This is a genomic window from Paenibacillus sp. (genome assembly GCF_031177825.1).
Lineage (GTDB): Bacteria > Bacillota > Bacilli > Paenibacillales > YIM-B00363 > Paenibacillus_AE.
The window spans coordinates 173,014-288,356 of the sequence record NZ_JAPSKE010000006.1 but is presented as its reverse complement, the minus strand read 5'-3'; the positions used below and the strand labels follow the sequence as shown (position 1 = coordinate 288,356).

Genomic DNA, 115,343 nt, shown 5'->3' with positions numbered 1-115,343 from the left:
GAACGCTTGGATGCCCGTTCGCTTGCCCGGTCCGTTGTCCTCGCCCATGAAGTCCGCCGCGCTTAAAGCGCCCGCGGAACCGTCCGAGCCGCCGGACAGCGAGATCGTCGATGCGCCGAGCGTTTCGAGCGGATGCACCGCCGCGTCGCTCGGAGCCGCGGTTACCGCTACAAGATTCGAGCGGGCCGCCGCCTTGTCCACGTAGTTCGCCGCAGCGATGTTTAGGGATACCTTCTCGAATTGCTCGACCTCGTCGCCGTACGCGACGGTGAGCGTAAACTCGCACGTCGAGAGCACCTTCGCCGGGAGAAGGCCGCCGTCGACGACGTCGCCTTCGAGCGCCGCTTCCAGCTCGATGACGTTATCGCGGGAGGAGACGACCTTGCCGTACTGCTTCTCGCCGGCCGCTTCGAACGCGACCACGTCGCCCGCGTTGAAGCCGGCGCCGTTCTTGACGCGATATTTCGCGTCGCCGACGACTTCGTAAATTTGCGTCTTCGCCTTGCTGGAAGGCTCGAGAACCGCTTGCACCGCGTTGCCCCACGCGCCCGGATTGCGGGCGGTCAGCGTGAGCGAACCCGCGGAGCCGCTCGCCGGCTTCGCGTCGTTCGGCGCCACCCGCATTATGTAAGCGCGGGATCCCCCGTTGACGAAGTAATGCTCTACAGCATAAGCCAGGAACCGATAGGAGCCGAATTGATTTTCGGAAAGATAAGAGCCGAAGTTGCGTTTGAAATCGTTCATGCTCGTCACGAGCGTCGGGAGGCCCTCCGCAGGACCTCGCTGCGCAAGGCCGATGAAGCCTGCCGTGCTCGTGCTGACGCCGGCGAGCGGCTGCCCGCCGCTATCGAATTCCTCCACATACACGCCTGGTGATAAATACTCCGCCATGTTTTCCCGGTATTCGGATGTACGCCGTGCGCGTAAGTACAACCGTAACCGGTTCCTCCTTCCGGGGATGTTTATTAGCAAGATCGGCCGGACGCGCTTCGTGATGCGAAGCGGCGGCCGATCGGTGCATCGGGGGCAAGGTCGGCGCCGCCGAGTCCGCGGTCAGCCTTTGTCCTGGAGCTTGATCCTGCGCTCCGTCACGCGAGAGACGGATCTCGTCCGGGTCGAATCGACGAACACCGGACCGACGGCGTAGCTCAGAGACAGCTTATATGGCGAGTCGGGGAAGAAGTTGATCACCGTCTCGAGCGGTACGTCTTGCTTCGCGATCTTGATCGTCTGGCCGGATCCCGCGAGGGAGCCGACGAGCTGGCCGCCCTTGAGCGCGGCGTTGTCGTACAACGTCTGAATCGTCTTGCCGAGAATGCGATGCTCGTCGATGCCGCGGGACAAGATGTCCGACGCGGAATGCGCCGTCACCAAATAGAAGAGATCGAGCGCGATCGGCGGGAAGCGCAGCTCGCCGCCGCCCCCGTCGATATAGTCGCTGCTGCGGTAGTCGGTGTTCTCCTTGATTCCGTACAGAAACAACGACAGGTTCAGATCCCCTCGATCGGCCGGATGCGCGAGGCCGACGCCGTCGGGATGAGCGATCAGATCGGGAACGAGCGCCTCGCGGAGCAGTCCCACAATGGACATGCCCACGTCGGCGATGACCGTATATTCCGCGATGTTCTCCAGCCTCCCTTAACAATCGGCGTACGCGCCGAGTCGATCCTTCAGCAACACTTTGCCGGTTTTCTTGTACTCTTGCTTGACCGCTTCGATCATGTGCTTCATCCCGATCGGGACGCCGTCCTCCGCCGCCAGGAACGCGGCCGTCAGGACGACGTTCTTGATCGGGCCGCCGGCGAGGTCGAACGCGCGGGACAAGTATTCGAAGTCGATATCGTGCACGACAGGCGACTCTTTCGGGAACGTCGAGCGCCACAGTTGCTCCCGCTGCGCGGGGTCCGGGAACGGATATCGTACGATGAACTGGATGCGGCGGGTGAACGCCTCGTCCAGGTTCTGGGAGAAGTTCGTCGCCAAAATCGTCAATCCGTCGTACTCCTCCATCTTCTGGAGCAAAAACGACGTCTCCATGTTCGCGTACTTGTCGTGCGCGTCCTTCACCTCGGAGCGCTTCCCGAACAGCGCGTCCGCTTCGTCGAAAAACAAAATCGCGCCGGATAACTGCGCTTCGTCGAAAATATCGCTTAAGTTTTTTTCGGTTTCGCCTATGTATTTACTGACCATGCGGGACAGGTCGATTCGATACAGCTCCGCGTCCATCTCCCGCGCCATGACCATCGCCGACATCGTCTTCCCGGTGCCCGGCGGACCGGTGAACAGCATGGAGATGCCCTTGCCGTACGCGAACTTCCGCTCGAAGCCCCACTCGTCGAACACGACGTGACGGTACGACAGCCGGTTGCACGCCTGGCGCAGCAGCGACTTCGTATCGTCCGGCAGGATTAAATCTTCCCAAGCGAACTTCGGCTCGAGCTTGACCGCTTTCTCGCCGAGCCGGTGTCGGACCTGCATGTATCCGGCGCGGTGGAGCGCTTTCGAATCGAGCGGCGCTTCGGCAAGGCCGCCCCCCCGCTCCCACTCGAGCAGCCGCTCCGCCGTCCGCACCGTCCGCTCGATGCGGCCGGTCGTGAAGCGGAACTTCGCGGAGAGCGCCGACGCCTCCGCATCGGACAACGCGAACGCGCCGCCCGCGGCCGCCTTCCATAGTTGTCGGCGCGCCGCCGGGTCCGGCAGCCGCAGCGGGACGTCGATCCACGCGGCGCCTTCGAGCGGTCTCTCGGGCATCCACGGTTTCTCCGACAGGAGGAATGCGGGGCCCTCGAGGCCGCGCAGCCGGTCCGCGAGCCACTCGAGCCGCCGGTCGCCCGCGAGCGCATGCAGCCGGTCGAAGGCCGGGACGGCCCCGATCAGCAGTGCCTCCCGCATGACCAGCTCCAACGCTTCTCGGAAGGGTTCTTCCTCGGCGGGCGCGGTCGACGCATCCCACTCGAGCAGCCCGCAACGAATCGAAGCGGCGGCGAGGCGGGCTTGCAGCGTCTTGCCGCAGCCCGTCGGGCCGTGCAGCAGGTAGACGACGGGGGACGAAGGCGAAGCCGCGATATGCGCTTGCAGCTTCTCGCCGACGTCTTGGTCGATTGTCAAAGAGGGAGGAATCTCGGCCGCGTCGTATCGCCGCATGCCGGCCATCGGGCCCGCATACGTCCAATGCAAACCGAGCGCGTAAGCGACGATCCGTTCGTCCGCGCGGATCGGCCGGGACAACGCGGATCGAGCCGCGCCGCCGTCCGGCTGCTCCTTGCGCAAGAGAGAGGAGAAAGGGGAATATGGGAGTAGTCGCGGGAGGGCATCCCTTCGTTCGCTCTCGGACCGGCAGCAGAGGCGCAGCAATAGATCGACGGTCGCGAATTTGCTGGTCATGTCGTCTTGCAGGTACGCGTAAAGCTTCTCGTACTTTCGGTCGAGGTCCGGGGCCATCGTCGCGACGAGGCAGCGAACGTCCCGATCCGTCAACCGGAACGCGTCCCGCAGCCGGAGCAGCGGCAGCGGATACCCTTGTTGGATCGTAGATGAGACGCGGGAAGCGATATAACCGTCCCATGCGTCGAGTTCTTGTTGTCGTTCATGGTCTATCGCCGCGAACCGGCCATCGTCCTGAAGCAGCTGCTTCGCTTCCGACTCGGTGACGACGAGCCCGCGGAACGGGTCCAAGGCCGGGTCGTCCGCCGGCGCGGTCATCGACTGCAGGCCGGCATCGATCCATACGTCGAGCCGCCGCAATTCGTCCGTGATGTGCTCCCAAGGGTGTTCGTATGGCCGAAGCGCGGTCGTTGCGTTCATCTGCCGGCAGCCGCCTTCGCCCCGAGCCGGTCGGCTTCAGCTTCGAGCGACTTCTCGTCGTTGAGCGGCACCCCGGCCACTTCGGCGGTCGGCTGCACGCGTCCCTCGCGCTGCTGCACGACGTGGGCGAGCTCGTGTCCAAGCAGCTCTTGCCCGGACTTTGTGTCCGGCCGATACTGCCCCGGGGCGAAATGAATGTCGCTCCCTTGCGTATACGCGAGGGCGCCGACCTCGGACGCTTCGCCGCCGACGTGAATGTTCACGCCTTCGAAGCTCGCGCCGAACGAAGCTTCCATCTTCTGCAGCACCGGCTCCGGAATGCCATTCGACTTGCGCTGGATCGCCTTCGAAGAGTCGCGCTTCATCTGGAGCTCTTCCTCCTCCAGCTCGGGGCCTTCCGATTCGCGCTGGATCGCCCGCGAAGGATCGCGCTTCATCTGTAGCTCTTCCTCCTCCGGCGACGCCGCGCGTTGGACCGGCATCGACGGGTCGCGCTTCATCTGCGCGATCCATCGATGCATTCCCCGGTTGCCGAGTCCTTGCTGCAACCCCGCGATCGAAGCGATAGCGCTTCCACCGGTCGTTCCGAGGCTCTTCTTCGGTCGGCTCGAAGACGCCTTCTCAAGCCTTGCGCTCTTCTCGTGGAACGGCATTTCCTCACCCCCTTGGGTTGATCGTAGCACGAAGATATTCCCATTGTTACACACGGTTTCTCACGCGCGCAACAGTTTTTTTATGAGATGAATTACCTAGATTTTTCCGTATTTTACTGCCATTACAGCGATGTCGTCGGAGGGGGGCAACCCTTCGGAAAACGACTGTACGCGCGCCACGAGCGCGTCGGCCGCCTCCCTCGGCGAGAGCCCGCCGCAGCTCGACAACGCCTCGATCAGCCCGTTCGTCCCGAACCATTCGCCGGCGGGACTTTCCGCCTCCGTGATGCCGTCCGTATACAGAACGAGCGACTGTCCCGGCGACAGCACGATCTCCCGATCCTCGTATTCGGTATCCTCGAACACGCCCACCGGCAAATGCTTCGACGTCTCGAGCGGCGTCGCCGCGCCGTCCTCCCCGAGCAAGTACGGGGTGCAATGCCCCGCGTCGCAGTACCGGAGCCGCCCGGTGCGAGCGTCGAGCACGGCCAAGAACATCGTCGCGAACATCGTGGAGTCTTCGTCGCTGACCTCGCGGTTAATGTCCGCGACGATCGCGGCCGGCGAATCGTACGCCTTCGCCTTCGCCTGGATCCAGATCATAAGACCGGACATAAACAACGCCGCGGGCATCCCCTTGTCCGACACGTCCCCGAGGCAAAGAAGCAGCCGTTCCTCCCCCAGTTCGATGAAGTGATACAGATCGCCGCCGACTTCCCTGGCCGGCTGCAGACGCGCCGCCAGCTCCACCCGCGCGATCGACGCCGCGTCGCCGGGGAGGAAGCTGCGCTGGATGTCCTGCGCGATCTTCAGCTCGCTCTCCATCCGCTCCTTCGCGGCGGTCGTCTCCCGCAGCGTCTCCATCGACTTGACGAGCGCTTCGTACAACAGCATGTTCTCGAGCGCGACCGCCGCCGGAGAGGCGATCAGCTCCAGCAGCCGGAGGTCGCTCCTGCGGAACGTGCCGTTCCGCTTCTTGTTGATGACCTGCAGCACGCCCAGCGTCTCGCCGTTCGAAACGATCGGCGCGCAGAGCATGTTTCGGGTCGGCATGCCGACCCGGTTCGACACCCGGTTCGACCAGCGGGGGTCCTTCGCCGCGTTCGGAATGAGCACGGATTCGCCCGTCTGCGCGACCCAGCCGGCGATGCCTTCGCCCATGCGCAGCCGAATTTCGCGCACCTCGTCGCCCTTCTCCCCCGTAGCGACCTCGAAGAACAGCTCCTGCCGCTCCTTATCGAGGAGAATGATCGAGGAGCCTTCCGCCCGAAGCGTCTTCTCCGCCGTTTCCATAATGATGCGAAGCAACTCCTTGCGCTTGATCGTCGAGCCCACCCGCAGGCTGACGCGGAACAGCGTGCGCATCCGCCGCCGCTCTACGGCCGCGTGCGCCGCGTAGGCGACGGCCGCGGCTAACGCGATCGACAGCGCGGCGATCCCCGCCCCGATCACGGCGCAGAGACGAACGCCGCGGCTTCGCTCCGCGTCGCGAACAACGCGAAGATTTTATGGAAGCCGGAAATCTCGAAGACTTCTCTGACGTTCTCGTTTAAGCCGAACAGCGCGAGCTTGCCGCCGACGCCCCTTGTCTTCTTCGCCGCGAGCAGCATGACGCGCAATCCCGCGCTGCTGACGTAATCGAGTCCTTCCAGATCGAAGACGAAGCGGCTTTCGCCGGCGGCGAGCTCCGCAAGGAACGCCTCCTCCACCGCTTGCACCGTCGTGCCGTCCAGCCGTCCGGCGAGCGCGATCGAAAGCGCCTCGCCGTCTTTTTCAACCGTGATGTTCATCTTGGCCTTCCCTCCGTGTGCCGAGCTTCTTGGTCAACGCCAGCCGATTGCGTCCGCCGATGCGTTCGTACTCGCAAGCGTCCATGATTTTCTTCATAAAATGAATGCCGAGACCTCCGACCTCCCGCTCGTCCACCGATAAGTCCACGTCCGGCTCGGGGTGCGTCAGCGGATCGAACGGCGGCGCTCGGTCGACGAACGCGAGCCGCAGCGAATCCGCCGTCCGCTCGATCGTCAACTCGATCGCCGCTTCCCCGGCGTCGGGGGGCGCGCCGCCGTAGCCGTGCGCGATCACGTTCGTCACCCACTCGTCGCAGACGAGCTGCACCGCGTACGACAGTTTCTCGTCAATCCCGCCTCGTTCGCAGAACGCGGCGACGGCCTCGCCCATCCGACCGAGCTCTTGAAGCGAGGCGGCCAACTCCATATGCAGGCGATCCTCCACCGTCAACCCTCCTTACCCGAGCTTCAACACGAGCTGCTCGAGCGTGCGGATGCGATGGCCCGCCGCCCGCAGCAAGCCGACGCCGATGTCCGGGTACAGCCTGACGAGCTTCGACATCTCTCCGCCTTCGATCTCCAGCACCCGCACCGGCTCGAACAACGCTTGCGCGGAGACGAGCGACGGCCGGTCGTCGAACAATGCCCCTTCGCCGAACGACTGCTTCGGTCCGAAGACGCCGACCGTGCCTTCCTTGCCCGCGGCGTCGCGCCCGCTCAGCTCCACGTGCCCTTCGACGATGACGATCAAGGAGACGCTCGGCTCCCCTTGCTTCACCAGAAACTCGCCGTCCTCGTACGTCTTCTCGTTCGCGATGCCGGCGACGCGGCCGAGCTCTTCGAGCGAGATGTTTTCGAAGAGCGGCACTTGCTTCAGAAACACCATTTTATCGAGGGCGCTTAAATACTCCCATCGGCTCATGAACGCCGCCTCCCCTTCCTCCGCCTTCGCCTTCACGGCGATCGCCTGCAGCCAAGCGTCGGTCACGACCGGCGGAGCGCCGGACGATTCTCCCGGCTCCGCGGCGACCCGCATCGTCTGGTCGTATCGGTAGAACGCCAGCAGCGCCGCCGACAGGCGCGCGTCGCCGAGGCCTTCGGACAAAATCTCCATCCCGTTGTCCCGCACCTCTTCCTCGGGATCCTCGATCGCCTTGCGGATTTGCGGCACCGCTCGCTCGTCGCCGAAGCGGACCATCACGCTCCACACCGCGTCCAGCGCGACGCTGCGGATTTCGTCCGTCCGCATCGCCGCGAGGCTCGTCCACTCCTCGCTGCCGAGCTCGGCGATCATGGCGCCGTACCGGCGCACCTCGCGCAGCTCCGCGAGCCGCTCCACGCAGGACGGCACCAGCAGGTGCCGGACCTCCTTGTCGCCGCGGCCGAGGCTCAGCACCGACACCGCCGTCTGCCACACGTTCCAGTGCGGCGACTGCAGCGCCTTGGCAAGGACGGGCACCGCCGCGTCGCCGATGTTCGCGAGCGCATCGGCGACGGCGGCGCGCGTCTCGGTGTCCGCGCCGATCATCGCCTCGATCAGCTCGCGGGCCGCCTCCTCCCCGCCGAGCTTGCCGAGCGTCCGCACCGCCGCCGTCTTGACCGACGGGCGCGGATCGCCGAGACGCATGAGGACGTCGTAGAAAAATTCCCGCAGCCGGCGCTCGCCGATGACGCTCATGGCGGATACGGCCGATTCGCCGCCTTCGTCCAGCATGCGCCGCAGGTCGGCCGCTGCGCGCTCGTCCGTCTCGGCGGCCGCCCCGACCTCGATCGTCGCGAGCAGCGCCTCGGCGAGCACCGCGGGGCTCGCGTCGCCGCGCGCCATGCGCACCCAATCGCGCTTCTCGCCGGCGGGCGCGTTCGTCGTCAGCAGCGTCCGGAACGCAACCGCGCGCACCTCCGCGTCCGAGTCGCGGAGAAACTGCAGCCGCCGGTCGGGCGAGAGCGACAGCCAGCCGCTCGGGTGGACCGCCTTCAAGGCGGCGACCCGAACGCGCGGCGAAGACGTCTCGGCGCACCGCAGCAGTTCCTCCGTACGCGCGGGATCGGGGTTGTGCCGCAGCAGCTCGATGGCGACCTCGCGCACGGCTTCGTTCGGGTGATGCAGATGGTCGGTAAGCGACTTCGCGAGCCGGCCGGCGCTGAGCGAGCCGAGCAGCTCGGTCAGCGCGTCGCGCGCGAACGCGACGCCGACCTCGAGACTTCGGACGAGCTCCTTCACGTAGAGGCCGCGCGCCGCCCAAGACATGCCGAGCAGCAAGACGGACAGCCCCGCGCCGAGCGCCGCCTGGCCGAGCATGCCGACGCCGCCCTCGGAATGGAGCATCGATAAGCCCGAACCGATCAGGATGCCCGCGGAGGCCGCGATCGACTGGGCCATGAAGCGGATGCCGTCGCGCTTGTGCAGCGGCAGCATCTTGAAGAACAGCTGATGGCTCGGCTCCGCGAAATAATAAAGGAGAAGATACGTCAAGCTGTACCCGATCGACACCGCCGGGAGCGCGAGAGTCGAATCGACGAACGCGACGACGATCGCGAAGCCGAGCAGGAAGATCGCGGAGATGGCGATGAGCATATTGCTGGCGCCGAGCTTATCCATAAGCTTGCTGGAGACGAGCTGGAGCAAGAACGCCGCGCAGAACAAAAGGATGACCATTAAGCCGTAGAAAGATGTCAGCTCGTGCTCGTCGGCGAACACCGCTTGCGCGGACGTAAAGTATTGGTACTCCATAAGGAAATAGAGGGCGGGCATCAACGTCATAATGCCGATGGCGGTCAGCAGGAACGGGGAACGCAGCGTGTCCCGGACGTAAGAGAAGGCGGAGGGCGCCGCCTCGTTCGACTCGTCCGCGGCAGCCTCCTTGATCGTGAGCGGCACCAAGTACCGCTTCAGCGACTTGCGAAAGTTGACGAAGCCGAGCGCGAGCACGACCGGACCGAGGAAGTAAACCGCCTCGGCGCCGAGCGACGGCGCGAGGACGCGAGACAGCACGCCCGCGGCGACGCCGCCGAGGATGGCCATGGAGACGAAGACGGGCATGACCCGCTTCGCTTGCTGCGTCGGGCATAGGTCGAACGCGGTACTCCACATGAGGAGCGTCTGCTGACGCACGACGAAGTTGGAGGTGATGAACAGGAACGGGTAGAACGCGAGCCATTCCGCGCCGGTCGCGCGCATGCCGATCAGCAAGGCGCCGTTCGCGAAGCACAGCGCGATGAAGGACGCGTACATCAACGTCATGAAGCGCGGCTTGGACATGCGCTGGGACACCCAGGCGAGCGCCCAGCCTTCCAGCGGGAGCAGGAACGCTTCGACGATATACATGACAGGAAGATATTGCGTGCCGAACCGGCCGTTGAACAAAGCCATGAACGACGTATAATTTAACAGCTCGGCGACGCCGGCGAGGAAAAACACGCTCCCCATCAGCCACACCTTGCGCCGATCCTCCGGGCGAAGACCAAGCATCTTATCGAGAACTTCCAATGGTAAGCTCCACCTTGTCCTAGTCGTAAATGGCTATCGCGCTTTTCGAAAGAACCTAAGTAGAGTGTATTCTTCGCCAGGTGCGGGAAGTCCTGCCCGGAGAGCAACTTTTCGTCTAACGGTGTCGAACGGACGCGCTCGCTCGGCCGAAAGAAGCAGTTCCGCAAGCGCCGAAGCGGCTCGTCTCATTTGGCGTACAATCCGCGGGTCGTTCCGCGTCGAACGTCTCTTTCGTTTAGAAAATGAAACGACCGGCTCTCCTCCGTCCATCGCCATGCGTCGTTCGTCCCGCGGCGGACGGCCGACTCCGTCGGCTTCAGGAACGACTGATAAAAAAACCGAACGGGAATGCGATCCGTTCCTGTCGATCATGTTTGCGCCCTCCGCCGGAAAAAAATCATACCGATTCGACGCCGCTAGAGGACGGACCAAGCGGTCGTCGCCGCGACGACGGCGAAGGACGTCAGGCAGACGGCCAGATGCGACGCGGCCTTGCGGCGGTCGTCCCGCCGATGGCGTACGTACGACGCGAACAGGAAGACGCACAACGCCAGCGTGACGGCGTTGGCGCCCCATCCGAGCCAAGCCGTCCACCCGAACGCCCCGCCTTGCGCGTGGTGGGCGTGCGCGTGCAGGCCGGTCGCGCCGGCGGCGACGATCATCGCGGCCGCGTGCGCCGCGTGGAACAAGACCGACGCGGCGGCGGACAGAAGCGCGGGCCAGATCGCGATGCGACCTTGCATGGGGCCACCTCCCGAGATTCGTTTTCGATCGGCTATCGATACAATGTATGGCGCCTCGAGCGCGGTAATGCCCGAATTTCGGGAGATCGGCGCGGGACATGGTACAATAAGTCGAGTAAGGGGGATGGATTCGATGAAATCCGTTGAAGTCGTAGGAGCGGTCATTCGCGACGCGCGGGGCGACGTCTTGTGCGCGCTCCGCTCCGACCGCATGTCGATGTCGGGGCTGTGGGAATTTCCCGGCGGCAAGATCGAACCGGGCGAAGCGCCCGAAGACGCGTTGATCCGGGAAATTCGGGAGGAGCTCGGCGTCGAGGTCGAGGTCGGCGCGCTCATTGCCGACCATACGCATCAATACGAGACGGTCGTCGTGCGGCTGATCACGTACTTCGCCGCGATCGCGCGGGGCGACGTTCTGGTTGCGAAGGAACACGAACGGCTCGAGTGGCGCAGCGTCGAGGAGCTATCCTCGCTTACCTGGGCGCCGGCGGACGTGCCGACGGTGGAAGCGCTGCGGCGAGGGACGGGCGGCTGACGATTTCCCTTGTCAAACCGGGCCGCCTCCGTCATACTGTAGCTAATTCGTATAATATTTACACTAATTACGGAAAGGGCGATTTTCCATGTTGAAACAACGTCTCGTCGATCGTCTCAAGGTCCGCGTCTATGCGAACCGCAAGGAGCTCGGAACGGCCGCCGGCCTCGCCGTCGCGGAACGGATGCGGGACTTGCTCGCCAAGCAGCCCGGCGTCCGCATGATTTTCGCCGCGGCGCCGTCTCAGAACGAATTCCTCGAGACGCTCGTCGCGCAGGACGGCATCGATTGGTCCCGCGTCACCGCGTTCCATATGGACGACTACATCGGCCTCGCCCCGGACGCGCCGCAGCGCTTCAGCCGCTTCTTGCAGGATCGGCTGTTCGATCTCGTCCGCCCGGGCGTCGTCCATCTGATCGACGTCTCCTCCGAGATCGACGCCGAATGCGAACGATACGGCCGGCTGCTGTCGGAGGCGCCGATCGACATCGTCTGCCTCGGCATCGGCGAGAACGGCCATATCGCTTTCAACGATCCGCCGGTCGCGGACTTCGACGATCCGCTCCTGATTAAGCCCGTCGAGCTCGACGACGCGTGCCGGACGCAGCAAGTGAACGACGGCTGCTTCGAGACGTTCGACGCGGTGCCGACGCACGCGCTGACGCTCACGATTCCGCTCATGATGTCCGGCGCCCATCTGTTCTGCATGGTGCCCGGTCCGACGAAGCGGAACGCCGTGACCGAGACGTTGAACGGGCCGATCTCCGCCGCCTGCCCGGCCACCGTGCTTCGCCGCCACCCCGATTGCACGCTGTTCGTCGACGCGGAAGCGTACGCGGGAGCGGAAGCGTGAGCCGCGCCGTCGTCGAAGGCCGTCTGCTCGGGAGCGGCGCGGCGGTCCGCGTCGTCGTCGCCGACGGCCGCATCGCGTCGATCGAATCGATCGGCGACGCCGCCGAGGCGCTGCCTTGGATCGCGCCCGGGCTCGTCGATCTGCAGGTGAACGGCTACGCCGGCATCGACTTCAACACGACGCCGCTTGCGGCGGACGACGTGAAGAAGGCCGTGCGGCTTCTGTTGTCGCAAGCCGTCACGACGGTGTTCCCGACCGTCATTACGAACAGCGACGAAGCGATCGAGGCTTCGATGCGCTCGATCGCCGCGGCGTGCCGGGAGGATGCCCTGACCGGCTCGTGCGTCGGCGGAATCCACCTCGAAGGTCCGTTCCTCTCGCCGGTCGACGGCTCGCGCGGCGCGCATGAGGCGGCGTACGTCCGCGCGCCCGACTGGGACGCGTTCCTTCGGTGGCAGGAAGCGGCCGAGGGGCGCATCCGCATCGTGACGATGTCGCCGGAGTGGGACGGCGCGGCCGCATTCATCTCGCGCGCGGCCGCGACGGGGACGATCGTGTCGATCGGCCATACGGCGGCGACGCCGGAGCAAATTCGCGAGGCGGTCCAAGCCGGCGCGCGGATGAGCACGCATCTCGGCAACGCCGCGCAGCTCCTGCTGCCCCGGCACCCGAACTATATTTGGGAGCAGCTCGCCGCCGACGAACTGACCGCTTGCGTCATTCCCGACGGCTTCCACCTGCCGGATTCGGTGCTTAAGGTGTTCCTCCGCGCGAAGGCGGGCCGCATCGCGCTCGTCAGCGACGCGGTATATCTGAGCGGCCTCGCGCCGGGCGCGTATCGAACCCACATCGGGGGCGACGTCGTGCTGACGCCGGAAGGGCGGCTCCATCTGGCTTCGAACCCGAAGCTGCTTGCCGGCTCGGCGCAGATGCTCGTCGAGGGCATCGGCCGGCTCGCGGAGCGAGGCTTGTGCTCGCTGGACGAGGCTTGGGCGCTGGCGTCCGCCGCGCCGGCCGCAGCTAGCGGCCTCGAAGGCGGCGTCGGGACGCTCGCGGCCGGAAGCCCGGCCGATCTCGTCTTGTTCCGCCTCGACGACGCGCGAGTGCGAATCGAAGAAGTGTATAAGAACGGAACGAGCCGATTCCGTCAGAACGGAATCGGCTCGAGCGGATCGGCCTGATGCTCCCAGGCTCGCACGACGCCCGCGGCGGCTCCGACGGCCGTCGCGAGCGGGTGGAGCGAGGAGCGGACGAGCTCCGCTTGCGCGGATGCGGGGGAGAGCGATCTCCCCCGCATTTCTTGTCGGATGATCGGGAACAGCGTATCCGAGGCGAGCATGAGCGGTCCGTCGCACACGACGTACCGCGGGTTGAGCAAGTTGACGAGCGCCGCCAGCGCGGCGCCGATCGCGCGGCCGACGCGCGTCAGCTCTCTAAAGACGACCTCGTCGCCTTGCCGGGCCCGTTCCGCGAGCGCCGCCGCGTCGAGGCGTTCGGGCGGCTCTCCCGTCGCCGCCGCCACCCGAGCGAAGATCGCCGGCAGCCCCGCCACCGCTTCAAGGCAGCCCGCGTTGCCGCAAGCGCAGCGGGGGCCGTCCGGCTCCACGACCGTATGCCCCAGCTCCCCCGCGAGTCCCCCTTCGCCCCGTACGATGTCGCCTCCGATCGCGATGCCGCAGCCGATGCCGGCGCCGAACGAGCAGTACGCGAAGTGATTCGCCCCTCGCCCCGCCCCGAACCACAGCTCGCCCTGCGCCGCCAGCTTGACGCTGTTATCGACCAGGATGCGACCGAGCGGCAGCGCGTCCGCGAGCATCGCCCCAAGCGGCACGTCGCGCCAGCCGAGATGCGTCGACTGCGCGACGCGGCCGGACGCCGGATCCACCAGCGCGGGCACGCCGAGCCCGACGCCGACGAGCGGGCGGTTCGGCTCGGCCGCTTGCGCCGCCGCGGCATGCGCCGCGACCGCCGCGACCGCCGCTTCCGGCGTCGTCTCGGCCAGCGGGAGCTCCTTCCGCTCGAGCGGCGTCCCGTACAGGTCCGTCGTCACGGCGACAATCGAGCGGGACAGCAGCTGGAAGCCGAGCGCCTTCCGGTTCGCCGGCTCGAACGCGACGCCGAGCGCCTTCCGCCCGGCGCCGCCGCTCTCCGTAAGCCCCGTCATGCGGACGTAGCCCGCCGACGCCAGCTCCTCCACGATCGCGTTCACCGTATTTTTCGTAAGACCGAGCGCCGCCGAAAGCTCCGTCCGCGTCGTCGTCCCTCGCCGCTTGAGCGCCTCGTAGATCAGCTTGCGGTTGATATCCTTCGAGAGCGTCGGCCCTCTTCCTCGCGTTCCCGCCATGCCGCGACTCTCCCTTCCCCTGCTTATCCGAAACCGTCTTGTCCGTCCCTCCATCGTAACAAAAAAACGCCGCCCGCGCGATGGCTCGCGCATGCGGCGCAGGTTAGCGGACCCAAGCGTCCAACCCGGAGAGGAACGATTCCAAGACGCGCTCCTTGCTCGATTCCGTCAGGATCATCTCATGGAGCCGCTGCAGATGCTTCTCCTCGGTCCAGCTCGGCTCCCGACCTTCGTAATATTTAGACACTTGCCCGTATACCAGATGCGGGAACGTCAGCTCGGCGACCAACGCCGCATACTGGTCTTTCGTCAACGGATGCACCTCGTGGTACGCCTTCATCATCGTCAGCATCGTGTCCAAGTCCCAAGCGAGGTCCCGCTTCATGACCTTGTTCAACACTTTCCGCAAATCGCGGATCGGTACGTCGACCGTCAGCGAATCCATATCGAACACGTAGAAGCGCCCGTCGTCGCCGATGGCCGTGTTGCCCGCGGCGAAGTCCTGATGGCATAACGACTTCGCCGCGTGCGTCAAGCGAACCCAGTCGCCGTAGCCGGTCCGCTGCAACCGCTCCAACGCGGCTTCGCCTTGGGCGACGAACGCGTCGGCGTTCCTTAGAAACAGCCGGTCGAACCCGTTCGGGCTCGCCTTGCCCGCGGCGGACCTCTTCCACGCCGCAAGCTGCTCGACGCGCCGCCGCATCGCCGCTTCGCGTTCGAGCAGCAAATACGACGGATAGAAGCCCGCCGGCGATTCGAAGCCTCGCGAAGCGACGTGGAACGTCGCCAGCCCGCGGAGCATCGCGGTCAGCTCGGCCTCGACCTTGTACTCCGGCTTGCGGCCGCGGACGGCGTCGAACAGCACGTAGCGTTCTCCGTCTTCCGACGCCCAGCCGCCGCCGTCCGACGTCCGGTGCACCCTCGGCGTCCCGAGCCCTCTTCCGCGCATATAGTCGATCGCCGCGATCATGAAACGGATCGCTTCGGCCTCGAACGGCACTTTTTTCAAAATCAACCCGCCCGCTTCCTCGGCGTCGACGTGCCATACCGCCTTCTTCCCTTTGTCGGACAACAGGCGGACGCTTTGCACGGCGTACGGGTACCGCGCCAGCGCCCGAAGCGCGGCAGGTTCCGCATTCGGCTCCATGCCCGTCCCTCCCCTCTACTCTATTTTCTTGCGGTTCACGGCGGCCAAGTACAGCAGCTCGAGGCGGCGCGCCGCGTGCTCGAACCCATGATTTTTTTCGACCAACGCGCGGCCCGCCCGCGCCATCCGTTCCGCTTCTTCCGGATTGGCGAACAAGCGGAGAATCGCGTCCGCGAACGCAGCCGGGTTGTCGTAGTCGTCGATGACCAACCCGTTGACGCCGTGCCGGACGATCTCGCCGTTGCCGCCCCGGTTCGTCGTCACGATCGGCAGCCCCGCCGCCATCGCTTCGTAGTGCACCCTCGCGAGCGGCTCCTGCCACTGCGAGCTGCACACGAAGACGTCGCCGGCGAGGAAAGCGTCGGGCACCCGGCTCGGCGGGAGAAAGCCCGTGAACGCGATGCGGTCCCCGAACGCCTCCGCCGATCGTCGAAGCCGTTCGCCGAATTCGTCGAGCGTATCGTCGGAAAACCACTTGCTGCCTATGATGAGCAGCACCGCCTCCGGATCGCCATGGAAGACGCGCTCCATCGCTTGGATCAGCACGTCAGGTCCCTTCGCCGCGCTGATCCGACCGACGTACAAGATCACCTTCTTCCCTTCGAGGCCGTATTGCTTCCGAAGCTCGGCCCGGATCCGCTGCGCTTCCTCCGTCCAAACCGGCGCGTACCGGCGTAGATCGACGGCGGAATACACCGTCCGCAGCTTGCCCGCCGCGCCCGGGAACCGGGTCGCGACCGTATCCCCGATATAATCGCTGATGCTCATGATCCTATCGATCGCTCGAACGGTAAGACGACCCAATTCCTCGGTAATGACCCCTTCTCGGTACATCTCGGTATGAAGGCTTACGACGAACCGACTTTCCGGCATCGCCGATTTATAGATCAATACATGGGCCGGACGGTTGAACACATGCACGACGTCGTAAACCAATCCGGCCTTGCGGGCCTCCTCCAGCTTAACGGCCACGTTATATACATATCGTTCCTTCGGCACGCGCTCGAACGCGACCCCTCCCGAAACCTCGCGTTCCGGCAATTCGGGATCGGCGACGCAATAGACGGTTACCCGATGACGCTTCGACAAATGCGGCAGCGCCCCTCCGATCAAAATTTGGATCGCGCCGCCGCGGATCGGGGGGACGGGCAGCCGTTCCGTACAAATCATTGCGATATGGAGCGATCTTCGCGCCATGCGCCTCACCTCTTTCTTCCATGCGCGATCACCTCGTCGATCCGGCCGAGGAACGCCTGAAGCACCTTGTCTTTGCTCCGCTCCGTGGCGATCATGTCCCGGAGCTTCTCCAGGTGCTTCTCCTCCGTCCACTCCGTCTTCTCGCGCTTCTTGTAGTACTTAGACGCCTGTCCATACACCAGATGAGGGAACGACATCTCCGCGACCAGCGCGCGGTATTGCTTCGAAGTAAGCGGGTTCACCTCCTGATACGCCTTCAGCATCGCCACCATCCGTTCGAGGTCCCAGACCCCCTTCTTCATGACCTTGTTCAAGATTTTCCGAAGGTCGCGAATCGGCGCGTCCACCGTCAGCGCGTCCATGTCGAACACGTACAGCTGCCCGTCGTCCCCGATCGCGAGGTTGCCGGCGGCGAAGTCTTGGTGGCAGAGCGACTTGTTCGTTCGAAGCTCTTCCACCCATGCCTCGAAGCCGGCGCGCTTCAGCAGCTCGATCGATTGCTCCGCCTGCTTCAAGAACGGATCCGCATGCCGGAGAAACAATCGATCGAACTCGGTCTGCTTCTTCTTGGCCGCCGCCTCCGCTTTCCAAGCCGTCAGCCGTTCGATATTCGAGCGTTTCCGCGTTTCCCAGACGTATAGCAGCAGGGACGGGTAATACCTCGTCGGCGACGCGATGCCTCGCGAAGCTTTATGGAATTGCGCCATGCTCCGCATAATCAGCCGAAGCTCTTCTTTGCGTTCGTAGTCGGGCGTTCTGCCGCGCACCGCTTCGAACACGACGAACCGCTCCTCGTTCAGCGAGACGAAGTTTTTGCCGTCCGCCGTGCGGATGACGGCCGGCGTCCGCAGTCCCCTCTTACGCATATAGTCGACGGCATACGCCATGAAGTCGATATCCCGGTCGCCGAACGAAACCTTCTTCACGATCCGTTCCCCTCGGTCCGTGCTCACCGCCCAGACCGCTTTCTTCCCTTTGTCCGACACCAGCCGGATGCTTCGGACTTTGCCGGGATAATGAGCCATCACCTTCGAGACGAGCTCTTCGTAAGCCCGGCCGGCGCCGTCCGCGCGATCCGCCGGATCCGACCGGCCCGAACGGACCGCGCGAATCGCCGGACGCCTCCCGTCCGTTCGACGCGGCCGCCGCGAGCGGCCCGCCTCCCCTTTTCCAACCGTGCGCTTCATGCGATGCCCCCTTCCCTGCGTTATTTCGGCTCGGCTCCCACGGCCTCCGCGTACAGACGCTCCAGCCGCTTCGCCACATGCTCGAATCCGTGATTGCGCTCCGCGAGCTCGCGGCCCGCCTTCGCCATCCGCTCCGCTTCCTTCTTATTGCGGATCATATAAAGAATCGCGTCCGCGAACGCTTTAGGATTGCTGTAGTCCTCAATCACGAGCCCGTTCCTCCGGTGACTGACGATCTCCGCGTTGCCGCCCCGATCCGTCGTGATGATCGGAAGACCCGCGCCCATCGCCTCGTAGTGCACCCGGGCCAGCGGCTCCTCCCATTGCGAGCTGCAGACGAACACGTCCCCCATGAGGAAAATGGAAGGCAATCGTTTCGGCTCCACGAACCCCGTAAACCGAAGATGCTTCATCATCGGCTCCGCGATCTCCCGAAGCTGCAGCATGTACTTACTGACTTGCTCCTGGAACGACTTCGCCCCCACGATGACCAACACCGCGTTCGGGATTTCCCGAACGACGTGTTCCATCGCCTGTACGAGAATGTCCGGCCCTTTGACGGCGCTGATTCTCCCGACGAACAAGACGACCTTCTTGCCCTCGACGTCGTAGGTTTTCCGGAGCTCGGCTCTGACGGCCTGCGCCCGCTTGGACCAGATCGGCTTATACTGTTTCAGATCGATGCCGGAATAGACGGTCCGGAGCTTGCTCTTCGCCGAGGGAAACCGGGCAACGATCGTCTTGCCGATATAATCGCTGATGCACATAATGCGTTTCGCCTTCCGGATCGACCGGAGGCCCTCTTCTTCGGATATTTTGTGTTCGCGGTACATCTCGTTGTGCAGGCTGACGACGAACCGGCTCTCGGGCATCGCGGCCTCGTAGACGAGCAAATCCTTAGGCCGGTTGAACACGTGCACGACGTCGTACCTTTTCCCGGCCTTCCTCGCTTCCTCGAGCGCTTTGCCGACGTGCTGCGGATAGTTGTCCCGCGGCAGACGCACGTACGCGACGCCGTGCTTCGTCTCGCGCGACGGCAGCGCCGGATCGTCGGGGCAATACACCGTTACCCGATGCTTCAGGCTGAGGTACGGCAGAACGCCGTCGATCAAAATTTGTATCGCTCCGCCGCGAATCGGCGGAACGGGCAGCTTTTCCGTACAGATTAAGGCAATCTTCAACCCTCGATTCCCCACTGTCTCCCCCTCCTTTCTTACTAGCAAGGTATGTCCGGGCCGCGGGGAAGGCACGGCAAACTCTACGAAAACGAAAAAATAGGCCGCCCTCTATCATTGATAGAGGACAGCCTATGAAGTTCGCGCGTTTATCGCGCCGAAAACTTGTACGACGTCGTATGCTTATACGTCTCCCCCGGTCGCAAAATCGGCGACGGGAAGTTCTTATGTTTCATGCTGTTCGGAAAATATTGCGTCTCGAGGCACAGCCCGAAGCGCTTCCCGTACGCCGCGCCGCCCTTGCCGATCTCGGAGCCGTCCAGGAAGTTGCCGGAGTAGAACTGTACGCCCGGCTTCGTCGTGAACGCCTCCATGACGCGGCCGGTCGTCGGCTCGTACACTTCCGCGAACTTCTCGGGCTTCGCGCCGCCGACGTTCAGCACGAAGTTGTGGTCGTAACCGCCGCCGTTGCGGATTTGTTCGTCGTCCGTCTTCGCGAGCCCCGGTCCGATCAAGGTCGGCTTCCGGAAATCGAACGGCGTGCCGTCGACCTCGCGGATTTCGCCCGTCGGCACGCAGGCGGCGTTCACCGGGGTGAACTTATTCGCGTCGATCGTCAGCACGTGGCCGCCGATGTCGCCGGCCGCATGCCCGGCCAAGTTGAAGTACGCGTGGTTGGTCAGGTTGACGATCGTATCTCGATCGGTGACCGCTTCGTAGTCCAGTACGAGCTCGTTGTCGTCGGTCAGCGAGTAGGCGACGGTCGCGCGCAGGGTGCCCGGGTACCCCTCTTCGCCATCCGGGCTGACGTACGTCAACCGCAGCGCCTGTCCGGCGCCGTTCGGCGCTTCGACGATCTCCGCATCCCAGACCTTCTTGTCGAAGCCTTCTCGGCCGCCGTGCAGCGTATTGTCGCCGTCGTTCTTCGCGAGCGCGTACTCGGTGCCGTTCAGCTCGAACGAGGCTCCCTCGAGGCGGTTCGCGAAGCGGCCGATCAGCGCGCCGAAATACGGTCCCTTGCGCAGATACGGCTCCGCCGTCTCGTAGCCGAGCGTAATGTCGGCGAACGCCCCGTCGCGGTCCGGCGTCCGCAGCGCGACGATGACGCCGCCGAGATCGGAGATGTCCGCGGACATGCCCGCCGCGTTCGTAAATGTGTACAGTCGAATCGGCTTGCCGTCTTCGGTCGTTCCGAACGGCTTAGAGGTAATGCTGCTCATGTGGATTCGCTCCTCTTTAATTGGATCGTAGCGGACAAATACAAATACGGGATTGGTAAGCGGACTTTTCCGTCTGTCCCTATCTTACCGAAAAACTATCGCGCGACCAACCGGATTTTTCCTATGAAACTCCTACGACGCCCGCTAGGGAAGCCACCGATCGAAGAACGCGTCCATCGGCTCCCCCCGCACGCGTTCCGCCGTCGCGACGAACGAATCGGTCGTAACGACCCCGAATCGAAATTCCTCGTAATACGCCTTCAAGAAGCGGTCGAACCCTTCCTCCCCGAGCTCGCCGCGCAGCGCATGGAGCAGCAGGGCGCCCTTGCGGTAATTGCCGTTCCAGTACGCCGACCAGCTGTCGTACGTCCGTACGTCCCCGATCGCCGCCCCCTTCCGCAGCGTGCGCAGCCGCTCCGCATACACCGCGTCGAGCCGATCGCCGAGCAGATAGACGTCCGTCGCGTACGTCGCGAAGCCCTCGTCGAGCCACGGCTCGCGAACCTGATCGTTGCCGATCACGTTGTAAAACCACTGATGCGCGACCTCGTGCGCCACTGTCTCGACGCCGTCCGGGTCGTTCAGCCGATCCGCGCGGACGAAGGCGAGGCCGGGGTATTCCATGCCGGTGACGAACATCTCGTTTTCGAAAATGTCCATCTCCCCATACGGATACGCCCCCACCCAACCTTCCAGCAGGTCCGCGATGCCCGCGGCGGCTTCGGCCGCGGCCGCCGCCCGCGCTTCCGACGCCTGCCGGAAGTAGACGCCGACGCGCGCGCCGCGCGCCGTCGACGCCTCGGCGACGCGGAAGCCCGCGCCGAGCGCGAACGCGAAATCGCGCGCGAACGGCGCGTCGACCGTCGTCGTCGCCCAGCCGTCGGCGGCGGACGAAAGCGCGGGCGTCTCGTCGCCGGTGGCGACGACGTCGTATTCGCGCGGCGCCGTCAAGCGCACGCGGAAGTCCGCGACCGTCGAGAAGAACGGGTCGCCGACAGGCTCGTACGCGTAGTCGCGCCATTCGCCGTCGAACGCGGCGAGGATCGGCAGCGCGTTGCCGAACCAATACGCGTCGTCCGCGGCGCCGAAGCGGTGATGCACGGCGGGCAGCGTCGCCTCCCACGCGAGCTCGATCCGCCGCCATTCCCCCGGCGCCCACGGCTCCGGCAGCGCGACGACGATCGTCTGCCCGCGCCGCTCCGCAGCCGCGGGCACGCCGTCGACGCTCGCATGCACCGCCGCAAGCCGCCCGTCGAGGGCGTCCGGCGCCGCGACGGCGTACGCGCGCTTGCGGTGCTCCGGCAGCACCGGGTCGCGCGCTCGGATCGCCTCGGCGGAGAACGCGTTCAGGTACGCGGTCCACCGCGCCTCGGACGTCGCGACGGCGGCGTCGTTGCGGGCGAGCGCGACGGTCGTCCCCGTCAGGCGGCGCGACGCCGGGTCGAACGTCGCATCGATCTCGTACGTCGTCCGCTCCGGCATCGGCTCGGGCTCCGCAAGCTCAGGCTCCGGCTCAAGCTCCGGCGCAGGCTCCGCCGGCGCGTCGACGGGCGGCGAAGCCGGCCCCGCTCCCGCATCCGACGCCCCGCCGCCGACCGCCGGCCGCTCGGACGCAACCGGCGCGCCAGGCTCCGCCGTCGGCGGCGCGGCCGCGTCCGAGCAGCCCGCCGCCGCAAGCGCCAGCGCCAGCGCCGCCAGCCGCGCGGCCCGCCGCCTCAACCGCCCCACGCTTTCCGCGTCAACAGCTGCAGCCCTTCGATGCCGACGACCGCGATCAGGGCGAAGTACGCCCCCGTCAGCAGCGCGAAGACGTACGCCAGCAAAAACAACGCCCCGTCTCGCAGCAAATAGCCGAGCGCCACGAAGGCGACGACGTACGCCGGCAGCGAGTTGGAGAACGGGATCGGCAGCGGCAGCATGAGCAATACCGAGCTGACCAGCGCCAGAATCGCATGACCCTTCAACGCGCCGCCCGACGCCGTCAACGCCGGCATCCGCCGGGGCTTCGACCAGCGCTCGAGGCGGCGGAACAGCGCGACCGCGCCGCGGAACAGCAGCGAAACGCCCCTCCGCGGAAGCGCGTAGCGCCGAATCCATCCCGGCATCGGGAGATCTTGCCCGATCAGTATGCCGATGGCGATGAGCGCGAGGACGAAGCCGAACGGCGTACTCACGCCCGGCAGCGCGATCGGCTGAAGGAACGGTACGGACAGCACCATAAGAATGAAGAACGGCCCCTTATCCCGCAGCGCTTCCAACAGCTCGCCGACGCGGAGCCGCCGGTCTCGCTTCAGCTCCCGCTGCATCTCCTCCAGAATGTCCGATACGTTGCGTTCCAATCAAATCACCCGCCCTTCTTTATGCAGCCAGCGGTAGAGCACGACGCCCGCCGCGGCGCAGCCCAGCGCGCTAAAGCCGATGAGCGAATAACCGGCGCGATAACCGAGCGCGTCGGTCGCGGCGCCGATCAAGAAGTTCCCGACGATGCCGAGAATGCCGATCGTCGTCACCGTGAACGTGATCGCCGCGTCCGTGCCGTGCGGATACCGCTTCGCGAGGAACGCCATCACCGTCGGGTAGACCGGGGCGATGCCCGCGCCGGCGAGCGCCAATAGCGCCGCCCCCGGCTCGCCGAGCAGGATGCCGACGCAGGTGCACGCGCCGGAGAAGCCGGCGAACAGGACGATCGACTTCACGAAGCCGAACCGGTCCGTCAGCGGGCCGAGCACGAGACGCGCGATCGTGAAGCAGAAGAAGAACGCCGAGAGCATGCCGGACGCGCGCACGGTGTCCCAGCCGTACGACTTCTCGAGGAAATTGACGAGCCAGCCGCCGACCGCGAGCTCCGCCGTCACGCCGAAGGCGAGCAGTACGACGACGCACCATGCGACCTTGTCCCGCATAAAGCTTCGCCACGTGACCCGGGCTTCCGCCTGAGCCGCGGACTCCTTCGGGAACTTCGCGAGCAGCGCGGGCAGCATCGGAAGCGCGCAGGTCAGCAGTAAGACGGTGTACATGCCGCGCCAACCGAGCGCCTCGCCGCCGACGCTCCAAGCCATCATGCCGGTCGCCGCGAGCGGCGCCCCCGTCGAGCTGAGGCCGTAGAAGAAATGCGAGAGATTCATCATGAACCCCGTGTTTTTCGTGAACAAGCGGGCGCTCAGCACCGCCAATGCGATCTCGAGCAGTCCGTTCCATACGTAAAAGAAGAAAAACGCCCCGGCGAACGGCACGAACCCTTGCGCCGAACCGATCAGCCACCCGGACGCGGCCATAAAGCCGAACGTCAGCAGGCAGGCGGTCCGCAGGCCGATCGTCTGCACGATGCGCCCCGCGAACGAGCAGGCGAGCAGGAAGCCGAGCGAATTGAAGGCGAGCAGCAGGCCGAGCTGCCACTCCTCGAGGCGGAAATCCTCTTGCATGCGGGGCAGCGCGGGCCCTTTCATATTTTCCGAGATTCCGAAAATCAAATAACCGACGAAGACGACGGCGAGCAATAAATAATAATTTCTAGTCAGCTGCTCGGGCGATGGTTGCGAGTGTTGCAGAACGATTCCCCATTCCTAAATACATTCATCTTCACTATATAAGAAAACGGGGACCGCTTCAAAGAACTGTGTTATGCTTGCAAGGAGATCTTCGCTTCGGTCTTAGTTAACCGCAGCGCAACAACATGCGGTCCGACTGCTTATAAGCAACCGAAGAAAGCTAAGAAACCATCGGGCAATGCTCAACGAAAATCTCCTATTACTAAGAAACCTGAAGAACGAGCTGAGTCGCATTCGAAAACATAAACCGGAATCAGCCGTCCCGTCCTCTCCGCGCAAACGCAAATCAGCCCCGTTCGAGATCGCTTCGGCGTCTCCAACGGGGCTACTTTTCGCACTCGCTATTCACTTGTATTCGTCAACCCTCCGATACATGCACCGCATGCACATTTTCCCGATCGACTTCACGCATGCTTGGCATGAACCCACGCGCTAACATACGTTCCAGATTCCGTACGTTTCGACTTCCTTCGTGTACCCGCATGCCGGGAGGCGTGCTGACATGCTTCGCCTATCGCTGCGTCATCGGATGATTCTCCCTTCGCAGAGGATGGTATATTAATCAGTTCAGGCGCTCATCATTCGGGCGGATCCGCTGCGGAGCAACCGATGCAATCGCGTCCGCTGCGTTCATCCGGGTTCATCGCCTGAAGCTGAGTAATATCGATTCGGAGAGCCGAGTGGTTTGCGGCCGGCGGCTTGTCCGTTTCATGCCTCTATCATACGCCCGACGGAAAGTTATGTAAATATTCAGATAATTCAGTTATGTTGGGAAAATGGCTTCTTTCCTTCCGTTCGCTCGGAATTGGTCCGCCGCACGCACGATTTCGCGTTCTTCGAATCGGCAGGTCGCGCGGGCCGATCCGCGAAGCGCTGCGCGCGCTCGAGCAGGAGGGACTGCTGCATTCGCAGCCGTTCAAGGAGACGGTCGTCGCCGAATTTTCGACCGAGGAGGTCGTCAACGTCCTCATTCCGATTCGTCTGACGGTCGAGACGTACGCGCTTCGGAAAGCGCTTCCGACTTTCGTCGAGCAAGACTTCGCGTTCCTCGAGCAATGCCTCGCCAGCATGCGCGCGACCGGCGAGGCGAACGACGTCGTCGGCCTCGTCGAGAGCGATCTCGCGTTCCATGAATATATCGTCGTCAAGTCGAACGTGCCGAACCTGATGAACATCTGGTCCAGCATCTTCACGCGGATTCGGATGCACTTCTACATGCAGGATCAACATTTCGAGGACGTGACGAAGGTGTGGGAGCAGCATCAGCCGCTGCTCGACACGATGCGCACCGGCGACGTCGACCGCGCTTGCGCCGAGCTGACGCGGCATATTTACGACACGAACCTGCTGTCGCTCGGCTTGCCGGTGCCGCCGATTTTCGGGCGGTAGGGTCGCGACGGAAGAAGGACCGCCGGGGGATGCCCCTGGCGGTCCTTTGTGTTGTTCGTCGGAGGTACTCCGACGGTTTCGTAGCCGGCGCCCGTTGGCGGGGCTGTAGTCGGAGTATTTCCGACTATTTGCCAGCCGCACCACCGTGCAGCACCTTTTGCACCATACCGCTATATTTTCCGCCTCATCGTGGTGCACATCACCCGCATCGACCGACCGCCGGACAAATTTACTCACAACCTAACGCCATGCAGCGACTTCCGCCCCATCCCGACACTTCGGCATAACTGCGACACATCCGCTAACTTACGTTGCGAACTAGAACGTCGGCCCGATTCGCCAAATCCCGAAATCGTGTTGCTTCAAAATTTCCGACTTCGTCCACTTGCCGTTGCATACCGCGACGACCTCGTCCATCAGCCGATCCGCCGCCGCGGCGATCGACTCCGTCCCGTCGATGACGGTGCCCGCGTTGAAGTCGATGTTGTCTCCCATCTTCTCGAAAATCGGCGTGTTCGTCGAAATTTTGATGCACGGCGCGATCGGCGAGCCGGTCGGCGTCCCCCGCCCCGTCGTGAACAGCACGAGCTGCGCCCCGCCCGCGACCATGCCGGTCATCTGCTCGATGTCGTGGCCCGGCGTATCCATCCAGACGAGCCCCCGCTTGCTCGGACGCTCCGCGTAGTCGATCAGCTGCTGCAGGGGGCGCGTGCCGGACTTCGCCGAAGCGCCGAGCGACTTCTCCTCGAGCGAGCTCAGCCCGCCCTTAATGTTGCCCGGGCTCGGATTGCCCGTGCGAATGTCGATGCCCATGCCGATCGCCCGCCGCTCCATCGCCTGGATGACCTGAAAGACGCGCTTGCGGGTATGGTCGTCTACGGCCCGCTCCGCGAGCAGGTGCTCGGCGCCGATCAGCTCCGTCGTCTCCGCGAGAATCGACGTGCCGCCTTCGTCGATCAGCGCATCGCTGAACCGGCCGACGACCGGATTGGCGGACAGACCCGAGCAGGCGTCGGAGCCGCCGCATTCCGTGCCGACGATCAGCTCCGCCAAATTGCATTCGACGCGCATCTGCGCCGACGCCTCCTGCACCATGCGAGCCGCGTGCTTCGCCGCCTCCGCGATCGCCTGCAGCGTACCGCCGTGGTCTTGGATCGACACGAGCGCGACCGGCTTGCCGGTCTTCTTGAGCTCCGAGTAGACGCTTCGCGCCTGGTGCGTTTCGCAACCGAGCCCCATCACGACCACGCCGTAGACGTTCGGGTTGGCGCCCATCCCGAAGTACGTGCGGAACGTCTGCTCATAATCGATGCCGACCTGCGCGCAGCCATGCTGATGAATGAACGAGTAGGCGCCCTGCACCAGCTCCGCCGCTTGCTTCGCCGCTTGCGTCGCGCACGTGATCGTCGGCAGGATCAGCACATGGTTCCGAATGCCGATCCGCCCGTCCGGGCGGCGGTACGCCCATATTTTCCGACCGTTAGGCTCCGTGTTGTTCGACAATCCGATCGCCCCTTCCCCGTTTGCCCTCCAGATTGTGCACATGGACGTGCTCGCCTGGCACAATGTCGCGCTTCGCCGCGCCGATCACGGATCCGTACTTGCGAATGTCCTCCCCTGCGCCGATCGAGCGTACCGCGAACTTATGTCCGAATTCGATCGATTCACGAAGCTCCACCGCGATCGCCTCGCCGTCCGTCTCCACCTTCACGACCGCGCCCGCCTCGATCGGCTCCAGCGCCGTCGCTACGTTGTCCGTCCGATGCAGCCATACCGTCTTGTACCCCGTCATCGCCGACCCTCCGTTCGGAAATTCGTCTCAGCTTCATGATAGCTCACCCTTTTTGAAAGCGCTATACATTTACGAAGAGAGGCGTGCGCTTCAGAATTTGGTATACTACTAGGGAATCAATGGGATATCGGGAAAATGGGAGGCACACGCCATGGATTTAGGCTTGCAAGGGAAAGTCGCCCTGATTACGGGCGGAAGCAAAGGGATCGGCCTCGCGACGGCGATGCGCCTCGCGCGCGAAGGCGCCGCCGTCGCCATCTGCGCGCGCGACGAAGGCCACCTGCGGGCGGCCGCGGAGAGAATCGTCGAAGAGACGGGGTCGACGGAGGTGCTGTTCGCGGCCGCGGACGTCACGAGGCAGGAGGATTGCGAACGCGCCGTCGCCGCGACGGTCGAGCGGTTCGGACGGCTCGACGTACTCGTCAACAATGCCGGCACGTCGGCGGCGGGACCGTTCGAGCGCGTGACGACCGACGCATGGCAGCAGGATCTCGACCTGAAGCTGTTCGGGGCGATCCACTGCTCGCGGGCGGCGGTCCCGCACCTGCGGAACGCCGGCGGCGGCGCGATCGTCAACGTCACCGCCTCGTTCGCGAAGACGCCGGGCGCTTCGTCGCTGCCGACGAGCGTCAGCCGCGCCGCGGGCATGGCGCTCACGAAGGCGATGAGCCGCGACCTCGGGCCCGACCGCATTCGCGTGAACACCGTCTGCATCGGACTGATCCGCAGCGACCAGATCGAGAAGGCGTGGCAGCGAACGGCGCCGGACCTTACTTGGGAGCAATACGCCGCCGATCCGCGGCACGACGTCCCGCTCGGGCGCATCGGCGACACCGAAGAAGCCGCGAACGTCATCGCATTCCTCTCGTCGAGCGCAGCTTCATACGTCACCGGTACGTCCGTCAACATCGACGGCGGCAAAGGGGCGGCGTTATGAAACAAGCGCGGCCCTCCTGGAATGGAGGGCCGCGCTTCCATTTTTACAGCTTATAAAACGACGCCAGATCGATCTCGCGTCCGACCGACGCCACCAGCTCGTCGTACTGTCGGTTTTCCTCCTCGAAGTACGTCCGCTCGCCGACCGTCCAGCCGCTCGGATCCGCCGAAGGGACCGTAAGCGTCGTTTCGAACACCCAAGTCGCGTTCCCGATCAAGTGCACGCTCGCTTCGCCGCGCGCGATGCCCTCGGCGTCGCCGTCCACCAAGCAGTTCACCATGCCGCCCTTGTTGTATACCTTGATCGGCACGTTCGGGTCGCAACGGTCTAGCAAGCAGGAAACGAAGGACGACGCCGACATCGCCGTGCCGCACGAGTTGGTGATCCCGACGCCGCGCTCGTACGTCAGCACGAACACCGAATTCCGCTCCAACACCTTCAGGAAGCTCATGTTGACGCCGCGGGGGAATACGGTTCTCTCCCGGTTCGCTCGCTCCGCGATGTCGAGAAGCTCCGGCTCGAACGTATCGACCACCGCGATCGCGTGCGGGTTCGGGATGCTCGCCGCCGTGAACCGCAGCGTCGGCGACAGCTCTTCGATCGGCTGATCGATGTGAGGATCCACGCTCGAAATCATCGGCAGCGACGCGATCGCGAGGCTCGGCTCGCCGATCGTCACGTCGAACGTAGGCACGTTCGGGAACAGGTCGGCGACGCGGCGAATCGGGATGTCCCGCTTCATCGTCTCGATGACGACCTCGTCCTTCCCGAACAACTCGCATACGTAGCGGCCGACGCAGCGGACGCCGTTGCCGCACATCTCGGCTTCGGAACCGTCCGTATTGAAGAAGCGCATCCGCGCGTCCGCATGCTCGCTTCGTTGGACGAAGAGGAGGCCGTCGGAGCCGATCAGCTTCCCGCGGTCGCTTAGTTCCGTCACCAGCTTGACGCGCAGCGCCTCGTCGATGTCGTAATCGTTCGAGATTTCGTCGATCAGGACGAAGTCGTTGCCCGAGCCGTGACACTTCAGCAGTGTTATATTCATGAAAGATCATACTCCCCGGATGGATATATCTCTATATTGTAACGATTCGGCGCGCGCAAGTCATCGGTTTTTTTCGGCCTCGGCGCGAATCAGTCCTTGCGGCGCATACCGGTAATCCGTCGTCGTCTCCGTCGACGACGAGTACGCCTCGAAGACGTCTGCATCCGGGACGTACCGAACCGAATCCGCGTCCAACGCCTCGTTCACGTCGGCGAACTCGAACCGCTCGCCGTCCCAACGGTATACGTAGGCTTGCGACGGCAGGCCGTGCGCGGACACCACCTCTTCCGCGCCGTCCCCGTCAAGGTCGACCTCCGAAGCGTTCCCCGTGTCCACGCGAAGCAGTACGACGTCGCCTCCGGCCGAATCCGCGTCCGCGTACACCGCCACGGGCGCGTTCGCGCCGTAGACGCCCTTAAACCGGATGACGCGCTTCCCGGCTAACGAAATTTCCGCGATCGACAGCAGCTCGTCGTCGTATGCGGGCTGCGGTCCGCCCACCGGACCGACGCCGCGGGCTCGCTCCTCGCCGTCGAAGGCGATCGCGCCGTACAGATGCTCGGAATCGTCCGCGATTGCGTACACGTACGCCGTGCCTCCCTCGATCGGTCGCTCCAGAATCGTCTCCTCCCATTCCCCTGGACGCGGCGCGGGCAGGCCGATATCGGACGATTCGATTGTCTGGAAAGACAGCGGGATCGGGGCATTCTCTATCGGCGACGCCTCGTTCTCCGCACACGCTACGACCGTTAACAATAAGCCGGCGGCCGACAACATTCCAAATTTGCGATGCTTCATGCGATGATCCCCTCCTTCGATTATCCATTCTGCCCAATCTTCGTACGAAACGTCAGCTGAGCGAAGGGAAGTCAAGGACAAGGAGCTGCCACGTTATGCGCCGCAGCACTTCTTATATTTCTTCCCGCTGCCGCAGGGGCAAGGATCGTTACGCCCTGTCTTGGCGGCCGCTGGAGCGGAAGCCCCTTGCAGCCGCCGCATCGCGTTCCCGACGGCTTCCGCCTCCTTCGTCAGGCCGGCTTCGAGATAAAGATCCTGCAGCCGTTCCATCGCAGCGGTACGTTCCTCCAGCCCTTCGACGGCGAGCGCACGCAACAGCACGTCGATGCCGCGGGCCGCGTCTTGGACTTCCTGTTCCCCAAAGCTCCCGTACTGCTCCGCCCAGCCGATCCACCCCCACGCCCAGGTCGGATGCTCCTCCGTCAACGTCCGGAAGATCGCCTCGCCTTCCCGGTAGTCGCCAAGCTTGAATTGCGCTTCGGCGATCGCCCGGCGCATATGCAAACCTTCCGGATCGTTCGGATTCGCCATTCTCGCCAAATACGCGCTGCAAAAATCGACGCACATTCGGGCGTACCCGCGATCGTCGAGGATGGCGTTATGCAGTTCCATCTCGAACCGCGGCGCCCAGTTTTCGATGGACTGCTCCCCGTCGAATATGGGGTCGAATCGGTCCACGGTCGCAATCTCGCGCGCGTCCATCTCCCGTTCGATCCCTTCCCAAACCTGCATCCATACGTCGCAAGCTGCCAGCGTATCGCCATCCATCGACAGCTTGTACCCCTCTTGCATGCGTTCGTCCAACGCCTTCAACGACATGGGCGTTCGCCTCCTTGGCTCTCGTTTTCCATTCCATCATTATAACACTGTTCCCATCGATCTATGAAAATAGCAAATCCTGCTAAAAATAGCTTGTTCCCTTCCAAATCATAGGGTATATTTTCATTAAGAGCAGGAACGATTTAGGGCGATAAGCATTCGACCCGGAATCTTCCGCGAGGAGACGCTTCCACTATGGAATTCACACTCTTTATGATTTTTTCTTTTTTAGAAACCGCTGCTCTTTATTACTTTATGTTTCGCCTCTTTAAATTGGATTTACATCTTCCGTCCATCTCCTTCGCGGCATTGATCGGCTCGTATACTTCTTACACCCTGCGAATTACCTTCGAGTTAACTTACGTCGACATTGCCGTCCAAATCTTACTAGTGATCGGCTTTTTGTGGTTATTGTTCCAGATTCCCTTTTATTTTTCGATTCTCGTAGCTTGCACTAGTTATATTGCTTTTGTATTCATTCAAATCCCAATATATTATCTTGTGACAACTGCGATTGTTTCGCCTGCCGACGTCGAACCCTCGGAGTTTTCCCTATTCGCCATCCAAGTATTATCGGCGGCGGTAGTCATGTTAACAGGATGGCTGCTGCATAGAAGGAGAATTGGATTCTCCTTCATCCCGCACAGTTCATTTGTTCCGGTAAGACTGAGATCGTACCAAATCGCGCTCCTCATCTTATACTTTATTACGTTTTGCTCCGTTCCCGCAGCTTACTTTTTACTTCAATACAACCCGATCTTCTCGATAACGCCGCTCGTTACCGGTCTTTTGTTACTATTTTGCTTATATGCCGCATATAGGAGCGATCGGAATTATGATTGAAACGACGGCGAACCGGATTGCGGGATGGATCGACCGGAATACGACATCGAAGAGCTTTCCAATAAGTAAGGAAGTATTAACGTATGCGTTGAAAATCTATATGAATGGCTTCGCGATTGTCGTCGTTACCCTCTTGATCGGACTTTTTGCGGGAAAACCGATAGAGTCTGTCATCGCGCTTCTCTCATTTTCTTTGCTCCGCGCCTTCAGCGGCGGCTTTCACTTCAAAACGATGTCGGGCTGCTTCCTTATTTCAGTAGGAATTTTTGGGACAGTTCTTTTCATCCCTTCGCCCGATGTGTGGATCCAATATATTTTACTTTCCGTATCCATCTTGTTGGCGATTGGATTTGCACCGAACGCTTCCTTCGACCCTATTGCGGGGAACCGACTTTTTCCATACATGAAGTGGATTTCCGTCGGGATGATTGCGTCGAACTTCTTTGTTGCATCCTGGGTTATTACCCTATGTTTCTTTATACAGTGTTTGTCGTTGATCCCGTACCGAAGGAGGTGAGTGGGAATGAAGAAGCAAGTGGCAAGACTCGCAGCAGCAGGGCTTGACAGAAGTGCGCGCTGGTTTGTTAAAGGCTTCAAATTATTTGTCTTCAGCCCGGAAGTACCGAAGGAATTGAGCAAGGAGTAAGTACATTGGGGATGGGACATGATGAGGGTGCTTCGTCGAGACGGAACCGTCTGCGAATTGAGTGAAGATCAGATTCTATATATTACGACGTTCCAGAAGGTGATTACCGTTCACACTCGCGACGGGGAGTATATTTTCCCGACCACGTTCGAGCATGTGCAGCGCGTCATCGAAAGTTTGGGATTTGCCAAGCTCGACCGCTCCTTCCTTGTACAGTTGGAGAAGATAAGCCGGTACGACGCGGAACGCCGCGTCGTCCATTTCGACGATGCCCCCGGCATAAGCGCCCCCGTATCCGAGCCCAATGTCGCCAAAGTCGTAGACTTTCTGAAAGACAAAAAATCGGAGACCCCGTAGCGGGTCTCCGATTTTTTCGTGCGCTTACGAATGCGGGTAGGTTTCTTGAAGGAATTCGACGGAACGAACGATCAGCTGTTTCATGACCTCGACGTCGATGTCGTCCATCTTGTTAATGTAGACGCAGCCCTTCCCGGCCGTATGCTTGCCGAATTGCTGCAGCAGCGCCCCTCTCGCTTCCTCGTCGCCCGGAGCGAAGTACAGACTGATCTTCGCTTTCCGCGGAGAGAAGCCGACGAGCGGCGCGTCGCCCTCGTGGCCCGAGGCGTACTTGTAATGGTAGGAGCCGAACCCGATCATGCTCGGTCCCCACATTTTCGCTGGAAATCCGGTCGTCTCCGTGAAGAGGTCCAAGAGCCGGTAGGCGTCTTCCCGCTTCTTCGGTCGGTCGACCTGCTCGATGAACTCGATGACGCTGTTCTCGGTTTCCTTCGTCTTCAATTCGTATGCCATCCCGTATCGCTCCCTCTGCCTCCGATAGTTTCAGTGTTCGAAAGCTCCGTTTCGAACATCAAACCATTCCTCCGCTCCGCTGCGGAATCCCTTGGCGATGCCCCGGTTAACCTTGCGGAACAGCCTCGGGACGTACCGGAGGCGGTTATGCGCCGCCGATCACGCGGTCTTGATCGTCGATGGATACGAGTCCCCGCTCGAGCGCAAGCTCGAGGCCCGCCTGCATCGCCTTATCCAAGGCTGCGCCGGTCCGCTGGTAGCCGAACGCCCGCGCCGTCTCCCGCAGCAGATCGTCCCGTTGCAGGCTGATATGCGCGGCGAGCAACGCCTTCATCGCGGCGGCCGCCTCCTCCGGAGGCAGCTCGTCGGCGCTTCGCCGATTCGTCTCTTGGCTGCTCGTACGGTACGTATCGTACGTCGACGGCACGGCGCCCGCCGGCCAATAATACGCCGTGCCGTTCCGCTCGGTGCGGACGAGACGCAGGCCGGCGAGCAGCTCGTCGAGCCGGCGGTCGATTCTCGCGCCGGCGCGGGCGATGCCCCAAGCCTGCAGCACTCTCTTATTCAATAGCGCCCGGCAGATCGGGCCTTCCGCGTCGACGACTTGGCGGAGCTGATCCTGAATCAACCGATCGCGGCTCGGCGAGTAGAACTCCTCCGTCGGCAGCGACACCGACTCGAGCGCGCAAGGCGCGTACTCCGCGACCGACGCAAGCGCCGCCGCGGTCGCGGGGGCGACCCCTTCCGCCTTCGACGGAGGGGCGTCGAGCGGCGCCCCGGCCTGCGCCGACGTCGTCTCCGTCGGCGGCGGTGCAGGCGCGGGTGCGGGCTCGGGCGGGAGCGCCGCAGGCGCCGCTAGGGCTCCCTCGATCGCCGCGACGATCCGCTCGAGCTCCCGCTCCGGGTTCTCCCACCACTCCAGCGACCATACGTGGTGCAGCTTCCAGCCGAGCTGGGTCAGGACGTCCATGCGCAGCAGATCGCGATCCCGAGCGGTAGCGGCGGTCCGATATGTCGCTCCGTCGCACACGATGCCGAGCGCGAACGAGCCCGGACGCCCCGGGTGGACGACCGCCGCGTCGATGCGGTACCCGGAGCAGCCGACGCGCTCCTCGACGTCGTACCCGCGCGCGCGCAACGCTTCCGCGATATACTTTTCCACGCCGCGGCTCTTCGACATCGCCGCGGTTTCGGTGCGGAGCGCAAGCGCCGATCGACCCTGCGCCGCGTATTCGAGGAACGCCTTAAGGCCTGCCACCCCGGTCGCGGCGGTGCGGGACACGTCCAGCTGATCCGGGCGCAGCGTCGAAAACACGAGCATCTCGCGGCGAGCGCGGGATACCGCGACGTTCAGGCGGCGCCAGCCTCCGTCCCGGTTCAGCGGCCCGAAGTTCAACGTGACCTTCCCGCTCGCGTCCGGGCCGTATCCGATCGAGAACAGGATGACGTCGCGTTCGTCGCCCTGCACATTTTCCAAGTTTTTCACGAAAATCGGTTCCGCGGCCTCCATGGCCGCCGATTCCGCGTCCGGGTTGGCGCGGAACGCCTCGTCCAACAAATCCTCGATTAAGCTTTGCTGTACGGAGCTGAACGTGACGACCCCGATGCTGCGCGACGACGACTCCGGATCCTTCAACCGGCGCAGCACTTCGGCGACGACGGCTTCGGCTTCCGCGCGATTCTGCTTCGTGCGGCCGCGGTCGTAGACGCCGTCCACGGGAATCCACCGCACGCTCGACACCCGCTCGTTCGGAGACGGGAACGTGAATAACTTGTTCTCGTAATATTGCATGTTGCTGAAGGCGATCAAGCTCTCGTGCCGGCTCCGGTAATGCCACAGGAGATGGCCTTGCGGCATGCGGAGCGCGAGGCAGTCGTCCAACACGCTCTCCATGTCTTCCTTCAAGACGCTCCCGTCGTCGTCTCCGTCCGCGGAAGGCCCCGAGGAGAAGAAGCTCGTCGGCGGCAGCTGCTTCGGGTCGCCGACGACGATGACGTCGCGACCGCGCGCCATCGCGCCGACCGCCTCGCTCGTCGGCATCTGGGACGCTTCGTCGAAGACGACGATGTCGAACGGCGGCAGCGACGGATCGACGTACTGCGCTACGGAGATCGGGCTCATCAGCATGCAGGGGCAGAGCCGGCGCAGTACGTTCGGAATTTGTTCGAACAGCCGCCGGATCGAGACGCCGCGCCCGCCGCTGCGAATCGCGCGCTCCAGAATGCCGAGCTCCGAGCTCTGCACGGCGGCCTGACCGCCGGCGTTCGGCACCTTCGCCGACAATCGCGCGACGATCTCTTGCCTCGTCAGCTCCTCGTACCGCCCGGTCGTCTCCCGGAACGCGGCGATCGTCTCCTCGAACAGTCGGCTCGAGAACGTGCGAAGCGTCTCCTCCGACGTGACGACCGCTTCCGCCCAGGCGCGGTACAGCCCGCGCTCGAACGCCGACACCGCCTGCTCGTGCGTCACGCGGCCGCTCTCGTACGCGTCGACGAGCGGCGCCAAGCCGACGGACAGCGCCTTCTCGCGAAGGCGCCGCCACGCGCACCAATCCCGCAGGCCGTCCAAGTTCGACTGCCAGCGCCCGAGCCGCTCTCGCAGCGTCTGGAACCAGCTGTCCCCTTGCCGCGCCGCATCGTCGACGCCGAGCTTCGCCGCGAGCTCCCGTTCCGTCTCTTCCATGCGGCGCCACGCCTCCGCGAAGCCGCGCAGCATCGGGCCGTACCGTTCTAGGAACGTCTCGCTCCCCGATTCGAACCGTTCCGCGACGGCCGACAGCAGCTTCCGCTGCGCTTCCCGATCGGCCGCGACCGAAGCCGTCAGCTGCGGCGCCTGCTCCGCCCAAGCGGCGAGGCGCTCCAGCTGCCGCCAATCGGCCTCGCCGCCGGCCCATGCCGCTTCTCCGACGATCGGTGCGGCGAATGGCGAAGCCGCCTGCACGGCGCGCTGCTCCTCCTGATAGCGAACGAGATCCGCTAACCGTTCCTCGACCGACGCCTTCTCGAGCCGGCGACCCGGCGCCGCCATCGAACGCAGCAAACCGAGGATGCGGCGCTGCCCCAGCCAGCGCGGCAGCAGCCACTGCAGGTTCGCCTGCCGCCAAGCCGCCAGCGCGCCGGCCGCGTCGAACGTCAGCGCCGCCGGCGCGAACCAAGCCTCGAGCTCCGCGCGCAGCGCATCCTTCGCGGCCCCATGACCGGCGACCGTCTTCAGCTTCGCCGCCGCGTCGTCGATGCGCTCCTCGCGAAGCAGCGCGTCGACGCGCGAACCTGGCGCCGACAGGAGCCACTCGCACAGCTTCGCGAGCGCGTCCAGCTTGGACGCCCGTTCGTCGGCGAATGCGATCGGCAAGACGCCCCGCAGCTCCTCCAACGCGCTCGAGCATGCCGCCAGCTGCCGCTCGAGCTCGGCGGACGTCGATGCGATCGAGGAGCGGAGCGTCGGCGTGTACTCCGTACAGGTCGCCTCCCGCCAAGGATGCCGGTGCGGATGGCCGCAGCCTTCCGCCGCCGCGCGAAGCGCCTTCGCCGCGTCCTCCCGACTCATGCGCTCGTCGTCCGCGAGTCCGGCAACGTCCTCGGGTGCGAAGCCGACGACGTCCGGCGCCGCGCGCACCGACTCGTACCGCGCGAGCGCCTCGTACAGCGACAGCCCGAACGAACGCTTCCGATGCAGCGCCTCGACGTACCCGTTCAAGGCGCGGCGCGCCTCGGCGAGTCGATCCGCCTGCTTCGCCCACGCTTCCGCGGAACGCGCCCCGCCCGCTTCGAGCGCGAGCCGCAGCTGCTCGAGCACCGCCTTCTTCTTGCTCTTGTTCGAATGCAGCTCGAGGCTGAACGGGTCGAGCCCGATTGCGGCCAGCCGCCGCTGCACGACCGTGAGCGCCGCCATCTTCTCCGCGACGAACAACACCGTCTTGCCGTTCGCCAGCGCGTTCGCGATCAAGTTCGTGATCGTCTGCGACTTGCCCGTACCCGGAGGCCCGTGCAACACAAAGCTGTTCCCCGCGCCGGCCGCGGCGATCGCCGCCAGCTGCGAGGAGTCCGCGCTGATCGGGACGAGCAGCTCCTTCGGATGGAACGTCTCGTCGAGCGTCGACGCCTCCGGGAAGGCGTCCGGCTGCGTCCACGTCATCGAGCCCGCCACGAGGCTCGCGACGACTTTGTTTTTGGCGAGGTCTTCGGCCCGCGAATGGATGTCGTTCCACATGACGAATTGGCTGAACGAAAACAGCCCGACGTACGCCGCCTCCATGACGTCCCACCTCGGCAGCGTCATGACCGCTTGGCGTACCGTCGCGAAGATGCGCTTCAGGTCGACGCCGTTGTCGTCCTTGGGCAGCGTCTCGAAGCCGCCGATCGCGATGCCGAAGTCCTGCCGCAGCATCTCGAGCAGCGTAATGTTGAACTGCGGCTCCTCGTCCCGCGCCCGCAGCACGATGCCGCTGCGCGACGTCTTCCGCACCAGCTCGACCGGCAGCAGCACGAGCGGCGCGTACCGCGGCTTCTGGCTCGCCTCCGTCTCGTACCACTGCAGCAGCCCGAGCGCGAGGTACAGCGTATTCGCGCCGTTCTCCTCCATCGCCGCCCGGGATTGCCGATAGAGGTGAACGACCCGGTCGTTCAGCTCCCGCTCCGTCAGGTCCGCCCGCAGCCACTTCAGCAGAAACTCCTGCTTAATGAGCGCCGCGACCGGGTGATCGCTCGCGATGCGGCGGTACAGCTCCGCGTCGCGCGGCGTGTCGCTCCAATCGCCGGGCATCGGCAGCAGCTGGAATTCGTCGTTGCCGGCGAGCGCGTCCTCGAGATCGCCTAACTGCGTGCTCATGACCGGAATGCTCGAGCGCGTCGCCCGGAAGTTGAGCAGCGTGTTGCGCAAGCTCAAATCGAGCAGCCTCCGCTCCCATTCGCGCTGCTTCGTCATCGGCAGCGGGGTAACCTCCTGCGGACGGTCCAACACCTCGAGCGCCTCCGGCACGGCCCCCCGCAAAGCCGAAGCCGCGGCTCCGGCCGAGCCCTCGTCGTCGCCCCGAATCTCCCAGCCGTTCGGCGTCGGAACGCGCAGCGGCAGCGGTCGAATCGAGCTCGCCCTTGTCCGTTTCACGTCGACGAAGGCGAAGAAGCTCTCCGGATCCGCGAGATGTCGCTCCGCGAGCCGGGCCGCGTCCTCGAAGGAGACCGACTCCCCGCCTCCGGCCGTCGCCGCGGTGGACTCGATCAGGCACACCTCGTGGATGCCCGGGGCCAGCCGCTTCGTCAGCAGCGACAGGTCGTCCTGTACGCACTCCGCGAACGTCTCTTCCACGAGCCACGCACCGACGAACGCATGCCCCTTCGTAAAGACGATGAGCGGATGCAAGCCGACGGCTTCGAGACATGCGGCGAAGGCGACCGTCATATCCAGGCAGTTGCCCATCTTCCGCCCGAACAGCGTATCCGGCAGACGAACGCGCTGCCCGATCGGCTCGAAGCTCGCCGGCGCCACCGCGTACGTTACCTGCTCGTTCTGCAGCGCCGCGTAGATCGCCGCGACTTGACGGCGGACTTGGTTCTGGTCCTTCGACTGATACGCGGTGAAGGACGCCCGGCCGTCCCACATCGTCAAAATATCGGCGGCGGAACGGACGATTCGCGCGATCTCCGGATGGTTCGGCGCGACGAAGGCCGCGATCATCTCCGGCAACGCCGCGAGACCGCTCCATTCGTCGAAAGCGAGCACGTCGACCGGCGCCGACGCGGCGAACAACGTCTCCCGGCCCGCTTGCGCATCCGCGCCGGCCTCCAAAGACGCAGGCTTCGTCACCGTAATCTCCAAGCTGCCGGCCACGCGCTCCGTCAGCTCCGCCAACGCCGTCGGCGACAGGCGCAGGTCGACGACGCCGACGTCCACCGTCGCCCCCGCCGGAACGACATCCAACGTCTTGCTCCAAGGCGACGCGAAGGCCGGCGCGGAAGCGATCGACACCGTCACGTCCTCCAGGTCGGCGTCCCCGCCGTTGCGCAGCCACAGTTTTCGTACGACGGGCACATGATTTTGCTGCATCGCGAAGTTGACCGTCCGGCCGTACTCCCACCGGCACTCCAGCGTCGTCTCCCTCGTCACTCGGCACATCCTCCTTCGGTTCCCTGCTCTTCCACGAATCTGAATAATTAGGTAAATATTCGACGACATTAACCGATTTCCCTTGTTTTCCTTCTGCCGAATCCTGGATGACGCAGGTCCTTCCTATACGAACGTCAGCGAAGCCTCGCACCGCCCTGCCCGGCGCCGCGAGCAAAAAAATAGGCCCCCGTCGCCGGAAGGCCCGCCCGAAATGCAACTTCGTCTCACGAAGCTTATGCGTAATCGACCGCGATATGAACGAGGGGATGACTGCCCTTGATCGCGGCGTTAATGCTCTTCAACGCCGAATCGTCGAGGTCCGGCGCGTTTTCTTCATACAAAGCTTCGTTGAAGTCGTCGATGCTCGAGGCGCTGCTGCTCAGATGATTTAAGAAATGGACAAGCTTCGTGCCTTCGCCCATGCCGAGCAGCAGCGCCCACGTCGACGCCGTCATTTCGTCCAGCGTCCTCGTCTTGATGCCTCCGGCGAACTGCGGCGGGGTCAGATCGAGCGAGGTGCCGCTCTTGGCCGTCGGTACCCAGGCTTGCTTCCCCGTGTCGTAATATTGCGAGATCCCCTGAATCTTCTTCGGGAATCCGCTCGGATAGCTGGCGTCGTAGGTCACGTTGGTTTTCGTCCAGATCCATTCGTTATTTTCGTAATGCGACTTCAAATCCGTCTCGTACCCGCTCCACGTCGAGCCGGTATTGATCGCATGCGTCGTCGGAACGAGGTTATTGACGTTGTTGCCGGGGCCGCCTACGTTTTCGTTGATCAGGTGGAAACGAACCCAAGCCCCCTTCACCTTCCCGGCATTGGACAACACATGGTTCCAGCCCTCGGGCTTCACGGACGGCTGACCGCCTTTGAGTACGCCGGGATGGTTTTTCTTGTTTTGAATTTCCGGCGCGCCCGCCATCGATCCGTTCGCGTTATTTTCCCACTTCGGGGTCGTCGGCTGCCCTTCCTTCGCGGTGAGCTGCACGACGTCTCGGCTCGACTTGCGCTGGATCGGGTTCGCGCCGCCGCGCGCCTGCAGCATCCGCACCATCGCTTGATTCCCGACGAGCGACTGCATCTGCAGGAGGCGGCGATCGGCCGCCGGACCGGCGTCGCGCCGAGTCGATCCTTGCCTCGGGGCGGCGTAATCGACCGACGGCTTCGACGTGTGGCGAAACATAATGTCAATTCCCTCCGTTTCCTTGCAATTCCCTTCCATTATACACCTCCGGCGAACGGAACGGTTTGAAAAAATAAGAAGGGGCAAGTCCCCTCCGGACGGCCCCTCCTATCGTTACAACGCGCCGATCTCCCCCATTCGTCTATAGGGCAGACCGCCGCCCCTGAGGCCCGCTTGGCTCTTCCAGGTCTCGTCCAAATACGGGAACAAATCGTCGCCGCTGCGAAAGCCGTTATGCACATCGCAGTCGACGATGCCCCGAATGTCCTTCTCTTGCGTCATGGCTGCGTCCTCCTCTTCTCTTACGTTCCTAGCGCGATGCGCACTTGCCCGTTCGACACTTCCACGGCGTAGCTCCGGACGCGGACGCGGTCGCTGAACAGCGACTTCCCCGTCTTCAGATCGAACTCCCATCCGTGCCACGGGCAGCGGACGATCTCGCGGTCGCGGCCGTAAGTAAACTCGTACACTTGCGATTCGAGCGTCGTGCCGCATACGGGTCCGGCGCACAGCTCCGCCCCCTGATGCGGACAATAGTTCTGGATCGCGTAATACGTTCCGCCGACGTTGTAGACGCCGATGGAGCGCCCCTTCACTTCTACGATCTTCGACGTCCCTTCCGGTATGTTTTCTACCGCGGCTACCGGATACAGTTCCATGGCGTCTCCTCCCACGCGTCTTTCGCTTGCTTCCTATTATATCGGGGTCGGCGGGCGGTTTCGTAGGCCGAAGGTTTGTCTTTGGGGGCAACTTCTTTTACTTTTTCGACGGAAAAGACCGCATCCTCCGCCTGAGGATTCGGTCTTCTCTAAAGTCGTATTATTGTTCCGAATACAGGCTGAACACCAGGTCGCGCCGGCCGCCGTTTTCGGTGATCCAAGTGTTTCCGCCGTCCGACGACAGCCGCTCGTAACCGTCCGCATAAGAGTCGTCGTCATTGTACGCGAAGCCGTATTGGTTGTCCGTGGACCCGGTATCCGCCGACTTCGGAGACTTCAGGACGAGCCCGTATCGAAGGTTCGTATCTAGATTTTTCAATCTGGGATAGATCGAATACGGACTGACCGTCCCCGGAATGTTATACGCCGGCAGCGAAGCGGTGAACAACGTATCCAGCGGCTCGTCGTTCGCGTCCAAGGTCACGATGTCGAAAAAGTACGCGTCCGCCGGAACGGCATTGACGTAGCTCTCATAAATGTACACGTCCAGCTTCGGCAGATCGCTGTGCTTGAGCGTAAACACCTGCATCCGCTGCACCTGCGCGCGAATGTCGGAGTAGCTAGCGTACGGCGCGTTACTGTTGTCCTGCACAAGCGTCGGACCGCCGTTTCCTTCGATGTAATAGGCTTCAACCTCTTCGATCGAAGGGAGGATATAATTGCTCCTCAGGGAGAGACGCAGCTTCGTCGTCCGCACGGCATCGAAGTCGATGACCTTGTCGTCGCCTAACGTGAACCCTTTCGTCAAGTCGACGAATTGCTGCCGCTCGGCATCCCAGTACTGCAGCGCCCAGTTCGCGGTCTGAAAGTAATCGCCCTTATGCTCCTTGACGACGACCCGGTTCACCGCCGTCTCCGCGCCGAAGTCGACCTCGACCCATTGATCGTCCTTCGCCCCGTCGGCCGCGCTCCATCGCGTCCGCCAATCGCCGTCCGTCAGCTTGGACGCTTCGTACCCGGCGCCGCTCCAAGTCGAAGACGCGGTCGCCGGCTTCCCGAGCGCGAGGTTCGCCGGCGGCGTATCGTCCTTATGCCCCTGCCCGCCGCCGCGCTCCACTTTTACGATCGCAGCGCCCTTCGGCGGAAGCGTATAGCGGAACTCGCCTTTCGCCTTGCCGAGCTTGCGCCCGCTGTACAGCTCCGTCAGGGCGTAGTTGCCGTTCGGGTCGAGGCCCAAGTCGCCCAACGCTACGCTCAGCTCCAGCTCCTCCGCCGCGCTCCAGTTCGATAATCCGACGATCGCATCGCCGCGATCGTCCAGGTAATGAATGACCGAAGGCGAACGCTCGCCCTTGTGGTACACGTTCGGCAGGTCGAGCGGCTTCGCCGCCTTGCCGGTCGCGACCAGCTTCAGCAGCTCCTCGTTTTCCAGCAAGCGCATGCGATCTTCGGCGAGGAACGGGAAGTTGTCGCCGGCGAGCCAATGCCCGCCGCCGAGGGCGACGGTCGTCCCGAGCAGCTTGCCTTCCTTCTGGCTGAACTTATACCAGAACCCTTGCGCGAAATTTTCCGGAAGAATCATGTCCGCATCGTTATATTCGTACAGCGTGCCGTTCGTCCACCACGACGCCGCGCTGTTGAACGCCTGCCGCTCGAGGCCGGAGTAGCCGTCTACGCCGATCGTCGTATCGCACGCCGCGCGGCGGCCGTGCGCGAAGGCGGCGGGCAGCAGCGGCGCGATCGACTCGTTGATGTAGATCGGGCGGTCGGCCGCGAGCACCGTCTCGCGAATGATGCCCATGCCGAGCCGATACGCCTGCATCCCGTTCATCGACGGGTCGAAGCGCGCTCCGTCGTACATGCCCATGTCGATGAAGTCGAGCTTCAAGTAGTCGAAGCCCCAGTCGATATATTTCTGTATCGCGCTCCGAAGCGCGGCCTGCGCCCCCGGATGCGTCACGTCCATCGCGTACGTGCCGAGGTACGTGCGAATCAGCTCGCCGTTCTCGTCGCGCAGGCAGATGTCCCGATGCGTATACGGCGTGCCGGGGATCGGCAGATCCAGCCATTCGTTGTAGATCGTGAACGGCGTCTGATACCCGCCGACCTTCAGCCCTTTAGCATGCACATAATCCGCGAACTTCTTCATGCCGTCGTCGAACGGCAGTCCCGCCTCCGGGGTAAAGCCGCCGTCGAGGTTGAAATATTCGTAACCGAGCGGCTGCAGATGCTCCGCCATGTAGTCGACGAGCGGGTACATCGCTTCCGCGGACGCGTAGCCGTAGTGAGAGTAGTACGTGTTGAAGCCTATGGGCACATCGCCTTCCCACGCCATGCGCGGCTCGCCGATGTTATACACGTTGCCGTATTCCTCGAGGCCGGCTTGGTAATCCGCATAGTATCCGAAGAAAAATTTGTCGGACGCCACGGCCGTTCCTCGCTGCGAGCCTCCCCAGTTATAGACGCTAAACTCGGTCAACGGGCCGTTCGGAGCCGCCGCCTGGCCGAGCTTCTGCGCGCTCTTCCAGTTGACCGCCGTCGCCGCGCCGGCCACGAGCCCTTGCCTTCCGGCGTTGTCGAACACCGCCGCCACCCAGTGGCTGACGCCGTTGAACGGCTCCCAACGCAGCTGCTCGCCCTCGAACCGGTCCGCGCCGTTCTGGCTGTGGCCGAAGTCGTGGACGGGCGCGACGCCGAAGTCGAAGTTGTTGCTGTACGGCGTCGTGAAGATGCGGCGGTCCGTCCCCGCCTCGATGTCGAGGAACGGCGCCGCGATCGGCTCGAGAATTTCGATGTCCAAAGCGTCCGGGCTCTCCACCGTCAGGTCGGTCAAGAAATACGCTCGGTTCGGGTACAGCTCCAGCGACAAGCGGATCGTCGGACCGGCTTCGAGCGCGCTCGAGATCGTAAGCCGGACGCCGTCGCTGCCGTATCCGTTCGTCTCGATGCCCTCCCATGCGGCCGTACGCGCCGCCGGGTCGGAGGACCGGAACCGCGCCTGCGTCCCGGCGAGCTTGTAGTTCGAGTGGAAATCCCGGATCGCGAGCTGACCGTTCCAAGCGACGCTCCCGAGGCCCGTCGCGAGATCGTAGGCGACCGTATACGAGCCGTTCGTCGCCGTTACGACGCCGTCCTTCTCTTCGACCGACACCGGTGTTAGGCTCGGCTTGACGCCTGCCTCGTTCGCAGCCGCATTCGCGGTCGCGGTCGGCCGCGTCTCAAGCATCATCGTCACTCCCATCCCGAGGATCAACAAGACCGCAAGGGTGCGAAACCATCGATTGTTCAGCATGTTACGCCTCCAGTGCTCTGATTCGAATCAAGAGACTGTCGTAATCGCCGCGCATCGGCAAAGGAACTCCCGCATGCATCAAGGTGCTGCCATGCGCCGTCGCGACGTGCTCCCCGATTCCGGTAATCTCGTAACGCTTGTCCTCGTCCAGTCCCTGCAGCCGCAGGGCGGGCAGCCGTCCGGCGAATCGCTGGGCGTGCAGGAACGCGAACGCGACGCTCTCCGTCCGCTCCTCGTTCACGTATTGCACCGCGGCGAGCGCGGAATCGCGTTGCGTCGATAGACGGTACTGCATGCCCTCTTGCACGAGCGGTCGAATGTCCTTATACAAGGCGATATGCTTCGCCGCCTCTTCCAGCTCCGCGTCGGACCATTCCTTCAGGTTGCCGCCGACGCCGAGGGAGCCCGTCATCGCGCTGCGGAACCGGAAGGACAGCGGAAGCCGGCGCCCGTTCAGCCCGTTGGGCGAATCGGTCACCCAACACATCATGACGCGCGGGCTGTATACGTACGTGAAGCCCTCTTGGATCGCGAGCCGGTCGAACGCGTCCGTATTGTCGCTGGGCCACGCCTGATCGGCGAAGCGCAGCATGCCGAGATCGATGCGGCCGCCGCCGCCGGCGCACGTCTCGAACTCGACGCGCGGGAACCGCGCCCGCAGCTCCGCCCAGATGTCGTAGATCGCCTGGACGTGCCGGATCCAGATTTCCTTCTGCCGCTCCGGCGGAAGCCCGGCGCCGAGGCCCGGTTCGGTGATCGTCCGATTCATGTCCCACTTGACGAAGGCGATCGGATGCTCGCTCAGCAGCCTCGTCATGAACTCCAAAATATAGGCCCGCACTTCCGGCAGCGACAGGTTCAGCAGCAGCTGATTGCGCAGCTGCGTGCCTTCCCGCGTCGGGAAGCCGTACACCCAATCGGGATGGTTCCGGTACAGCTCGCTGTCGGGATTGACCGACTCGGGCTCGACCCAGATGCCGAAATCCATGCCGAGGCGATGCACCTCTTCGATCAACGCCCCGAGCCCGTTCGGGAACTTCTCCGGATTGACCGTCCAGTCGCCGAGCCCCGCTCGGTCGCTATGCCTCTCTCCGAACCAGCCGTCGTCGACGACGAATCGTTCGACGCCCAGGCTCGCGGCTTTCCGAGCCAGCTCGATCTGCCCCGCCGCCGTTACGTCGAACGTCGTCGCCTCCCAGGAGTTGTACAGCACCTTGCGAAGCGCCCGGGACGGCAGTACGTGCTCTCGCTGGTACCGATGCAGCGTACGGCTCATGCCGCCGAAGCCCGCGCCGGTGAAGCCGCCGACGAACGCCGGCGTCCGGAACGTCTCCCCGGGACCGAGCCGCCATTCGCTGTCGAAGCCGTTCATGCCGCCCGTCACCCGGACGTGGCCGAAGCTCGACTTCTCCGCGACGATGCTCCAGTTCCCGCTCCAGCCGAGCGCGCCGAACCAGACGTCGCCCGACCGCTCCGTCGCGTCGCCGCCGTCGATCGCGAACCACGGATTCGCATGAGGACCGGTGAAGCCCCTGCGCGATTCGATCGTCTTCTTGCCCTCCGACAGCATCGTCTCCCGAAGCTGGAACTCGCCGGCCCAGCGGCCGGTCACATGCGTCATCCGATAGCGGGGACGCACGGGAACCGACCAGGCGGCCGATTGGAACGACTCCAGCACGATGTCGTCGGCGCCCTCGTTCACGGCTTCGGCGTACCGCTCGATCAGGTCGAGCGCGGGGAACGTCCGATAATGGAGATGCACCGTCAGCGGGTAACGCGCATCCTTCATCGTGACGACCAAGCGCTCGCCTTCCGAGGCGTCATCCGCATCGACCCGCCAACGCTCGAGCCGCATCGACAGATCGCGCACGCCATCGGCGAAGCGAACCTTAAGGCCGGGCTCGACGTACCCGACGCCGCCCAGAAGCTGTACTCCTCGTACTCGCGCTCCACCTCGGCGTCGAACGAGCTGTGGTGGACGCTGCGGAGCCGAAGGGCGCTTTCGCGCCCGACGATCCGCTCTCCCCAGTGCAATTGATGCAAGATGCCTCGTTCGTTCAACCCGAAGACGTAGGACGTTCGGGCGGTTTGAATCTCGAACAGCCGTAAATCCTCGTGTACGGCAATCGTCATGCTCGATCCCTCCGACGACGACGCGCTTATTTCCAAAGCTCTTTGCGCTCGTTGTAGTTTTTCGTGTAAATGTTCTCGAGCTCCGGCAGCCCCGCCGCCTCCAGCTCCTTCATCATCGTCTCGTACAGCGCGACCGCCTCGGCTTCGGACGGCGCCATGACCATTCTCGGGAAATACTTCGAGGACGTCTCGTTCACCTTCTGCTGCATGATCGCTTCCGGCGTGCCGCCGGCCGGTCCCAAGTTATCGTAAGGCGCCGTATCGAAAGAGGAATCGGCCAGGTTCTTGATCGCGAGGCTGGACACCGGATCCGTCTCGTAACGTCCGATCAGATCGTACGGCGTGCCGTCGGAGCCCGGACCGTTCTTGATCGTCCACGTCCACTTGCGGATGCCCGTCTCCTTGGAATAGTTGGCCCAATCCTTCTTGAAGCCTTCGAGCACTTCCGGTCGAGGCGTATGCTTGCCGTCCTTCATGTCCCAGTGGACGCCTTCGACGCCCCACATCATCAAATACTGCCCTTCCTCGCTGGCGAGGAAGTCGAGGAACCGAATCGCGCGGACCGGATCCTTATTGCTCTTCGAGATGCCGATGCCGTCCCAGCCGAGCGAGCTCTTCGGACCGTACGTCGTCTCCTTCGGATCGACGCCCGGCGCGACGACCTTGTACGGGTAAAACTGCGCTTCGTCCTGCGTCGCCGGGTCCGCGGCTTCTTCCTTCAAGATCGTGTTCGGCTTGCCGAGATTCCAGAACGCGTCCGCCGTCGAGAAGAACGCGCCGCTCGCAAGCTTCTGCTCGTACTGCTGCGTCTTGTTCGTCGCCCATTCCGGATCGATGAGTCCGTCGCGGTACAGCGAGTTCATGAATTTGATCATCTCGATATATTTCGGATCCCGGACGTCGCTCTGCAGACCGCCGTCCGTCTCGTAGTACGGGCGGATGCCGAACATGCCTTTGAACGTGCCGGTGATGGCCCCCATGTTCTCGCCGTTGAACGTCATCGCGTACGCCGGCTTGCCGTCGACCGCCGGAGCTTTCGCTTGATACGCCTTCAGCAGCGCCACGAACTCGTCGGCCGCGAACGCCTCGCCGTTATCGACCTTGGCGCCGGCGCCCAACTCCTTCATGACGTTCATCCGCATCAGGAATCCGAAGACCGGATATTGCTCGAGGCCGTACCAGTTGGCGAGGTAGTAGTTGTTCCCGTCCGCCGACCTCGTCTTATTCAGCATGTCTCCGTACATTTCCTTAATGTTCGGACCGTATTGGTCGATCAAGTCGTTCAGCGGCGTCAGCGCGCCCGCGGCGATATACTTGTCGAGAATGTCGCCGCGGCCGATCGCGAGGAAATCCGGCAAGTCGTTGCTCGCAAGCATCAAGTTCAGCTTCTCCGAAGGATTGCCCGTCGGCTGCTGAATTTCAAGGAATACGCCGGTTTTCTCGGTGATCGCCTTCGCGACGGGATTGTCGAATTTGTCCCCGACGTTCTTGTCGAAGAACGTGAACGTAACCGGGCTCGTATCGGGAGCGCCGCCCTCGGCTTCGGTCGGGGCGCCCGCGCCGTCCGTCCCCCCGTTGTCGCCGGACGCGCCGTTCTCGGGAGCCGCGCCGCCGCTGCATGCGGCCAGCAACGCCACAATTGCCGCCGATAGGATCGCCAATCGGAAATGACCCTGAACCTTCATCGTATCTCTATTCCTCCTCCGTTGAGTTGACAGCGGTTCCATTCGCTGTGGACCCATTGTACCTACCCGCTCTCTCGGTTATCTATAAAACAAAATAACGAAACGTATCGGAAAACGTCTTTCATAGAAACCGCGTCGTCTTCGGAAGGCGGATGCGCGCCGCCGTCCCGATGCCCGGCCGGCTGTACAGCTCGACCCCGTAACGCTCCCCGTACGCCAATCGAATGCGCCGGTTCACGTTGTAGATGCCGTACCCCGCCGGCGGCTCGTCCGAAGGCTCGGCGAACGCCGACAGCCGCTCGGCCGTCTCCCGCGGCATGCCCGCGCCGTCGTCGACGACGGCGATCAGGACGTCGTTCCTGTCCTCCGCCAGACTCACGACGATGTTGATCGCGGCTTCGTCGTCCCAGATCGCGTGATTGATGCAGTTCTCGATGAACGGCTGGATGATCAGCTTCGGCGTCGTATACGGGAATAACGACTCGTCGAGCGCATAGTGGACGCGGAACATGCCTTGGAACCTCATTTTCTGAATAGAGACGTAGTGCTCGGTCAGCTTCAGCTCGTCCCCGAGCGTGACGCTCTTCTTCCCCTTGTTCAGCGAGATGCGGTAAAACCGCGCCAGCTCGTCCGCCATCCGGTGCACGTGCGGCGTCTTATGCTTGACCGCAAGCGCGGAGATCGAAGCGAGCGCGTTGTACAGAAAGTGAGGCTTGATTTGCGCTTGCAGCGTAGTCATCTCCGCTTCGCTCCTCAGCAGCTCCTTCTTGTACACGTCTTGAATTAGGTCTTGGATCGTGGAGGCCATTCGCTTCAGCGCGATCGCCAGCTGTCCGATCTCGTCGCCCCCCATCGCGCGGTCGGGAAGCTCGAACGTGCCGCGCTCGACCTTGCGGATGAACTGCAGCAGCGTCTCGATCCGCTTCGTCATCAGACGGCTCGTGAAGAAAATGAGCACGATCGCGGCGGCGATGCACGCGAGCGAAATGAGGAGCATGTTCGTCGACGCCTTCCGCGCGTCCCCCAGCAGCGTCGCGTACGGCAGCAGGACGACGGTCCGCCACCCGTTCGGCAGCGCCTTCGTCACGACCATAAACTCCGTCTTCGACACGTCCAGCTCCGAGACGTTCGTTATCCCCCGATCCTCCAAACCGGAGGTAATGATGTCCCCGCGTTCGTCCGCGAGCAGGATCGTTTTGTTTTGGTTCTCTTTCTCGATCAGCGAATACAGCTCGCGCTCCGAGATCTCCATCGTCAGGATGCCGTACGGGAAGTTGAGGCTGAGGTAGTTGAGCGAGCGCGCCAGCGTCACGGTCCTCTCCCCGTCGTCCGCCCGCGACAGGAACGACGTAATGTTGCCTTCCGCCGCGAACGTCTCCGCGCGCAACCGTTCGGGAAAGTCGTCCATGTATTGAATAAAAAAGCCGTCCGAATGCAGCGTCTTATTTTCCGTGTAAATCGAGATCGACTTCAGGTTCGGGTTCATCGCGAGCATCTTGTAGAGCGTGTCGTTGATGTAATCGTATGCGTCGAGATAGTGCAGGTCGTTCTTCTCGTACCGGTAGGACAAATAGTTGCGCATCTGTTCGTCCATGTAGATCAGCGTGGCGATCTGGGAGTACATGCTCAGCCTGTTCTGGATATTGTTGTTGATCTGATCGATCGTGCTGCCGATGTTGTCCACCGCCTGCCGCGTCAGCTGCTCCTTCACCGTATGATACGAATAGGCGACCAGGAACGAGATCGGCAAGAACGTGACGAGCAAATACACGACGAACAGCTTGCTCCGCAGCCGCTGATCGCTCATCCGCCGACGGAGCGCCGCGAACGGTCTATAGAAACTTTTTGCGATACTCATTCGGCGTAACCCCTTGGGTTTTATAGAACAGGGAACAGAAATACGACGTATTATCGTACCCGACGCCGCCCGCGACGTCCTTGATCTTCAGCGATCGGTCGCGCAGCAGCTCGAGCGATCGCCGCAGGCGGACCGACGTCAAGTAATCGTGAATGGTAACGCCCCGCTTCTCCTTGAACAGCGACCGCAGGTAGTTCGGAGACAGGTACGCCTTCCCGGCCAGCGATTCGATGGTCAGCGGCTCGGCGTAATGCGCGTCTATGTACGCCGCGACCTCCGTCACGACCTGCGCGTTCCGGTCCCGCGCTTTGTCTTCGACGTATGCGCAGACGTTTCGGAGCAAGGAGGCGACATACGTCTTCGCCTCGCCGATCGTCCGCTGCGCCTCGACCGCCCGGCGCCACGACTCGAAGCCGCCGAGCCCCCGTTCCGGCCAATCGCCGTACTTCTCGAGTTCGGCGGACAAGCCCTGCAGCCACTCCGCCGCCCGCTTGCATACGAGCTCGCGCGGTACGCGCCGCTCGGCCATCCGGTCGAACGCCGCCTCGATCGCCTCGAGCAGGCCGGGCAACCCCTCCGGGCTCATCTTCGCCGCTACATCGACCATTCCGTCGTCCCCCTCCTCGGCCTCCAGCGGAACCGAGGTCTCTCCAGACCGGTAGGCGCGGCCGAAGCCGTCGTAGAAGCACTGTTCCGCCGCAAGCCTCGCTTCCGCAAGCATGTCGGGCGCATCCGACAACGGGCCTGCGCGGTTGCGCACGCCGACCGACGCGAGAAGTCCTCGCTCGGCGAAGGCGGCGGCCAGGCGGTCCCACGCCCGCCCGTCGGAAGCGCTTACCGAAATCGCGACGAAGCGCTCGCCCTCCCCGGACGTCGCGACGACGACGTCGTCATCGGCCGCTCCCATCGCTTCCCTCGCGAGCCGATCGATCGCGTCCGGGGCGGCGGCGCAGCGAAGCACCCCGCCTTCGAACAGGCGATCGCGGTATGCCGGCGCGACGCCCGTCAGCTCGCCCCAAGCCGATCGGCGGCGTTCCGGGTCGCCGGCCGTCAGCAGCGCCTCGACCTGCTTCTCGACCAACGCTTGCTTCGATCGCCGAACCAGCCGCGCCTTCGACACCTCGGCCTTCACCTTCGCCATGACGTTCGCGAGCTCCCCCGGATCGATCGGTTTGAGCAAATATCCGATCGCCCCGGATTCCAGCGCCGACTTCACGTATGCGAATTCGTCGTGCCCGCTGAGGAACACGACCTTTATCCCATCGAAGCGCTCTTGCACGAGCGCCGCGAGCCGCAGCCCGTCCATGATCGGCATGCGGACATCCGTCAGCACGATGTCCGGCCGCAGTTCCTGAATTTGCGCCCAAGCCCGCTTCCCGTTCCGCGCGGCGCCCACGACCCGCAGGCCCATGTCCTCCCACGCTATATGCTCCTGCAAGTGCTCTAATTCCACGACCTCGTCCTCGACGAGGAAGATCGTATTCACATCGCATCTCTCCCTGTTGAAGATTAGACGTTTTCCCGTATGAATCCGCACATTGTATTATTGAGAGCGCTTTTCCGAAACCCGTATAATTTCCTCATTCCCAACGAACGAGGTGTACACATGGAACGTGCGGCAACGATTCCCCCGCAACGGACGAAGACCGAACGACGGCGCAATTGGAAAACGGTTGTAATCGAACAGCGATATCTGCTGCTGATGCTGCTGCCGGCCCTGCTCTGGGCGATCTTCTTCTGCTATTTGCCGATGGCCGGCCTGTACATGGCTTTCGTCAACTATCAGCCGTCCCTCGGCGGCTTCTGGACCAAGCTGTTCCAGAGCGAATTCGTCGGCTTGGACTGGTTCCGGTACTTTTTCCAGAACGGCGATTTCTACAAAATCATGCGCAACACGATCGCATCCACGATGCTGACGCTGGTCATCTCCTTCCCCGTCCCGATCCTGATCGCGATCGCGCTCAACGAGGTACGAGGGGCGCTGTTCAAGAAGACGGTGCAGACCGTGTCCTACCTGCCCCACTTCATCTCTTGGGTCATCGCGGCGAACATCATCGTCACGATGCTGTCCTCCGGCGGCATCGTCAACGACATTTTGAAATGGCTGAACCTGACGGATACGAGCATTCTGTTTTTGCAGGAGGGCCGCTATTTCTGGTGGATCGTGGCGCTCGGCAATACGTGGAAGGAGATGGGCTACAACTCGATCATCTTCCTCGCGGCGATCTCCTCGATCAACCTGGAGCTGTTCGAGGCTGCGAAGGTGGACGGCGCCGACCGCTTCCAGCAAATCCGGTACATTACGCTGCCGCATCTAAAGCCGACGATCGTGATTCTGCTTATTCTGGCGCTCGGCGGCGTCCTGAACGCGGGGTTCGACCAACATTACCTGCTCGGCAACGGGCTGAATCAAGACTTTTCCGACGTGCTCTCCACGTATTCGTTCCGCTACGGCCTGCAGAACTCCATGTTCTCGTACGCTTCGGCGGTCGGCTTGTTCAACTCCGTCGTCGCATTCTTGATGGTCGTCTTGGTCAACTACGCATCCAAGAAGCTGAACGATCAATCGCTGTTCTAACAAGAAGGAGGCTTCCCGCTTATGCTTCGCAACGCTTCGCTCTCCGACCATGCGTTTAACGTCTTGCTGTACGCGTTCCTGTCCGCCGTCTTCGTCGTTACGTTCTACCCGTTCTGGAACATTCTCGTCGTCTCGCTGAACGATGCCACCGACTCCGTGCGGGGCGGCTTATACTTATGGCCACGCGAGTTTTCGTTCGAGAGCTACCGCTCGATCTTCCGCAACGACGAGCTGCTTCTCTCCGTCCGCGTCACCGTGCTGCGCACGATCGTCGGCACCCCGCTGTCCGTGCTCGCCATCAGCATGATGGCGTACTCGCTCAGCAAGCGGAAGCTGATCCTCTGGCGGCCGCTGACGTTGTTCTTCATCTTCACGATGTATTTCGGCGGAGGACTCATCCCGACGTATATGGTCATTCAATCGCTGGGTCTGATCGATACGTTCGGCGTGTTCATCTTCCCGGGCTTGATCGGCGTCTTCCTGATGATTCTGGTCCGGACGTATATGGAGCAGCTGCCGGGCGAGCTCGAGGAATCCGCCAAGATGGACGGCGCGAACGACCTGGCCGTCTTCGCGCGCATCGTCCTGCCGCTCTGCGTGCCCGTCCTCGCCACCATCGCGCTGTTCGTCGGTATCGGGCATTGGAACGCGTGGTACGATTCATATATCTACACGTATAAGCCGGAGTTGAAGACGCTGCAGGCGGTGCTCGTCAAAATTTTAAACCAGTTCCAGACCGGCGCCATGGTGTCGGAGGCGGAGCAGCTCGCGAACAGCTCGAAGCGGATCCCCGTCTCCGGCGAGAGCATTCGAATGGCGGTGACGATGGTCGCGACGATCCCGATCGTGATGGTGTATCCTTTCATCCAGCGTTACTTCGTCAAGGGCATCATGATGGGCGCCATTAAGAGTTAAGACCTCGCGACGCCGGCCGATTGCGCACCGGATCGAAGCATAGACGGGAGCGCTTCCCGCTCAGCCGTCCCCCATCTCTTCGGGAGAGCCGCGGCCGAGGCGCACGTTCAATCGCCATGCCGCGGTTCCGCCCGGCGGGATCGAGAGTGTCATGCCCCGCGCCGCCGCCTCGGACAAGTCGTCGTAAAATCCGTTGCTAGGCTCCAAGGCGCACACGGCCCGATCGTTGAAGTCGCCTTCGTCGATCCAGACGCCAAGGTACGGAAGCTCCTCCGGCCGCCATTCCATCGTTAGATAATCTCCGCTGTCCGCTTCGTACAGTCCCGCCCAACCAAGGCCCGCCGGTCCGTCTACATACAACTTGCGCGAATCCCGCCGTGCGGCCGAACCGATGCGATCGAGCCCCTCCGGCCACGCGAGCCGCGTGCCCGCTTCCATCGTCCGCCCGCCGTAGACGCAGAGCACCCGATCGACGGTACGCGGCAGGCGAATTCGCGTCTGCTCCGTCGCTCGGAATTGGGGATGCGCCGCCCATAACGCCGCCAGCGGTTCCGCGCCTCGATTCTCGACGGCGTACTCCAACCGCAGCGTATCGTCCGCCGCGAAAAACATCCTTCGCGCGAACGCGTACGGCAGCGCGCGGCCCGCCGCCGCGCAGACGAGCGAGCCGTCTTGGACGTCGGCGCTCCAGGGAAGCGACCACAGCTCGCCGTGGTCGGGCAGCGGACGGCCGGCGAACGCCCCTTCCGCCGGATACGCGCACGCATCGATCGTCGGAAAGCATTCGTCCCATCCGCTCATATCCGCCTCCGCGAAGGCGGAGCCGTAGTCCGGCTTCCGCAGCGCCCTTTCGCCCGGGTCGATCAGCCACTCCTTCCCCGACGGCCGATACCGCAGCGAGACGATCTTCGCGCCCAGCTCCGGGACGACGACGGCCCGGATCGCCCTCGACGCCAGCTCGATCGCCTTCCATCCCCCATGAACCGTAGGCTTTACCGTCACGCCGTCCCGTACCCTCTCCATGCCGCTCGCCTCCCTCTTAACAAAGCCTGGAATGATACAGCCGCGCCGACAATCCGCCGTCGATGACGATTTCCTCGCCCGTAATCATCTCCGCCTCGTCCGAAGCCAAATACAACGCAAGCCTGCCGATGTCCGAAGGCGAGGCGATGCGGCTGCCTGCGTGCAGCCAAGCGACTTCCCGTTCGATCTCGCGGGCGTTGCCGCTGCTTTCGAGCCAAGCGCGGTAATGCGGCGTATCCGTAAAGCCCGGGCAAATCGCGTTCACCCGAATGCCGGACTTCCCGAGGCTGAGCGCCATGCTGCGCGTCAGCCCGTTCACTCCCGCCTTCGCCGCCGCGTACAGCTCCGTGTTCGGCAGCGTCGCCTTCGCATGATTCGACGAGATGTTAATGATCGACCCCGCGCCTCGCTTCACCATCTCCGCCGCGACGTATTTACTGCATAGAAATACGCCGCGCAGGTCGATGTTCATGACCGCGTCCCAATCGTCGAGCGTCGATTCCAACAGCGGCTTAAACAACGTAATGCCGGCATTGTTCACCAGCGCGTCGATCCTCCCATAGGCCTCCGTCGCCTGTCGTACGAGCTCCCGCACGCTGTCCTCGGAGGCGACGTCGACCGGTATGAATCGGGCCCGCCCCCCCGTCTCCGCGATTTCTTGGACGACCTGCCTCCCTTCCTCCTCGACCAGCGTACCTACGACGACCGTCGCGCCCTCCTTCGCGAATTCGACCGCAATACCCTTCCCGATGCCTCTTCCGGCTCCCGTGACGATCGCTACCTTCCCGCTTAAACGCATACGGACCTCTCCTTTACTTTACAAATCGCGCGTATGCTTCCACTTTACTTCCTAGGGCGCGTGTTTTAAAATTCACAATCATCCGAAGCATATGGACAATGATCCGATGATCGGGTCATCGGCTCGGAAGTAGGAGGGAAACCCGCGTTGCGGAAAAGAGAGGGCTTCGAATCGGAGAAAATTCTTGTCTTGCCTGAGTCGCGCATCCGAGAGCTGTCGCAGCATCCGCTCCTCAAACCGCTGACGACGACGGACATCGGTTACTTCCCGCATGCAAAATATCACTACCGCGAACGATTCGAAGGCTGCGATACGTACATTCTTATGCTCTGCGTCGGCGGCGCCGGGTGGATCCAAGTCGGGGAGGAGAAACGGAAGGCGGTGCGAAAGTACGACGTCGTCGTGCTGCCTCCCGGCATAAGGCATCGATATGGGGCTTCCGAGGAACATCCTTGGAGCATTTACTGGATTCATTTCCAGGGGGAGTCCGCTCGGGATTTCGTCGACCTGCTTCCGCTCGCGGGCCATACGCTGCAGGTATCCGGAGAGGATGCGGTGCTTCTGATCGAATGGTTCCAACCTTGCTTCGAGCTTCTGTCTCGGCAAGGGTATTCGCTCGCGCATTGCCTGTTCGCGAATCAACAGCTGCAGCAGATGTTAAGCTTTCTCGCCATGCAGCATGCGCCGGGCGGAGACAACGTGTCGAAGGAGACGGTCGAGCGCTCCATCCGCTACATGACGCTGAACTTAGGCGCTAACCTGAGTTTACGTCAGCTCTCGGAGCAAGCGAATTTATCGCGCTCCCATTATTCGGCCGTGTTCAAGCGCGTGACCGGCGCCTCGCCGCTGCATTACTTCACCAAGCTGAAGATGCAGCAAGCGTGCACCTATCTCGATTTGTCCGCCTGGAGCGCTAAGGAGATCGGAGCGAAGCTGGGGTACGGGGACTCGTTGTACTTCTCGAGGGTGTTTCGGAAGGAGATCGGCATGTCCCCGACCGCATATCGGAGGAAGATGAAGGGGTAGGAACTTAGGGTGAGGAGCTTCTCCCCGATTTTGCGCCAATGGGGCTGTCGTAGAAAAAAACCTCCCGCTCCTCTCCGCAGGCCGATCGTCGGCCCCGAGCGGAGGAGCAGCGGGAGGTTTTATGAATTCGACGGCATTCCGTAACTGACGAAGGCGATCCGCTTGCTGTCGGGGGACCAGGAGTTTACGTTAATCGTCCCCTGTCCGCCGAACAGCTTCGCCAGCGTCCGGGACGGACCGCCGGCGCTCGGCATGATCCGCAGCTCGACGTCCTTGTCCGGCGGATGATCGCCGGGCGCGACGTCGCCCGTTCGATAGGCGAGGTAGACGACGCGCTCCCCGTCCGGAGACGCGTGCGGGAACCAATTATTGCTGTCCTCGTACGTCATCCTCGTCGGTTCGCTGCCGTCCGCGTTCATGCGCCACACCTGCATGAGGCCGGAACGCGTCGAGTTGAACCAGATGTGCTTCCCGTCCGGCGAATATTCCGGTCCGTCGTCCAGCCCGGGCAGATCCGTCAGCTGCGTCTCCACGCCGCCGACCGCCGGGATCGTATAGATGTCGTATTGCCCGTTGCGTTCGGCGCAATACGCCAGCGTTCGGCCGTCCGGCGACCATCCGTGAAGGTAGGACGGCCCCAGCGGCGTAACGAGCGTAGGATATCCCCCTGCCAGCGGGAGGACGTAAATCCGGGATCGGCCGTCCTCGGCCGTATGATGGCTGATCGCGATGGAACGGTGATCGGGGGACAGGACATGGTCGTTGTTGCAGGCTGAAGCGAACCCAGTATCGATCCGGGCGCTGAGGCGCGTCTCGAGATCGAAGGAGAAGAGGCCGCCTGCGCTGTTATAGACGAGCTTCCCGTCCCGCGTCCAATTCGGCGCTTCGATCACTCGGTCGAACGCCGCCAGCGTCGTCCGCTCGCCGGTGTCTACGTCCATGATTTCAAGGCTGCTCGTCGTGCTGCGCAATGGTTCGTCCTCCCTCGCGTCGAACTTGCCTCGACTGCTATGCCAAGATCGCTTCGATCCGCTCCAACACGTCGGCTTCGAGCTTCACGCCCGACGCCTTCGCGTTCTCGACGACCTGCTCCGGACGACTGGCGCCGACGAGCGCGCTGGCGACGTTCGGCTGTCGCAAAATCCAAGCGAGCGCCAAGTTGCCGACGGAGATGTCGCGCTCCTTCGCGATGCCTTCGAGCTGCCGCACCTTCTCCAGCTTCTCCTCGGTGATGCCGCTCCGCATCCACTCGAGCTTCGCGGCGCGGCTGTCGGCCGGCACGTCGGTCGCCGACGTGTACTTGCCCGTCAGCAGCCCTTGCGCCAGCGGCGAGAAGACGACCTGGCCGATGCCGGAGCGTTCGCTGAGGGGGATGATCTCCTTTTCGATATAGCGATTAAACATGTTGTACACCGGCTGGTTGACGACGATCCGGTCGAGCAAATACTTGTCTGCCGTGCCGAGCGCTTCCGCGATCTGCGACGCCTGCCATTCGCTGACGCCGACGTACAGCACCTTCCCTTGGCGCACCAGATCGTCGATCGCGCGCAGCGTCTCGTACAGCGGCGTCTCCGGATCGTGACGGTGGCAGTAGTAGATGTCGACGTAGTCGAGGCCCAGTCGCTTCAAGCTCGCATGCGCCTGTTCCATCACGTGCTTGCGGGACAAGCCGCGGTCGTTCGGTCCGTCGCCCATTGGCCAAAACACCTTCGTCGCCAGCACGTACGACTCGCGAGGATACGCTCTCAGCGTCTCCCCGACGACCTCTTCCGCGGCGCCTCGCTCGTATACGTTCGCCGTGTCGAAGAAATTAATGCCGAGCTCGTACGCCGTCTTGATCGCGTTGACCGCGTTCTCCCGCTCGACATAGCCTCCATATGTAAGCCAGCTCCCCAAGCTGATCTCGCTCACCTTCAGGCCGGTGCCGCCTAGCTTTCTGTAATTCATGTGTACATCCTCCTTCTTTCCGACGATGCCGCCGAAGCAGATTTAGGTTCTTACTCTTTAAATCTTAGGACAGTTCCTATAAGATGTGAAGAAGGGAAAACCTTTTCACTTAATTATATGGAGTGTATCTACTATACATTTTATAGTTAGGATTAGGAGGACGTACGCATGACCGTCATGAAGAAAGCAAGCAGCTATATCCCGAAGACGCCCGACGTGATCGACTGCAATATCGAGAAAACCTTGGACGTGTTGGGCGGAAAATGGGCCTTCCTCGTCATTCGCGAGTTGTTCTGCGGAACGCGCCGATTCGGCGAGCTGCAGCGGCTCATCCCCGCCGTCAGCCCTCGGGCGCTGACGAGCACGCTTCGCCACCTCGAGGACCACGGCGTGCTGGAGCGGCACGTGTTTCCGACCGTTCCGGTGACCGTCGAGTATAAGCTAACGCCCAAAGGCCACGACTTGCATAAAATCTGCCACGAGATGAAGTTATGGGCGGCTCGGTGGACGTAGGGCGATAACCGCAATGTGGGACGACTGCGCTTCGAGAATTCCGCCAAAACGAACGGTTATCGTCCATTTCGCATGAATAAGACGGAGGTTTTCCCGTTCGGCAAGCGAATACCGCTCCGATCCTGCCGATGAGGGGGAGGATTTCCCGTTCAGCGTCGGCTTCCCCATGAAGAAAGGCGCCCTTGTTCAGGACGCCTTCGCTTTTACTCGCCTTGGAACTTCCCTTCGTGCACGACCTCGCTTAACGCCTTACGCGACGACGGCTTCTCCCGCTCGCGCTGTCCCTCGGTCAAGACGGCGGGATCGCCGCGGTAGCCGATCGCGATGACGATCATCGGCTCGTAGTCGTCGGAGAAGCCAAGCGCCTCCTTCGCCTTAGCGGCGTCGAAGCCGCCCATCGCATGCGTGACCAGCCCTTTGTTCGTCGCCTCGAGCGCTAACGTCGCCCACGACGCTCCCGCGTCGAACGCGTACGTACGCATCGGATTGCCGTTCCGCGACGACGTCTTCTTCGCCGCCAGCACCGCCAGCGCGGGCGCGCGCTCGCACCAGCTCCGATTCCCTTCGTTGATGAATTCGTAGAACGCTTCTCGGTCCTGCTTCGTTCGAGCGAGGACGTAACGCCAAGGCTGCTCGTTGTTCGCCGACGGCGCATACCGCGCCGCTTCGAACAAACCGAACAGAAGCTCCTCCGGCACCTCCCGCTCGTCGAACGCGCGGGGGGACCAACGCTGCAGCACGTTCGGATGAACCTCGTATGCGGTCGGCCGGGCTTCCCGCACTTCCTCGTCCGGACGGTTCGTCTCTGCCATATTCATGCACCTCCGCCATTCATTATGTAGGAAGCGCGGCGCGTTGTCCAAGCGGCGGCGCTTCGGATCGCGAAGCTACGCTTCGAACACCGTAAACGAATAGCTCCCCGACCCAAGCGTCAACGCGACGGAACCGTCCTGCGCCTCCGCGAGGCCCGCGATTCCCGCGGTACCGCGAATGAACGCGCCGTCGCGATACAGCTCCCGGCCGGACTCGACGATCCGGTCGATGCGCAGCGCCGACCAAGGGAGAACCAGCGCGGCCGAACCGTTCGCGGGAATGTCCGCTTCGATCGAAAGCTCGCGTTCGCCGATCCGCTCCCAGCGCAGCTGTACCCGCCCGGCCGGCGTCAGCACAGAGCCTTCCGCGAATCGTATATCCTCCGGCAGCCACGGCCGGAGCTCCGCCGTCGCGAAGCCTGGCGCGCCGATCCGGATGCCGACGATGTATTCGACGAACAGTCTCGCCGGGTACGCGTTCCATGCATGGGAGTGCGACTCGATGTCGTCGAAGCCTTCCCAGATCGTCTTCGAGCCTTGCGCGATCATGTATCCCCATCCGGGGTACTGCGTATGGTTCAGCAGTCGGTAGGCGTCTTCTTCCCTCCCGTTTTCGAACAGCGCCCGCAGCAAATTCAGGGACAGCAGCGTCTTGCATTGATGCCCTTCGCGGACAATGTAATCCAAGACCGCCGTACGGCGCTCCTCCGGGACGAGCCCGTATTCCAGCGCGAGGACATTGACGCCTTGGTGGCGCCGCTCCGATCCGCTGCAATCGAGGAACAGCCCGCTCGTCTCGTCGTATAACCGCTCGCGGATCGCCGCGCCGAGCGACGCCTGTCGCGCGGCGAACGAAGCCGCATCCTCGCGCAGACCGAGCAGCTCCGCCATTCGCGCCAGCAGCTCGAAGTTCCGGTACGACTTCAAGTTTTGCGCGGTCAGATACGCGCCTTCTTGATCGATCGTAGGGTACGGCCAGTCGCTGATATGCCAGCCCGCCCCTTTGGGCACGAGCCCCGTCTCGTCGATCCGGGCCGCGACGCCGTCCATGAGGCGCTTCGCCGCCGCATAATGCCGGGATACGTAGGAGGAGTCGCCGGAGAAGCGGTACATTTTCCATAAGACCGTCACGAAATGGAGATCCCACTCCGGGATGTCGATCGCGAAGTCGGGGTGATCGACGTTGGACGGGAAGACGAACGGGAAGGTGCCGTCGGCGCGCTGGGCGCCTTCGAAGTCCGCGAGCAGCTTATCCAGCGCGGTCATTCCGTCGAAAAAGTACAGCAGCGTCTCCGCCTGCAGATCGGCGTCGGCCAAATACTGCGCCTGCTCGCGATGCGGGCAGTCGACGAGCTGACCGAGCACGTTGTTCTTCTGCGTCTGGATGCACGCGGCGTAGATCGCATCGAGCAGCGCGTTGGACGAGGCGAACGACCCGGTGTGCGCCACGTCCGTATGCGCGGAGACGATCCGGACGTTATCGCCGTTCAGCGGCTCCGGATACCCGGTCACCTCGACGTACCGGAACGCCTTGTAAGAGAGGTCCGGCTCCCAAGTCTCCGACTGCCGGCCCGCCATCGTGTACTCGTCGTAGTACGTCTCGGACGTCTCGTTGCATACGTTATGCTTCACGCCGCCCTCCTCGTCCAGCGCTTCGGAATAGCGCATCCGCACCGTTACGCCTTCGAATCCTTTCACCCGCAAAGAGGGCCAGCCGGAGACGATCTTCCCCGCGTCGAATACCTGCCGTCCGGGCATCTGGACGCCGACCGGCGCCGGTACGATTCGTTCCTCCGCGGCGCCCTCCGGGAGCTCTTGAGGCCGCAGGGGCCACGTCTCTCCGTTCCGATCCGCGATTACGACCGCCTCGACGAACCGGCCGCGATCGTCCGGCTCGAGCCAGCGGCCGTCCCACCTTCTAGCGTCGTATTGCTCGACGGCGGAGATGCGGCGGTTTTGTTGATACGGCGTTCCGACGCGATGCGGGATGTCGCGAACGACTTCCCACGTCTCGTCGGTGACGATCGTGCGCGTCGTTCCGTCCGCCCCGTCGAACTGTCCTTGCACGATCAGCCCGGGCGCGCCGTTCACGTAGTTCTGTCCGCTGCCCCCGAGGTAGTGGACGATGACGCCGATGGCGTTCTCGCCGTCGCGGAGCAAGCCGGCAATATCGTAGGTCAAATAAAGCTTCCGGTCCGTCGGCAGCGTCGGCGCCGGCGACCCGTACCCGCCGACGCGCGTCCCGTTCGCGAACAACTGGAAATAGTGATGCGCCGAGACGAACAGCCGGGCGCGTTCCAGGCGAACCGGAGCGATCGCGAACGTCTTCCGGAAGTAAGCGAAATCGTTGGGGCGAACCGGCCCCGGCTTCCAAATCCACTGCGCCTTCCAGTCGGCCGGGGCGAGCGCCGTGTCGAACGCGGAAGGGGCCGAGACGGTCCGGCCGCCGCGCTCGTCGCGCACGTCTACCGACCACCAATACCGGCGATTGCCGGCAAGCGGCGGACCGTCGTACCGGGCCGTCGAGCCCGAACCGCCCTCCGAACTGCTCTCGATCCATATCGCCTCTCCGTCGGCCGAGGATAGCGCTTCCGCCGTCTCCGCCACCCGAATCGTCCAAGCCGACTGCCTTCTTCCTCTGGCGGTAGACGCCAGGCGCCACGAGAACGTCAGATCCGAAGCGTCACAGCCGCGTACCTTCATCTCGACGATCGACAATCCGTTGTTCATCTCCGCGAATGCCTCCTTCGAATGCCGCAAAACCTGGCTGCGTCTCTACGCAGCCAGGCTTCGCGAAAGTGCGTGTATTCGTTACTCTTGCGGATCTTGCGCCTTAGGGTTCGGCGGAAGCGCCGTCAGCGTCAGCCCGTCGACCGTCGTCCGCTGGAACGCCGCCTCGACGTTCGAGTACGCGGCGAAGCCCGCCTGCCAACCGTCGGACATCTTCGCCTTCACGGTGGACGCCTCGACGTCCCCGGCGATCGGCAGCCACGTTCCGTCTTTCTTATAGTAGCCAGTGAATCGATTCCCGTCCTGCACGAGCTTCAGCTCGACCGGCAGCGGAGCGTAGTCGCCTTGCGCGAGGGCGTCGGATTTGTCGTCGGACGCCGCGCTTCGAAGCTCCAATCTCCCCTCCGGACTGACGGACAGGAAGACGTCGGTCGTTCCCTTATCGGTCTGTCTGAACAAGAGGCCCGAACGTCCGTCGAGCCCGCCGGCCGCACCCGGGATGCCGAAGGAGCGGATCGTCCCGGTCAATTCTTGGTTTTTCCCTTGACCCGGTCGATGGACGAACGCGAACCGTTCCGCGCCGGCATCGCCGAACGCGCCGGACGCCGATACCTCCAAGACGCCCGGCTCGGAGACGATAACCGCTTCGGCGCCCCCGAACGTCGTCAGCGACCAAGGCGCCTCCAGCGAGCGCACCGTCAGCCGCACCGTGCGCGAATCTGCCGTCCCGTCCTCCGCCGTCGCCGTTATTTCAATGTCGGTCGTACCGGGGGCGACCGCCGTCACGCGGCCCGCGGCGTCTATGACGGCGACGTCCGGACGGCTGCTGGCGAAGGTCGCGCCCGGTACCGGCTCCAGCGTGCCGTCGTCCAGCCATCGTTCGACGCGCAGCGTCGTCGTCTGACCGGTCACCAGCTCGGTCGTCCCCGCTTGCAGCCGCAGCCGCGTGCCCGGATCTTGCTGATAAACCTCGAGCTCCGCGAGCTGGAACACGTAGTCCCCGAACGGATCGGTGCGCAGCTTCGACGCCTCGACTCTCACATACCGGGCGTGCGTCGCTTCGAAGGTCAGCTCCGTCGCTTCGCCTTCGCTCGGCAACGCCGCGCCCGTTACGACGACGGCGGTCGTCCACGATTGCCGGTCGTTCGACAGCTGCACCTTGTAGTCGACCGGGAAGCCCAGTCCTCGATTCGTCCCGTTATCGTTCCGCGGCCACAATACGACGCGGTCCACCAAGTAATTCGCGCCCAGGTCGACGCCGACCCACTCCGGAGACGCCGGTTGCGTCTTCGACGGCTGGCTGGTCCAGCCCTTCGGCGCGAAATCGCCGCTCTCTCCGATGCGCTTCCCGTCCACGAGGTTGTCGCCGTGCCAGCCCCAATTCTTAATGTCGGAAGAAGCCGTAACTCGCCCGCCCGACGCCAAGTTGGACAGCGGATGGCGGTCGTCGGACGAAGGCGCCTCGAGCACGGTCGGCGTCTGCGGGCCGACGTACTCGGGCACGTTCCCGACCAAGGCGTACAGCTTCCCTTCGCCCGGCAAGAACGTATCGGTCAGCGTCCGGCTCTTCGCGTCGTAGCCCGCGGCCGGCGCTTCCGCGCCGTCCACCTTCGACACTTCGTTCACGCCGCTAATTCTCGGATCCGCCTTAAACGTGAACGTCTTGCTGTCCGTCAGCGACTTGTTGACGACCATGACGTACGATCTAGCCGTATCCTTATGCACCAGGTAGGAGACGAGCGTCTCGTCCGCCGCGTTCGCGGGCGCTAAATAGAAATTCTCCGGCAGCCGCTTCGCGGAGGCGGTCGGCATCGCCGCGCCCGTGTGATACACTTCCTTCGCGTCCAAGCGAATCAACGTCTTGCCGAGCTGCTTCATCTCGCCGTTCAGCCGCTGGAACGGCTCGTACTTCGCCGTCTTGTTGCCTTCGGCGTCGATGATCGCATTTTCGAAATGTTCCCCTCGATTCGTCGGCGTCCAATACGTAAACCACGTCACGTACTTAAAGCCGTACGCCAGGTACGAATAGACGTTGAACCGCATATCCGCTTCGCTCGGATCGCGATGATGCACGTTCGTCGGGGAACTGCCGTATCCGACCGATTGTAAGTACGATCCCGTCTTTACATCGTACGCGAGTCCGACGCGGCGAATGATGTCCGCCGTATCGTACCAACCGTTGTCGAACGCGTTGTTCGCCAGGAACGGATAGTTATCGTACGACAAGGATTTCAACCGGTCCGCGCCGACCAGCTCGACGAACGCCCGGACGTAATCCGGCTCGTAGCGGTCGCCGTAAATGTTCGGCAGCAGATTGACGTACGGATTCCTCTCGCCGTCGTGCTTCAGCACCTCGTGGTACATATGCGCCTGCGCAGGCAGCTCGGAGATGCCGGGTTCGTCTCGGATGTAGTACCCGGCCGTGCCCCAATAATTTTTGTACGTGTTCACGACTTCCGCGATTTGCTCATCCGTCCCGCGGATGCGCGGATCGGCGACGTTCACCTTCAGTCCGTACCGCTCCGCCAAATCCAGCATCTTGACGTTGCGCTCCTCCGTGTCCAGCCCGGAGCCGAGCACGTTCTGCAGCACGTCTACGTTCGCTTCTTGCAGCCACTGGTACTGCTGCTCGTTCGTGTATTCCCAAGTCGGAGGCCAGAACACGCCGACGGTGAACTTCTCCGGCTCCGGCTCCCGGGGCTTATGCGGCTTCACCGTGACGGGGAACGCCTTCTCCTGAACGACGTCTCCGCTTCGGATCGTCGCCGTCAACGTGACGGCGGCCGGGGGCTCCCCGGCGACCGGGCGAACGACGCGCCCCGCCGCGTCCACGACGGACGGATCGGAGCTGCTCCACGCGATGACCGAGCCCCAGGCTCCGTACGTCGGCAGCGCGAAGTACGTCGAGACGTTCTCGGTCTCGCCGATCGTCAGCTCGGCGGCGTCGCGGTCGACGACCTCTTGATCCGGCATGTCGTTCGGCGCGAGAAACACTTCCATCTCCCTAAGCTGCATGACCGTCTGGCCGAAGTTATCCGCCTGCAGCCGCGTCGCTTCCACTCTAACGTAACGAGCCTGCTGCTTGGTAAACGAAATCTCCAAACTGCGGCCGTCCGAAGGCGTCGGGTAGCCGGTCGTCTCGTACAGCGTCGTCCATGCCGCGCCGTCGGCGGAAGCGAGCACCTTGAAGTCGACGGGAAAGCCCATGCCGACGTTCGACATGCCGTTATCGCTGCGCGGCCAGAGGGCGACCCGGTCGATCAGGTACGCGTTCCCCAGATCGATCATGACCCAAGCCGGCGAGCCGGCGGGGGGCTGGCCCGCCGCCGGGAACGTCGTGAATCCGAGCGCATGCAAGCCCGGGCCCGTCTTCGAGCCGTCGACGAGATACGGCTTCCCCCATCCGTCCGCATCGTAGCTGGAGGAGGAGGTGACGGTTTTCCCGAATGCGACGTTCCCGTCGGCTTCCGCGGCTGCGGCATCCGTGGCCGCGGTCTCCTCGGCCATGGCAGGCCCCCCCCATATCGACGTAAGCAGCAAGCTGACGGTGACCATCCGCGCGAACCAAGAACGATTCTTTCTTCCAATCATGGTACCACCCCGGAATAAGAATTTTTTATTGATTGCTAGCCGCCGAAGACCACGCGTTGTCCATGTTTTCCAGCATCTCGGCCGGCGTGATGGCTTTCAGATACACGCCTTGCGCGGACGTCATCATCTCCGCCGTCGCCGCGCCGCCGAACGCCCAGCCTTGGTCGAGGAACGGGTAGCTGCGGCCGCTCGCCACGACGTCGGCGATTCTCTGCAGCGCCGGATTCACTTCGCCCGTCTCGCCCTTGATCGTCATGAACGCTTGCTGGCTCTTCGCCCATGCCTTCTGCGTCTCCGTCTGCGACCAGAACTCTAAGTATTTCTTGGCCGCATCGGCGACCTTGGTGTTCTTATTGATCGCGAACGTCGTACCGACCGCCGCGGAGGCGATCGCGTCCTGCCCTTCTCCGTTCGAAGGCATCGGGAACATGCCGACCGCCAGATCCGGGTTCGCGCTCTGAATGCCCGGCAGCGACCAATTGCCGTCAATGTACATCGCCGCTTCGCCCGTCGCGAACGCCTGCTGCGCTTGCTCCAGGTTGACGCCCGTGCTCTTCGCGGTCAGGTAGCCCGCTTCGTCCAGCGCGAACCACCGTTCGACCATCGTCTTCCAGCCCTCGGCGAACGTCGTCTCGCCGGCGTTCAGCTGCGCGTCGAAGTCGGGGTTGTCCGCGTACACCAAGCCGGGCGCCATCGTATACAGCGCGGCCAGCGTCATCCACCCGTCGTTGTTGCCGATGGAGATCGGCGTGACGCCGGACGCCTTGAGCCGCTCCGCCGCCTGCATGAACTGATCCCACGTCTCGGGCACGGCGACGCCGAGCTCGTCGAACATCTTCTGGTTGTAATACACCCCTAACACGTTCATGTCGTTCGGGATCGCATATACTTGGCCGTCCGACGACGTCGCCTTCAGCGACGCCTCCGTGAAGTTCCCGATCCAAGGCTCGCCGGACAAATCGAGCAAGTATCCGGCCTTCCCGTACGCGATGACGTCGGACATCCCCGGATGGATCATAATGACGTCGGAAGCGTCGTTCGCCGCGAAGCGCGCCTTTAGAAACTCCTTAAACTGCGTGCCCGGCATGCCTTCGTAGACGACCTCGATGTTCGGATTCGCTTCCATGAACGACTCGTTGATTTCCGGAATCGCCCCGAGCTCCGAGCCGGACTTGAAGCCGCTGACCTTCAGCGTCACCTTCTCCCCCGAATCGGCCGCGCCGCCGCGGTTGGATCCGCTTCCATTTTCCGCCGAGGCCGTCGTTCCGTCCCCCCCTGCATCGCCGGTTCCGCCGCCGCTCGCGCCGGAGCATGCCGCCAGAAGCAGCGACATTCCCGTCAGCAATGCATACGACCGTTTCCACTTCGTCATTTCTTGTAACCTCCCCAAGAGTATCGGCTCCTTAGCTTCCCCCCTAGCGTACCGGATCGGCCATTCCTGGAAAACGACGCAAAATTCCGCTTTCTTCCCTTTTTTTCGGTTGTTCCCGTTCCGCCCGGCTTCGCGGCATCCCCCCTCACTGCCCCTTCTCTCGGTACTCCATCGGCGTGACGCCGAATCGCTTCCGAAACAACGTTCCGAAATATTTCGGACTCGTGTACCCGACGGCGCACGCCACCTCGTACATCTTCATGTCCGTCTCCCGCAGCATCCGACGCGCCTCCTCCAGCCGAACCTCGGTCACGTATTCGATAAACTTCCGCCCCGTCGTCTCCTTGAACAGCTCGCTGAAATAGGTCGGGTGCAAGTATACCTGGTGCGCCAACATCTCAAGGTTCAACCCCGGATCTGCGTAAGCCTCCTTGATAAGCTGCAGCGCCTTCCGGATGACCTTCCGCGAATTCCGCTCCGCCGACGCCTCCCATTGGAGCTCGTCGACGAATCGCTCGATTGACTGCAGCAGAGCGGACGGCGTCAACGCGATCGGGAGCCGTTCCCCGAACCTCGCGCCCGCTTCGCGCAGCTGAGCGCCCAGCGTCGTCCGGACGGCCGCGAGAGCGGGTCCGGAGAGAAACCCGAGCAATTGGAAGCAGCGCATCGCCATCCGCGACGGCTGGCGCTCCGACAGCGCGCGGATGTCCCGCGTCCAACCGCGAAGGCCGTCCAGAAGCTCGCCTTCGTCGTTCAGCTCCGCGGCCAACGTCAACCGCCTGCTCCAGTCCGGCTCCTCTGCCTCCCCTCCCGGTACCGCATCCCTTGACGCGGCTAACGTCATCGCCCGATGATACGCTTCCTTCAAGTCGTCGAAGTCGCGGAACGGCGCGGAGCGGCCGAAGCCGATCAAGCCGTTGCCTTGACCGCAGCGGGGCGCCGGCTCCGCCGGGAAGGCATCGCCGGGCAAGGCGCTTCCCTCCGCGACCGTCAACGTGCAGGCTTCCGCCAGCTCCACGCTCGCCAGCGCCCGCGCTCCCGGCAGGAGCCGCTCCAGCTCCCGATCCGCGCGCTCCGCTCGAAGCCGACCGTCGGAGCCGAGGCCGGTCGAGCCCCCCTCCTCCCATAGGAACGCCGCGACGACGTACGCTCGCTCCCCCGGCGAGCCCGCCTCCTCGCGGAACGCCTCGCGCAGCTCCCGGAATCGGTCCTCCCTCTGGCTGACGATCCATTCGAGCAGCAGCTTCTCGAGGCGGGCCGCCGAACGGCGACGCCTCTCCTGCAGGCGCGCCTCGACCTTCCGCACCGCCTGCACGAGCTCCTCCCGTTGGATCGGCTTCAGCAGATAGTCCGCGACGCCGTACCGCATCGCCGTCTGCAAGTACGTAAATTCCTCGTGGCCGGACAGAATGATCTTGTGCAGCTCCGGCCGAACGCGTTCCAGCTCCTTCGACAGCTCCAGCCCGTCCATGACCGGCATGCGGATATCGATGATCGCAAGGTCGGGCGCGGCTTCCTCCAAACATTCGAGCGCCGCCTCTCCGTCCTCGCACGTCCGCGTCACTTCCCACTCCGGCAGCAAGCGCCCGACGAGCTGCGACAAGCCCGCCCGAATCGTCTCCTCGTCGTCGACGATCATCAGCTTAAGCATTCGACGTCTCCTCCTTCGCGCGTAAAGCGCATCCGTATCGTCGCGACCGTGCCCCCGCCCGGCCGCCGCTCGATCGTAAGACCGTATCCTTCCCCGTACGCGCGATAAATTCGCTTATGGACGTTCGTCAACCCGATATGGCCGTCATGCCGGTCGTCGTCGTTCCGCTCCGCGTCCCGCAGCCGCCCGTTCACCTCCGCGAGCCGCGCCTCGTCGAGCCCGCAGCCGTCGTCCGCGATCCGGATCGCCAGATCGTCTCCGCGCCGTTCGGCCGATATTTCGATCGCGCCTTGCCCGCGGGCGGGCGCGATGCCGTGGACGAGTGCATTTTCCACGAGAGGTTGTATGATCCACGGCAGCGTATACGCGCGAAGAACCTCTTCGTCGAACGCCGCGGTATACCGCAGCTTCGGGAAGCGGATCCGCTGCAGGCGCATATACACCTCGGTATATTCCGCTTCCCGGGACAACGGAATGTATTCCGCGTTCTCCTGAAGGGATAACCGGAACAGCTTGCCGAGCAGCGACACCATGTCCGCCACCTCGTAATCCTCGTTCAGCTCGGCCTTCATATTAATCGATTCAAGCGTGTTATACAGAAAATGGGGATTGATCTGACTGCGAAGCACTTTCACTTCCGCCTGCTGCCGATAGATCTTCATCGTCAGCACCCGGTTGACGAGCTCGTTGATCTTCTCGACCATATGGTTGAAGCTTCGGCCGAGGCGCCCGATCTCGTCCTGCGTCTGCTGCGGGAAGCGGACGCTGTAATCGCCCATCTCGACGCGGCGCATCAGCCGTTCCATGCCTTTGAGAGGTTTAATGACCGTGACTGTGAAGAGGGAGGACAAGAAGATGGATAACAACGCTGCCACGGCCGTGAACGCGATCGACAGATTGCGCAACATCGCGAGCTCGTCGGACAGCTGCCGCGTGGGGACCGTATTGACGACCGTCCATCCGGAACGGTCGGACCGGACGTACTGCACCATCGTCCGCCCTTCGTTCCAGTCGGTCTCGAATGTCCCGTACGCGCCGGGTAACGCCGGGGAGAACGCCGTTCCGATAAGCCGCGCATCCGGATGAAATACGATCGTGCCGGCGTCGTCCACGATGAACAGCGTGGACGACGTCTTCGCCTTCGTCTCCTCCAGCAGCTCGAGCAGATGGTCGGTCGACAAGTCGATGAGCAGCACGCCGTACGACGCCCGGTTGGCCACGTTCACGATGCTTCGCGCATACGAGAAAATAAACCGTTCCCCGGTCTCGGCCGGGTCCGGGCGGTACGGCGGCAGAATGACACCGCTTCCATCCGCGGTCAGCACCCGGTCGTACCCGCCTTCCGCTACGAAATCGCTATGGTCGACCCACTTGCCCACGCCGTATTGGGAGTACTGCACTTCTCCGTCGCTGATCCAATAGATGCCCTGAATATGCCGGAACGGCATGAAAAACATAATGTTGCGAAGCGCCTCGTCGACGGCGATCCGCTCCATATAGAGATCCAACGGGTCCTTCTTCCCGCGCAGCCCGTCCACTCCGTCCAAGTAGAAGGTCATCGACAGGCCGTCGATCTCCGCGAGGTAATTGTCGAGGTTGCGGCTCACTTGGTCCGCCAGGTTCAATCCGAATTCGCCGACGCGTTCGGTCAGATTGTGATGATACTGCCGGAAGCCGATCCACGTCACGATCCACGCCGAGACGATCATCATGAGCCCGTAGACGAGAATGAGCTTCTTCTCCAGCCCCCAATGGCGGAACGATCTCGCTCCCGCCGGCGTCTTCCACCCGATCTTCATGGTCGGCATCCCTCGCTTCATCCTTTGACGGCACCGGCCGCGATGCCCTTAATAATGAACTTCTGCAGCGCGATATACACCAGCGTCAACGGCAGCACGGACAACACCATTCCTGGAAAAAGCAGCGACCAATCCGTCACGTGCTCCCCGACGAACATATATAATGCGATCGTAATCGTCCGATAGCTCTGGTCCTGCAGGAACAGCAGCGGCACGATCAAGTCGTTCCATGTGTTCAACGAGCATAGGACGACGACCGTCGCCGTCACCGGCTTGACGACCGGGAACACCGCGAGCCAGAACGCTCGGAACAGCCCGCAGCCGTCGATCTTCGCGGCTTCCTCCAACTCTTTCGGCGACGTGCGCAAGAAGCCCGAGTAAAGAAAGATCGTGAGCGGCAGGTTGAGCGCCGTGAAGATCAGAATCGCGCCATGGTACGTATTCACCATATGGAAGCCGTTAATCAGCTTGTACAGCGGCACCATCGCCAGCTGGAACGGCAGCATAATGCCGGCGATGAAGGTAATGTATACCATATAATAAACCTTCTCCGTCCTTCTCGCCAGAGGATAAGAAGCCAAGGAACCCAGCACCGTGAGAAGCAGCACCGCGCCCGCCGTAATCAGCAGTGTGTTGCCGAACACTGCGTAGAACCGCATATTTTCCCATGCCGCGATATAGTTGTGCAAGGAGAAGGAGGTCGGCAGCGACAGCGGCGAGCCCGCCATCTGCTCCGGCGTCTTGAACGTCATCGAGACGATGAAAAACAACGGGTAGACGCTAATCCCCGCAAGCAGCGCCATCAGAAGCTCCAGCCATCGCCGGTTCGAGCGTCGCATCGTCCGCATCTAACCGTGCACCTCCCTTCTTCTCAGCAGTAAAATCTGCGCCAGGGAAATAACGAAGACGAACAGAAACATGACGACGCCGATCGCCGTCCCGTAGCCGAAGCTTCCCTTCGTGAACGCCGTGGAATACAGCAGCGTCGTCATCGTCTCCGTCGCGTAGTACGGACCGCCCTTCGTCGTCACGAAGATGATGTCGAACGCCTTCAGCGTCCCGATGCTCGACAGGACGACGTTGATCGTCACCGACGGCGCCAGCAGCGGGAACGTGACCGACCGGAACCGCTGCCAGCCGCTCGCCCCGTCGATGTCGGCCGCCTCGTACAAGTCCGCCGGAATCGTCTGCAAATTCGCGAGATAGATGATCATCGAATAGCCCGCGAACTGCCATACCGCCATCGCTACGATGCTGTATAACGCGAATTGAGGATCCCCCAGCCACGTCTGCTCCCAGCCCGAGAGACCGAGGACGCGGAGCAGCGTATTCAGGACTCCGTCCTGCGGCTCGTAGATGTACATCCACGTATAGCCGACGACCAACGGACTTAAGACGGCGGGGACGAAAAACAACGTCCTCAAGAGCTGCTTGCCTCGGATCTTCGAGTCGAGCGCCACCGCCAGCGGCACCGCCAGCGCGTTCTGAATGACGACGACGAAGAGCGTAAAGACGAGCGTATTTCGAATCGCCTTCATAAACACCTTGTCGGATCCTAGGTTAACGAAGTTCTTCAACCCGACGAAGTCCATCGTCTGATAGAAGCCGTTCCAATTCGTAAGGCTGTAGAAGAAGCTCCCCAACACGGGGCCCAGCAGGAACAAGCTGTACACCGCCAGCGCCGGCGCGATGAAACAAGCCAGTGCGAGATGCTCCTTCCCGGCCATCGACCATTTCCCCAATGCCCTCATTCCTTTCCGTATGTCGCACACGCCTGTACTGACATGGTACCGGAAAGCGGCTTCGGGCATAATTGCGTAAAATTCATGTTTGCTCCCTTTTTTTCGGGAGTTGCGGCGAGCCTTCGGACGGCAGTGGAACATACAGTCGTTCTTAACGAACGATTCAATTCTTCCCTTTCCTCATCCGCTACCATCGATAAATGGCCAAAGGTACAGCTTCCGCAGCGCGCGAAAGCTGTACCTTTGTATTACTCCTTCACGCTGCCCAGCACGATCCCTTTCATAAAAAACCGTTGCAGAAACGGATAGACCATCAGAATCGGCAGCGCCCCCATAAAGATTTGTGCCGCCTTGACCGTCCGGTCGGACACTTCGGCCAGGAGCTCCAGATCGGTGGAGGAAGCCAGCGTCATATCCCGTTGCGCGATTACGGTTTGAAGGTAGCTCTGCAGGGGATAGCGTTCAGGCGAATTCATGTAGATCAGCCCGTCGAACCAGGAGTTCCAATGGCCGACCGTCGTAAACAGCGCGATCGTCGCCAGGGCGGGCAGCGATAACGGCAAGTAAATCTGCGCCAGCGTTCGCATATGTCCGGCCCCGTCCATGAACGACGCTTCTTCCAGTTCTTTCGGCAGTCCGCGGAAGAAATTCAGCAGCAGCACGACGTTGAACACCGGGACGGCCCCCGGCAGGATCAGCGCCCAGATCGAATCCAGTAGCCCTGTCGACCGGATCGTCATATAGGACGGAATGAGTCCGCCGTGAAACAGCATGGTGAAGACGAAGAACCAGACATACGCTGTTCGCGGTTTAAACTTGGCGGACTCCTTGGACAACGGATACGCGATCAGCACCGTCAGCAACAGATTCAGGGGCAGCCCGATCGCCACCCGCTGGATCGTAACCCACAAAGACCGGACAAATTCAGGCCGATTCAGCACGAACTCATAAGATTTCAGCGTGAACTCCACCGGCCACAGCTTCACCATGCCTGCGGTCGCCGCCGCATTCGAGCTTAACGACAACGCGAATACATGGACGAGCGGCACGACGCACAGCAGGGACAGGACAACAAGAAACGTATAATTGAATATTGTAAACACGCGTCTGCCTACGGAAAGACGCTCGGTCATCTGGGCATCCTCCCTTAGAAAATGCGATAGTTCGCATATCGATAGGCGAGCACATACGAAATCGATATGAACAGCAGGGAAACGACGGATTTCAGCAGTCCGACGGCTGTCGCGGTGCCGTATTGGGCATCGACCAAGCCGATTCGGTATACAAGCGTATCGATAATATCGCCGCTTTCGTACACCTGCGGGCTATACAGGTTGAATACCTGATCGAAACCTGCGTTCAGCACGTTGCCCAAGCTCAGCGTTGCCGTCAATACGATAATCGGCATCATGCCGGGTAGCGTGATATGCAACGTCTGCTTCCATCGGTTCGCTCCGTCCACGATCGCGGCTTCGTACAGCGCCGGGTTAATCGAGGTCAGTGCGGCCAGAAATACGATCGTATTGAAACCGAATTCTTTCCACACGTCCGATATGACGAGCACATACGGAAATACATCGTTGTTGCCCAGAAAGTAGACAGGTTCGGCCCCGAGCGATTTGATCGCCTGGTTCACGATGCCGGCGGAGGGCGAAAGGATGTCGATCAGAATGCCGCCCAGTATGATCCAGGAAAGAAAGTGCGGCAAATAGATAAGCGTTTGGATTCCCCGCTTGACGAATTCCTTGCGCACTTCGTTCAGCAGGAGCGAAATCACGATCGGAACGGCCATGCCCGCCGCAATCTTCATAAAGGCAATCCACACCGTATTGCGCAGCACCAGCCGTGACCCCGGCAGCTCCCAAACGAAACGGAAATTATCCAGCCCGACCCAATCGGAATCGAAAATGCCTTTCGCGGGAATGTATTGCTGAAAGGCGATAACGATGCCGAACATGGGAAAATAACTGTAGATCAGGACAAGGATCACGCCGGGCAGAAGCATGAGATGAAGCGGGAGGCTGCGCAAGCGGCCTCCCATCGAAACGCCCTGCCGTCCCGTCATTTGTTCTTGGCCCATTCGTTCACTTCAGCCGTCATCTGATCGCCGCCAAGCTTTTTCCAATCGGATACGAATTTATCGAACAGTTCGATCGGTTCTCCCATAATGATTCGCGTAAATGTCTCCTCTTCGATCTTGTCGAGCGTCGACTTCTTGGATGCCATTGTCGGCATAGGCGCGCCATAGAATCCGTTGCGGACGACTAGGTCCTCTTCCACGTAATGATTAGTTACGGAGAAGGAGCCCTCGATGCCGAACACGCGGTCATACGCCCAATCCAGCGTGTCCGTTCCTCCGTCGAGATGGTTTTTGATGCGGTTGTAATAGTCGGTTTCCTCCGCGTTGAGATCGGATGTATCGCCGCTCTGCAGCGCCGCGGAAACGGCCAGGTGGGCATCCAGATTTTTGCGCGACGGCCATGCCTGGAACGGAGCGTACTTGTGACGTTCAACGCCGCCTTTGTTGAAATGCTCGGAGTAGATCTCGGGAGTCGTATTCTCTCCCCATCCCTTCTCCACGAAGACGTTCAGCGCTTTTACCAGCGCCTCCGGGTGCTCCGTTCCCTTCAGCACGGCATAATACGATCCGACCGCGAGATTATGAGGCGTCTTGGCCGGCTCGGCGTCGATCGAAGGAAGCGGAAGAGCTCTCCACTGCGCCTTCGGATCGTTCTGCCGGCTAGGCTGAAGCGGCCAGATCGAGTTGGCCATGCCGCCGAAATGAAGCCCCGCCTTGCCGGAAGCTGCGAGCTCGGCGGCTTTGCCGCCATCCTTCGTACCGAATTCCTGATCGATCAACCCCGCCTTATACAGCTCCTGGGCTTTCGCGAGCGCCTCCTTCACTTCCGGCTGTATCGAGCCGTATACCAGATTCCCGCTTCCGTCGTCCAGCCACAGGCGGGGATAAGCGCGGAACCCGTTAAAGAACCCCTCCAGCGTCGCGTACCCGACACCGAATAACCCTTTCGACAGCGACAATCCGATCGTATCCGCTTGGCCGTTACCGTCCGGATCCTGCTTGGCGAACGCCTCCATCACGTTGTAGAACTCATCCATCGTCTTCGGGGCTTCCAGACCGAGCTTCTCCAGCCAGTCCGTACGCGCCCAATACATGGAGTAGCCGTCCTGCGAGGAGCCGGTAAAAGGCATCGCCATCAGCTTGCCGTCAAACTTTGCCGAATCCAGCACCTCCGGTCCTCCCTGGTTCACGATTTCCTTCAGAAAGGGAGAGGCATGCTTCTCATAGATGTCCGTAAGGTCCATGATGAGGTCCGAATCGACCAACTGCTTCAGCTGCACGGCCGTAACCGGAATAATTTGCGGCAGATCGCCGGATGCGATCGAGACGTTCATCTTCTGTCCGAATTGCTCGCTGTTCGCGATCCACAAATTCTTCACCTTGATATTCAGCTCATTCTCGAGCGTACGCGTCCAGACGTTATTGTCCAGCGATTCCCCTTGATCGAACTTGAACGTATCGTCCTGGGAGCGAACGGTCGTAATTTCGATCGGCTCCGGGTACTTTCCGAAATGGGGATCGGCATCCGCTGCGGAAGCGGTAACGGGGGCTTCTTTGCCCGCGGCCGGCTCGGATGGCGCCGAAGGCGTGCTCCCCTTTTCGTCACCGGTTCCGACCCCGGAGCATGCGGATAACAGAAGCGCCAAAGCGAGCAAGAAACTCGTTGCCGCCCGCATGCGGTTCGGTCGTTTAATCATCTTTCATTCCTCCTTGTTTTGTGTACGCTTTCATTATCCGCCCTGCTCCGGTATGTCTCAATGAGACAATATTTACGATCCTTGTTCGTTTTTTACCTGATTCCCGATTACCGCGTCGCGATACTCTTGAGGCGTCAGTCCGGTCATTTTTTTGTACAATCGGGTAAAATAAGCCGGCGAATCGAATCCGACGGAGCGGGCGATATCGGCGACCTTCATCAAGGTTCCATCAAGCAGTTCCTTCCCCTTTGCAATCCGTCGATCGTTGATATGATCGATGAGATTTTGTCCCGTTCTGGCCTTGTACACCCGGGATAAATAAGCGGGATTCAAGAACACTTTCTTGGAAAGGACGGTCAGGGACAGGTCGTCGGACAGATGCTCTTCAATATACCGGTTGACGGTCGCGACAATTCGGCTGCTCGCTTCCATTCGCTCGGCCTTTCGCCATTCTCCCCACCCGGCAAGCAGCTTCTTCGCTTCCTCCAGGCCTGCTTCCGGATGAAAAATATAATCGCTGTCGAGTAATCGCCATACACGGTCCGCGCCAGGCGCACCGCCAGAACCGCCGCGCGTATTCAGTTGGAACAGAAGACCGGATACGAACGATACGTACATTTCCGAATATAGCGATCGGTCCAGGTTCGATACAGCCAGCAGCTGCTGGATTTCCCCGATGATCCGGAAGCATTCCTCCACACCTTCCGGCTGAAGTCCTCCCTCCTCCAGCAGCCTCCCGAACAACGTTCGGATTTGCTGCTCGGACTGTAGGCTCTGCTCGTCCCGGTCATGGGCTTCTTCGACATCGACGACCACGATCAGCTCTCCATCGAGTTTGCGCGCCATCGCTTTATGCATGCCGGCGTAGCCGGCTTGCAGGCGGCTCCATGGGATCGGTTCACGAATCGTCGCGAAAGAAACCGTCATCTGCAGAATCTCGCTGACGATTTGTTGAACGGTTTCCAGAATGCTGGGAACGTAAAGCTGCATGCTTGCCGGTCCCGATTTTTCATTTGCTTCGCGGGCTCGCGCCGTAGGCTGCAGCGCCCAGACAAACGAACGATCGTCAAAAACGGCTTTCAGAATGATGAAATCCTTGAAGCATTCTTCGCCGATGTTCTCGATTGCGCCAAGCAGCAGCAGCCGGTCCGCAGAGCTGTCGTTCGGCCGCCACGCATCGACTTTTCCCAGCACTGGGATGACCGGTTTTGACAGATCGGGCCGTTCGGCCATATCATCGAACATATCCGCCGTCAGCGATTGGACCGTCCTCGAGCCTTCGCACATCTTTTTCAGATGCTCGCCCCGCAGGACGGGCAACGCAAGCGAAAGCTGCAGCTTGGCCGTTTCAAGAAATTTCTTGCTTCGTCTCTCTTCGCGAATACCGGCAATCGCTTTCTTCACGGCATCGATAATGACCGTATCCTCTTCCGATTTTAAAATGTAGTTGATCGCCCCTTCCCTCACCGCCTTGCGTACCAGTTCCGATTCATCGTATCCTGTCAGAAAAATGATTTTGCATTCCTGCCGCCGCCTAACGATCTCATCTTGCAGTTCAAGGCCGCTGAGTCCGGGCATGCGGATATCGGAAAGTACGATATCGATCCTGGTCCCGCTCAGGATCGCGATCGCCTCTTCTCCGGAATACGCTTTGTGCACTTGTAGCTCGGGATCGTCAAATGCTGAAAATACCTCATACAAGCCGTCCACAATGCGATATTCATCGTCCACCAGCAGCAGTCTGTACATGCGCTTCGCCCTCCTTCGGAATCGACACCCTAACCTTTAACCCTCCACGTTCGCTTCGGGCGAGCGTCAGCCCTCCTCTTCCTTTGCCGTAAATGCGAATCCGGCGATGAATATTGATGAGTCCTGTGCTTTCCTCCACCGATTCCGGCGAATTCAGCCGGCTGTTCAGCTCATCCAACTGCCGGTCGTCCAGTTGATCCCCGTTATCTTCGATTACGATTGCAATTCGGTCGTCACCTTCTTCAAAGGACACGCCGATCCAGCCGTCCGCCGCTTTTTTCTCCAGACCATGCTCATAGACGTTTTCCAGGATCGGCTGCAAGGTCAACCGAGGTATAGGTATCTTGTACAGCGCTTCGGGGAGATCCGCGAATTCGACGCGAATGCGTTTGCCGAAACGCATGTTCTGAATCTCCGCATAGGTTCTTGTAAACTGTACTTCCGCTCCCAGGCCGATCAAATCTTTGCCGTCGCGAGCGATATACCGGTAATAATCGCCCAGATGACGGGCAAGCCTCATGACGCTTTCATAGTCCTCCGATTGCGCCATACGATACAGAATAAAGAAGCTGTTATAGAAAAAATGCGGGTTGATCTGCGATTGAAGCTTCCGCAGCTCCGCCAGCTGCGCACGATATTTCTGCTCATATACTTCGTGAACGAGCACATTTAGCCGGTCGATCATTTGATTGAAATGAAGGTACAGATAAGAGAATTCATCCTTGAATCGGTAAGGACCGATGCGCTCGAAATGACCCCGCTCGGCGCTTCTGAACGACTGCAGCAGGCGAACGAGCGGACGGTGAATCAACCCGTAAATCGAAGAGGAAAATGCAAATACGACGATGACGGAAATGACGGACAGCACCCAATACCAACGTTGATATTTCAGCATCGGACCAAGTGCCTGCTCCTCCGGCGTATACGTCAACATGACCGCATCCATGGCAGGCGCTTTCTGATAGGTAACCATAAAGGGGCGATTGTCCATGACGAAAGTGCCGGACCCATGGTTCCGATCATCCTCCGATTTTTCCTCCAGCCAATCCAGCAGCTGATTTTTACGTTCCGAGAGCAGGCCGTCCGTCAGAAACCAGTCGCGCTTTACGCCGGCCAATAGGGATCCCCCGTCCGCATGAGAAACAAACCGGTTAAGATCGTCCGTTAACGCTTTGGCGTCGATCTCGGCGTGAATCACAAAAGAGGGGCCGTTCAGTGCGCTCCAGTACTGCCTCTCCGGGTAGGGGATGCTGATGAACATTCGATCATTCCAGAGACGTATGGGTACTTCTGCCGTTATCCGCGACAGTTCTTTATCGAATAACTCATTGGTCGGAAAAGAAATCGAAGAACTCGCTGTCGAGATCGTTCGATCGATGGCTTGAATGTAGACGGCTATATCCTTTACATAACGGGTAGAGCTTTTTAGTATGACAAGTCGTTTGCTCAGCCGCAGAATCGAGTCCATACGCTGGATATTGCTCATGGTAGAGTAGGCGACGCTCAATTTCGAAAGATCCTCATCGTACATCAACTCGAATTGCTGGGTCACGATTCGCTGGAACTCGGAATCGATCGTATTCATGTAATAGCTGACCTTCGAATACATGGAATTCGAAATTTCCGTTTTTAGCGTCTTCGACCCGGTTTCATTCATCATCATACTTGTGACGTAGAGTGGCGTAAGTACGAGCAGAAAGGTCAAAACGAGCTTTTTGAAGATGGTGAATTCCGCCGGATATCTCCGCATCTGAACCCCTCGGACATGTAAAATAGTGGCATTCGCTCTTATTCTACAATGCGAAAATATGGAGACTTGGGGACTATTCGGACATGTAACGGGGTGTATTCGGCCAACTCCAGAATATTACGGCAGAAAAGAACGAACCTGCACCGGTTTCACGGCGTCAGGATCTTCTATGGAGTGATTATATTGGAATTAAAAAAGGACGCCCGCTAAGGACGTCCCCTCTATACAATATTTATCGGCGGCCTTCCGCCGTTCCTTGAGCGCTCGCTGGATGTCGCGCTCGATCATAGCGATCGGCTGCATTTATTTTTTTTAGTTTCTCGTTGACCGTACGACTGATAATGTTGTCGTTTTAAGGCAGCGAATGCGACTACTATACCAATCAGCGTAACCGCTGCCGAAACAATAAATGCGGTATGGATAGACGAATTAAGAGCAGTCGGACTAATCGTCTCCATGGTTGCGTCGGAACCATGGGGAGCGGAGATAATAGCCATAATTGTTCAGTGAAAATAAAGTATTAGACTCGATTCGCTGATCCAAGCCGGATCCGCGTCTCAAGAAGGTATCAGGTCCGCTAAATTAAGTATTAGACTGAGCCTGAAATAAAAACTGCGGCAGCATAAGACCGAAGATTTTTCAACTCCCAACCAAAAGGGTTAAGAGGTGTGTTTGGATAAAAACAGTGTCTCGTTTTCTGAGGGTCTAGAGTGGGTGGTCCTAAGTTCGACGGCTTACAAGTGCATATGCCTTTCCCAGACCGTTGACTACGATAATTACACCCTTGTGGTTTCGAAAATGGGTGTAACCTTTTCTTGATCCTGGCGTCTATTATGTAAATGCTTTGCACATCGGTGTCACTTGGAAGTTATACAAGTAAAAATGATCTTTTTCTTTGGAGGGGCACGTACGCATGGTCAAATATAAGTTATTGGGTATTATTCTGGTTGTATCGTTGTCGACGCAAGTTAATTCTTCCGACTCGATCGCCGTTCAAATTGATGGATTACGGTATAATTTTAGCCAATCCCCAAAAATTGTGGACGGTGAGGCATTCGGGGCAACAGTTCATTATGATGAACATATGAAGGAAGTGATAACAAGCACCGGGGGGACCCAAGATAATAGATATGAAGCGATTGTCGAGTTCCCTGTAGATCGATTCCCTGAACCGGCAGCCCATATAAAAGTAGCGATTGCAGCTGGGAAGCCATCTGTGTGTACCATTGACAGAGATGGTGAAGACGAAAATCAGAAAAAGGAAACAGCTGATTTCCTAACACAATGGCCAATGGTAATTTGCGAAGAAGGTCGCGAGGGCGCAGATGTTGCTTATGTCAAATCGTCTGACAATTATGAAGTAGGTGCGTGGTTGAGGGAAAAGCTCAAACCATACTCAGATGGTACTCGCGTGTATTTCGTGCTACCCGACGAAACAAACGTAAGGTTAGGTCCAGGTGCTGTGGAAATAATTGAAGGTGGACCGCATCTCGTAAAGATCCCTGTGAAGGAAAAATAAACGTACGTGGGGGTCGCGGAGGCCTATTTACCTCTACTACCACTGTTTGCGAATGCGAGATAGAGATGTACAGTTGGATCAATATAAACTTGCAACCGCAACCTACAACGATTTAAATTTGTCAGGACTTCTTGTAGTTCAATGATATAAGGCACGGATGCAGCCCCACAACAAGAGGGCGATCCGTGCTTTTTGTATTTCATGGAAACTAAAAGGAAACATACTAAGACATCAGGGTGTTCAGGGTAATAAAGTTTTACACTCGTTATGTGTTGATTCGAAGGATTTGCGTCTCATAAAGTGCCGAGTCCGCTTAAATAAGTATTAGGCTGAGTCAAGAATAATACTAGCGGCAATCATGGACCGGAAAATCAGTCTTAGTGTTACTGCGAATGCGCAATGTCCAGCGGCTGACGGCATAAATTGTCCTGCTATTGACGGCCAATCTAACTATGTGAGGGTATGTGGAAAGAGGAATAATAGAAACGTATTCTTCGGACAACCAACAGTCTCTGCTCCCCAGTGGATTGGGACAGCTTCCGATACTGGCTTCCGATCACCGACAGGCTCCCGGCATAACAGGGGCAAGGGACGATTATGTAGCGTTATTTGCCATGCACAGAAACAAAGAAACAAGTATAACATGATGTTCACAAGCTACTATATGAAAAATCTTGACAAGATATTAGCTGGTTTAGTTCAGCACCGGCCAACGAGTCTAATACTTTATTTTCTCAGTCTAAAACTATATTTTTTAGTCTAATACTTTATTTTCACCGGACAATAATGACTGCAAGCCCGATTGCCGAACGTCAGGGAATACGCGCTAACGACCCATTGAAGATGGTTGGCGGAGAAGCCCAGAGCCTCGCCCAGAGAAGGCATAGCTACGAAAATAATCGTGTAATCAAGTGCCATGATTAATTGACGGCCACTATTCATTTTTGACACCCTCCATGTTCGGACTAATCGATCCCAAAAATGTGAAAGCGATAAGGAGCGTGAATCCCCATGGGCTTGTGCTTGTCTATTGGCCAGTTGTCTACCCTAACGATTTTATCAATTCATACCTTGCTGGGAATGATATTAAGACCTAGAGTAAACTCTAGGTCAATAGTGAATATAATCTTTTACTATTCGATTAAATCCAACCCCTTCTCGCAGTTTACAATAGGGACATGTTCTTGTCGCTCGCACGCGACAAGAACATGTCCGATTCAAAGGAAAAACCCGCGTTTTAAGCGGGTTCCAATCGGGTTATGTTGATTTCGTCCGACAGTTCAACGCCTGAGCGAGACGCAGCAGGGCGGATTGGCTATGTCGGTAAAACGTCGTGCGGCTCATATGGAAATCGTCGGCCAGTTCATTTTTATTTCGAGCCTTCGTCAGGTAGCTTTCCCGCAGCATCCGCTGATCCAGCGGCGATAAGGGATGCTGAGGCCGCTCTTCCGTCAGCAGCGCCCTTACCTTCTCGCGCAGCTCGTCCTTCGACCGATACGGCCGTCCGTCGCCGACGTACGGATCCAGCGCGCCGCCTTCGTCGTAGAGCCGCTGCAGGATGAGCTTCGCGTCCGTCGAGCTTATGTTCGCCCGTTCGCCCGTTCCGCAGACCGCCCCGGCGGCCGGCCGCGCTTCCCCGCCGCCGTCCGCCGCCGTGTGCCGAATGACCGTCTTCACCCAATCGTCGAATCGAATGTGCCGGAAGTCGATCTCCCACTTCGTCATGTCGCCGATCCGTCCCCTATCGTGAAAGCCGAAAACCGTCAGCAGCTCGTTCAGCTGCGGATCGGCCGACACCATCACGCCCCTCCAGCCGCCGGTCATCATAATGAACCATTGCAGCATCAAGACGCCGCCGATTTCCTCCGGCTGATAGACCGAGCGGCTGGAGTCGACGGCGGCGAGCGCCACGAACATCGTATCCGCCGCCTCGGGAGGAAGCGCCCGGAGCGATTCCGCCTCTTCCCCGAGCAATACCGAATATTCGGGCGTATACCGCTCCAGCAGCGGCATCGTCGCCGCATGCAGCAGGATGCCGGCGCTGAAAGCGAGCGGCCGTCCCTCCTCGTCCCGCACGACGCAGATCCCTTCGGGGGAATGGCACGCGATGTCCTCGAGCAGCGCGGCATATTGCCCCGCAAGCGCAAGCTCCGATTGCCAATTGTTCTCCTCCAGAGACGCGGCCAGCAGCCGCTGCAGCGCCGGCAAATCCTCCGGCTCGTAGGGACGTTGCTCCCCGACGTCTACCTTAGACGTAAAGGCGGCGTACGCGTTGGCCGAAGGCAGAAACTCGCGGTACAGCTCCAGCACATGACCCGCGATTCGCATTTGCGACTTCTTATCCACCGCGTGGAACCGCTCCTCCAGCAGCGCGAGCGCCTTCCGGCGCAGCTGCCGGAACGCCTCCGGGAACGCGGCGGCATAATCGTCCCGCAGCAGACGGGCGACCAGCGGATGCAGCGCCCATCCTTGGGGCGTCGTCAGGACGAACGACAGCCGACCCAACGCATGAACGTCGGCGACGTCGAGGGAAGCGTCCAGCATCCGATTCAGCGTCTGAGGGTCCGCCGGCGGCAACAGCGACATGACGGTCAAGACGCGGTGCAGCGACGGCGCGGTCGCTTCCCGCAGCAAATCGGCCGTCACGATCGAAGGGATCCCTCGAGGCGCGGCTTCGCCGTTCGAACGCATCCATTCGACGGTAAGCGCGAGCAACAGCGGATGCCCCTCCGACTTTCGCGCGATCTCCGCCTGTACCTCCTCCGCGAGGCCGCTGTGCCTCAAATACGACTGCACCTCCCGCCGCGAGAACGGCTGCAGCGGGAAGGAGCGAACGCGAGGTCCCCAATGCGGGTTCGTTCGCCAGGTCAAGGGCAGACCGTTCCGAGACGCCGCCGCGAGCAGCACCTGAGCGGATGCCAGCTTCGGCAGGAAGCTGGACAGCAGCCAGCCCTCGAGACGGTCGATCCGCTCTCCGTTGTCCAGCAGCAGCACGGTCCGCTGCCGCGACAATTCGGCGACGATGAAGGATAGCAGCGGCATGTCCGCCGGACGCGCACGGCCGTACTCGCTCTCCAGCGTCGTCTCGAGGCCGGTCAGGAACGCTCCGGACGTGGACGTCTCGCCCGATCCGTCCAGCCACAGCGTCATCGCCGAAACCCGACCGGCGCCGCGCGCCATCTCCATGAGCAGCGTCGTCTTGCCGATTCCCCCGATGCCCGAGATGGAAAATACCGTCGTCTCGGCGGCCGGATCCGTCATCCACTCCTCGAAGCTCGCCATCTCTTCGGCGAAGCCGATCACAGGCGCTCGATTCATAACGCCCCCTACTTTCTTCTCGCAAAATATGAAACAAAAACGAAACATCACCGATCCTATTATTATTCTATACTATGAAAAGGTCTGATTACATTTCATCTTGCACGCAATGGAGGAGCAAAGCATCTATGAAACGCGTTTCCTTAATCGTAGTCTGGACGATCGTCCTGGCGCTCGCGATCCCGCCGGGATGGCACATGCCGACGGCCCGCGCCGCCGAGCCGCTTCCGCCCGTCGTCGACGGGTGGGTGCAAGTGTCCACCGCCGCGCAGCTGATGTACCTGAATGAAAATCAAACGGAATACGTCGCGCGAAACATTCGGCTCGCGAACGATATCGCGCTGCCGGAAGGCTTCGAGTGGAAGCCGTTCGGCGGCAACGGCATCCCGGCTTTCGGCGGCGTCTTCGACGGCGGGGGACACCGCGTTACCGGCGTCTCGATCGTCGACGACGCCGGAGACAGCGGCGACGATTACGCGTACGTCGGATTTTTCGGCGACACTCGCGGTACCGTCAAGAATCTCGGCGTGTCGGTCGACATCTTCGCCGGCGAATACGCCGGCGGGTTGGCCGGGGTGCAGAGCGGCGGCCTCATCGACCGCTCATATTCGATAGGAAGCGTGAGAGGGAAGCTTCCGGCCGCCGGTTCCGCCTCCGTCGTCGCGGGATTGGTCGGCTCGTCGAATAGCGCGGGCATTATGCGCTCCTACTCGACGGCCTCCGTCGAAAGCGGGACCGCGCCTAATATTTATGTCGCGGGCCTCGTCGGAAGCAAAGGCGCGGGCGACGTCGACGACGCGTATGCGAGAGGGGCCGTGACCCACCGACCCGGGGGCACCTATGCGCACTCCGCAGGTCTCGCGGCGTTCCTTATCTATGGAGAAATTCGAGACGCCTATTCGACCGGGCCGGTCGCGACCGATACCGCGGGGACGACTTACCCGGTCGTCCGCGGATTTATCGCCTCGGTCGCCTCTCTCGGCGCCGTCGCGAGCTCGTATTTCGATCTCGATACGAGCGGGACGACGAATGGCGGCGCGGGAGGCGCGATCGGCTTGTCGACCGCTTCGATGAAGTTATCGTCCAGTTACGCGGGGTGGGATTTCGCGGATACGTGGGCCATCCATCCGTCGGTGAACGACGGGTACCCGTACTTACGGCACGAGATCGCGACGGAATCGCTGCCCGCCGCAACGAAGGATGTCCCCTATTCCTATACGCTCGGCGCCTTCGAAGGCGCGGATACGACGCTAAGCTGGAGCGCCGACGGGCTGCCGAACGGACTGACGTTGAACGAGGCGGGCGTACTGCAAGGGACGCCCGAGCAGTCGGGCGCGTTCGAGGTAACCGTCTCGGCCGCCGACGCGGCGGGCGTCGGCGACGAGCGCACGTTCGAATTGATCGTCGAGGAATTCGCTTCGGAGCCGGCCTCGTTCGCGGTCGAACCTGGCGCCGCCTACGGGTCGACCCGGGCGACCGCGGTTCCCGGCGCGGCCGGGCATACGTTCCGGTATACGCTTACCGGCTCTGCCCCCGAGCGTCCGTTCGTCGGCGGCGCCGTTCCCGGGGAGGCGATCGCGTATGCGGCGGGCAGCGACATTCCGGCGGCGAGCGTCGGACAATACCTCGCCCTCTACGAAGTCGATGGGCAAGGGCGGGTCGCGGCATGGGGGAGCGTCGCACTCGAGGCGGGGCACATCAAGTCGTCCTTCGGCACGGTGACGGGAACGGTCTACGGCGTCGGCGACGTTCCGATCCACGGCGCGACCGTCTCCATCGACGCCGCGTCGACGACGACGGACGCGTACGGACGCTTCGCGCTCGCGAACGTCGCGGAAGGCGGCCGCACGCTGCTGGCGAGCGCCGGCGGATACGATCCGGCGAACGTCGCCGTCGCCGTCGTCGCGGGCGAGACCGTCGATATCGGACGCGTCTCGCTCTCTCCGACGCCGATCCCGGCCGCCGGCATCCGCATCGACGCGTCCGACTTCGCGATGACCGTCGGCGATCCGCCGCGGCGGTTGACCGCGACGGTCGAACCGGCGGACGCTTCCGACCCGTCCGTCGTCTGGAGCTCCGACCGCGAGGACGTCGCGGCGATCAGCCCCTCGGGCGAGGTATCGGCCGTCGCGCCGGGCGTCGCGACGATCGCGGCGACGACGGCGGACGGCGCGCATACGGATCGCGTCGTCGTGACGGTGTTGCCCGTGCCGCCGACCGTCGGCTCGGTGACCGGCGCGGTATACGGCGCGAACGGCAATCCGCTCGCCGGCGCGACGGTGTCCGTCGACGGTATCGAGGCGACGACCGACGCTCGGGGAAGCTTCGCGCTGACGAACGTCGCGCCGGGCAGCCGGACGGTACGCGCGAGCGCCACCGGATACGAGTCGAAGGACGTCTCCGCCGTCGTCGTCGCGGGCGAGACGGTCGACGTCGGAACGATCGCCTTGTCCGCCGTCCGCTCGGACGACGACGACGATAACGACGGCTCCCCGGCTTCGCCGGCGCCGGCGTCCCCGGCAGTCGAGACGATGCAAGTCAAGCTGAACGGAACGAGCCTGGCGATCCCCGTTCGACGGGAGACCGCTCCCGACGGGCGCAGCGCGCTGCGGTTGCTCGCGGACGCGGCAATCGTGCGCGAACTGCTCGCGGCCGGCGGCATCGCCGTCGTCGAGGCGAACGTCGACGACCCGATCGTGAAGCTCGATCTGCCCGCCTCGGCACTAAGGGAGGCGCGGAAGGCGTCTCCCGACGCGGCGCTGGAGCTTCGGGTGAAAGGCGCAAGCTACCGGCTTCCGCTGCGCTATTGGCCGTCTCTCCCGGATTCGGGCACGCTCACGGTCGCGATCGCGAAAGCCGCAGCCGGCGTCCAGGACGGCGTGAAGGGCGAGCTTGCGAAGCAAGGCTACGAGATGCTCGCCCTTCCCGTCGACTTCGCGCTGTATCGCGACGGGACGGAGATGACCGAGCGAGGCGAAGCGTATACCGTGCGGACGATCGCCCTGGACGTCTCCCCCGATCCTCGCGCGTCTACCGTCGTGTGGGTCGACGCGAAGGGCCGGCCGCATTACATCCCGTCGACCTTCCGACCGACCGGGAACGGGGGCGGCGAAGCGGAATTTTACGCGCCGCATAACAGCTTGTACACCGTCGTTCGAACGGAGCGGACATTCTCCGACGTCCAAGGACATTGGGCCCAAGGCGACATCGAGCTCCTCGCGAACAAGCTGATCGTCGAGGGCGCGGCGGAGAACGCGTTCCGTCCCGAGGATCCGGTCACTCGCGCCGAATTCGTCGACTTGCTCGTGCGATCGCTCGGGCTGTCCGAGACGACGCGAGGCGCGCGCTTCGCCGACGTCTCGAGCCGCGACTGGTACGCAGGGGCGGCGGGCGCGGCGGTCGGAGCGGGGCTCCTGACGGGATACGAGGACGGCACGTTCCGTCCGGACGCCCCCGTGACGCGGGAGCAGATGGCGGTCCTGCTCGACCGGGCGACGGCGTTCGCTTCCGGCGGGGCGGCCCCGGGTGCTACCCAGGCTGCTACCCCGGCGGCGCGGTTCAAGGATATCGACGACGTATCCGATTGGGCGAGCGCCTCCCTCGCGAGGCTGGTCGAATCGGAAGTGCTGCAGGGCGGTCCGGACGCGCTCTTCCTGTCGCAAGCGACGGCTACGCGCGCGCAATGCGCCGCCGCGCTGCGGCGTATGCTAAAGTCTCTTCAATTTATCGACGACTAAGACACAGAAGCGGAGCGCGCATTCGTCATGCGGCTCCGCTTTTTTTCATATTCGCGTCCATGATTCCGTATAATTCCTCCCCCGCCTTGCTATATAATGGAAGGAACGAACAGAAGGTTAGGAGGGTTCGCCATTGGAATGCAAACGCCACCCGGGCGCCGCCGCGACGCAAACCTGTCGGCAATGCGGAGCGCCCCTGTGCGAAAGCTGCTTCGACCCTGGGACGAGCTCCTGCCGAGACGGATGCGAGCATACGCCTCCCTCAAGCGTGGGAGGTCACCTTATCCCCGGACGCAACGTCTGGGTGAAGACGCTCGTCTCCATTCTCGCCATCATCGGCGCCATTACGGTGCTGCTTCTGGCGTTGTGCGCCGGAATCCTCTTTACGAAATAAGGCTGAGTTGGAGGCGGATCGGTTGTCGTTCCCTGTATACATCGCCATAGGCTCGTGGCAGCTGCATCCGCACATCGTCTTCGAGTCGCTGTCGTACTTCATCGGCTTCCGGGTGTATCTATGGTCCCGGACCAAAGGCGGCATCCCGCCGCTGGTCGGCCTGCAGATCATCGCCGGCGCCATGGTCGGAGCGGCGGCGGGCTCGAAGCTGCTGTTCTGGCTGGAGGATCCGCTGCTGACCGCGTCGCACGTCGCCGCCGGCGATTGGACCGCGTTGCTCGCGGGCAAGACGATCGTCGGAGGGCTGCTCGGCGGGCTGATCGGCGTGGAGCTCGCGAAGAAGCTGGCCGGCTGGAAGTCGTCGACCGGCGACGACTTCGTGCTGCCGCTCATCGTCGGCATGTGCATCGGCCGCATCGGCTGCTTCTTGACCGGGCTCGAGGACGGTACGCACGGCACGCCGACGAGCTGGCCCATAGGCGTCGACTTCGGCGACGGCGTTCCGCGCCATCCGGCGCAGCTGTACGAGATCGCCTTCCTGATCGGGTTGGGAACGGCGCTGCACGTTCTCCGCATCCGGCGCGGCGATGCGTCCCTCCCTCCGGGAGCGGTGTTCCAACTGTTCATGGCCGCTTATTTGCTGTTCCGATTCGCAATCGATTTTATTAAGCCTACGCCACACTTCTATCTGGGACTCAACAACATCCAGCTTGCCTGCGCGGCGGGGCTGATGTACTACGCCCCGCTGCTGTCCGGATGGATCGATCCGAAGAAACGGGGGATACGCCATGCCCGCTAACCGACCTTATGTATTCCACGAGCTGACGAACAGCATCTGCTCGACGTGTTTCCGGAAGGTAGAAGCTAAGATCGTGATCGAAAACGAGAAGGTGTTCATGCACAAGCGCTGCTTGCGGCATGGGCCGGAAAAGGTGCTTCTTTCGACGGACGTCGAGTACTACAAGCGATGCCGCGACTTCAACAAGCCGTCGGAGATGCCGCTGCAATGGAACACTCCGATCCGTTACGGCTGCCCCTACGACTGCGGGCTGTGCCCGGATCACGAGCAGCACAGCTGCCTCACCTTGATCGAAGTCACGGACCAATGCAACCTGCAATGCCCGATATGCTACGCGGAATCGGGACCGCATCGGGCGACCTACCGCTCGCTCGAGCAGATCGAAGCGATGCTCGATAGGGTCGTGCGTAACGAAGGAGAGCCCGACATCGTGCAGATTAGCGGCGGGGAGCCGACGACGCATCCGAACTTTTTCGAAATCCTCGATCTTGCGAAGAAGAAACCGATCAAACATCTGATGGTGAACACGAACGGCATCCGCATTGCGCAGGACCGCGAGTTCGCCAAGCGGCTAGCTTCCTACATGCCGGGATTCGAGCTGTATTTGCAGTTCGACAGCTTCGAGGCGGATACGCTCAAGGAGCTGCGAGGCGCCGACCTGCGAGGCATCCGCGCGAAGGCGATCGAGCACTTGAACGAGTTCAACGTCTCGACGACGCTCGTCGTTACGCTCAAGAAAGGGCTGAACGACCGGGAAATCGGTGATATAATCCGGTACGGACTGAAACAGCGTGCGGTGCGGGGCGTCACCTTCCAGCCGATCCAGGCGGCCGGGCGCCTCGACGAGTACGATCCGTCGAAGGACCGACTGACGCTCAGCGAGGTGCGCCGCGGCATTATTGAACAATCCGGCATCTTCCGGGAAGAGGATATGCTGCCGGTCCCCTGCCACCCGGACTGTCTGGCGATGGGGTATGCCTTGAAGCTCGGAGACGAGGTCGTTCCGCTCACGGGCATGATCGATCCGGCCATTCTGCTCGAGGGCGGACGCAACACGATCGTGTTCGAGTCGGACGAGACGCTCAAGTCGCATATCTTCAAGCTGTTCTCGACGGCGCACTCCCCGGAATCGTCCGCGCTGTCGCTGAAGAGTCTGCTCTGCTGCCTGCCGATGGCGGCCGTCCCTGACGCGATCGGCTACGACAATGTATTCCGCGTCATCATCATGCAGTTCCTGGACGCGCATAACTTCGACGTCCGATCCGTCAAGAAGTCGTGCGTACACATCGTCCACCCGGACGGCCGCGTCATTCCGTTCGACACGTTCAACATGTTTTACCGGGACGACAAGGAGCAGCTTCTCGCGGAACGGAAGGCGGAGGTCGCCGAGGCGTTCGGTCTTGCCGGTCCGATATAAGACGATGATCGACCCTTACGGACAGCTCGCGGCTCAGCTCGCGGTCTCGCTCTTCCTCGTCAACCTGAGCTTGGCGTTCCTCTTCTTCGTCATTAAGCGGAGCGCTTGGAAAGCGGTCAAGATCGCCTTCGTGAAGCTTGCAAGGAAGCTCATGAAATCGCATATTCCCGTCGGCATCGCCGGCACGGCGCTTATCGTTATTCACGCTGGCGTTATGCTCGCCCAGCTTGGACGGTACGTCGGTTATGTTCATCCGAAAATGGTCAGCGGCTACGCGGCAATCCTGCTGCTCGGCGTTACGGTAGCGGCAGGGTACCTTCGCAGCCGGAGGGCCTCCGGCTTCCGCCGGAAATTTCATCTCGCCGCGGCGCTCGTCTTCGCCGCCTTCGCGCTGGTTCACCTCTTGACCCGCTAAAAACGAAAACGCCCCCGCGCAGACGTCAGTCCGGCGGGGGCGTTACCTTTTCCAAACCTATTGCATTCGCCTTGCCCGAAATTGCTTCCACTGAAAATACATGAAGCATCCGACGCAAAACCCGCATAACGCGGCGACCACCGCGCCGGTCAGCATGGCCAAGCTCGCGTATGCGACCGTCTTCGCTTGCAGCAGCCAGGCGATCAACGCCGCGGCGAGGAAGAGAATCGCGAGCAGGTTATTGAACCGAAGGAGCTCTCGGCTTTCCGTGCGGGAGCTCTTCGGGAAGAGCGGGGACAACAAGCGAACAAAAGGATTGTACCGGATGCCGGCCCAGCGTCCGATCAACTGCACCGCTAACGGAATCGCGAGCACCCAAGCCTGCTGCGTAAGCACGCACGCGATGACGCTGAGCAGGATGCCGAGCTGATTCCCCCGAACCCAATGCAGCGGAACTTCGTCTACGCAATCGTAAGCGGATGCGGCGTTGTTGGACATGACGGGTACGCTCCTTCCGAAATCTCTCGTTTGCGAGCATTGTACCACAATTCCGAGTGTTCAGGTAGGGTTTTTACAGCTCACGGTTCGGCGAGCTGCCGACGGGATCGGCTCGCTTCCGGTGCCGATACCCGCTGGGAGACATACAGAAGTATTTTCTAAACACCGTCGAATCCGACCGCTTGGCAAGTTTACATTCGGCCCGGCGATGCCGAGCCTATTTGTCGTTACTTCTTCCGATCGTCTCCGCCGAGCTGCAGCTTCTTCAGCGCCTCGGCGAGCGCGTTGTTGATCGGCGCTTCCTCCTTCTCCTGAGACTGGAGGAACTTCTGCACTGACCGCTTATCCATCTTGCCGCCGCCGGTCTCCTTGGCCCGCCGCGCTTCGAACGCCGACAGCTTCTCCCGATAGCCGCAGCCGGCGCCGACGCAGACGAAAATTTGCCCTTCGCCCTCGCCGCGAAGCTCCAGCTTCTTCCGGCATTGCGGACAACGGGCGTTCGTCACGCGCGAGACATTCTTCCGCTTGCCGCATTCGCGGTCTTGGCAGACGAGCATCTTCCCCTTCTTCCCGTTCACCTCGAGCATCGGCTTCCCGCAATCCGGACACGCCGTCCGCGTTACGTTGTCATGCTTGTATTGCTTGTCGCTCCCCTTAATTTCCGAGACGACGGTCTTTGTATACTGCTTAATCTCGCTGATGAAAACGTCCTTCTTGAGCTGTCCCTTCGCGATCCGTTCCAGCTTCCGCTCCCATTCCCCCGTCAGCGCCGGCGATTGGAGGTCGGCCGGGACGAGCTCGAGCAGCTGCCGCCCCTTGTTGGTGAGGTAAATTTCTTTGCCGCCGCGCTTCTCGATCAGGAACGAGTTGAACAGCTTCTCGATAATGTCCGCCCGCGTCGCGACCGTTCCGAGACCGCCCGTCGACTTCAGCGTCTCGCTAAGCTGTTTCTGATCCTGCGTCAGGAACGGCGTCGGATTTTCCATCGCGGACAACAGCGTCGCTTCGTTGAACCGAGCCGGCGGCTTCGTCTGGCCCGACGTCTGAGCGATCAGGCGGATCGGGAGCGTCTGCCCTTTTTCCAGGCGGGGCAGGATTTGCTCCCGAATGTCGTCCGACGCGTCCTCGTCCTCGAATCTAGCGTCGTATACTTCCTTCCAGCCCGCCTGCAGCACCGCCTTGCCCCGCGCCGCGAACGACTCGCCGCCGATCGCCGCATGCACGGTCAGCTGCTCGTACTCGAACGCCGGGTACAGCACCGCGAGGAATCGACGTACTACAAGATCGTAAATTTTCCGCTCCTTCTCGCTCATCGCGGACAAATTCGCCGGCTCCTCCGTCGGCACGATCGCGTGATGATCGCTGACCTTGCTGTCGTCGATGAACGCGGCGGACGAAGGCACCGGCTTGCTCCACACCTTCGCCGCCAGCGCCCGATACGGTCCGACGCCGCAGCCCCGCAGCCGATCCGGAATCGTGCTCGCCATGTCCTTGGAGAGATAGCGCGAATCCGTACGCGGATACGTAACGGCCTTGTGTTGTTCGTACAGCTTCTGCATAATGCTCAGCGTTTCCTTCGCGGAATAGCCGAACAGCTTATTGCCGTCCCGCTGCAGCTCCGTAAGGTCGTACAGCGCCGGCGCATGGGACTTCTTCGGCTTCCGATCGATCGACGTCACGACCGCGTTCTGCCGCCCGAGCTTGTTCACGATCGCGGCGATCCGCTCTTGGTCGAAGCTCCGGCTGTTCCCGTTCGCATCCTGCCACGTCAGCGTGACGTTGTCGCTCGTGCGCGCTTCGATGCCGTAATACGTCTTCGGTTGGAACCGATTGATCTCCTCTTCCCGCTGTGCGATGATCGCCACGACCGGCGTCTGGACGCGGCCGCAGTTCAGCTGCGCGTTGAACTTCGTCGACAACGCCCGACTCGCGTTCAGCCCGACGTACCAGTCGGCTTCCGAACGAGCGACCGCCGAGTGGTAGAGGTTCTCGTAGTCTTTCCCCGGCTTGAGCTGACGGAATCCTTCCAGAATCGCCTTGTCCGTCACGGAGCTGATCCACAGCCGCTTGATCGGCTTGTCGACCTTCGCCTTCTCGAGAATCCAACGCGCGACGAGCTCGCCCTCGCGTCCGGCGTCCGTCGCGATGACGATCTCGTTCACATCGCCGCGGGTCAGCTGCGACTTCACCGCCGCGAACTGCCGGCTCGACTGCTTGATCACCGTCAGCTGCAGCCGCTCCGGCATCATCGGCAAATCCTCCAGCCGCCACGTTTTGTATTTGTCGTCATAGGCTTCCGGGTCCGCCAGCGTCACCAAGTGACCCAGCGCCCAGGTGACGATGTCGTTCGCCCCTTCCAGGAAGCCGTCGCCTTTCTTATCGCATCTCAGCACCCGCGCCAGATCGCGCGCCACCGAGGGCTTTTCCGCCAATATTAACCGTTTCGCCATGACGCTTCGCTCGACTCCTTTTCCCAAACAACTATGAACACTATACCATAATTCGCTTGCATAGGCCGGAGGGACGGCCGATGCAGGCATCGGAATAAGAAAGCCCACTATCGCACCTAACGCGCAATAGCGGGCTTCTTAAATGATTTCGTTACGGGAAGGTCGCGGCCAACGCGCGAACATCCGCATCGAGGATGTTGCGCGCATGCTCCGTAATTCGGTCGGCCAACGGTTGATGATTCAAGTGCATGAGGAAACGATCCAAATGAAATGCAGCCTGCTTCGAATCGCCCAAATTCATGAAATGGGAAACTTGCTCCAGCGAATTCGTAAGCTGAGAAGACATCGCGCCGGAGATATCGCCGGATTGGATGAACTGCTGCAATCGGCCGCTGACCGAATCGAGCGTCGTAACGACGGACACATGCACCCGGTTGCTTTCATAGGTAACGCCGTTGTAAATAAACTCGCTCCAAACCTCGGCCGAACCCGGATTCGCCGCTATAAATTTGCCGTTATCCACTCGAACGACGGACGGGTCGCTCGAGAAGTATTGCGGGTTCCTCCGCTCCAGGTTGTCGACCGCCCCGTCCTTGGTAAGCAGCAGCTTCACCGAAGGGGCAGCGACCTGATCGCGGAGCAGCGACGCGGAGGAAACCGCGAGCTCCAAGCCGACCGGTTGACGAACCAGCTCCGGAATCGTAATGCGCAGCAGGTTCGACTCTTCCGTCAAATAGAAGTTTCCGAAATCGTCCATCGCCATCCAGTTCCGGATCCCGACATCCCGGATCACCGTCATCTCCTTCGTCGCCGAGTCGATGACGAAAAATTTATTCGCCTGCGAGCCGTAGACGTTGCCGTCCGTTCCGATCGCGAATTGAGCGTCGCGCCACACCGCCCCCGTATAATTCCGCGGCATGAGCGATTGGGTATGAATGACCTGCCGGGTATTCGGGTCGAAGATGAACAGCATGCCTTCCGCCGAACCCCAGATGTTTCCGTCCGGTCCGACGATCAATTCGGTAATCCCTTTCTTCCCTGGGACGGGAACCGTTTCGAACACCTTCTCCCGGTTCTCCATATCCCAGATGAACAACTTCGCTTCCGTCTGCGTCGGATCGACGCCGAGCCCGCCCCATATATTGGAACCGGCGTAAATGAGCCCGTCCTTGTAGGTTACCGCCGTGACGCTCTGCTGGTCGATCACATTGTAGTAAGCTTCGCGTACGTTCGTCTCCAGATCATAGATGATCAGGGCGCCGCCCAATTTCCCGTACTTCGGTACCGTACCGATGACGAGCTTGCCTGCCTCCTCGATCACCGTCCCTGCAAGGCCGCGATCCTGTTCGCCCACGTCGAGCGCGGAGAACAGCAGCTTCGGGTTCGACGCGTTCGGATCCGCCGTACGTTCCCATGGCTCATATTGGTCGAATTCGTAAACCTCCATATTCGGGTAAGCGACATAATAAACTTTGTCTTTATAGCTATAGATCCGGTCCGTCTGCGGCAGCTTCTGCCCGAGACCCATCGTTTCGTTCGTGTATTCTTGATGCATGCCCGTCAACGGGTCGTAGATCGCATTCCCGCCCGACAAATAACCGCTGATATGCATGCGGCCGTCATTGCCTAAGGCGACCATCTGCAGCTGAGTAGGCTCCCCTTCGATCGGGAGGACCGTATATTGAGATGCTCCCGTCTGAGGGTTGTATTTAAATACGCGACCTTCCCTAGTAATCCCTACCAAGGAAGATCCGGGGTAAGCGGAATCGGAAAGCTCCGCGAACGTAAAGCCATACACCTGACCGGTCGTATCGATATGCTCCATCACCGTATATTGCCGCGTGTTCGGGTCGTAATATCCGAGATGAGAATGGGACGTGAAATACACCTTGCCGTCGACCGGCGACGCCGGGGAGACGAGCCGGGACAGTTGGGCGCCCGATGCGGGAAAGACGTTCTCTTCGAACCGGCCGGTCGTTAAATCATAGACCACGACGCCGCCCGGCGAGAAGTACACGAACAGGTTGTCCCCCGCGACCGCCATATCGAAAATAAAGTTCGTTTCCGCGAACGGAGCCGGCACCGCGATTTCGGTTTTGACCCCGGTTTCCCGATCCAGCTTCACCAATCGGGCGTTCGCGCCCATCCCGAAGTAAATATCGTCGCGGACGCCGTCGTATGCAACGGAGTAAGCATACTGTTCGTCATCCAACACTCTGCCTAGACTCTTATACTCTCCGGTGATCGTGTTATATTCGAAGGCTTCGCTCTGGTTATAGGAGCCTCCGATGAGAACCCCGTCCGGACCGGCTTTCATATCGAATACTTGAGAGCCCGCTACTCGTCGCACATACTCTACTTCCGAAGCGCCGGGCACATATTTAAACATATAGCTTGGCGAACCGGCCATATACACCGTGCCGTCGGGCTGGACGACCAGTCCTCGAACGTAGGTGGAGGAATATTCCGTGCCGTTCACCGTATCGCGGATCGGGATTTGAGCGATCAACGTATCGGTTTCCACATCGATCACCAAGAGATTGGCGGGAATCCCGACCATCGTCGAGTAAGCGAGCAGCCGGCCGGAAGCATCCCTCCCGAACGCCGCCCGATGCGTGTTAATCGTATGTACCATGGAACCTAAGTCCGTTATTTCGTAATCGATGCCCCCTCCTTGATCGGCGGGCTTAAGACTGAAGTGCAGGTCATCGAAGTAGGCGGCGCCTGTCGTCGCCGATGCGGTGTAAAGCAAAACCCTTGCATAGCTCGCTTCAGCCGGGGCGACAGCCTCGAGCGGCGTTTCCATCCACGTCAGGGAAGAGGAAAGCGCGGCGAAGTTCGCTCTTGGGATATAACCCGAAATCACGTTGTCCGTCGCCTGCTTGTAATAGCGCAGCCCGACGTAGATCGTGCCGCGAGCATCCTTCGTCTTAACGGACAATCGATAGGTTTGCCCTGCCGTGACTTCGATCGGATCGCTGTATAGGACAATAGCTGCATTCGTAAGGTCGTCCGCAAGGTATAAGCTCTTACTTCCGGAGCTGCTGGCCTCCTCGGTAACCTCCGCCGCGAGCCCGGGCTTGAGCGCTGCCGCGCCGCCGTTGATCCTCCAATTCGGGATGGCGCCGTCGTCCTCCGACAACGCCTCGAATCCGGGGTTGGCCAACACGTTCGGCAGCGGTCCATCCGCATATGCGGATGGCGCCGGGAAGTACGAGGACGACATCACGATCAAAGCGAGCAGCAAGCAGTGAATCGTCGTTTTCGCGAAACGCTTTGTCATGCCACAACCTCCTTAGAGAATTACCCTTTTTCGGAACCGAGCATAACGCCTTTGGCGAAATACTTTTGCGCGAACGGATAAATCATAAGAACCGGAATCATGGAAATGAAGATCGTGGCATTCTTAAGGGATTCCGGGGTGAGCGCCTTCGTTCCTTCCACCTGGGTTTCCTCCGCGTAGGCAAAAATAAGCATCTCTCTCAGGACGACCTGCAGCGGATATTTTTCCGTATCGTTCAAATAAATCATCGGAATGAAGTAGCTGTTCCAATGGCCCATAAAGTAAAACAATCCGATGGATGCAAGAGCCGGCTTGGAAAGCGGAATAATGATACTCCGCAGAATGCGGAATTCCGACGCGCCGTCGATCACGGCCGATTCCCGCAACGATTCCGACATGTTTTCATAGAAGCTCTTAAGGATAAGGAGTTCCAGCGTCCAGATGGCGTTCGGCAGGACGATCGCCCAGATGGAGTTGATCAGCCCGAGCTTCTGCACGATAATATACGTCGGAATCATCCCGCCGTTCAGAAACATGGTCAGAACGATGGCGATGACCCAAAATTTTCGACCGAATAAATGAGTACGGGATAACGGGTATGCAGCTATCGCGGTCATTAATAGATTAATGAATGTCCCAAGCGCCGTATAGAGAATCGTGTTCAAATACGCGCGAGGAATACGGTCTTCCGAGAAAATGTGCCGGTAAGCATCCAAGCTGAACCCGACCGGCCATAAAACCACTTTCCCTTGCGCGACGGCGGTCGTATCGCTGAACGAGATGGAAATGATGTAAATGACGGGGTAAATCGTTAAGACAGCGACGCAGGTAAGGATGATCGTGTTCAAGACGGTAAACAGGGTGATTCTCTTCTCTCCTACCATAGGCTCTTACCCCCAAATCTTCTGCTCAGCAGATTGGCTCCAAGCAGCATGATCAATGCGATCAACGCTTCGAAAATGCCCACGGCGGCCGCATAGCTGTAATCTCGCTCTAAAAGCCCTTTCCGGTAGACATAGGTAGAAAACACGTCCGCCACTTCATAAGTCATTGGATTGTACAATAATAGAACCTTCTCGTAACCGATCCGGAACATCGATCCCGCTTTCAAAATGAACATAATGAGAATCGTCGGGAGGATCGAAGGGATCGTAATGAACCGCATCGTATGCCACCGCTTCGCGCCGTCCACCTTCGCCGCTTCGTAGAGGGTGGGGTCGATTCCGGCGATGGCCGCCAGGTATATAATGGCTTCATAGCCCATGGAAGCCCAGATGTCCGATGAAATAAAGATCGTTCGGAACCATTCCGGAGCGATCATAAAGTAGATCTTTTCAAACCCGAGGAACGAGATGAACTGATTGATCAGCCCTCGACTGGGGGACAGAAAATCGATCACCATACTGCAGATAATTACGATCGACAAGAAGGCGGGAAGATAACTGAACGTCTGAATCGATTTTTTGAAACGCTGGCTTCTTACTTCATTCAGAAGAATCGCGAAGATGATCGGGAACGGAAAACTCCATAATAAATTGTAAAGGCCAAGCAGCAAGGTGTTTTTAAAAAGAAGCCAGAAATCAAAGCTATTGAAAAATTTTTGAAAGTGCTCTAATCCTACCCATTCGCTGCCTAATATGCCGTCGTATACGCTGAAATCCTTAAATGCGATAATCAAACCATAGATCGGCCCGTATCGAAAAATGGCGAAAAATGCGATGCAGGGGAGCAGTAAGAGCAAGAATTGGCGATCTCGTTTGATATGCTGCAGCATGGAGATCCACTTCGACGTTCGGCCCCGCTTCGGATTCAGCATAGCAGTGTTCATCTCCGGATTTGTCAACGCCGCGATTCCTCCTTGAACGAATGAGGCAGTACACCGGATTCGAGTTCATCGCTTCCGGATGTACTGCCGTTTGTATTTGATTTAGCAGCCTTTATTCAGCGTCGAATCGGGCTTGCGCAGCATTGTACGCGCCGACGAAGTCGTCTTCGCCCAGCTGTTTCGCTTGCTGGAGCCATGCATCCCACTCGGCTTGACCGTAAGAATCCGTAAGCACGTACTTCGCGCTGAATTCTTCGCCCGCCTTCTGCAGCGTCGCGGCGAGGTCGGCGATCGTCGAAGTTTCCTCATCCGTAAATTTCAATACGGGGTCCAGCGGAAGCTTCATGTCCTTCATCATGTCTTGCGCTTCTTGTTCCTTCTCCGTGTAGTTATAGTACACGCTTCGACGGTCGGTACGCGTATAGAACCCTTGTACCCACATGCCGTATTTATCTTCCAACACTTTGATCTCGATCAAATCGAGATCCTTCAGCTCCGGATATACGACTTTGCCTTCGGCGTCGAGCTCGTAATTTTCGCCTTGCTGGCCCACCGTCATCAGTTCGGCGCCGGACGGGCTGGTCAAGTAATCCATGAGTTTCATCGAAACTTCCGTGTTTTCGTTCTTCGCGATCGCGTGGCCGTAGGTGGAGATCATCGGCAGACTGCGAATTTTGAATACCGGTCCGATCGGGTTGCCGTACCGCAGGTCGTACTCCGGATTCGTCTCTTTGGCTTGGTTGTAGAACATATCCAAGCGGCCGATCCAGTCGAACGTGACGAACGATTGATCCGTCGTCATCTTCGCCGTCCAGTTGGCCGAGGTGTCGGTCACGAATTCCGGATCGAGCAGTCCTTCCTGGCGAAGCTTCTTCATAAAGTCGAGCATCTCTTTATATTCCGGCTTCGTGAACGCCAGTTCCCAGTTCTTCGTATCTTCGTTAAAGTTGTGCGGATACCCCGCGATGTTCCAACCGTATCCCCAATCCCGGAAAATCCAAGCTTGCGTCTTCGACGCGTAAGGGATCGAATCCGGATAAAGCTCTTTCAATTTCTTCAAGGCTTGGTAGAATTCTTCGGTATTCGTCCATAACGGGATGTTATGTTTGTCGAAAATATCTTTGCGGTACAGGAATCCGTGGTTCACCTCGCGGTTCAATCCGTAGATCGGCCACGTGTAGATGTTGCCGCTGTCGTCCGAATATGACTTCATGACCCAGTTGTTTTCCTGGTTGTCCACGTACATCGCTTTAAAGTTAGGCAGCTGATCGAGGTAATCGTTGATCGGAGCGAAGGCGCCCTTGCCGCCCAACTCGTTAATTTCCGCGAGGCTAGGCCCGTGAATGATGTCCGGAAGGTTTCCGGAGGCCATGATTACTTTGAGCTTTTCCGCATAAGTCGCAGTAGAGTAAAACTCGAGATCCACTTTGACGCCGGTTCTTTCTTCCAATTCTTTGACGACCCACTTGTCCTTCAGATTGGAAGCATCGCTGACGACAAGCATTTTGATGGTGGTCGGTTTGTCTACGAGCGGAAGCTTGAGGCCGCCCGTATCGCCGTATTGGGCGGAAAGATCTTCTTCCGGGGGTTTTTCGGTTTCCTGAGCCGGAGGGGCTTCGTTTTCGGAAGTCGCAGGCGGGGTTTCGTTCCCGCTGTTGGAGCCGTTTCCGCCGCTACATGCCGCAAGCGATGTAGTGACAAGTACAGAAGCTAGAAGTGTTGCTAGAACCTTTCTTGACATACGTTCTCCTCCCTTTTTTGGACAAAAGTAATACTCTGAGAGCAATGGACCATCTATGTGGCGGTGCACTCCCATCCCCAAAAAGACAAATCGGCGAAACGAATGGATGACGAACAATGTTAACTTTATGAAGTAGATATGTAACACAGTTTGTAATTCGAATGGATTGACACCGCTTACCAACTAAAAATAAAATGGTATTGTCAATTAGATAATATGCAGAGTCTTTTCGTATGTCAAGACAAAAAAAGGAGGGCAGCGGGTAAATTTATAGATGCCACTGTGTTTTCGAAGGACCGTACAAGCAAACCACCGAAGGAAGAGGAGGAAATGAAGTTGGCGAAATGGCTCGGAAAACTCAAGTCGTTCGTTTGTTTTCTAGTTTTTATTAGCCTCGCGCTCTCGTCTTTGCCGCCGGCATTGTCCAATCCGTTAGAAGAGCAAGACGAATTCGATCGGCTTCGAATGAAGTGGCGGTATTCCCTTACGGGTGAAGATCGGTATGAGCTGCCTGTGACCGACCCCGATCTCGCGGCCCGGATCGACGGAATCGCAAGCGGCGGCCAGTCGGCCTGGAGCACCATGAACAAGGAAGCGGACCGGACCTATTTATGGGCCGATGCCGTTCCGTCCCGTTTTCCGGATTCCTCTCATATCTATGAAAATATCAAACGGTTGTACCGGATGGCGTTGGCTTACACTACGAAAGGATCGGCGCTGGAAGGCAACCCCGAGCTGTTGAAGGACACGATCCAGGGCTTGGATTGGGTATACGAGAATCAATACAATGAACGGTTGGATTGGAAGGTCAACTACCATCATTGGGAGATTAATATTCCGACCACGCTATCCAACATCACGACGCTTCTCTATGACCGTCTGGGAGAAACGAGAATCTCGAACTATATGAACGCAGTGCACAAGTTCGCGAACGATCCGACCACTTATGCGCTGTCCACCGTTCCGTCCTACGGAGCGAACCGGCTCTCCGAGTCCCTCCCGATCGCGCTTAGAGGCATTCTGGTCAAGGACGGAAGCCGCCTGGCGCTCGTCCGCGATCGCTTAGGGGATTTCGAAGCCTTGATTTACCCATTCGTGAAGGACGGCAACGGCTGGTATCGCGACGGTTCCTTCATCTCTCACGATCGTCATGCCTATAACGGCACCTACGGGTTGGAGCAGTACAGCATACTCATATCGCTTATGTATTTGCTGGACGGCTCCTCGTGGAAGATTACGGATCCGCGCGTGGACAATGTATACCGGTGGACGAACGACGGGTACCTTCCGCTGGTGCACCAAGGGCGCATGATGGATATGGTGAACGGAAGATCGATCGCAAGGCCGGGCTCCAGCGACCATGTTCAAGGCAACAAATTGATCGATGCCTTGCTGATCTTAAGCGAATTCGCGGATCCGCAAAATGCGCTCCTTTATAAACAGGTCGTCAAGGAATGGGTACAGGGGAAGACGGGTACCGGCTACGATTACCGCAAGAGCGCCTCGATCCCCATGCTGCTCCGAGCGAACGCCATTCTGAAGGATGAGACGGTTACCGGGGCTCCCCCGCTCTCCTATTTGCAGTATTCAGGGATGGATCGAGCGGTTCAACAGCGGCCGACCTACGCTTTCGGATTAAGCATGTTCTCGAACCGGGTGTATGATTTCGAAACGGTGAACGGCGAAAATCTGAAAGGCTGGTACACTTCCTCGGGAATGACGTACGTCTACGATCGGGATATCTCGCAGTATAACGAAAATTATTGGACGACCGTCAATATGAAGCGTCTGCCGGGAACGACGGTGGATGCGGAATACGACCGACCGGAAGCCGACAGCAATAAGCTGAGCGCGAAAAGCTGGGTAGGCGGGGTGGAAATCTCCGATCGATTCGGCGCTTCGGGCATGGAGCTCGAGGGGTATCGTACGAGCTTGAATGCGAAAAAATCTTGGTTCGCCTTCGACGACGAAATCGTCGCCTTAGGCTCCGACATCAACAGTTCGGACGACCGGACGATCGAGACGATCATCGATAACCGCAGATTGCAGGTCGAAGGGGAACACCGGCTCACCGTAAACGGCGAAATCCGGCCGACGTCCGACGGGTGGGGCGCGGAGCTTGCCGGCGTACGAGACATTCATCTCGAAGGACGGACGGAAGGCTCCGATATCGGGTACGTGTTCCCGGACGGCGGCGCGACGGTCCATGCGCTTCAGGAGATAAGAAGCGGAACATGGAGCGACGTATCCAGGCTGGCAACGGATCCCACGGTATATACAAACCGCTTCTTGAATCTATGGTTCGATCACGGCAAGAGCCCGGCAGGCGCTAAGTATTCCTACATCTTGCTGCCGGACCGATCGGCGGAAGAGGTTTCTCGATACTCCGCGCAGCCCGACGTGACGATCCTCGAACAGAACGAATACGTTCATGCCGTGAGAGACAACGACTTGAACGTGACTGCGGCTTTATTCTGGAGCGATGTAAAGCGTACGGTAGATCAACTGATCACAACGGACAAAAAGGCGGCGGTGGCGGTTCGCGAAACGAACGGCGAGCTGGAGCTGGCGATTTCCGATCCGACGCATGAAAACCGCGGGATGATCGAGGTGGAAATCCATAGAAGCGCCGCCGGCGTGATTGAATCGGATTCTTCGATTAAAGTGTTGCGGCTCGAGCCGACGATCCGGTTGGCGGTGCAGACGAACGGCAGCCTGGGCCGGACGCAGCGCATTGTCTTCGATCTGGTAAACGAAGGGAAGCCATCCGCTCTGACTCTGTCGCCGGTCGCGGACGCTTCCGTTCACAGCGGCGACGCGGCGACCGAGACGTTCGGCGCCTCTTCGACCATGTCGGCTAGAGATGCCGGAGATGCATCGAAAAACCGGAAATCGTACGTAAAGTTCGATTTGGCGTCTGTGGAGACGGTTGATCGCGCCGTACTGCGGGTGAATACCTTCCATCCATCCGGCGCCTTCGCCGTATTGAACGCATTCGGGGCCGGGAACGAGTGGTCCGAGCAGGACATCCGTTGGGACAACGCGCCGGCCGCCGAAACCGGAGCGCTCGATTGGACGATCGTGAACGGCATGGAGCAATATTATGAAATGGACGTCACGGAGTATGTCCGGGGGAAAGCCGCCGACGGCGGAACGGCGACGTTGATCGTGGCGGGAACGGATTATGAAGACGTCAATCTTGCGCTGCACAGTAAGGAGCATTCTTACCGCGGTCCGCAGCTTGTGATCGAAGGAACGTTCGCACCGGGGACGCCGGTCTCGGTTCCCGACTCGCCTTCTTACGGGAACGTAACGACGGTTGCGGCCGATGAAAGCTTTGACGCCGATGCGCCCGGCAGTATGCCGGAAGGGTGGACCGTCCAGCCGCTCGGCGGGCAGGCCGCCGTATATGAGCAGCCCGGCTCGATGCATGACCGGGAGCTGCTGCTGGCTTCCGGCTCCGAAGGATTGACCGCCTCTTACCCGTTCGAGCCGCAGCAAGGTCTCGTTCTTGCCGAATTCCGGGTGAAGGCGCAATCCTCCGCAGTCCCGTTCGAGATCGCCCTTGTGGAATCCGCCGGCGAAGAAGCGGCGGTCAAGATCGCGCTCAACGGGAAAGGACGGATCACCGCATCGGACGGAAGCTCCGTCTCTTATCTTCAATCGTATGCCGCGAACGTCTGGTACAAGATCAAGCTCGTATTGGATACGCAGACGGACACGTACGATATTTACATCGACGAGGCGAGGAAGGGAGCCCGATTGGAATTGACGCGGCCCTCGGAAGCCGTGAGCGCGATCCGATTCGCGGCCGCGCCGACCGGTCGCTTCTACGTTGACGATGTGACGACGGGAATCGCGGACGCCATGGAGCCCGCGCCGACGGAACAGGACATCCTGAACCGCGACACCGCCGACGCCGTACTGCCGCAGTACACCGTCAACGATCATTTCAACGTTTCCGGTACGGACTCGCTTGTCGGGTGGGCGTTCAATCAAACGGGCGGCACGGTGCGTCTGACCGACCAGCCGAACGGGGATAACAAAAGCCTAAGCATCGTCAAGTCGGGGACCGGGCAGACGGCGGCCACGAAGTCCTTCGGTGCGTTAGGCGGTCCAACCGCTATAGAATATTGGCTGAGGCCGGAGCAGACCGACCAAACGTTCGGCGCGCCGTATGTCAGGGACGCGGGCAACCGGGACATCGCCATCGTTCTATTCAGCAATAACGGCAACATCACTGCATTTCACGGATCGTCCGGCGTTAGCCTGATGCCTTATCAAGCCGGCGAATGGTACCATATGCGGCTTGAGATCGACCCAAGCGGGAAGAAGTACGACCTTTATATCAACGGCAAGCTGGCGGCGGACGACTTCGCGTACCGGAACGCCTCCGCTTCAGGGGTGAGCAGGCTGCTCTTCTTCAGCAACGCAACGTCCGGCGCGCTGCAAATCGATAACGTCCGGGTCATCTCCGAGGAAGACGAGTTGGCGTCGCCGGCTCCCGGAACGACTCCTTCCCTCGCGCTTCAAGCGCCGGAGGAGGCGCGTCCGAAGGAAGCGGTTCAAGTCCGGCTGGAACTGCAAAGCATGGGATACGAGGTCCGGCCGGAGCGCATCGTCGTCACCTACGATGAAGGCGTCCTGTCTTTCGAAGGTGTGGAAGGCGGAGCGCCGGAAGCTTCCTACGTCGTCGCCGCCGGGAATCCCGGCCGGCTCGCGCTGACTTGGGCGGAAGGCGTACGCATTACGGATAGCGCGGATCTCCCCCGCCTGAATTTCAGGGTGAAGGATCAGCCGGATGCGGAGAGTGCGAAGATCGAATTGTTTACGGCCGAGTTGTACTTGCTGCCGGACGGGGTATCGGTGAGGACGCTCCAGGATGAGGCGGTTTTGGCCATTCATGCCGACGTCACCTCGTTTTACACGGTAAATGACGATTTTAACGGATCGGAATTGCCTACAGGGTGGCTGTATAACGAATCGGGCGGGATCGTTCGTCTGTCCGACGTACCGAGCGGCGCGAACCGCAGCTTGAGCATCGTCAACGCTCGATCCGGCCAAACGGCGGCGACCCGGGAGTTCGATTCGCTCGCCGGGGAAGTGACGGTGGAGTATTGGGTGAAGCCGGAGCAGCGAAACCAGACGTTCGGCGCGCCGTATGCGAAGGACGCCGCAGGGCGCGATAATGCCGTGATTCTGTTTCTTAACAACGGCACGATTCAGGCGTTTAACGGGAGCGCGCCTTCCGCGACGGTCCTGATGTCGTACCAAGCCAACGAGTGGTACCATATGAGGTTGGTCCTCGATACCGATTCGAAAACATACGATTTGTTTATTAACGGGATGCCGGCCGCCGATGACTTCGCTTTCCGGAACGCAAGCAGCACGGGAATCGGCAGGCTGCAGTTCTTTAGCAATGCGACGGCGGGAACGATGCATCTCGATAATGTTCGCGTGATCTCGGAAGCGGACCTGTCGGCAGGCCCGAACCCTGCGGACATTCCCGCGCTGACGCTGCAGGCGCCGGAGGAAGCGCCGATCGGCGAGACGTTCCGGGTGCAGTTGAATGTAGCGAACAGAGGCTTCGAGGTTCGACCGGAGCGAGCGATCGTCGCTTATGATCCGGGGGTGTTTACCTATGAAGGCCTTGACGAGACGGTTACATCTTCGGTCTACGACATCAATGACAGTATCCCAGGGTACATTGCTTTCACTTGGCTCGACGAGGCTGCGTTCGCCGCGAACGAGCCGCTGACGCGATTGAACTTCAAGGTGAACGAAGGAACGACGGCGGAGACGGGAAGCATCCGGCTGTTTGCTTCCGAGCTGCATCTGCTTGCCGAAGGCGCTTCCATCCGTACGGCTGAGGATGACGTCGCCATTACCGTCTTGAGAGATACGATCGCGCCGGTGTCCTCCGCTGCGCTCGCTCCCGAAACTCCGAACGGAGGCGAAGGGTGGTATACCGTTCCGGTAAGCGTCCGTCTTGAAGCGATCGACGACCTGCTGGGGGTCGACCGGATCGAAATGCGGTTGAACGACAGCGTTACATGGGATGTCTACCATACCGATTCGGTCTCGCTGCTCTTCGACCAAGACGGCGAATACGTAATGGCCTTCCGAGCCGCGGACAAAGCGGGGAATGCGGAGGAGGAGCGCTCGGTCGCATGGAAGCTGGACCGTACGGCGCCCGAAGTCAGCCTCAACGTCGCTCCGAATGCGGTCTACTCCGATGCGGGCGACCTTGCGATGCAAGTCGCCGTAACGGATCGAGCATCCGGCGTGGATGCCGGGCAAACCGTAATCCTGCTGGATGGCCGACCGGTGGAGCCGGATGCGGCGATCCCGCTGTACCGTCTTCCGCTCGGGGCGCATACGCTAACCGTCAGCGCTAGCGATCGCGCCGGGAATACGCATAACAGCGCCGTGCCCTTCTATACGCAGACGAGCGTACGGGCGTTGAAAGAGCTCGTCGAGCTCTTTACTGCAACCGGGGCCATCGACAATGAAGGCATCGCCGTCGGTCTGCTTCGGAAGCTGGAGGCGGAAACCTTGCAATCGTTCGTGAATGAAGTGAACGCGTTGAAAGGAAAGCACATCGCAAGCGAGGAAGCGGATATTCTCGTCCGCGACGGAACTTTTCTTTTGAATCAATAATGCATTAGAGTTAGGCTTATATTGTGTTGACAGCACTTGAAATATGTAAATATAATAGCATATGTAAATTAGATGTCATGTACAATTCATGTTGGATCGGATCGGAGGAGTTTTTATTGATGCGGAGCGTCGTAAGTCATGAGCAACAGGTCAAGGTGATTGAGAAGGAACGCCCTGTCATTCAGCCTAACTACGTCTTAATGCAAACCCGGTACTCCATGGTCAGCCCGGGAACCGAATTGACCTCGATCCGAAGAAGCGGATCGGCTCCTTCTTCCCTCGGGTACAGTGCGGCAGGGATTGCGGTGGAGGTCGGAGAACAGGTCGACCATATTCGAATCGGACAGCCGGTTGCATGTTACGGCGCCCCTTACGTGAATCACTCCGAATATTTGTTGGTTCCTAAGCACCTGATTACCCCCGTGCCGGACCACGTCGATCTCAAAGAAGCGGCATCGGCCGGGCTTGGCGCCATCGCCATTCATGCATTGCGGCAGTCCGGGTTAGTCTTCGGCGAGATCGCAGTCGTGATCGGACTCGGAATCATCGGTCAGCTTCTTGCCCGCATCGCGCATGCGGCCGCTATAAAAGTGATTGCTCTCGACCTGATCGAAGAACGCAGAGCTGCGCTTCGCGAGGTGCCAGGGATCGCCGTGTGCTCCTCCAATGCCGAATTGGAGGATGCCGTGGCCCGGGTGACGGGCAACATCGGTGCGGACGCCGTATTTCATTGCGCGGCGGGCCGGCAGAAAGAGCTCCTTGACGGCAGCTTCGACTGGATTCGTGATAGAGGCAAGATCGTGATCGTCGGCGACATGGTCATGGAATTTACCCGGTCGCAGATGTTCAAGAAGGAAGCCGACGTCATCATCTCCCGAGCAGGGGGTCCGGGGCGGTATGACGCCGCATATGAGAAGGAATGCCGCGATTACCCGATCGGCTATGTTCGATGGACGGAAGGAAGAAATATGCAGGAATACATCCGCCTCTTATCCGATCGGCTGATTTGCGTAAGCTCATTAATTACGAGGCAGTCTTCCCTGTTTGATGTAGCGGAAATGTACCGCGATTTCGTAGATAGACCGCAGCAAATTTTAGGGGGCGTCATCTCCTACGACGGACCGTAAACACCTCCTCCTTGGCAGAGGCGTCTTCCGTTCGGCGCCTCTTTCCTGTTTATTGAAAATGAGATCAGGATTGTGTACGATGCTAATTGAACATAGGAATGGAGGCAAGCTAGGTGTCCGATAAGCAAAGCCGGAAAACGTTTCGCCATCGACTGGAAGAAATGATCAGCAGAATACGTGAACAGATTATGTCTGGCCATTACGCCGTTGGCGATTACTTGCCTTCCGAATTGGACCTTAGCACAGCCTTCCAGCTGAGCAACAATTCCGTCCGCAAAGGATTGGACGTATTGGTCGCCGAAGGTCTCGTCGAGAAAATTCCGAGAGTCGGCAATCGGGTGAAAGCTCCCGACGAAGATGCGCAGACCGTGATTCGGTTCGGGTATCATCCGATCTTGGATTCTCAGACGGAGCTGCCTGCTTTGTTGGCCGAGTTTCAAAGAAAACATCCGCATATTCGGGTTCAAACCGTACAAATCAACAACTCCCCAGGATATGTCCGGAATTTTTTGGAGAACGAACTGATCGACGTCTTTACAGTGAATTATTACTTGTTTCAGGATCTCGTAGAGGGAAAAGCGCTAGATTTGCTAGAACCTCAGGAACCGTTCGAGGAGATGTATCCTTTTCTGCGGAGAGGGTTCGTTCAAGATGGAGTGATGTACGCGCAGCCGTTCGTTTTTTCGCCTGTCGTCATCGGTTACAATCGCGAGCATTTCTCGCGGCGGCAAGTACCGGAACCGGACAGCAGCTGGACTTGGGATGATTTGCTTCATTATTCGTCTAAGCTCGCCATTAAGAATGAACAGTTCGGGTTCTACTTCCACCTGGTGAATCAGAATCGTTGGGCCATCTTCTTGCTTCAAAGCGGGGCCGCCTTCGAAAAGGACGAGCAAGGACGTTATCGGGTGCAAGGAACCAAGCTGCTGGACGGAATCGAGAAGGTTAGGGAGATCCTCTATACTCCCGAGGTGTATCCGCTCATGCTTTCCGCAAGCAACGCGGATGCCGAGCGGCTGTTTCGAGACGAACAGGTTTCCGTCATATTAACGACCTATTTCGCTTTGAATCAATTGAAGGACGTAAAATTCGAATTCGACGTTGCGCCGATTCCTTACTTGCATAATAATAGTACTCTTCTCGTAACGATCGGCTTGTCCGTTCACAAACAGTCGAAAGTCAAATCGGCGGCCAAACAGCTCGTCGAGTTTCTCGTCTCCGAAGAGGCCCAGACGGTCATTCGAAGAAACACGTACACGATCCCCGCGCACAAGCAGCTGGCCCAACGGCTGGAGGAGATGGAGCTGAACCGGCCATCCCGGTATCAGATGTATAAAGAAATCATTCCAAGCTTTCGATTATTTACGGAGACGAATCTCACGTTAAAGCAGTTGGACGATGTACTCTCCGAGTGTAAGTTGTATTGGTCCGGATTGCGGAGCAAGGAATCGTTGGCCAAGAATCTTGAACTGGTGCTAAACCGCGAAGCGGAGTGAACGGGATGGACGGCTTCAACGCAGAATGGCTCAACGCTGAATTGACATTTTATAAGCGCCATCTTGAATCTCAAATCCTCCCGTTCTGGAATCAGGCGATCGACAGCGAATTCGGAGGCGTATTTACGTGTTTTACCAATTCCGGCGAACGGCGGATCAGCACCGATAAGTTTACTTGGTCTCAGGGGAGATTTCTGTGGTTATGGTCCAGATTGGCCTCATGCTGTTCGCGGGGACTTGTCGGAGGGGACGCCGAGGGGTATAGGGCAATCGCCGCGAAGACGTTTCGCTTCATCGACCGCCATGCGTTCTTGCCGGACGGGAGCTGCAGCTTTCTGCTGACGCGGGAAGGGAAGCACAAGGAAGCTATTCCGGGCTTAGGCTATGATGTAAGCTTCTACGCGGATTGCTTCGTCATATTGGGGTATACGGAATATGCTCGAGTGACGCGGGATACAGGCGTTTTAGAAAAAGCGTTCTCTCTCTATCGTCATGTCGAAGGAAGATTGCAGTCGGGGAGCGTCCGAAGCGAACCGTATCCGATCCCGCCGGGATACGGCGCGCACGGCTTCTCCATGATCATGCTGAACGTCAGCCATGAGCTGGCGGATGCGCTGGAGGAACTGGGCGACGCCAGACATACGACCGTCCGCGGCCGAAGCCTACAGTTCATGGTCGACATCATGGAACGGTTCTGCGGCGCGAACGATCTCGTCATGGAGCTGATCCCGAGCGGCGACAAGGTTTCGTCGGCATCCGATTCGCTGCTTGCAAGGCACGTCAACCCAGGCCATACCCTGGAGTGTATGTGGTTCGTCCTGACGGCGGCGAGGAAGCTGCAACGGGAAGATATCGTCGCCCGAGCGATGGTCGTAACGGCGAAAGCGATGGAGATCGGCTGGGACCGGGAGTACGGCGGTTTGTTCCGATATGTCGATCGCGAGGGCGGGGCGCCTAAGGGCCGGTTGACGGACGGGGACCGGCGGTTCGAACGGCTGGTCGCCGATACCTGGGATATGAAGCTGTGGTGGCCGCATTCGGAGGCGCTGTACACGACATTGCTATGCCATCTCGTTACAGGCGCCTCTGTATTCTATGACCTGTACTCCCGATTGAAGGAATATACGTTCCGAACGTTTCCTCACCCTAATCCTTCGATCGGCGAGTGGGTGCAAATTCGCGACCGGAAGGGCAACCCTGTCGACGCCGTAGTCGCTCTTCCCGTGAAGGACCCGTATCACATTATGCGGAATTTATTATTGCTCATCGAAGTGCTAGAAAAGTAAGGAAGAATTCAGGCGTCGTTTCGCGCAAGAGGGAGAAGCTTCCGTTCAAGTCCATGCAACCCGGCGTCAGGAAAGCCTCCTGTCTATTCCGGTCATCAAGCGCATATACCGCGTTTGACCCCGAATAAGCAGGAGGTTTTCCCGTTCGCGCCACGAAAACGCGGATTACAGCCTCGTCATTGCCCGCAGCGCGGCGTTGATCTCCGCTTCGACCGCCTCGCCGACGATGTCGCGGTGCGGGTTGTAGCCCTCGTCGACCGCCGTCGAGTCGCCGTCCAGCGCCAGGATGGCGCCCGCGCGCATCCCGCGCAGCATCGCCACGACGTATAGCGCGGCGACCTCCATCTCCACCGCGAGCACGCCCGCGCGGCGGTACGTCTCATGCGGAAGCTCGACGACGCCGCTGAAGAACGCGTCCATCGTCAGCGTGACGCCCTTCCCGATCGAGCCGGGCGCGCCGGATTCCAGCGCCGCTTGATACAGCGCTTCGGTTACGGCGCTGTCCGCCACCGCCGGGAACGCGATCGGCACGAGCTGCTTCGTCAGCCCCTCTTCCCGAACCGCGGCCGTACTAATAATCAGGCTTCCCGTCTTATGCTCCGGCGACAGCGAGCCGGCCGTGCCGACGCGGATGACCGTCCGGACGCCGGCCTTCGCCAGCTCCTCGAAGCAGACGGCCGCGCCGGGGGAGCCGACGCCGTGGCTGACGACGGCCAGCCGAACCCCTTCGTACGTTCCTACGAACGTACGGTACTCTCTCGCATGCGCCAGCTCGACCGCATCGGCCAGCTTCGCGGCGATCGCCGCCGCCCGGAACGGGTCGCCGCATACGATCGCGCGATCCGGCATATCGGCCGGGTCGACGCGCAAAATCGGCAGTAATGTCATGTTCTAATCGAACTCCTTCCGTACCCACTCGTCTTCGGGAATCGGCAGCGCCTCGCCGGAAAACCGCTCCTCCCGGAACGGATCCGCGACGTTATGGAAGCCGTTCCGTTCCCAGAACCCCGGGCGATCCTCGCTCATCAATTCGATGCCGCGAATCCACTTCGCGCTCTTCCAGAAATACAGGTGCGGCACGACCGTCCGCAGCGGAAATCCGTGTTTGTCCGTCAGCGGCTTGCCGTCGTACTTGAACGCCAGCAGCACGTCGTCCCCCATCAGGTCCTCCAACGGCACGTTGGTCTCGTAGTCCTGATCTGCATGGAACATGACATACCGAGCCTCCGGCTTCACATCCACCAACGCTAAGAAATCTCGAAAACGAACCCCCTCCCAAGCCGTATCGAACTTGGACCACCGCGTCACGCAGTGAATGTCGCATACGACGCGAGTTTGGGGCAGCGCCTGCAGCTCCTCCAGCGTGAAGGACCGCTCGGCGCCGACGAGACCGAATACGTCTAGGCGCCATGCGCTCAAGTCGTATTCCGGAATCTCGCCCTCGTGCAGAATGGGGAAACGTTCGGTCAACATCTGACCGGGCGGCAGCCGATGCTTTAGTTCGTCGCTGACGGCGACTTGCGGAATTTTCGACTTTTTCAACTTCTCCGCCTTGTCGTGCATAGCCATCTTCCTCTCTTACTGTCCGCCGATCCGTCCGGATTGACGCAGGTATGCTTTGTCCTTAAACAAGAACATGACGATAATCGTCATGACGTACGGGAGCATCATCGTGAAATGGGTCGGCAGCGCCAGCCCCTGCAGCCGAATGCTGATCGCGTCCGTGAAGCCGAACAGCAGGCTCGAGGCGGCGACGCCGAGCGGATTGTTCTGCCCGAGCATCGCGGCGACGAGGGCGATGAAGCCGCGGCCGGACGTCATGTTTTCCGCGAACAACGTCACTTGCCCCAAGGACAGCTGGGCGCCGGCCAAGGCGCACAGGACGCCGCTCGCCAGCACCGCGCCGTACTGGTACCGCTTGACGCGAAGGCCGAGGCTGCCGGCCGCGGACGGGTTCTCGCCGACGGCGGTCAGCCGGAAGCCCAGCACCGTGCGGTACACGACGTATTGCAGCGCGATCGCGAGCAGGAAGGCGAGGTACACGAGCGGCGAATGCCCGGAGAGCAAGTCGCCGAGTACCGGAATGTCCTTGACGACCGGGATATGCCATACCGGCAATCCCTTCATGTTCGGGTCGTAATATTGGCCCTTGTTGCCGAAGATGACGAACAACGCGAACGCCGTCAGCCCGAGCGCTAAGAAGTTAATCGCGATCCCGACGATGATCGCGTTCGCCTGCAGATGGACGCTTAAATACGCGAACAGCAGCGCGACGACGCCGACGCATAGACAGGAGAACAGCACCGCAACAAGCACGTTGCCGAACAAGTAGTTGCCCAGGATCGCGCAGAAGGCGCCGATCAGCATCATGCCCTCCAGCGCGACGTTGAACAGTCCGACGCGGGCGCAGAGCGCGCCGCCGAGCGCCGCCAGCAGGAGCGGCGCGACGATGCGGAGCGTCGAGCTGAGCAGATTGATGTCAAACAGCGTTTCCATCGGCGTCCCTCGCTTTCCTGCGTCGGATGAATGTGAACGTAATTTTCGCCGAGACGAACAGAATCAATGCGGCCTGAATGATGTTGGAAATTTCCAACGGAATCTCCGTGTTGCGCTCGACGCCCATGCCGCCGGTTTGCAGCGCGGCGAGCAGCACGGCCGTGATCGCGGTTCCGACCGGATTCGAGCCGGCGATGAGCGCGGCCATAATGCCGGACCAGGCGAAGCCCGGCGAGCTTAACATGTTGTCGATGTATCGATACTGCGTGCCCAACACCTCGAACGTGCCCGCGAGACCGGCGAACGCGCCGCTCGTAATCATGCTCAACAGCATGACCCTGCCGCGGCGAACCCCGCCGTAGGCGGCGAAGAGCGGATTGCTGCCGAGCATGCGAATTTCGTAGCCCTTAACCGTGTAGCGCAGAAACAACGCGAGCGCGATTGCGGCCGCGAGCGCGACGGCGAATCCGACGTGCAGCGTCGAACCGGGGAGGAGCTTCGGAAGCCAGACGTCGCTGGCGATCATCGCCGTCTGGGCCCCGCCCGAGCCGCCCTTCTCCTTGAACGGGAACGACACCATAAAGCCGGCGAACAGCACGGCGATATAGTTGAACAGCAGCGTCGTGATGAGCAGATTCATCCGGAACCGCGTATCCAGCCAGCCGGCGAACGCCGACCACAAGCCGCCGACGAGCATGCCGGACAACAGCGCGAGCAGCAGCTTCAGCGCGGCAGGTCCGGGAACATGCAGCGCCACGAGCGCCGCGGACAGCGCGCCGAGAATCATCTGCCCTTCGGCGCCGAGGTTGAACACGCCGGCGCGGAAGGCGAGCGAGACGCCGAGGCCGATCAAGATGATCGGCGTCGCCCGGGCCAGCGTGCTGGCGGCGAAGAACGAATTGCCGAACGCGCCCTTCCACATCTCCGCATACGTCTCGGTAACGGAGCCGCCGATCGCGGCGATCAGCACGGCGCCGACGAGGAGACCGAGTACGATGGCCGTCAACGGCTGCAGCAGCGCTTGAAGAAATAAGGTTCTCTTAAGACGGCTCATGACGCGTAACTCCTCCCGACATCAGCATGCTGATCCGCTCTTCCGTCGCTTCGTCCGCCGTCAATTCGCCGGCGATCTTGCCCTCGTACATGACGAGGATGCGATCCGACAGCTGAAGGATTTCCGTCAGCTCGGACGAGACGAGCAGCACGGCGCCGCCCTCGTTCCGCCGCTGGAGCAGCGCTTCGTGGATCGCTTCCATCGCGCCGATGTCGACGCCGCGCGTCGGCTCCGCCGCGATCAGGAACGGCGTGCCGTGCGCCATCTCGCGGGCGACGATCAGCTTCTGCATATTGCCGCCCGACAAATGCTTCGCCTTCGTCTCGAGCGAGCCGGCTTTGATCTGGAAGGAAGCGATGAATCGTTCCACCGTTTCCCGGA

At 60.8% G+C, this 115,343-nt stretch carries 85 protein-coding genes (2 of these 85 only partly in view); 22 read left to right on the top strand and 63 right to left on the bottom strand.

The window, feature by feature from the left end:
- The 9 genes from RIN49_RS10015 to RIN49_RS09975 form a co-directional block, all read right to left on the bottom strand.
- Positions 1-861, bottom strand: partial view of a phage tail sheath family protein gene (locus RIN49_RS10015; RefSeq protein WP_309120035.1) — the 5' portion only. The gene continues 795 nt to the left of window position 1, outside the view; the window shows 861 of its 1,656 coding nt (coding positions 1-861); the start codon lies at positions 859-861; the stop codon falls past the left edge of the window.
- A 192-nt stretch (positions 862-1,053) separates the two neighbouring features.
- Complete coding sequence (locus RIN49_RS10010; protein WP_309120034.1) at positions 1,054-1,590, bottom strand: Pvc16 family protein; 537 nt, start codon at positions 1,588-1,590, stop codon at positions 1,054-1,056.
- Positions 1,591-1,638: 48 nt separating this feature from the next.
- Positions 1,639-3,804, bottom strand: a complete 2,166-nt coding sequence (locus RIN49_RS10005; protein WP_309120033.1) for an AAA family ATPase — start codon at positions 3,802-3,804, stop codon at positions 1,639-1,641.
- On the bottom strand, positions 3,801-4,457 hold the full coding sequence (locus RIN49_RS10000) for an eCIS core domain-containing protein (RefSeq protein ID WP_309120032.1): 657 nt from the start codon (positions 4,455-4,457) through the stop codon (positions 3,801-3,803). Before RIN49_RS10000 ends, RIN49_RS10005 begins: the two co-directional genes overlap by 4 nt.
- Before the next feature lie 96 nt (positions 4,458-4,553).
- Positions 4,554-5,909, bottom strand: coding sequence for a PP2C family protein-serine/threonine phosphatase (locus tag RIN49_RS09995; protein WP_309120031.1), 1,356 nt, complete (start codon positions 5,907-5,909; stop codon positions 4,554-4,556).
- On the bottom strand, positions 5,906-6,247 hold the full coding sequence (locus RIN49_RS09990; protein WP_309120030.1) for an STAS domain-containing protein: 342 nt from the start codon (positions 6,245-6,247) through the stop codon (positions 5,906-5,908). Before RIN49_RS09990 ends, RIN49_RS09995 begins: the two co-directional genes overlap by 4 nt.
- The gene (locus RIN49_RS09985) at positions 6,231-6,692 is read right to left on the bottom strand and encodes an ATP-binding protein (RefSeq protein ID WP_309120029.1); all 462 of its coding nucleotides are present in this window, start codon (positions 6,690-6,692) and stop codon (positions 6,231-6,233) included. The genes RIN49_RS09990 and RIN49_RS09985 overlap by 17 nt, the downstream gene beginning before the upstream one ends.
- Positions 6,693-6,704: 12 nt before the next feature.
- Positions 6,705-9,734, bottom strand: coding sequence for an MFS transporter (locus RIN49_RS09980; RefSeq protein WP_309120028.1), 3,030 nt, complete (start codon positions 9,732-9,734; stop codon positions 6,705-6,707).
- A 416-nt stretch (positions 9,735-10,150) separates the two neighbouring features.
- Complete coding sequence (locus RIN49_RS09975; RefSeq protein ID WP_309120027.1) at positions 10,151-10,477, bottom strand: hypothetical protein; 327 nt, start codon at positions 10,475-10,477, stop codon at positions 10,151-10,153.
- Between the two features lie 133 nt (positions 10,478-10,610).
- Here RIN49_RS09975 and RIN49_RS09970 point away from each other — a divergent pair, with 133 nt between their 5' ends.
- The 3 genes from RIN49_RS09970 (at position 10,611) to RIN49_RS09960 (ending at position 13,046) form a co-directional block, all read left to right on the top strand.
- Entirely contained in the window at positions 10,611-11,012 is a 402-nt protein-coding gene (locus tag RIN49_RS09970; protein WP_309120026.1) for a (deoxy)nucleoside triphosphate pyrophosphohydrolase, read from the top strand.
- Between the two features lie 88 nt (positions 11,013-11,100).
- Complete coding sequence (locus tag RIN49_RS09965; RefSeq protein ID WP_309120025.1) at positions 11,101-11,865, top strand: glucosamine-6-phosphate deaminase; 765 nt, start codon at positions 11,101-11,103, stop codon at positions 11,863-11,865.
- Positions 11,862-13,046, top strand: coding sequence for an N-acetylglucosamine-6-phosphate deacetylase (locus RIN49_RS09960; protein WP_309120024.1), 1,185 nt, complete (start codon positions 11,862-11,864; stop codon positions 13,044-13,046). The genes RIN49_RS09965 and RIN49_RS09960 overlap by 4 nt, the downstream gene beginning before the upstream one ends.
- Here RIN49_RS09960 and RIN49_RS09955 read toward each other — a convergent pair.
- The 9 genes from RIN49_RS09955 to RIN49_RS09915 all read right to left on the bottom strand — a co-directional run bounded on the left by RIN49_RS09955 (position 13,013) and on the right by RIN49_RS09915 (position 23,632).
- Positions 13,013-14,209, bottom strand: a complete 1,197-nt coding sequence (locus RIN49_RS09955; protein WP_309120023.1) for an ROK family transcriptional regulator — start codon at positions 14,207-14,209, stop codon at positions 13,013-13,015. The genes RIN49_RS09960 and RIN49_RS09955 overlap by 34 nt on opposite strands.
- A 103-nt stretch (positions 14,210-14,312) precedes the next feature.
- Positions 14,313-15,356 (bottom strand): CotS family spore coat protein, encoded by a 1,044-nt coding sequence (locus RIN49_RS09950; protein WP_309120022.1) that lies wholly within the window; start codon positions 15,354-15,356, stop codon positions 14,313-14,315.
- Positions 15,357-15,371: 15 nt separating this feature from the next.
- Positions 15,372-16,553, bottom strand: a complete 1,182-nt coding sequence (locus RIN49_RS09945; protein ID WP_309120021.1) for a glycosyltransferase family 4 protein — start codon at positions 16,551-16,553, stop codon at positions 15,372-15,374.
- Between the two features lie 5 nt (positions 16,554-16,558).
- A complete protein-coding gene (locus RIN49_RS09940; RefSeq protein WP_309120020.1) occupies positions 16,559-17,740 on the bottom strand; it encodes a CotS family spore coat protein in 1,182 nt (393 codons plus the stop codon).
- Between the two features lie 20 nt (positions 17,741-17,760).
- A complete protein-coding gene (locus RIN49_RS09935; protein WP_309120019.1) occupies positions 17,761-18,936 on the bottom strand; it encodes a glycosyltransferase family 4 protein in 1,176 nt (391 codons plus the stop codon).
- Between the two features lie 128 nt (positions 18,937-19,064).
- Entirely contained in the window at positions 19,065-20,135 is a 1,071-nt protein-coding gene (locus RIN49_RS09930) for an aldose epimerase family protein (RefSeq protein ID WP_309120018.1), read from the bottom strand.
- A 144-nt stretch (positions 20,136-20,279) separates the two neighbouring features.
- On the bottom strand, positions 20,280-21,863 hold the full coding sequence (locus RIN49_RS09925; protein WP_309120017.1) for a M1 family metallopeptidase: 1,584 nt from the start codon (positions 21,861-21,863) through the stop codon (positions 20,280-20,282).
- Positions 21,851-22,474: an exopolysaccharide biosynthesis protein gene (locus RIN49_RS09920; protein WP_309120016.1), complete on the bottom strand. Its 624-nt coding sequence runs from the start codon at positions 22,472-22,474 to the stop codon at positions 21,851-21,853. The genes RIN49_RS09925 and RIN49_RS09920 overlap by 13 nt, the downstream gene beginning before the upstream one ends.
- Complete coding sequence (locus RIN49_RS09915) at positions 22,475-23,632, bottom strand: MFS transporter (protein ID WP_309120015.1); 1,158 nt, start codon at positions 23,630-23,632, stop codon at positions 22,475-22,477. It abuts the gene before it with no gap.
- Positions 23,633-24,448: 816 nt separating this feature from the next.
- Here RIN49_RS09915 and RIN49_RS09910 point away from each other — a divergent pair.
- Complete coding sequence (locus RIN49_RS09910; protein WP_309120014.1) at positions 24,449-25,072, top strand: GntR family transcriptional regulator; 624 nt, start codon at positions 24,449-24,451, stop codon at positions 25,070-25,072.
- Between the two features lie 318 nt (positions 25,073-25,390).
- Here RIN49_RS09910 and RIN49_RS09905 read toward each other — a convergent pair whose 3' ends face one another.
- The gene (locus RIN49_RS09905) at positions 25,391-26,575 is read right to left on the bottom strand and encodes a UxaA family hydrolase (RefSeq protein ID WP_309120013.1); all 1,185 of its coding nucleotides are present in this window, start codon (positions 26,573-26,575) and stop codon (positions 25,391-25,393) included.
- Complete coding sequence (locus RIN49_RS09900) at positions 26,553-26,864, bottom strand: UxaA family hydrolase (protein WP_309120012.1); 312 nt, start codon at positions 26,862-26,864, stop codon at positions 26,553-26,555. Before RIN49_RS09900 ends, RIN49_RS09905 begins: the two co-directional genes overlap by 23 nt.
- A 151-nt stretch (positions 26,865-27,015) precedes the next feature.
- Between RIN49_RS09900 and RIN49_RS09895 the strand changes: the two genes are divergently transcribed.
- Positions 27,016-27,801: an SDR family NAD(P)-dependent oxidoreductase gene (locus RIN49_RS09895; RefSeq protein ID WP_309120011.1), complete on the top strand. Its 786-nt coding sequence runs from the start codon at positions 27,016-27,018 to the stop codon at positions 27,799-27,801.
- A 43-nt stretch (positions 27,802-27,844) separates the two neighbouring features.
- Here RIN49_RS09895 and dapF read toward each other — a convergent pair whose 3' ends face one another.
- The 3 genes from dapF to RIN49_RS09880 all read right to left on the bottom strand — a co-directional run bounded on the left by dapF (position 27,845) and on the right by RIN49_RS09880 (position 30,463).
- Positions 27,845-28,846: a diaminopimelate epimerase gene (dapF, locus tag RIN49_RS09890; protein WP_309120010.1), complete on the bottom strand. Its 1,002-nt coding sequence runs from the start codon at positions 28,844-28,846 to the stop codon at positions 27,845-27,847.
- Between the two features lie 60 nt (positions 28,847-28,906).
- Positions 28,907-29,644 carry a hypothetical protein gene (locus RIN49_RS09885; protein WP_309120009.1) on the bottom strand — a complete coding sequence of 246 codons (738 nt, stop codon included), beginning with the start codon at positions 29,642-29,644 and terminating at the stop codon, positions 28,907-28,909.
- A 93-nt stretch (positions 29,645-29,737) separates the two neighbouring features.
- On the bottom strand, positions 29,738-30,463 hold the full coding sequence (locus RIN49_RS09880) for a YecA/YgfB family protein (protein ID WP_309120008.1): 726 nt from the start codon (positions 30,461-30,463) through the stop codon (positions 29,738-29,740).
- Positions 30,464-31,298: 835 nt separating this feature from the next.
- Here RIN49_RS09880 and RIN49_RS09875 point away from each other — a divergent pair.
- From RIN49_RS09875 to RIN49_RS09865, 3 genes are read left to right on the top strand one after another with little or no spacing between them, the layout of a single operon-like run.
- Complete coding sequence (locus RIN49_RS09875) at positions 31,299-31,823, top strand: accessory gene regulator ArgB-like protein (protein WP_309120007.1); 525 nt, start codon at positions 31,299-31,301, stop codon at positions 31,821-31,823.
- A gap of 6 nt (positions 31,824-31,829) precedes the next feature.
- Positions 31,830-31,952, top strand: coding sequence for a hypothetical protein (locus RIN49_RS09870; protein WP_309120006.1), 123 nt, complete (start codon positions 31,830-31,832; stop codon positions 31,950-31,952).
- A 21-nt stretch (positions 31,953-31,973) separates the two neighbouring features.
- Positions 31,974-32,309: a LytTR family DNA-binding domain-containing protein gene (locus tag RIN49_RS09865; protein WP_309120005.1), complete on the top strand. Its 336-nt coding sequence runs from the start codon at positions 31,974-31,976 to the stop codon at positions 32,307-32,309.
- A 24-nt stretch (positions 32,310-32,333) separates the two neighbouring features.
- Here the strand turns inward: RIN49_RS09865 and RIN49_RS09860 are convergent, their stop codons facing one another.
- From RIN49_RS09860 to RIN49_RS09810, 11 genes are all read right to left on the bottom strand, one after another.
- Positions 32,334-32,762, bottom strand: a complete 429-nt coding sequence (locus RIN49_RS09860; RefSeq protein WP_309120004.1) for a DUF1801 domain-containing protein — start codon at positions 32,760-32,762, stop codon at positions 32,334-32,336.
- 145 nt (positions 32,763-32,907) lie between these two features.
- Entirely contained in the window at positions 32,908-38,865 is a 5,958-nt protein-coding gene (locus RIN49_RS09855; protein ID WP_309120003.1) for a DUF3320 domain-containing protein, read from the bottom strand.
- A 233-nt stretch (positions 38,866-39,098) separates the two neighbouring features.
- Complete coding sequence (locus RIN49_RS09850) at positions 39,099-40,046, bottom strand: DNA/RNA non-specific endonuclease (RefSeq protein ID WP_309120002.1); 948 nt, start codon at positions 40,044-40,046, stop codon at positions 39,099-39,101.
- Positions 40,047-40,160: 114 nt separating this feature from the next.
- Positions 40,161-40,328, bottom strand: a complete 168-nt coding sequence (locus tag RIN49_RS09845) for a hypothetical protein (RefSeq protein WP_309120001.1) — start codon at positions 40,326-40,328, stop codon at positions 40,161-40,163.
- 20 nt (positions 40,329-40,348) lie between these two features.
- Positions 40,349-40,705, bottom strand: coding sequence for a Rieske (2Fe-2S) protein (locus RIN49_RS09840; RefSeq protein ID WP_309120000.1), 357 nt, complete (start codon positions 40,703-40,705; stop codon positions 40,349-40,351).
- A 160-nt stretch (positions 40,706-40,865) separates the two neighbouring features.
- The gene (locus RIN49_RS09835; protein WP_309119999.1) at positions 40,866-43,997 is read right to left on the bottom strand and encodes a discoidin domain-containing protein; all 3,132 of its coding nucleotides are present in this window, start codon (positions 43,995-43,997) and stop codon (positions 40,866-40,868) included.
- Between the two features lies 1 nt (position 43,998).
- On the bottom strand, positions 43,999-45,852 hold the full coding sequence (locus tag RIN49_RS09830) for an alpha-galactosidase (protein ID WP_309119998.1): 1,854 nt from the start codon (positions 45,850-45,852) through the stop codon (positions 43,999-44,001).
- On the bottom strand, positions 45,783-46,130 hold the full coding sequence (locus RIN49_RS09825) for a hypothetical protein (RefSeq protein ID WP_309119997.1): 348 nt from the start codon (positions 46,128-46,130) through the stop codon (positions 45,783-45,785). Before RIN49_RS09825 ends, RIN49_RS09830 begins: the two co-directional genes overlap by 70 nt.
- Positions 46,131-46,156: 26 nt before the next feature.
- Positions 46,157-47,815 carry an ABC transporter substrate-binding protein gene (locus tag RIN49_RS09820; RefSeq protein WP_309119996.1) on the bottom strand — a complete coding sequence of 553 codons (1,659 nt, stop codon included), beginning with the start codon at positions 47,813-47,815 and terminating at the stop codon, positions 46,157-46,159.
- 121 nt (positions 47,816-47,936) lie between these two features.
- Complete coding sequence (locus RIN49_RS09815) at positions 47,937-49,673, bottom strand: cache domain-containing sensor histidine kinase (protein ID WP_309119995.1); 1,737 nt, start codon at positions 49,671-49,673, stop codon at positions 47,937-47,939.
- A complete protein-coding gene (locus tag RIN49_RS09810) occupies positions 49,648-51,159 on the bottom strand; it encodes a response regulator (RefSeq protein ID WP_309119994.1) in 1,512 nt (503 codons plus the stop codon). Before RIN49_RS09810 ends, RIN49_RS09815 begins: the two co-directional genes overlap by 26 nt.
- A gap of 120 nt (positions 51,160-51,279) precedes the next feature.
- On the opposite strand from RIN49_RS09810, the gene RIN49_RS09805 reads away from it, so the two are divergent.
- Both RIN49_RS09805 and RIN49_RS09800 read left to right on the top strand, forming a co-directional pair.
- Positions 51,280-52,251 carry an ABC transporter permease gene (locus RIN49_RS09805; protein ID WP_309119993.1) on the top strand — a complete coding sequence of 324 codons (972 nt, stop codon included), beginning with the start codon at positions 51,280-51,282 and terminating at the stop codon, positions 52,249-52,251.
- A gap of 21 nt (positions 52,252-52,272) precedes the next feature.
- A complete protein-coding gene (locus RIN49_RS09800; protein ID WP_309119992.1) occupies positions 52,273-53,166 on the top strand; it encodes a carbohydrate ABC transporter permease in 894 nt (297 codons plus the stop codon).
- Positions 53,167-53,226: 60 nt separating this feature from the next.
- Here RIN49_RS09800 and RIN49_RS09795 read toward each other — a convergent pair whose 3' ends face one another.
- Positions 53,227-54,189, bottom strand: a complete 963-nt coding sequence (locus tag RIN49_RS09795; RefSeq protein WP_309119991.1) for an aldose epimerase family protein — start codon at positions 54,187-54,189, stop codon at positions 53,227-53,229.
- 16 nt (positions 54,190-54,205) lie between these two features.
- Positions 54,206-54,988 carry an SDR family NAD(P)-dependent oxidoreductase gene (locus RIN49_RS09790; RefSeq protein ID WP_309119990.1) on the bottom strand — a complete coding sequence of 261 codons (783 nt, stop codon included), beginning with the start codon at positions 54,986-54,988 and terminating at the stop codon, positions 54,206-54,208.
- A 147-nt stretch (positions 54,989-55,135) separates the two neighbouring features.
- Between RIN49_RS09790 and RIN49_RS09785 the strand changes: the two genes are divergently transcribed.
- Positions 55,136-56,014 (top strand): AraC family transcriptional regulator, encoded by an 879-nt coding sequence (locus tag RIN49_RS09785; protein WP_309119989.1) that lies wholly within the window; start codon positions 55,136-55,138, stop codon positions 56,012-56,014.
- A 119-nt stretch (positions 56,015-56,133) separates the two neighbouring features.
- Here RIN49_RS09785 and RIN49_RS09780 read toward each other — a convergent pair whose 3' ends face one another.
- Positions 56,134-56,985, bottom strand: coding sequence for a TolB family protein (locus RIN49_RS09780; RefSeq protein ID WP_309119988.1), 852 nt, complete (start codon positions 56,983-56,985; stop codon positions 56,134-56,136).
- A gap of 37 nt (positions 56,986-57,022) precedes the next feature.
- Positions 57,023-57,961, bottom strand: a complete 939-nt coding sequence (locus tag RIN49_RS09775; protein WP_309119987.1) for an aldo/keto reductase family protein — start codon at positions 57,959-57,961, stop codon at positions 57,023-57,025.
- 168 nt (positions 57,962-58,129) lie between these two features.
- Here RIN49_RS09775 and RIN49_RS09770 point away from each other — a divergent pair, with 168 nt between their 5' ends.
- Positions 58,130-58,474 carry a winged helix-turn-helix transcriptional regulator gene (locus RIN49_RS09770; protein ID WP_309119986.1) on the top strand — a complete coding sequence of 115 codons (345 nt, stop codon included), beginning with the start codon at positions 58,130-58,132 and terminating at the stop codon, positions 58,472-58,474.
- A gap of 203 nt (positions 58,475-58,677) precedes the next feature.
- Here RIN49_RS09770 and RIN49_RS09765 read toward each other — a convergent pair whose 3' ends face one another.
- From RIN49_RS09765 to RIN49_RS09705, 13 genes are all read right to left on the bottom strand, one after another.
- Entirely contained in the window at positions 58,678-59,286 is a 609-nt protein-coding gene (locus RIN49_RS09765; RefSeq protein ID WP_309119985.1) for a nitroreductase family protein, read from the bottom strand.
- A gap of 75 nt (positions 59,287-59,361) precedes the next feature.
- Positions 59,362-62,016 carry a family 78 glycoside hydrolase catalytic domain gene (locus tag RIN49_RS09760; RefSeq protein ID WP_309119984.1) on the bottom strand — a complete coding sequence of 885 codons (2,655 nt, stop codon included), beginning with the start codon at positions 62,014-62,016 and terminating at the stop codon, positions 59,362-59,364.
- 81 nt (positions 62,017-62,097) lie between these two features.
- On the bottom strand, positions 62,098-65,607 hold the full coding sequence (locus RIN49_RS09755; RefSeq protein WP_309119983.1) for a discoidin domain-containing protein: 3,510 nt from the start codon (positions 65,605-65,607) through the stop codon (positions 62,098-62,100).
- 25 nt (positions 65,608-65,632) lie between these two features.
- Complete coding sequence (locus tag RIN49_RS09750; RefSeq protein ID WP_309119982.1) at positions 65,633-66,979, bottom strand: ABC transporter substrate-binding protein; 1,347 nt, start codon at positions 66,977-66,979, stop codon at positions 65,633-65,635.
- A 145-nt stretch (positions 66,980-67,124) separates the two neighbouring features.
- Positions 67,125-68,630 (bottom strand): response regulator, encoded by a 1,506-nt coding sequence (locus RIN49_RS09745; RefSeq protein WP_309119981.1) that lies wholly within the window; start codon positions 68,628-68,630, stop codon positions 67,125-67,127.
- A complete protein-coding gene (locus RIN49_RS09740) occupies positions 68,618-70,438 on the bottom strand; it encodes a cache domain-containing sensor histidine kinase (RefSeq protein ID WP_309119980.1) in 1,821 nt (606 codons plus the stop codon). Before RIN49_RS09740 ends, RIN49_RS09745 begins: the two co-directional genes overlap by 13 nt.
- 8 nt (positions 70,439-70,446) lie before the next feature.
- On the bottom strand, positions 70,447-71,277 hold the full coding sequence (locus RIN49_RS09735; RefSeq protein ID WP_309119979.1) for a carbohydrate ABC transporter permease: 831 nt from the start codon (positions 71,275-71,277) through the stop codon (positions 70,447-70,449).
- Entirely contained in the window at positions 71,278-72,171 is an 894-nt protein-coding gene (locus tag RIN49_RS09730; RefSeq protein ID WP_309119978.1) for a carbohydrate ABC transporter permease, read from the bottom strand.
- A gap of 248 nt (positions 72,172-72,419) precedes the next feature.
- Complete coding sequence (locus tag RIN49_RS09725; RefSeq protein ID WP_309119977.1) at positions 72,420-73,304, bottom strand: carbohydrate ABC transporter permease; 885 nt, start codon at positions 73,302-73,304, stop codon at positions 72,420-72,422.
- Positions 73,305-73,318: 14 nt separating this feature from the next.
- Entirely contained in the window at positions 73,319-74,251 is a 933-nt protein-coding gene (locus tag RIN49_RS09720) for an ABC transporter permease (RefSeq protein WP_375295229.1), read from the bottom strand.
- On the bottom strand, positions 74,233-75,948 hold the full coding sequence (locus RIN49_RS09715) for an extracellular solute-binding protein (RefSeq protein ID WP_309119976.1): 1,716 nt from the start codon (positions 75,946-75,948) through the stop codon (positions 74,233-74,235). The genes RIN49_RS09720 and RIN49_RS09715 overlap by 19 nt, the downstream gene beginning before the upstream one ends.
- Before the next feature lie 72 nt (positions 75,949-76,020).
- Complete coding sequence (locus RIN49_RS09710) at positions 76,021-77,697, bottom strand: response regulator transcription factor (protein ID WP_309119975.1); 1,677 nt, start codon at positions 77,695-77,697, stop codon at positions 76,021-76,023.
- On the bottom strand, positions 77,669-79,447 hold the full coding sequence (locus RIN49_RS09705; RefSeq protein WP_309119974.1) for a sensor histidine kinase: 1,779 nt from the start codon (positions 79,445-79,447) through the stop codon (positions 77,669-77,671). Before RIN49_RS09705 ends, RIN49_RS09710 begins: the two co-directional genes overlap by 29 nt.
- Positions 79,448-80,360: 913 nt before the next feature.
- On the opposite strand from RIN49_RS09705, the gene RIN49_RS09700 reads away from it, so the two are divergent.
- Positions 80,361-80,966, top strand: a complete 606-nt coding sequence (locus RIN49_RS09700; RefSeq protein WP_309119973.1) for a hypothetical protein — start codon at positions 80,361-80,363, stop codon at positions 80,964-80,966.
- A gap of 1,257 nt (positions 80,967-82,223) precedes the next feature.
- Here the strand turns inward: RIN49_RS09700 and RIN49_RS09695 are convergent.
- Entirely contained in the window at positions 82,224-84,284 is a 2,061-nt protein-coding gene (locus tag RIN49_RS09695) for a bacterio-opsin activator (protein WP_309119972.1), read from the bottom strand.
- A gap of 128 nt (positions 84,285-84,412) precedes the next feature.
- Here RIN49_RS09695 and RIN49_RS09690 point away from each other — a divergent pair, with 128 nt between their 5' ends.
- From RIN49_RS09690 to RIN49_RS09670, 5 genes are all read left to right on the top strand, one after another.
- On the top strand, positions 84,413-88,021 hold the full coding sequence (locus tag RIN49_RS09690) for an S-layer homology domain-containing protein (RefSeq protein ID WP_309119971.1): 3,609 nt from the start codon (positions 84,413-84,415) through the stop codon (positions 88,019-88,021).
- A gap of 133 nt (positions 88,022-88,154) precedes the next feature.
- Entirely contained in the window at positions 88,155-88,415 is a 261-nt protein-coding gene (locus RIN49_RS09685) for a hypothetical protein (protein ID WP_309119970.1), read from the top strand.
- A 22-nt stretch (positions 88,416-88,437) separates the two neighbouring features.
- Positions 88,438-89,214, top strand: a complete 777-nt coding sequence (locus RIN49_RS09680) for a prolipoprotein diacylglyceryl transferase (RefSeq protein WP_309119969.1) — start codon at positions 88,438-88,440, stop codon at positions 89,212-89,214.
- Entirely contained in the window at positions 89,204-90,631 is a 1,428-nt protein-coding gene (locus tag RIN49_RS09675) for a radical SAM protein (protein ID WP_309119968.1), read from the top strand. Before RIN49_RS09680 ends, RIN49_RS09675 begins: the two co-directional genes overlap by 11 nt.
- Positions 90,615-91,046: a hypothetical protein gene (locus RIN49_RS09670; protein WP_309119967.1), complete on the top strand. Its 432-nt coding sequence runs from the start codon at positions 90,615-90,617 to the stop codon at positions 91,044-91,046. The genes RIN49_RS09675 and RIN49_RS09670 overlap by 17 nt, the downstream gene beginning before the upstream one ends.
- A gap of 57 nt (positions 91,047-91,103) precedes the next feature.
- Here the strand turns inward: RIN49_RS09670 and RIN49_RS09665 are convergent, their stop codons facing one another.
- From RIN49_RS09665 to RIN49_RS09640, 6 genes are all read right to left on the bottom strand, one after another.
- Positions 91,104-91,544 carry a DUF4395 domain-containing protein gene (locus tag RIN49_RS09665; protein WP_309119966.1) on the bottom strand — a complete coding sequence of 147 codons (441 nt, stop codon included), beginning with the start codon at positions 91,542-91,544 and terminating at the stop codon, positions 91,104-91,106.
- 227 nt (positions 91,545-91,771) lie between these two features.
- Complete coding sequence (locus tag RIN49_RS09660; RefSeq protein ID WP_309119965.1) at positions 91,772-93,994, bottom strand: DNA topoisomerase III; 2,223 nt, start codon at positions 93,992-93,994, stop codon at positions 91,772-91,774.
- 151 nt (positions 93,995-94,145) lie between these two features.
- A complete protein-coding gene (locus tag RIN49_RS09655; protein ID WP_309119964.1) occupies positions 94,146-97,277 on the bottom strand; it encodes an FIMAH domain-containing protein in 3,132 nt (1,043 codons plus the stop codon).
- Positions 97,278-97,297: 20 nt separating this feature from the next.
- Positions 97,298-98,161, bottom strand: a complete 864-nt coding sequence (locus RIN49_RS09650; protein WP_309119963.1) for a carbohydrate ABC transporter permease — start codon at positions 98,159-98,161, stop codon at positions 97,298-97,300.
- Positions 98,155-99,105: an ABC transporter permease gene (locus RIN49_RS09645; RefSeq protein WP_375295232.1), complete on the bottom strand. Its 951-nt coding sequence runs from the start codon at positions 99,103-99,105 to the stop codon at positions 98,155-98,157. Before RIN49_RS09645 ends, RIN49_RS09650 begins: the two co-directional genes overlap by 7 nt.
- Before the next feature lie 109 nt (positions 99,106-99,214).
- Entirely contained in the window at positions 99,215-100,606 is a 1,392-nt protein-coding gene (locus RIN49_RS09640; protein WP_309119961.1) for an extracellular solute-binding protein, read from the bottom strand.
- A 573-nt stretch (positions 100,607-101,179) separates the two neighbouring features.
- On the opposite strand from RIN49_RS09640, the gene RIN49_RS09635 reads away from it, so the two are divergent.
- The 4 genes from RIN49_RS09635 to RIN49_RS09620 all read left to right on the top strand — a co-directional run bounded on the left by RIN49_RS09635 (position 101,180) and on the right by RIN49_RS09620 (position 111,412).
- Positions 101,180-107,503 (top strand): polysaccharide lyase family 8 super-sandwich domain-containing protein, encoded by a 6,324-nt coding sequence (locus RIN49_RS09635; protein WP_309119960.1) that lies wholly within the window; start codon positions 101,180-101,182, stop codon positions 107,501-107,503.
- 119 nt (positions 107,504-107,622) lie between these two features.
- Positions 107,623-108,630: a zinc-dependent alcohol dehydrogenase gene (locus RIN49_RS09630; RefSeq protein WP_309119959.1), complete on the top strand. Its 1,008-nt coding sequence runs from the start codon at positions 107,623-107,625 to the stop codon at positions 108,628-108,630.
- Positions 108,631-108,791: 161 nt separating this feature from the next.
- A complete protein-coding gene (locus tag RIN49_RS09625) occupies positions 108,792-110,126 on the top strand; it encodes an extracellular solute-binding protein (RefSeq protein WP_309120062.1) in 1,335 nt (444 codons plus the stop codon).
- 5 nt (positions 110,127-110,131) lie between these two features.
- Entirely contained in the window at positions 110,132-111,412 is a 1,281-nt protein-coding gene (locus tag RIN49_RS09620; RefSeq protein WP_309119958.1) for an AGE family epimerase/isomerase, read from the top strand.
- Positions 111,413-111,577: 165 nt separating this feature from the next.
- On the opposite strand, the gene RIN49_RS09615 is transcribed toward RIN49_RS09620, so the two are convergent.
- The 5 genes in view from RIN49_RS09615 to RIN49_RS09595 are tightly spaced (at most 15 nt apart) and all read right to left on the bottom strand, a layout consistent with a single transcriptional unit that may run on beyond the window.
- A complete protein-coding gene (locus tag RIN49_RS09615; RefSeq protein ID WP_309119957.1) occupies positions 111,578-112,300 on the bottom strand; it encodes a nucleoside phosphorylase in 723 nt (240 codons plus the stop codon).
- A gap of 3 nt (positions 112,301-112,303) precedes the next feature.
- Positions 112,304-112,975: a sulfite oxidase-like oxidoreductase gene (locus RIN49_RS09610; RefSeq protein WP_309119956.1), complete on the bottom strand. Its 672-nt coding sequence runs from the start codon at positions 112,973-112,975 to the stop codon at positions 112,304-112,306.
- A gap of 15 nt (positions 112,976-112,990) precedes the next feature.
- Positions 112,991-113,908 carry an ABC transporter permease gene (locus RIN49_RS09605; protein WP_309119955.1) on the bottom strand — a complete coding sequence of 306 codons (918 nt, stop codon included), beginning with the start codon at positions 113,906-113,908 and terminating at the stop codon, positions 112,991-112,993.
- Positions 113,892-114,962 (bottom strand): ABC transporter permease, encoded by a 1,071-nt coding sequence (locus RIN49_RS09600; RefSeq protein ID WP_309119954.1) that lies wholly within the window; start codon positions 114,960-114,962, stop codon positions 113,892-113,894. The genes RIN49_RS09605 and RIN49_RS09600 overlap by 17 nt, the downstream gene beginning before the upstream one ends.
- On the bottom strand, positions 114,949-115,343 hold the end of the coding sequence (locus tag RIN49_RS09595; protein ID WP_309119953.1) for an ABC transporter ATP-binding protein. Its footprint extends 1,117 nt past the window's final position; 395 of the gene's 1,512 nt are visible here — the last part of the coding sequence; its start codon lies off the right edge, out of view; its stop codon occupies positions 114,949-114,951. The genes RIN49_RS09600 and RIN49_RS09595 overlap by 14 nt, the downstream gene beginning before the upstream one ends.

Coding starts and splice junctions, on each gene's coding strand:
- RIN49_RS10010 (WP_309120034.1), bottom strand. CDS start 1,590: ATGTCCATTGTGGGACTGCTCCGCGAGGCGCTCGTTCCCGATCTGATC.
- RIN49_RS10005 (WP_309120033.1), bottom strand. CDS start 3,804: ATGAACGCAACGACCGCGCTTCGGCCATACGAACACCCTTGGGAGCAC.
- RIN49_RS10000 (WP_309120032.1), bottom strand. CDS start 4,457: ATGCCGTTCCACGAGAAGAGCGCAAGGCTTGAGAAGGCGTCTTCGAGC.
- RIN49_RS09990 (WP_309120030.1), bottom strand. CDS start 6,247: ATGAACATCACGGTTGAAAAAGACGGCGAGGCGCTTTCGATCGCGCTC.
- RIN49_RS09975 (WP_309120027.1), bottom strand. CDS start 10,477: ATGCAAGGTCGCATCGCGATCTGGCCCGCGCTTCTGTCCGCCGCCGCG.
- RIN49_RS09970 (WP_309120026.1), top strand. CDS start 10,611: ATGAAATCCGTTGAAGTCGTAGGAGCGGTCATTCGCGACGCGCGGGGC.
- RIN49_RS09965 (WP_309120025.1), top strand. CDS start 11,101: ATGTTGAAACAACGTCTCGTCGATCGTCTCAAGGTCCGCGTCTATGCG.
- RIN49_RS09955 (WP_309120023.1), bottom strand. CDS start 14,209: ATGGCGGGAACGCGAGGAAGAGGGCCGACGCTCTCGAAGGATATCAAC.
- RIN49_RS09950 (WP_309120022.1), bottom strand. CDS start 15,356: ATGGAGCCGAATGCGGAACCTGCCGCGCTTCGGGCGCTGGCGCGGTAC.
- RIN49_RS09945 (WP_309120021.1), bottom strand. CDS start 16,553: ATGGCGCGAAGATCGCTCCATATCGCAATGATTTGTACGGAACGGCTG.
- RIN49_RS09940 (WP_309120020.1), bottom strand. CDS start 17,740: ATGAAGCGCACGGTTGGAAAAGGGGAGGCGGGCCGCTCGCGGCGGCCG.
- RIN49_RS09930 (WP_309120018.1), bottom strand. CDS start 20,135: ATGAGCAGCATTACCTCTAAGCCGTTCGGAACGACCGAAGACGGCAAG.
- RIN49_RS09910 (WP_309120014.1), top strand. CDS start 24,449: ATGTTGGGAAAATGGCTTCTTTCCTTCCGTTCGCTCGGAATTGGTCCG.
- RIN49_RS09900 (WP_309120012.1), bottom strand. CDS start 26,864: ATGACGGGGTACAAGACGGTATGGCTGCATCGGACGGACAACGTAGCG.
- RIN49_RS09895 (WP_309120011.1), top strand. CDS start 27,016: ATGGATTTAGGCTTGCAAGGGAAAGTCGCCCTGATTACGGGCGGAAGC.
- dapF (WP_309120010.1), bottom strand. CDS start 28,846: ATGAATATAACACTGCTGAAGTGTCACGGCTCGGGCAACGACTTCGTC.
- RIN49_RS09885 (WP_309120009.1), bottom strand. CDS start 29,644: ATGAAGCATCGCAAATTTGGAATGTTGTCGGCCGCCGGCTTATTGTTA.
- RIN49_RS09880 (WP_309120008.1), bottom strand. CDS start 30,463: ATGTCGTTGAAGGCGTTGGACGAACGCATGCAAGAGGGGTACAAGCTG.
- RIN49_RS09875 (WP_309120007.1), top strand. CDS start 31,299: ATGATTGAAACGACGGCGAACCGGATTGCGGGATGGATCGACCGGAAT.
- RIN49_RS09870 (WP_309120006.1), top strand. CDS start 31,830: ATGAAGAAGCAAGTGGCAAGACTCGCAGCAGCAGGGCTTGACAGAAGT.
- RIN49_RS09865 (WP_309120005.1), top strand. CDS start 31,974: ATGAGGGTGCTTCGTCGAGACGGAACCGTCTGCGAATTGAGTGAAGAT.
- RIN49_RS09860 (WP_309120004.1), bottom strand. CDS start 32,762: ATGGCATACGAATTGAAGACGAAGGAAACCGAGAACAGCGTCATCGAG.
- RIN49_RS09850 (WP_309120002.1), bottom strand. CDS start 40,046: ATGTTTCGCCACACGTCGAAGCCGTCGGTCGATTACGCCGCCCCGAGG.
- RIN49_RS09845 (WP_309120001.1), bottom strand. CDS start 40,328: ATGACGCAAGAGAAGGACATTCGGGGCATCGTCGACTGCGATGTGCAT.
- RIN49_RS09840 (WP_309120000.1), bottom strand. CDS start 40,705: ATGGAACTGTATCCGGTAGCCGCGGTAGAAAACATACCGGAAGGGACG.
- RIN49_RS09835 (WP_309119999.1), bottom strand. CDS start 43,997: ATGCTGAACAATCGATGGTTTCGCACCCTTGCGGTCTTGTTGATCCTC.
- RIN49_RS09830 (WP_309119998.1), bottom strand. CDS start 45,852: ATGCGGCTCGAGCGTTGGCGGGTCGATGCGGATGACGCCTCGGAAGGC.
- RIN49_RS09825 (WP_309119997.1), bottom strand. CDS start 46,130: ATGACGATTGCCGTACACGAGGATTTACGGCTGTTCGAGATTCAAACC.
- RIN49_RS09820 (WP_309119996.1), bottom strand. CDS start 47,815: ATGAAGGTTCAGGGTCATTTCCGATTGGCGATCCTATCGGCGGCAATT.
- RIN49_RS09815 (WP_309119995.1), bottom strand. CDS start 49,673: ATGAGTATCGCAAAAAGTTTCTATAGACCGTTCGCGGCGCTCCGTCGG.
- RIN49_RS09805 (WP_309119993.1), top strand. CDS start 51,280: ATGGAACGTGCGGCAACGATTCCCCCGCAACGGACGAAGACCGAACGA.
- RIN49_RS09800 (WP_309119992.1), top strand. CDS start 52,273: ATGCTTCGCAACGCTTCGCTCTCCGACCATGCGTTTAACGTCTTGCTG.
- RIN49_RS09795 (WP_309119991.1), bottom strand. CDS start 54,189: ATGGAGAGGGTACGGGACGGCGTGACGGTAAAGCCTACGGTTCATGGG.
- RIN49_RS09790 (WP_309119990.1), bottom strand. CDS start 54,988: ATGCGTTTAAGCGGGAAGGTAGCGATCGTCACGGGAGCCGGAAGAGGC.
- RIN49_RS09775 (WP_309119987.1), bottom strand. CDS start 57,961: ATGAATTACAGAAAGCTAGGCGGCACCGGCCTGAAGGTGAGCGAGATC.
- RIN49_RS09770 (WP_309119986.1), top strand. CDS start 58,130: ATGACCGTCATGAAGAAAGCAAGCAGCTATATCCCGAAGACGCCCGAC.
- RIN49_RS09765 (WP_309119985.1), bottom strand. CDS start 59,286: ATGGCAGAGACGAACCGTCCGGACGAGGAAGTGCGGGAAGCCCGGCCG.
- RIN49_RS09760 (WP_309119984.1), bottom strand. CDS start 62,016: ATGAACAACGGATTGTCGATCGTCGAGATGAAGGTACGCGGCTGTGAC.
- RIN49_RS09755 (WP_309119983.1), bottom strand. CDS start 65,607: ATGATTGGAAGAAAGAATCGTTCTTGGTTCGCGCGGATGGTCACCGTC.
- RIN49_RS09750 (WP_309119982.1), bottom strand. CDS start 66,979: ATGACGAAGTGGAAACGGTCGTATGCATTGCTGACGGGAATGTCGCTG.
- RIN49_RS09745 (WP_309119981.1), bottom strand. CDS start 68,630: ATGCTTAAGCTGATGATCGTCGACGACGAGGAGACGATTCGGGCGGGC.
- RIN49_RS09740 (WP_309119980.1), bottom strand. CDS start 70,438: ATGCCGACCATGAAGATCGGGTGGAAGACGCCGGCGGGAGCGAGATCG.
- RIN49_RS09735 (WP_309119979.1), bottom strand. CDS start 71,277: ATGCGGACGATGCGACGCTCGAACCGGCGATGGCTGGAGCTTCTGATG.
- RIN49_RS09725 (WP_309119977.1), bottom strand. CDS start 73,304: ATGACCGAGCGTCTTTCCGTAGGCAGACGCGTGTTTACAATATTCAAT.
- RIN49_RS09720 (WP_375295229.1), bottom strand. CDS start 74,251: ATGGGCCAAGAACAAATGACGGGACGGCAGGGCGTTTCGATGGGAGGC.
- RIN49_RS09715 (WP_309119976.1), bottom strand. CDS start 75,948: ATGATTAAACGACCGAACCGCATGCGGGCGGCAACGAGTTTCTTGCTC.
- RIN49_RS09710 (WP_309119975.1), bottom strand. CDS start 77,697: ATGTACAGACTGCTGCTGGTGGACGATGAATATCGCATTGTGGACGGC.
- RIN49_RS09705 (WP_309119974.1), bottom strand. CDS start 79,447: ATGCGGAGATATCCGGCGGAATTCACCATCTTCAAAAAGCTCGTTTTG.
- RIN49_RS09700 (WP_309119973.1), top strand. CDS start 80,361: ATGGTCAAATATAAGTTATTGGGTATTATTCTGGTTGTATCGTTGTCG.
- RIN49_RS09695 (WP_309119972.1), bottom strand. CDS start 84,284: ATGAATCGAGCGCCTGTGATCGGCTTCGCCGAAGAGATGGCGAGCTTC.
- RIN49_RS09690 (WP_309119971.1), top strand. CDS start 84,413: ATGAAACGCGTTTCCTTAATCGTAGTCTGGACGATCGTCCTGGCGCTC.
- RIN49_RS09675 (WP_309119968.1), top strand. CDS start 89,204: ATGCCCGCTAACCGACCTTATGTATTCCACGAGCTGACGAACAGCATC.
- RIN49_RS09665 (WP_309119966.1), bottom strand. CDS start 91,544: ATGTCCAACAACGCCGCATCCGCTTACGATTGCGTAGACGAAGTTCCG.
- RIN49_RS09660 (WP_309119965.1), bottom strand. CDS start 93,994: ATGGCGAAACGGTTAATATTGGCGGAAAAGCCCTCGGTGGCGCGCGAT.
- RIN49_RS09655 (WP_309119964.1), bottom strand. CDS start 97,277: ATGACAAAGCGTTTCGCGAAAACGACGATTCACTGCTTGCTGCTCGCT.
- RIN49_RS09650 (WP_309119963.1), bottom strand. CDS start 98,161: ATGGTAGGAGAGAAGAGAATCACCCTGTTTACCGTCTTGAACACGATC.
- RIN49_RS09645 (WP_375295232.1), bottom strand. CDS start 99,105: ATGAACACTGCTATGCTGAATCCGAAGCGGGGCCGAACGTCGAAGTGG.
- RIN49_RS09640 (WP_309119961.1), bottom strand. CDS start 100,606: ATGCTTGTCGTCAGCGATGCTTCCAATCTGAAGGACAAGTGGGTCGTC.
- RIN49_RS09630 (WP_309119959.1), top strand. CDS start 107,623: ATGCGGAGCGTCGTAAGTCATGAGCAACAGGTCAAGGTGATTGAGAAG.
- RIN49_RS09625 (WP_309120062.1), top strand. CDS start 108,792: ATGATCAGCAGAATACGTGAACAGATTATGTCTGGCCATTACGCCGTT.
- RIN49_RS09620 (WP_309119958.1), top strand. CDS start 110,132: ATGGACGGCTTCAACGCAGAATGGCTCAACGCTGAATTGACATTTTAT.
- RIN49_RS09615 (WP_309119957.1), bottom strand. CDS start 112,300: ATGACATTACTGCCGATTTTGCGCGTCGACCCGGCCGATATGCCGGAT.
- RIN49_RS09610 (WP_309119956.1), bottom strand. CDS start 112,975: ATGCACGACAAGGCGGAGAAGTTGAAAAAGTCGAAAATTCCGCAAGTC.
- RIN49_RS09605 (WP_309119955.1), bottom strand. CDS start 113,908: ATGGAAACGCTGTTTGACATCAATCTGCTCAGCTCGACGCTCCGCATC.
- RIN49_RS09600 (WP_309119954.1), bottom strand. CDS start 114,962: ATGAGCCGTCTTAAGAGAACCTTATTTCTTCAAGCGCTGCTGCAGCCG.